90 protein-coding genes and 2 pseudogenes (2 of these 92 only partly in view) are annotated in these 115,343 nt (G+C 71.0%); 33 read left to right on the plus strand and 59 right to left on the minus strand.

All coding sequences use genetic code 11. The features are described 5' to 3' along the window. The 5 genes from argC to OG928_RS01610 all read left to right on the plus strand — a co-directional run. Nucleotides 1-385 carry the 3' portion of an N-acetyl-gamma-glutamyl-phosphate reductase gene (gene argC, locus OG928_RS01590; protein WP_406277988.1) on the plus strand. 641 nt of this gene lie to the left of the window's left edge, so only the last 385 of its 1,026 coding nucleotides appear in the window; its start codon lies off the left edge, out of view; the stop codon is at nucleotides 383-385. Between the two features lie 110 nt (nucleotides 386-495). Then, nucleotides 496-1,365 (plus strand): transketolase, encoded by an 870-nt coding sequence (locus tag OG928_RS01595; protein WP_406277991.1) that lies wholly within the window; start codon nucleotides 496-498, stop codon nucleotides 1,363-1,365. Next, on the plus strand, nucleotides 1,362-2,324 hold the full coding sequence (locus OG928_RS01600) for a transketolase family protein (RefSeq protein ID WP_406277994.1): 963 nt from the start codon (nucleotides 1,362-1,364) through the stop codon (nucleotides 2,322-2,324). The genes OG928_RS01595 and OG928_RS01600 overlap by 4 nt, the downstream gene beginning before the upstream one ends. Further along, nucleotides 2,321-3,922, plus strand: a complete 1,602-nt coding sequence (locus tag OG928_RS01605; RefSeq protein WP_406277997.1) for an AMP-binding protein — start codon at nucleotides 2,321-2,323, stop codon at nucleotides 3,920-3,922. Before OG928_RS01600 ends, OG928_RS01605 begins: the two co-directional genes overlap by 4 nt. A 9-nt stretch (nucleotides 3,923-3,931) precedes the next feature. Then, a complete protein-coding gene (locus tag OG928_RS01610) occupies nucleotides 3,932-5,077 on the plus strand; it encodes an acyl-CoA dehydrogenase family protein (RefSeq protein ID WP_406278000.1) in 1,146 nt (381 codons plus the stop codon). 230 nt (nucleotides 5,078-5,307) lie between these two features. Here OG928_RS01610 and OG928_RS01615 read toward each other — a convergent pair whose 3' ends face one another. Genes OG928_RS01615 through OG928_RS01640 form a run of 6 tightly spaced genes read right to left on the minus strand, consistent with a single transcriptional unit; the run spans nucleotide 5,308 to nucleotide 12,730 of the window. Then, nucleotides 5,308-5,901 carry a CGNR zinc finger domain-containing protein gene (locus OG928_RS01615; protein WP_406278003.1) on the minus strand — a complete coding sequence of 198 codons (594 nt, stop codon included), beginning with the start codon at nucleotides 5,899-5,901 and terminating at the stop codon, nucleotides 5,308-5,310. 18 nt (nucleotides 5,902-5,919) lie between these two features. Then, nucleotides 5,920-7,377, minus strand: a complete 1,458-nt coding sequence (pcaB, locus tag OG928_RS01620; RefSeq protein WP_406278006.1) for a 3-carboxy-cis,cis-muconate cycloisomerase — start codon at nucleotides 7,375-7,377, stop codon at nucleotides 5,920-5,922. Continuing rightward, nucleotides 7,374-9,368: an FAD/NAD(P)-binding protein gene (locus OG928_RS01625; RefSeq protein WP_406278009.1), complete on the minus strand. Its 1,995-nt coding sequence runs from the start codon at nucleotides 9,366-9,368 to the stop codon at nucleotides 7,374-7,376. Before OG928_RS01625 ends, pcaB begins: the two co-directional genes overlap by 4 nt. Further along, nucleotides 9,365-10,570 carry an FAD-dependent monooxygenase gene (locus OG928_RS01630; protein ID WP_406278012.1) on the minus strand — a complete coding sequence of 402 codons (1,206 nt, stop codon included), beginning with the start codon at nucleotides 10,568-10,570 and terminating at the stop codon, nucleotides 9,365-9,367. Before OG928_RS01630 ends, OG928_RS01625 begins: the two co-directional genes overlap by 4 nt. Continuing rightward, the gene (locus tag OG928_RS01635) at nucleotides 10,570-12,141 is read right to left on the minus strand and encodes a class I adenylate-forming enzyme family protein (RefSeq protein WP_406278015.1); all 1,572 of its coding nucleotides are present in this window, start codon (nucleotides 12,139-12,141) and stop codon (nucleotides 10,570-10,572) included. The genes OG928_RS01630 and OG928_RS01635 overlap by 1 nt, the downstream gene beginning before the upstream one ends. A 4-nt stretch (nucleotides 12,142-12,145) precedes the next feature. Then, nucleotides 12,146-12,730: an SRPBCC family protein gene (locus tag OG928_RS01640; protein ID WP_406278018.1), complete on the minus strand. Its 585-nt coding sequence runs from the start codon at nucleotides 12,728-12,730 to the stop codon at nucleotides 12,146-12,148. Between the two features lie 241 nt (nucleotides 12,731-12,971). Between OG928_RS01640 and OG928_RS01645 the strand changes: the two genes are divergently transcribed. Next, nucleotides 12,972-13,958: an NADPH:quinone reductase gene (locus OG928_RS01645; RefSeq protein ID WP_406278020.1), complete on the plus strand. Its 987-nt coding sequence runs from the start codon at nucleotides 12,972-12,974 to the stop codon at nucleotides 13,956-13,958. 139 nt (nucleotides 13,959-14,097) lie between these two features. Here OG928_RS01645 and OG928_RS01650 read toward each other — a convergent pair whose 3' ends face one another. The 13 genes from OG928_RS01650 to OG928_RS01710 all read right to left on the minus strand — a co-directional run bounded on the left by OG928_RS01650 (nucleotide 14,098) and on the right by OG928_RS01710 (nucleotide 29,429). Further along, nucleotides 14,098-16,446 carry an AMP-binding protein gene (locus OG928_RS01650; RefSeq protein WP_406278023.1) on the minus strand — a complete coding sequence of 783 codons (2,349 nt, stop codon included), beginning with the start codon at nucleotides 16,444-16,446 and terminating at the stop codon, nucleotides 14,098-14,100. Nucleotides 16,447-16,563: 117 nt separating this feature from the next. Then, entirely contained in the window at nucleotides 16,564-17,652 is a 1,089-nt protein-coding gene (locus OG928_RS01655) for a 3-deoxy-7-phosphoheptulonate synthase (protein WP_406278026.1), read from the minus strand. Between the two features lie 25 nt (nucleotides 17,653-17,677). After that, entirely contained in the window at nucleotides 17,678-18,700 is a 1,023-nt protein-coding gene (locus OG928_RS01660) for a ketoacyl-ACP synthase III family protein (RefSeq protein WP_406278029.1), read from the minus strand. Further along, nucleotides 18,687-19,190, minus strand: a complete 504-nt coding sequence (locus tag OG928_RS01665) for a type II toxin-antitoxin system RatA family toxin (protein ID WP_406278032.1) — start codon at nucleotides 19,188-19,190, stop codon at nucleotides 18,687-18,689. Before OG928_RS01665 ends, OG928_RS01660 begins: the two co-directional genes overlap by 14 nt. After that, a complete protein-coding gene (locus tag OG928_RS01670; protein WP_406278035.1) occupies nucleotides 19,187-20,776 on the minus strand; it encodes an aldehyde dehydrogenase family protein in 1,590 nt (529 codons plus the stop codon). The genes OG928_RS01665 and OG928_RS01670 overlap by 4 nt, the downstream gene beginning before the upstream one ends. A 339-nt stretch (nucleotides 20,777-21,115) precedes the next feature. Further along, nucleotides 21,116-21,688 carry a YdeI family protein gene (locus OG928_RS01675; protein WP_406278038.1) on the minus strand — a complete coding sequence of 191 codons (573 nt, stop codon included), beginning with the start codon at nucleotides 21,686-21,688 and terminating at the stop codon, nucleotides 21,116-21,118. A gap of 51 nt (nucleotides 21,689-21,739) precedes the next feature. Then, entirely contained in the window at nucleotides 21,740-23,695 is a 1,956-nt protein-coding gene (locus tag OG928_RS01680) for an anthranilate synthase family protein (protein ID WP_406278041.1), read from the minus strand. Beyond that, on the minus strand, nucleotides 23,692-24,339 hold the full coding sequence (locus OG928_RS01685) for an isochorismatase family protein (protein ID WP_406278044.1): 648 nt from the start codon (nucleotides 24,337-24,339) through the stop codon (nucleotides 23,692-23,694). The genes OG928_RS01680 and OG928_RS01685 overlap by 4 nt, the downstream gene beginning before the upstream one ends. A 63-nt stretch (nucleotides 24,340-24,402) precedes the next feature. Further along, complete coding sequence (locus OG928_RS01690) at nucleotides 24,403-25,173, minus strand: 2,3-dihydro-2,3-dihydroxybenzoate dehydrogenase (RefSeq protein ID WP_406278047.1); 771 nt, start codon at nucleotides 25,171-25,173, stop codon at nucleotides 24,403-24,405. Between the two features lie 10 nt (nucleotides 25,174-25,183). Beyond that, nucleotides 25,184-26,659: an amidohydrolase family protein gene (locus OG928_RS01695; RefSeq protein ID WP_406278050.1), complete on the minus strand. Its 1,476-nt coding sequence runs from the start codon at nucleotides 26,657-26,659 to the stop codon at nucleotides 25,184-25,186. Then, a complete protein-coding gene (locus tag OG928_RS01700) occupies nucleotides 26,656-26,937 on the minus strand; it encodes a phosphopantetheine-binding protein (RefSeq protein WP_406278053.1) in 282 nt (93 codons plus the stop codon). Before OG928_RS01700 ends, OG928_RS01695 begins: the two co-directional genes overlap by 4 nt. Before the next feature lie 96 nt (nucleotides 26,938-27,033). Beyond that, the gene (locus OG928_RS01705) at nucleotides 27,034-28,086 is read right to left on the minus strand and encodes a ketoacyl-ACP synthase III family protein (RefSeq protein ID WP_406278056.1); all 1,053 of its coding nucleotides are present in this window, start codon (nucleotides 28,084-28,086) and stop codon (nucleotides 27,034-27,036) included. Then, the gene (locus tag OG928_RS01710; RefSeq protein ID WP_406278059.1) at nucleotides 28,083-29,429 is read right to left on the minus strand and encodes a salicylate synthase; all 1,347 of its coding nucleotides are present in this window, start codon (nucleotides 29,427-29,429) and stop codon (nucleotides 28,083-28,085) included. The genes OG928_RS01705 and OG928_RS01710 overlap by 4 nt, the downstream gene beginning before the upstream one ends. A 324-nt stretch (nucleotides 29,430-29,753) precedes the next feature. Between OG928_RS01710 and OG928_RS01715 the strand changes: the two genes are divergently transcribed. Continuing rightward, on the plus strand, nucleotides 29,754-30,485 hold the full coding sequence (locus OG928_RS01715; protein WP_406278062.1) for a tyrosine-protein phosphatase: 732 nt from the start codon (nucleotides 29,754-29,756) through the stop codon (nucleotides 30,483-30,485). A gap of 18 nt (nucleotides 30,486-30,503) precedes the next feature. On the opposite strand, the gene OG928_RS01720 is transcribed toward OG928_RS01715, so the two are convergent. The 9 genes from OG928_RS01720 to OG928_RS01760 all read right to left on the minus strand — a co-directional run bounded on the left by OG928_RS01720 (nucleotide 30,504) and on the right by OG928_RS01760 (nucleotide 42,242). Then, the gene (locus OG928_RS01720) at nucleotides 30,504-32,228 is read right to left on the minus strand and encodes an amylo-alpha-1,6-glucosidase (RefSeq protein WP_406278065.1); all 1,725 of its coding nucleotides are present in this window, start codon (nucleotides 32,226-32,228) and stop codon (nucleotides 30,504-30,506) included. A gap of 1 nt (nucleotide 32,229) precedes the next feature. Further along, nucleotides 32,230-33,069 carry a carbohydrate ABC transporter permease gene (locus tag OG928_RS01725; RefSeq protein ID WP_406278068.1) on the minus strand — a complete coding sequence of 280 codons (840 nt, stop codon included), beginning with the start codon at nucleotides 33,067-33,069 and terminating at the stop codon, nucleotides 32,230-32,232. A gap of 38 nt (nucleotides 33,070-33,107) precedes the next feature. Further along, nucleotides 33,108-34,064, minus strand: coding sequence for a carbohydrate ABC transporter permease (locus OG928_RS01730; RefSeq protein ID WP_406278071.1), 957 nt, complete (start codon nucleotides 34,062-34,064; stop codon nucleotides 33,108-33,110). 12 nt (nucleotides 34,065-34,076) lie between these two features. Beyond that, entirely contained in the window at nucleotides 34,077-35,363 is a 1,287-nt protein-coding gene (locus tag OG928_RS01735; RefSeq protein WP_406278074.1) for an ABC transporter substrate-binding protein, read from the minus strand. Nucleotides 35,364-35,445: 82 nt separating this feature from the next. Next, entirely contained in the window at nucleotides 35,446-36,204 is a 759-nt protein-coding gene (locus OG928_RS01740) for an SDR family NAD(P)-dependent oxidoreductase (protein ID WP_406278077.1), read from the minus strand. Continuing rightward, nucleotides 36,201-37,307, minus strand: coding sequence for an ATP-NAD kinase family protein (locus OG928_RS01745; protein WP_406278080.1), 1,107 nt, complete (start codon nucleotides 37,305-37,307; stop codon nucleotides 36,201-36,203). The genes OG928_RS01740 and OG928_RS01745 overlap by 4 nt, the downstream gene beginning before the upstream one ends. Continuing rightward, the gene (gcvPB, locus tag OG928_RS01750; protein ID WP_406278082.1) at nucleotides 37,304-38,860 is read right to left on the minus strand and encodes an aminomethyl-transferring glycine dehydrogenase subunit GcvPB; all 1,557 of its coding nucleotides are present in this window, start codon (nucleotides 38,858-38,860) and stop codon (nucleotides 37,304-37,306) included. The genes OG928_RS01745 and gcvPB overlap by 4 nt, the downstream gene beginning before the upstream one ends. After that, complete coding sequence (gene gcvPA / locus OG928_RS01755; protein ID WP_406278085.1) at nucleotides 38,860-40,194, minus strand: aminomethyl-transferring glycine dehydrogenase subunit GcvPA; 1,335 nt, start codon at nucleotides 40,192-40,194, stop codon at nucleotides 38,860-38,862. Before gcvPA ends, gcvPB begins: the two co-directional genes overlap by 1 nt. Then, entirely contained in the window at nucleotides 40,191-42,242 is a 2,052-nt protein-coding gene (locus OG928_RS01760; RefSeq protein WP_406278088.1) for a beta-galactosidase, read from the minus strand. Before OG928_RS01760 ends, gcvPA begins: the two co-directional genes overlap by 4 nt. An 89-nt stretch (nucleotides 42,243-42,331) precedes the next feature. Here OG928_RS01760 and OG928_RS01765 point away from each other — a divergent pair, with 89 nt between their 5' ends. After that, on the plus strand, nucleotides 42,332-42,988 hold the full coding sequence (locus OG928_RS01765; RefSeq protein ID WP_406278091.1) for a GntR family transcriptional regulator: 657 nt from the start codon (nucleotides 42,332-42,334) through the stop codon (nucleotides 42,986-42,988). Nucleotides 42,989-43,157: 169 nt separating this feature from the next. On the opposite strand, the gene OG928_RS01770 is transcribed toward OG928_RS01765, so the two are convergent. From OG928_RS01770 to OG928_RS01780, 3 genes are all read right to left on the minus strand, one after another. Next, entirely contained in the window at nucleotides 43,158-43,331 is a 174-nt protein-coding gene (locus OG928_RS01770; RefSeq protein ID WP_406278094.1) for a YbdD/YjiX family protein, read from the minus strand. A 68-nt stretch (nucleotides 43,332-43,399) separates the two neighbouring features. Then, a complete protein-coding gene (locus OG928_RS01775; protein WP_406278097.1) occupies nucleotides 43,400-45,577 on the minus strand; it encodes a carbon starvation CstA family protein in 2,178 nt (725 codons plus the stop codon). A 101-nt stretch (nucleotides 45,578-45,678) separates the two neighbouring features. Continuing rightward, nucleotides 45,679-45,936: a DUF3311 domain-containing protein gene (locus tag OG928_RS01780; RefSeq protein WP_406278100.1), complete on the minus strand. Its 258-nt coding sequence runs from the start codon at nucleotides 45,934-45,936 to the stop codon at nucleotides 45,679-45,681. A gap of 185 nt (nucleotides 45,937-46,121) precedes the next feature. Here OG928_RS01780 and OG928_RS01785 point away from each other — a divergent pair, with 185 nt between their 5' ends. The 3 genes from OG928_RS01785 to OG928_RS01795 are packed head-to-tail and all read left to right on the plus strand — an operon-like array spanning nucleotide 46,122 to nucleotide 48,615. Beyond that, nucleotides 46,122-47,684, plus strand: a complete 1,563-nt coding sequence (locus OG928_RS01785) for a sodium:solute symporter (RefSeq protein ID WP_406278103.1) — start codon at nucleotides 46,122-46,124, stop codon at nucleotides 47,682-47,684. Next, nucleotides 47,681-48,367, plus strand: a complete 687-nt coding sequence (locus OG928_RS01790; protein WP_406278106.1) for a sigma-70 family RNA polymerase sigma factor — start codon at nucleotides 47,681-47,683, stop codon at nucleotides 48,365-48,367. The genes OG928_RS01785 and OG928_RS01790 overlap by 4 nt, the downstream gene beginning before the upstream one ends. Then, nucleotides 48,364-48,615, plus strand: coding sequence for a hypothetical protein (locus tag OG928_RS01795; RefSeq protein ID WP_406278109.1), 252 nt, complete (start codon nucleotides 48,364-48,366; stop codon nucleotides 48,613-48,615). The genes OG928_RS01790 and OG928_RS01795 overlap by 4 nt, the downstream gene beginning before the upstream one ends. Before the next feature lie 37 nt (nucleotides 48,616-48,652). Here the strand turns inward: OG928_RS01795 and OG928_RS01800 are convergent, their stop codons facing one another. Beyond that, nucleotides 48,653-49,702 (minus strand): aldo/keto reductase, encoded by a 1,050-nt coding sequence (locus OG928_RS01800; RefSeq protein ID WP_406278112.1) that lies wholly within the window; start codon nucleotides 49,700-49,702, stop codon nucleotides 48,653-48,655. Nucleotides 49,703-49,829: 127 nt separating this feature from the next. Here OG928_RS01800 and OG928_RS01805 point away from each other — a divergent pair, with 127 nt between their 5' ends. The 3 genes from OG928_RS01805 (at nucleotide 49,830) to OG928_RS01815 (ending at nucleotide 52,600) form a co-directional block, all read left to right on the plus strand. Next, nucleotides 49,830-50,390: a MerR family transcriptional regulator gene (locus OG928_RS01805; protein ID WP_406278115.1), complete on the plus strand. Its 561-nt coding sequence runs from the start codon at nucleotides 49,830-49,832 to the stop codon at nucleotides 50,388-50,390. Between the two features lie 137 nt (nucleotides 50,391-50,527). Continuing rightward, nucleotides 50,528-51,973 (plus strand): hypothetical protein, encoded by a 1,446-nt coding sequence (locus OG928_RS01810; protein WP_406278118.1) that lies wholly within the window; start codon nucleotides 50,528-50,530, stop codon nucleotides 51,971-51,973. Between the two features lie 108 nt (nucleotides 51,974-52,081). Continuing rightward, nucleotides 52,082-52,600 (plus strand): hypothetical protein, encoded by a 519-nt coding sequence (locus tag OG928_RS01815; protein ID WP_406278121.1) that lies wholly within the window; start codon nucleotides 52,082-52,084, stop codon nucleotides 52,598-52,600. Between the two features lie 130 nt (nucleotides 52,601-52,730). Here OG928_RS01815 and OG928_RS01820 read toward each other — a convergent pair whose 3' ends face one another. Beyond that, nucleotides 52,731-54,008, minus strand: coding sequence for an MFS transporter (locus tag OG928_RS01820; protein ID WP_406278124.1), 1,278 nt, complete (start codon nucleotides 54,006-54,008; stop codon nucleotides 52,731-52,733). An 818-nt stretch (nucleotides 54,009-54,826) separates the two neighbouring features. On the opposite strand from OG928_RS01820, the gene OG928_RS01825 reads away from it, so the two are divergent. Next, the gene (locus OG928_RS01825) at nucleotides 54,827-55,714 is read left to right on the plus strand and encodes a DUF5937 family protein (protein WP_406290713.1); all 888 of its coding nucleotides are present in this window, start codon (nucleotides 54,827-54,829) and stop codon (nucleotides 55,712-55,714) included. Between the two features lie 137 nt (nucleotides 55,715-55,851). Here OG928_RS01825 and OG928_RS01830 read toward each other — a convergent pair whose 3' ends face one another. The 5 genes from OG928_RS01830 to OG928_RS01850 form a co-directional block, all read right to left on the minus strand. Beyond that, on the minus strand, nucleotides 55,852-59,220 hold the full coding sequence (locus tag OG928_RS01830; RefSeq protein WP_406278127.1) for a BTAD domain-containing putative transcriptional regulator: 3,369 nt from the start codon (nucleotides 59,218-59,220) through the stop codon (nucleotides 55,852-55,854). Between the two features lie 73 nt (nucleotides 59,221-59,293). Further along, entirely contained in the window at nucleotides 59,294-60,463 is a 1,170-nt protein-coding gene (locus OG928_RS01835; protein ID WP_406278130.1) for a serine hydrolase domain-containing protein, read from the minus strand. A 140-nt stretch (nucleotides 60,464-60,603) separates the two neighbouring features. Beyond that, entirely contained in the window at nucleotides 60,604-61,383 is a 780-nt protein-coding gene (locus OG928_RS01840; RefSeq protein ID WP_406278132.1) for an SDR family NAD(P)-dependent oxidoreductase, read from the minus strand. Nucleotides 61,384-61,576: 193 nt separating this feature from the next. Further along, nucleotides 61,577-62,509 (minus strand): alpha/beta hydrolase, encoded by a 933-nt coding sequence (locus tag OG928_RS01845; RefSeq protein ID WP_406278135.1) that lies wholly within the window; start codon nucleotides 62,507-62,509, stop codon nucleotides 61,577-61,579. Nucleotides 62,510-62,597: 88 nt separating this feature from the next. Beyond that, nucleotides 62,598-63,032: a hypothetical protein gene (locus tag OG928_RS01850; RefSeq protein ID WP_406278138.1), complete on the minus strand. Its 435-nt coding sequence runs from the start codon at nucleotides 63,030-63,032 to the stop codon at nucleotides 62,598-62,600. Between the two features lie 78 nt (nucleotides 63,033-63,110). On the opposite strand from OG928_RS01850, the gene OG928_RS01855 reads away from it, so the two are divergent. After that, nucleotides 63,111-63,962 (plus strand): RNA polymerase subunit sigma-24, encoded by an 852-nt coding sequence (locus tag OG928_RS01855; RefSeq protein ID WP_406278141.1) that lies wholly within the window; start codon nucleotides 63,111-63,113, stop codon nucleotides 63,960-63,962. A 369-nt stretch (nucleotides 63,963-64,331) separates the two neighbouring features. Here the strand turns inward: OG928_RS01855 and OG928_RS01860 are convergent, their stop codons facing one another. Further along, nucleotides 64,332-65,150 (minus strand): MBL fold metallo-hydrolase, encoded by an 819-nt coding sequence (locus tag OG928_RS01860; RefSeq protein WP_406278144.1) that lies wholly within the window; start codon nucleotides 65,148-65,150, stop codon nucleotides 64,332-64,334. 114 nt (nucleotides 65,151-65,264) lie between these two features. Here OG928_RS01860 and OG928_RS01865 point away from each other — a divergent pair, with 114 nt between their 5' ends. Continuing rightward, nucleotides 65,265-65,873, plus strand: a complete 609-nt coding sequence (locus OG928_RS01865) for a helix-turn-helix domain-containing protein (RefSeq protein WP_406278147.1) — start codon at nucleotides 65,265-65,267, stop codon at nucleotides 65,871-65,873. A 76-nt stretch (nucleotides 65,874-65,949) separates the two neighbouring features. Beyond that, a pseudogene (locus tag OG928_RS01870) lies at nucleotides 65,950-66,021 on the plus strand (hypothetical protein); the annotation flags it as partial. Nucleotides 66,022-66,067: 46 nt separating this feature from the next. Here the strand turns inward: OG928_RS01870 and OG928_RS01875 are convergent. After that, nucleotides 66,068-66,325, minus strand: coding sequence for a tyrosine-type recombinase/integrase (locus tag OG928_RS01875; RefSeq protein WP_406290716.1), 258 nt, complete (start codon nucleotides 66,323-66,325; stop codon nucleotides 66,068-66,070). A gap of 159 nt (nucleotides 66,326-66,484) precedes the next feature. Between OG928_RS01875 and OG928_RS01880 the strand changes: the two genes are divergently transcribed. After that, a complete protein-coding gene (locus tag OG928_RS01880; protein WP_406278150.1) occupies nucleotides 66,485-66,886 on the plus strand; it encodes a VOC family protein in 402 nt (133 codons plus the stop codon). Between the two features lie 34 nt (nucleotides 66,887-66,920). Here the strand turns inward: OG928_RS01880 and OG928_RS01885 are convergent, their stop codons facing one another. After that, nucleotides 66,921-67,904 (minus strand): AraC family transcriptional regulator, encoded by a 984-nt coding sequence (locus tag OG928_RS01885; RefSeq protein ID WP_406278153.1) that lies wholly within the window; start codon nucleotides 67,902-67,904, stop codon nucleotides 66,921-66,923. A 179-nt stretch (nucleotides 67,905-68,083) separates the two neighbouring features. On the opposite strand from OG928_RS01885, the gene OG928_RS01890 reads away from it, so the two are divergent. Continuing rightward, complete coding sequence (locus OG928_RS01890; protein WP_406278156.1) at nucleotides 68,084-68,527, plus strand: DUF6069 family protein; 444 nt, start codon at nucleotides 68,084-68,086, stop codon at nucleotides 68,525-68,527. On the opposite strand, the pseudogene OG928_RS01895 reads toward OG928_RS01890, so the two are convergent. The 5 genes and pseudogenes from OG928_RS01895 to OG928_RS01915 form a co-directional block, all read right to left on the minus strand. Beyond that, nucleotides 68,513-69,332: pseudogene (locus tag OG928_RS01895) on the minus strand (glutamate racemase). The gene OG928_RS01890 and the pseudogene OG928_RS01895 sit on opposite strands and share 15 nt — an antisense overlap. 164 nt (nucleotides 69,333-69,496) lie before the next feature. Next, nucleotides 69,497-70,273: an SIR2 family NAD-dependent protein deacylase gene (locus OG928_RS01900; RefSeq protein WP_406278159.1), complete on the minus strand. Its 777-nt coding sequence runs from the start codon at nucleotides 70,271-70,273 to the stop codon at nucleotides 69,497-69,499. Next, nucleotides 70,270-70,647 (minus strand): DUF4180 domain-containing protein, encoded by a 378-nt coding sequence (locus OG928_RS01905; RefSeq protein ID WP_406278162.1) that lies wholly within the window; start codon nucleotides 70,645-70,647, stop codon nucleotides 70,270-70,272. The genes OG928_RS01900 and OG928_RS01905 overlap by 4 nt, the downstream gene beginning before the upstream one ends. A gap of 189 nt (nucleotides 70,648-70,836) precedes the next feature. Then, nucleotides 70,837-72,729, minus strand: a complete 1,893-nt coding sequence (locus OG928_RS01910) for a DUF2201 family putative metallopeptidase (protein WP_406278165.1) — start codon at nucleotides 72,727-72,729, stop codon at nucleotides 70,837-70,839. A 15-nt stretch (nucleotides 72,730-72,744) separates the two neighbouring features. Continuing rightward, nucleotides 72,745-73,806: an ATP-binding protein gene (locus OG928_RS01915; protein WP_406290718.1), complete on the minus strand. Its 1,062-nt coding sequence runs from the start codon at nucleotides 73,804-73,806 to the stop codon at nucleotides 72,745-72,747. 408 nt (nucleotides 73,807-74,214) lie between these two features. Here OG928_RS01915 and OG928_RS01920 point away from each other — a divergent pair, with 408 nt between their 5' ends. The 4 genes from OG928_RS01920 to OG928_RS01935 all read left to right on the plus strand — a co-directional run bounded on the left by OG928_RS01920 (nucleotide 74,215) and on the right by OG928_RS01935 (nucleotide 77,951). Further along, on the plus strand, nucleotides 74,215-75,012 hold the full coding sequence (locus OG928_RS01920; protein ID WP_406278168.1) for an arylamine N-acetyltransferase: 798 nt from the start codon (nucleotides 74,215-74,217) through the stop codon (nucleotides 75,010-75,012). Nucleotides 75,013-75,164: 152 nt separating this feature from the next. Further along, on the plus strand, nucleotides 75,165-75,671 hold the full coding sequence (locus tag OG928_RS01925; RefSeq protein WP_406278171.1) for a SigE family RNA polymerase sigma factor: 507 nt from the start codon (nucleotides 75,165-75,167) through the stop codon (nucleotides 75,669-75,671). Between the two features lie 214 nt (nucleotides 75,672-75,885). Continuing rightward, nucleotides 75,886-76,602 carry a hypothetical protein gene (locus OG928_RS01930; protein ID WP_406278174.1) on the plus strand — a complete coding sequence of 239 codons (717 nt, stop codon included), beginning with the start codon at nucleotides 75,886-75,888 and terminating at the stop codon, nucleotides 76,600-76,602. A 218-nt stretch (nucleotides 76,603-76,820) separates the two neighbouring features. After that, complete coding sequence (locus tag OG928_RS01935) at nucleotides 76,821-77,951, plus strand: hypothetical protein (RefSeq protein ID WP_406278177.1); 1,131 nt, start codon at nucleotides 76,821-76,823, stop codon at nucleotides 77,949-77,951. Nucleotides 77,952-77,963: 12 nt separating this feature from the next. Here the strand turns inward: OG928_RS01935 and OG928_RS01940 are convergent, their stop codons facing one another. Further along, nucleotides 77,964-78,350, minus strand: coding sequence for a DUF952 domain-containing protein (locus tag OG928_RS01940; protein ID WP_406278180.1), 387 nt, complete (start codon nucleotides 78,348-78,350; stop codon nucleotides 77,964-77,966). 37 nt (nucleotides 78,351-78,387) lie between these two features. Beyond that, nucleotides 78,388-78,813, minus strand: coding sequence for a DUF4440 domain-containing protein (locus OG928_RS01945; RefSeq protein ID WP_406278183.1), 426 nt, complete (start codon nucleotides 78,811-78,813; stop codon nucleotides 78,388-78,390). Nucleotides 78,814-78,951: 138 nt separating this feature from the next. On the opposite strand from OG928_RS01945, the gene OG928_RS01950 reads away from it, so the two are divergent. The 6 genes from OG928_RS01950 (at nucleotide 78,952) to OG928_RS01975 (ending at nucleotide 84,382) form a co-directional block, all read left to right on the plus strand. After that, the gene (locus tag OG928_RS01950) at nucleotides 78,952-79,212 is read left to right on the plus strand and encodes a LysR family transcriptional regulator (protein WP_406278186.1); all 261 of its coding nucleotides are present in this window, start codon (nucleotides 78,952-78,954) and stop codon (nucleotides 79,210-79,212) included. A gap of 113 nt (nucleotides 79,213-79,325) precedes the next feature. After that, the gene (locus tag OG928_RS01955; protein ID WP_406278189.1) at nucleotides 79,326-79,871 is read left to right on the plus strand and encodes an AAA family ATPase; all 546 of its coding nucleotides are present in this window, start codon (nucleotides 79,326-79,328) and stop codon (nucleotides 79,869-79,871) included. Between the two features lie 240 nt (nucleotides 79,872-80,111). After that, nucleotides 80,112-81,050, plus strand: a complete 939-nt coding sequence (locus OG928_RS01960) for a pyridoxamine 5'-phosphate oxidase family protein (protein WP_406278192.1) — start codon at nucleotides 80,112-80,114, stop codon at nucleotides 81,048-81,050. Further along, nucleotides 81,047-81,667: a pyridoxamine 5'-phosphate oxidase family protein gene (locus tag OG928_RS01965; protein ID WP_406278195.1), complete on the plus strand. Its 621-nt coding sequence runs from the start codon at nucleotides 81,047-81,049 to the stop codon at nucleotides 81,665-81,667. The genes OG928_RS01960 and OG928_RS01965 overlap by 4 nt, the downstream gene beginning before the upstream one ends. 202 nt (nucleotides 81,668-81,869) lie before the next feature. After that, nucleotides 81,870-83,414 (plus strand): MFS transporter, encoded by a 1,545-nt coding sequence (locus OG928_RS01970; protein WP_406278198.1) that lies wholly within the window; start codon nucleotides 81,870-81,872, stop codon nucleotides 83,412-83,414. 110 nt (nucleotides 83,415-83,524) lie between these two features. Continuing rightward, nucleotides 83,525-84,382 carry a universal stress protein gene (locus OG928_RS01975; RefSeq protein ID WP_406278201.1) on the plus strand — a complete coding sequence of 286 codons (858 nt, stop codon included), beginning with the start codon at nucleotides 83,525-83,527 and terminating at the stop codon, nucleotides 84,380-84,382. Between the two features lie 163 nt (nucleotides 84,383-84,545). Here OG928_RS01975 and OG928_RS01980 read toward each other — a convergent pair whose 3' ends face one another. From OG928_RS01980 to OG928_RS02015, 8 genes are all read right to left on the minus strand, one after another. Then, on the minus strand, nucleotides 84,546-84,965 hold the full coding sequence (locus tag OG928_RS01980; RefSeq protein ID WP_406278204.1) for a CBS domain-containing protein: 420 nt from the start codon (nucleotides 84,963-84,965) through the stop codon (nucleotides 84,546-84,548). 174 nt (nucleotides 84,966-85,139) lie between these two features. Further along, a complete protein-coding gene (locus OG928_RS01985) occupies nucleotides 85,140-86,489 on the minus strand; it encodes a S28 family serine protease (RefSeq protein ID WP_406278207.1) in 1,350 nt (449 codons plus the stop codon). A 285-nt stretch (nucleotides 86,490-86,774) separates the two neighbouring features. Next, nucleotides 86,775-87,782 carry a 2,3-diaminopropionate biosynthesis protein SbnB gene (sbnB, locus tag OG928_RS01990; RefSeq protein ID WP_406278210.1) on the minus strand — a complete coding sequence of 336 codons (1,008 nt, stop codon included), beginning with the start codon at nucleotides 87,780-87,782 and terminating at the stop codon, nucleotides 86,775-86,777. Nucleotides 87,783-87,839: 57 nt separating this feature from the next. Continuing rightward, nucleotides 87,840-88,787 carry a 2,3-diaminopropionate biosynthesis protein SbnA gene (sbnA, locus tag OG928_RS01995; RefSeq protein ID WP_406278213.1) on the minus strand — a complete coding sequence of 316 codons (948 nt, stop codon included), beginning with the start codon at nucleotides 88,785-88,787 and terminating at the stop codon, nucleotides 87,840-87,842. A gap of 63 nt (nucleotides 88,788-88,850) precedes the next feature. After that, the gene (locus OG928_RS02000) at nucleotides 88,851-90,107 is read right to left on the minus strand and encodes a glutamate synthase-related protein (protein WP_406278216.1); all 1,257 of its coding nucleotides are present in this window, start codon (nucleotides 90,105-90,107) and stop codon (nucleotides 88,851-88,853) included. Beyond that, complete coding sequence (locus OG928_RS02005) at nucleotides 90,104-91,123, minus strand: asparagine synthetase A (RefSeq protein WP_406278219.1); 1,020 nt, start codon at nucleotides 91,121-91,123, stop codon at nucleotides 90,104-90,106. Before OG928_RS02005 ends, OG928_RS02000 begins: the two co-directional genes overlap by 4 nt. A 9-nt stretch (nucleotides 91,124-91,132) precedes the next feature. Then, nucleotides 91,133-92,494, minus strand: a complete 1,362-nt coding sequence (locus tag OG928_RS02010) for a methylaspartate mutase (protein WP_406278222.1) — start codon at nucleotides 92,492-92,494, stop codon at nucleotides 91,133-91,135. Continuing rightward, nucleotides 92,481-92,981, minus strand: a complete 501-nt coding sequence (locus tag OG928_RS02015; protein WP_406278225.1) for a cobalamin B12-binding domain-containing protein — start codon at nucleotides 92,979-92,981, stop codon at nucleotides 92,481-92,483. The genes OG928_RS02010 and OG928_RS02015 overlap by 14 nt, the downstream gene beginning before the upstream one ends. A gap of 429 nt (nucleotides 92,982-93,410) precedes the next feature. On the opposite strand from OG928_RS02015, the gene OG928_RS02020 reads away from it, so the two are divergent. Next, nucleotides 93,411-102,350: an amino acid adenylation domain-containing protein gene (locus OG928_RS02020; RefSeq protein ID WP_406278228.1), complete on the plus strand. Its 8,940-nt coding sequence runs from the start codon at nucleotides 93,411-93,413 to the stop codon at nucleotides 102,348-102,350. A 162-nt stretch (nucleotides 102,351-102,512) separates the two neighbouring features. Here OG928_RS02020 and OG928_RS02025 read toward each other — a convergent pair whose 3' ends face one another. Further along, complete coding sequence (locus OG928_RS02025) at nucleotides 102,513-103,490, minus strand: LuxR C-terminal-related transcriptional regulator (protein WP_406278231.1); 978 nt, start codon at nucleotides 103,488-103,490, stop codon at nucleotides 102,513-102,515. Nucleotides 103,491-103,900: 410 nt separating this feature from the next. Between OG928_RS02025 and OG928_RS02030 the strand changes: the two genes are divergently transcribed. Together OG928_RS02030 and OG928_RS02035 are read left to right on the plus strand one after the other, a co-directional pair. Then, the gene (locus tag OG928_RS02030; RefSeq protein WP_406278234.1) at nucleotides 103,901-104,071 is read left to right on the plus strand and encodes a hypothetical protein; all 171 of its coding nucleotides are present in this window, start codon (nucleotides 103,901-103,903) and stop codon (nucleotides 104,069-104,071) included. Between the two features lie 203 nt (nucleotides 104,072-104,274). Next, nucleotides 104,275-105,063 (plus strand): leucyl/phenylalanyl-tRNA--protein transferase, encoded by a 789-nt coding sequence (locus tag OG928_RS02035; RefSeq protein WP_406278237.1) that lies wholly within the window; start codon nucleotides 104,275-104,277, stop codon nucleotides 105,061-105,063. A 15-nt stretch (nucleotides 105,064-105,078) separates the two neighbouring features. On the opposite strand, the gene OG928_RS02040 is transcribed toward OG928_RS02035, so the two are convergent. Together OG928_RS02040 and OG928_RS02045 are read right to left on the minus strand one after the other, a co-directional pair. Beyond that, nucleotides 105,079-109,044 carry an amino acid adenylation domain-containing protein gene (locus tag OG928_RS02040; RefSeq protein ID WP_406278240.1) on the minus strand — a complete coding sequence of 1,322 codons (3,966 nt, stop codon included), beginning with the start codon at nucleotides 109,042-109,044 and terminating at the stop codon, nucleotides 105,079-105,081. Continuing rightward, on the minus strand, nucleotides 109,041-115,343 hold the 3' portion of the coding sequence (locus OG928_RS02045; RefSeq protein WP_406278243.1) for an amino acid adenylation domain-containing protein. The gene runs 1,608 nt beyond the window's last position; only the last 6,303 of its 7,911 coding nucleotides appear in the window; the start codon falls outside the window, past its right edge — the gene reads right to left on this strand; it ends in the stop codon at nucleotides 109,041-109,043. The genes OG928_RS02040 and OG928_RS02045 overlap by 4 nt, the downstream gene beginning before the upstream one ends.

Genomic DNA, 115,343 nt, shown 5'->3' on the forward strand with positions numbered 1-115,343 from the left:
CACCGGGCTGACCGTACGGATGACCGCCACCGGCATCGAGGCCGTCCGCGGGGTGCAACTCGTGGGCCGGGCCGACCTGGTGCCCGGCGTCGACGAACGCCGGGTGCGGGCCGCCTACCGGGCCCGGTACGAGAGCGAGCCCTTCGTGCGCGTGATCGCCCACCGGCGCGGCATGCACCGATTCCCGGAGGCGAAGATCCTGGCCGGCTCCAACTTCTGCGACGTGGGCTTCGCTCTCGACCGCGGCTCCAGCCATCTGACCGTGATCGCGGCCCTGGACAACCTGGTCAAGGGCGGCGCCGGCAACGCGGTGCAGTGCATGAACGTCCGCTTCGGCAGGCCCGAGCGACAGGGCCTGGAGTTCACCGGCCTCCACCCGAACTGACCCCACCGATCCGACTGATCCCACCGATCCCGGCGATCCGACCGATCCGACCGATCCACCGAACCTGTCCCGGCCGCACGAACCATCGACCCAGGCGAAAGGAGCCAGCCATGAGCAGCAGCCCCGCCACCCTGCCCGGTACCGTCTCGCCGGGCGCGAAGACCGATCCGAGCGAGGTCACCGGCCGGATCAGGGAGCACATCGTCAACATGTGCGCGAACCCCGAGGGCGGTCACCTGGGCGGCTCGATGTCCCTCGTCGAGGTCCTCGCCACGCTCTACTTCCGCGTCCTGCGGATCGACCCGCGCTTTCCCGGATCGCCGGACCGCGACGTGCTGTTGCTGAGCAAGGGACACGGCGGCATCGGCCTGTACGCGACGCTGTGCGAGGCCGGCTTCTTCCCCCGGGAGCGGCTCGCCGAGTACGCCCGGCCGGGCAGCCCCTTCATGGCCCACCCGCACCCGGCGATCCCGGGCGTCGAGATACCCTCCGGCTCGCTGGGCCACGGCCTGGCGCTCGGGGTCGGATTCGCGCTCGCGCACCGGCTCGACGGCGGCGATCGACGCTGCTTCGTGGTCATGGGCGACGGCGAACTCGAAGAGGGCTCGGTCTGGGAGGCCGCCGCCGTGGCCGGCAACCACGGCCTGGACCGGCTGACCGCGATCGTCGACCGCAACGGCCTGCAGATCACCGGCGAGACCGAGGACGTCGGCGGCCTGGAGCCGCTGGCCGACCGCTGGCGCGCGTTCGGCTGGCACGTGCACGAAGTGGACGGCCACGACACCGACGCGCTCACCCGGGTCCTGGAGACACCGCCGGAACCGAACAGGCCCACTTTGATCCTCGCCCACACGATCAAGGGCAAGGGCATCCCCTTCGTCGAGGGGCAGACCCGCAGCCACTACGCCAAGCTCGGCGAGCGACAACAACGGCGAGCGCTCGCGGCCCTGCGCGCCGGCGCCCGCGAGGAGAACCGATGACCACCGCCGTCCCCACGATCCGCTCCTCGCGCGAGGTCTACCGCGACATCGTGGCCGAACTGCTGCCCCGCGACGAGCGGTTGGTCTGTCTCGACACCGACACCGGCCTGTTCTCCGGGGTCGACTTCGGCACCGGAAGCGACCGGTACCTGAATCTGGGCATCGCCGAACACACCCTGATGGGCGCGGCCGCCGGCCTCGCCCGCGAGGGGCGGATCCCGCTGGTGAACACGATGGCGGCGTTCGCCGCGTCCCGGGCGCTGGAGGCCGTCAAGATCGACATCGCGCTCGACAACCTGCCGGTACGCATCGCCGCGACCCACTCCGGGGTGTCGGCCGGCCACCTGGGCCCCACCCACCACGGCCTGGAGGACCTGGCCGTGATGCGGACCCTGCCGAACATGACCGTCGTCGTACCGGCCGACGCCGCGAGCACGGACACGCTGTTCCGCCAGGCCCTGGAGCTGCCCGGACCGGTCTACTTCCGGATGGGCCGCAACGCCACTCCCGACCTGCCCGAGGGCCCGCCCATCGAGCTCGGCAAGGCGCAATGGCTGCGCCGCGGCGGCGACATCACCATCGCCGCGTGCGGGCCGTATCCGGTCCTGGCCGCCCTCGCGGCCGCCGACGAACTGGCCCGAGAGGGCGTCGCGGCCGCCGTACTGCACGTACACACCGTCAAGCCGCTGGACACCGCCGCGCTCGCGGGCGCGGTGGGCCCGAGCGGCACGGTGATCACCGTCGAGGAGCACTGGCGCACCGCCGGATTCGGTTCGGCCGTCGCCGAGGCCCTGACCGAACTCATGCCGATCATGGTGCACCGCGTGGCGATGCCGGACGCGTTCGTGCCGGTCGCCGGCGGCCAGCGGTACCTGGTCGAGCGCGGCGGCGTCACGGCGCGGGCGATCGCCGGGCGTGCCCGGTCGGCCCTGGACCAGACCCGGAAGGACATCCGATGACCGACCTGTTCCGCGCCCGCGGATGGTGGCGCGACGAGACCGTCCTGGACGACCTGCGGCGCGCCGTGGCGCTGCACCCCGACAAGGCCGCCCTGGTCTGCCACCAGGACGACACCACCGTGACCGTCACCTACGCCGAACTCGCCCGGCACGTCGAGCGCTTCGCCGGCAACCTGGTGCGGCTCGGGGTCGGGCGCGGCGACGTGGTCACGCTCCAGTTGCCCAACTCGTGGCAACTGGTCGCGCTGTGCCTGGCCTGCGCGCGGCTGGGCGCGGTGGCCGGGCCGGTGGTTCCCGTGATGCGCGGGCGCGAACTCGCGTTCATGACCGGGCTCACCGAGAGCCCGATCTACATCGCCGCGGCCGAGTTCCGCGGCTTCTCCTACGCCGACATGAGCGCGAAGGTCGCCCGTACCGTCCCCACCCTGCGACACCGGGTGCTCCTCGCCGACGACGGCGCCGACGGCGCGCTCGACTTCGACCGCGAGTTCCTCGACTCCGACCCCGGCCCGATGGACCCGGCGGTGTCGGAGGCCGGCCCGGACGACGCCGCCCAGGTGATGTTCACCTCCGGCACCACCGGCGAGCCCAAGGGCGTCGTGCACAGCCACAACACGCTGTACGCGATGAACAAGGCGCAGGCCGACGTGCTCGGCCTGACCTCGGCGGAGGTCACCGCGATGGGCTCGCCGACCAGCCATCAGGCGGGCTACACCTGGAACTTCGTGATGCCGCTCCTGCTCGGCGCGACCGCCGTCCAGGTCGACGCGTGGGATCCCGCGCGGATGCTGCGGATCCTGGAGGAGCAGCGGGTGTCGTTCTTCATGGGCGCGCCCACGTTCCTCTCCGACCTGATCGACGCGCAACGCACGTCCCCCCGGGACCTGTCGGCACTGACCACGTTCGCCACCGGCAGCGCGCCGATCGCGCCGATGCTGGTGGAGGACGCGCGGGAGATCCTGGGCTGCCGGCTGTACGCGTTGTGGGGCATGACCGAGAACGGCTGTGTGACCATCACCCGCCCCGAGGAGCCCGCGCTGCGAGCGGCCGAGAGCGACGGCACGCCGGTACCCGGGATGCAGATCCGGATCGTCGACCGCGAGCACGGCGGGTCCCCGGCCCCGGGCGAGTCCGGCCTGTTGCAGGTCCGCGGCGCCGGGCAGTGCCTGGGCTACTTCCGCCGGGCCGAGGCATACGCCGACGCGATCACCGGGGACGGCTGGTTCGACACCGGTGACCTGGCCCGCGAGGACGGCCACGGCGGCATCCGGATCACCGGCCGGGTCAAGGACGTGATCATGCGCGGCGCCGAGAACATCCCGGTCGTGGAGGTGGAGGCGGCCCTGCTGCGCCACCCCGCGATCAAGGACGTGGCGATCGTCGGCTATCCCGACGCCCGGCTGGGTGAACGCGCCTGCGCGGTCCTGGTCACGGCCGGTCCGGCGCCGACGCTCGCCGATCTGCAAACCCATCTCGCGGGCCTGGACATGGCCAAGCGGTATTGGCCGGAACGGCTGGAGATCGTGGCCGCGCTGCCCAGGACGCCCTCGGGAAAGATCCAGAAATTCGCCCTGCGTGACCGGCTGTCGACAGTCTGAGGAGGGGTCGTGGACTTCGCGTTCACCGATACACAGAACGAACTCGCGGAACGGGTAGGCAAGTTCGCGCAGGCGAGGATCGCGCCGCATACTCGGCAGAGTGACGCGCGCGGGAGCTATCGTCCGGGTCTGCTCGCCGAGCTGGGCGCCGAGGGCCTGTTCGCGCTGCGCGTGCCGCGCGAGTACGGCGGCCGTGAACTCGACACGGTGAGCACCGGTATCGCCCTGGCGGAGTTGGCCGCGGCGGACCTGTCGGTGTGCTTTCCGGTCCTGAACGCGGCCCTGGTCGGCGGCGTCCTGGCGGCGAACGGCACGCCGGCGCAACTGGCCGAGTGGCTGCCGCCGATCGCCTCCGGCCAGGCGATCGTCGCGCTCGCCCTGACCGAGCCCACGCACGGCACCGACGCGGCGAACATCGAGATGCGGGCCGAGCCGGACGGCGACGGCTGGGTGTTGACCGGCGAGAAGACCTCGATCATGGCCGCCGTGTACGCCACCCACGCACTGGTCTTCGCACGCACCGGCGAGGCGGGCGCGCACGGCGTCACCGCCTTCTACGTCCACCTGGACGCCGCGCACGTCGAGCGGGAACAGCTCACCGACCTCGGCTGCCGCTCCGGCGGACGGGGCAGGCTGGTCTTCGACGGGCTGCCCGTGGGCACGCGGGACGTGGTCGGTGCACCGGGTCGCGGCTTCGTCGAGGTCATGCGCGGGTTCGCGGTCTCGCGGGCGTACATCTCGCTGATGGCCGTCGCGGTGGGCCGGGCCGCGCTCGACGAGGCGATCGGCCACGCGGGCCGGCGCGAGGCGTTCGGACAGCCGATCGGCAGGTTCCAGTCGGTCGCGTTCCCACTGGTCGAACACGCGACGATGCTGCACGCGGCGCGCCTGGTGTCCTACGAGGCCCTGTGCGTGGCCGACGCCGGCGGCGACCCGCGGCTCCCGGCGAACATGGCCAAGTGGTGGGCCCCCAAGGCCGCCGTGGAGGCCGTGCACCAGGCCCTGCTGACCTTCGGCCACCTGGGCTGGACCGAGGAAGGCCCGATAGCCCAACGCCTACGCGACGTCATAGGCCTCCAACTGGCAGACGGCACAGCCGCAGCCACCAAACTCACAGTCGCCCGAAAACTCCTCGGCCGCCACGCCGCCCCATAACCCAACCGACCCAAGACCAAGCCATTCCAGCCCGGCCGGCGTTTGAGGCCAACCGACCCAAGACCAAGCCATTCCAGCCCGGCCGGCGCTTGAGGCCAACCGACCCCACCGACACCTGAGCCCACCTCAACCGAAAACCGAGCCCAATCAGCCCGGCCGGCGCATGAGGCCCCGCGCTTGAGGCCACCTCGGCCGAAGCCCGGGCCACATCCACCCCGACCGGCCCAAGTTCACGACGAGACCCGCGACCCACGGTACCTATGCATCTTGGCTCGCGTCCCACACACCGCCATAGAGCACCACCGACTCCCACGATTACGCGAACGATCGTAAAAAGCCCACTCACAACGATGCTCACTGCACGACTTCAACCGCCGCCAGGACCCCTCGATCCGCGCCTCGGCGACAGCCACCAGCACCGAGCCCAACACCCCCCGCAGATCCCCCGACACCGGCCGCAGCCCCAACTCCCCACCCTCGGCCCCGAATCCGACGGTGACCGGACAGCCGCGCGCGACATGCTCCAGCGCCCGGCGAGCCCGCGCATCCACGGCCCCGCCGTTGTTCTCCCGCAACAACCCCCGCAACGCCTCGCGCAGCGTCACGGCCTCCCGCAGATCCAGTTCGTCCGGCGGCGCGATACCCGCGCTCTCGAAGCCGTTGCGCTCCAGCCACCCGATCAGCCCCTCGGCGGAGGCGAATTCGTCGGGCCCGAACTCGACGTTCACACTGTTGACGAACGCCTGCACCAGTGCGAGCCGACCCGGCGCGACGGCCCGATCCCCCGGCTGGCGGATTTCCCGTGGTCGCTGCATGCGCTCCATGATACCGGTGTCTCCATTTCACTGGTAAGGCGACGCCCGGCCCGCCACCGGTCGATCCGCACCGATCGCGCGATCGACCATGGCCCCGGCGGCACCGGTGTACGCGGTCGGATCCAGGAGCTCCGTCAGGCACTCGGCGCGGATGTGCGCGGTGACCTCCGGATCGGCCGACAACACCTCGGACAACGACCGGCCGGTGCACGCGGCGGCGCCGGCCGCCTCGCCGAGCAGGGCCTTGGCCCGGGCCCGGCCGAGCGCCGGGGAAAGCACCGCCGCGATCCGCTCGGTGACCACCGCGCTCCCGGTCAGGTCCAGGTTGGCGCGCATCCGCTCCGGGTGTACGACCAGCCCCTCGGCCAGTTCCGCCGCGGTGTGCGCGGCGCCGCCCGCCAGCCGCAGGCATTCGCGCAGGAGCAGCCATTCGGCGTGCCAGGCGCCCGCCGAGCGTTCGTCCTCCGAGATCAGGCACTGGGTCAGGCCGGCCGCGAGACCCGGCACTTGGAGCGCCGCGCTGCGGATCAGCGTGGACAGGACCGGGTTGCGCTTGTGCGGCATCGCGGAGGAGCCGCCGCGGCCGGCGACGTCGGGCTCGGCGAGTTCGCCCACCTCGGTGCGCGCGAGTGCCTGTACGTCGACCGCGATCTTGCCGAGCGCCCCGGTCGCGAAGGCCAGGCCGGCCGCGAGGTCGGCGATCGGGGTGCGTAGCGCGTGCCAGGGCAGCGGCGGGCGGGCCAGGCCGGTTTCGGTGGCGTACGCGTCGATCAGGGCGTCGATGTGGGGGCCGGGGTCGAGGTGTTCACCGGGGTGCTCCAGGGCCGCGTACGCGAGGTGGCCGGCCAGGGTGCCGGCCGCGCCGCCGAGCGAGACCGGCAAACCGTTCGCCGCCACCTCTCCCAGTCGGCGGTGCGCGTCCAGGACCAGCTGCCGCCAGCCGGCCGCCTTGAGCCCGAACGTCGTCGGCACCGCGTGCAGGGTCAGCGTGCGCCCGGCCATCACCGTGTCGCGATGCCGCGTGGCGAACTCGCCGAGGGCGTCGGCGGTGCGGGCCAGGTCGGCGCGCACCAGGGTCAGGGCGCGCGCCGCGACCAGCATGGCACCGGTGTCCAGGATGTCCTGGCTGGTCGAGCCGCGATGCACGAACTCGGCGGCGGCGGGGTCCTTCTCGGCCACCGCGCGGGTGAGCGCGGCGACCAGCGCGACCACCGGATTCGCGGTCTCCCGGGCGGCCAGGGCCACTTCCCGCAGGTCGAAGCGTTCGGCGCGGGCCGCCGCGGTGATGGCGTCGGCCGCGGCCGAGGGCAGTGTGCCGAGCCGGGCCTGGGCCCGAGCGAGGGCGGCCTCCGCGTCGAGCATGGCCTGGAGCCAGGCCCGATCACAGACGGCCGCCTCCACGGGCGTGCCGACCCGGACCGGGGACAGCAGTCCGGCGTCGTGCTCGGGGTCCGGAAGGTGCTCCGGGTGCGCGAGCGCGGTCACACGATCACTCCGTTCGCGGTGACGTCCGCGTCGTCCGCCGGCACGCGGCGCACGTTCGCGGGTACTCGGGACACGGCGGGCAGGGAGAGGACCGCCCGGGCGATGGCGTCCGAGTCGGCCAGGGTCACCGAATCGACGCCGGGGCGGATCCCGGCGGCGGTGACCCAGTGCACCGACTCGGTGGGCACGCCGTACGCGAACCGGCGCGGATGCGCCCGACCCCGCCCGTCGATCAGCCGGTAGGGCCGCTCGGTGACGGCGAGCCCGCCGGTCTCGTAGTCCTCGCCCCCGGCACCGGCGATCCGGTACGGGGCGGCCTGGTCGGTGTTGAGCAGGTGTTGGAGCAGCGGATCCTCGGTCCGGCGCAGGTCCGGCTCGGGCAGCCGGGCCTCGATCAGCACCCGGGCCCGCACCGGCGGACCGGGCACGACGGTGGAGGCGGCCACGAACGCGGGTTCGGCGACGTCGAGACAGATCCGGGTGCCGGGGCCGGTCAGGGTCAGTACGCCGGCCTCGATCAGCGCGATCATCTGCTCGATCCGGGCCGCGGGCGGGCCGATCGACAGGAAGCCGTTGAGCGGCGTGTACCAGCCCTCCAGGTCGTCACGGTGCGAATTGCCGTCCAGGCCACCGTGGTCGACCGCGAGCCTGATCTCGTTGCGCAGGTCCCGCAGCACGTCGAGGGCGGCCTTGAGCGGCCCGTCGACGTTGCCCGCCCGGGCCGCCGCCACGTCCCGGGAGAGGTAGTCCACGAGCCAGCGCGTGAAGTCCGGCCGGCTCGCGAACTCCCGGTCGCCGTACGGGCGGGCGATCGTCACCCAGTCCCAGCGATCGGCCGGCGCGACGGCGTACGCGTCCAACAGCGCCGCGACGTCGTGGTCCGCGTCCGCGGTCAGGTACGCGCGGATGAACCCCTCGCCCTCGGCGTCGCGGCCGTGCAGGCGCAGCAGTGCGGCGTAGTACACGCTCTCCACCTCGCGCGCGATCGGTGGCCACAGGTCGGTGGTGAAGTCGACCGGCCGGCCCTCCCGGGCGCGCCGGCGCAGCCCCTCGACATACGCGGGGGTCAACAGCCTGGGCACGTACCGGCCGGTCGCCCCCTTCTGGTTCTCGCCACGGGCCCGGTAGGGCACGCCGCGTCGCGAACTGGCGTACAACATCGGTTCGTTGCCGGAGGGGTGGTACACCGTGCGGCCATTGTCCGCGAGCCCGAAGCGACCGTCGCGGCCGATCGTGAACAGGGCCATGTGGTCGAAGAAGTTCAGCCCCAGGCCGCGCAACAGCACGTTCTCGCCGGGTCGGATCCGGCCGAGGTCGAGGTCCGCCGGGTTGGCGGGGGTGATGTACGTCAGGTAGTGGATCCGGGCCAGGCTCGCGGTCCGGGCCTCGCGCGCCGACAGTCGGGCGGGCAGGTGGCCCAGCGCCAGCACCACCGCGTCCAGGTCGTGCAGCCGGGTGCCGTCCGCCAGACGGATGCCCTGCGGGCCGCCCGGCACACCGTGGATGTCCGCGAGGGCGACCGCCCGCGATCGGTGCACCCGCACCGCGACGTGCGCCGGGGCGCGGGCCACGACCTGTCGGAAGGCGTCGTGCAGGTAGCGCCCGTAGAAGGCGCGGGTGGGGTAGTCGTCGGGCCCGAGCGAGCGGGCCTCGGCCAGGATGTCCGCGCCGTGGTCGCCGGGTTCGCCGAGTACGGACAGCGACCGCGCCCACTCGTGGAGGCTGGGTCCAGGCACGATCGGCCCCTCGATCCGCGAACTCGCGTCGGTGTACACGGTGATCTGCGACGCGACGGTGTTCATCAGCAGGTGCCGGGACTGTTCGCGGCGCCAGACCGCGCCGGAGCCCGGCGAGGCCGGGTCGACCACGTGGATCGTGACCTCCGGGTGCGTGGGCTCGGCGCGTTCGTTGGCGCACAGCCGCTCCAGGACGGAGAGCCCGCGCGGGCCGGCGCCGACGACGCAGACCTCGATCCGGGCACCGGTGGTCATGCCGCGACTCCCTTCCTTCCGGTCCTCCGGTCGACCCGGGTGCCGTGCATCCAGGCCACGTGCTCGTGCAGTTCGTCGGCGGACAGCGCGCCGAGCATCGTGTTCCTGGCCCGGGCGGCGGCGCCGGCGGGGTGCCACAGCCGGGTGCTCGCGCGCGCGGCGAGTTGGATCCGGGTGGTGCGTTCGCGCCGGGCCGCGTTGTAGGCGAGCAGCCGGGCGGGCAGTCGCTCGGGCGGCGTGCCGTGCAGGCTCTGTCCGAGTACGACCGCGTCCTCGAGGGCCTGGCAGGCGCCCTGCGCCGCGTAGTGCAGCATCGGGTGCGCCGCGTCGCCCAGGAGCGCGACCCGTCCGTCGGTCCAGCGGGCCACCGGATCGCGGTCGACGAGCATCCAGGTCTTCCAGTCCGCGCCCAGTTCGAGCAGGCGCTGCGCGGTGCCGCCCAGGGCGGCGAGTTCGAGCAGCGCCACGTCGCGGTCCACGGGTACGCCGGCGAAGGCGTCGGTGCGGCCGTCGGCGCGGCTGGCCGCCAGGTTGAGGAAGCGGCCGCCGGCGATCGGGTAGTGCACGAAGTGGCAGCCGGGCCCGGCCCACCACACCACCGAGCGGTCGAACCGCAGGTTCTCGGGCACCTGTTCCATCGGGGTGACCGCCCGGTAGACGGTGATTCCGGAGACGCGCGGCTCGCCGTCGTCGACGAGCCGGGCCCGGATCGCGGAGTGCACGCCGTCGGCGCCGATCACGGCGTCGCCGGTGACCCGGGTGCCGTCCGCGAGCAGGGCGGTGGCACTCGCGTCGTTCTGCGTGTAGTCCGTGACCGGCGAACTACCGTGCAGCGTAACGGAGTCGGTGGCACGGCAGGCGTCGAGCAGGGCCTTGTGCAGTTCCGCGCGGTGCGCGACGACGTAGGGACTGTCGAACCGGTCGCGGTAGCGGTCGGTGAGCGGCAGGCTCGCCACGTGTTCACCGGTGACGCCGTCCATGAAGCGCAGTTCGGCCATGCGGACGGCCGACGCGCGGACCGCCTCGCCCACGCCGAGCGCGTCCAGGGCGTGCAGGCCGTTGGGGGCCAGTTGGATGCCCGCGCCGATCTCGGCGAACGTGTCGGCGCGCTCCAGGACCACGGCGCGGTGACCGTGGGCGGACACCGCGAGGGCGGTGGCCAGACCGCCGATCCCGCCGCCCGCGACGATGATCTCGGCCATCACGCGCCCCGATCCTCGGCCTCGAGCCGGCGGGCCAGTTCGAGGCGTTTGATCTTGGTGGTGGCGGTCTGCGGCAGGTCCCGGATGCGTCGCTGGACCGGCTCGGCCATCTCCGGTAGTTCGGCGGCCGCCGCCCGCCAGGCGACCGGGTCGAGCGGCCGGTCGTCCTTGGTGCACACCACCGGCACGGCACCGCCGTCCGCGCCGGGGACGATGACCACCTCGGCGAGCTCGTCGAGTCTGTCGAACAGGGTGTCCTCGGCGGCCAGTGTGGAGCCGAAGCCCTCGATCAGGTCGACCTCGCGGTCGAGCAGGTGGATGCAGCCCCACTTGGTGCGGTAGCCGACATCGCCCATCCGCCACCAGCCGTCCGCGGAGACCTGCGCGTCGTAGCGGTCCTGTTCGCCGAGGTAGGTCAGGATCCGTCCGTCGCTCTTGACCTCGATGTGGCCGGGGTGCTCGGCGGAGGGGGGCCGGCCGTTGCGGCCGACCACCCGGGCGTCGGTCATGCCGGGGAACGGCCTGCCCACGCAGCGGCCGTCCGCGTCGGGGGCGCGGCCGCGGGTGAAGGCGCGGACGACGGCCGGGCCGACCTCGCTCTGGCCGTACAGCTGGCCGAACAGCGGCGTCCGGCGCCGGCTGGCCGCGAGCAGTCGGTGCACGGTGCGCGGGTGGATGGCGTCGAAGGTGGAGCTGAACAGCTTGACGTCGGCGAGCGGTTCGCGCGGGTCGTCCGCGAGTTCCTCCCACTCCATGAAGGTGTTGGGGTGCGCCTCCAGGACCCCGGGGCGCAGGCGCGCGAACAGGTCGGCGGCGCGCTTGGGGTCGGAGTCGGCCAGCACCGCGATCGGGAAGCCGCGCAGCAGCGCGATGGCCAGCGCGGTGATCAAGCGCGAGTGCACGAACGAGACGTGCAGGGCGATGGTCTCGCGGTGCCGCAGGATGGGCGCGACGATCGCGGCCTGCGGCCGGTATCGGGCCTGGAGGCTGCGGCCGGTGTGCACGGCGAGCTTGGGCACCCCGGTGGTGCCCGACGTGTGGGTGATCAGCGTGGGCTGCTCGGCGGGCCGGGTCACCGGGGGCACGCGTGCGGCCCCGGTCGACGCGTCGAGGGTGCCGGCGTCGGGGTGTGTGCCGGTGGTGAGCAGTACCCGCTCGGCCTGTTCGAAGATCACGCCGGGCAGACCGTCGAGCTTGGCCCGGTCGGTCACCAGGTACGGCCGGTCGGTGCGGCGGACCAGTTCGGCGACGGTGGCGCCGTCGAGCGTCGGCGACAGCAGGACGGGCACCGCGCCGACGCGCGCGGCCGCGCAGGCCAGCAGGGTGATGTCGAAGCCGTCGGACTTGTACACCACGACGCGGCCGCCGGGTCGGATCCCGGCCGCCCACAGGCGGGCGGCGAAGTCGTCCACGAGGTCGGCGATCTCCGCGATGGTGGCGCGCCGGCCCAGTTCGGGGGCGATGTCGAGGTCGTGGTCGAGGATGAGCACGTTGGTCGAGTGTCGGGAGGCCGCGCGTTCGAAGAGCGTGCCCAGTCGGATGCCGCGGTTTCCGATGCGTTGCAAGAGCATGAGGTCAGGCCTTCTTCTCGACGACGCGCTTGATCCGTTCGAGGGTGACCGGGAGATCGGCGGCGACCTTCGCGTTCCAGTCGGCGAGGAAGCGCCGCTTGCCGGCGTCGTCCAGTGCCGCGGTGATGCCGCGGATCCCCTCGGTGGCCCGGCCCATCCGGAAGCGGTGGGTGAGCACGCTGCCGCCGGGCGCGGGCTCGATCTCGTAGGACCACACGCTGTCCTGGCGGACTCCCGCCGTGTCGCGCATCGACCAGCGGAAGCTGCGTCCGGGTTCGGCGGCGACCACCTCGGACTCGGTGAACCACGTGCCGCGCACCACCGGGGCCCAGGCGACCACGTCCGCGGCGCGCAGGTTCTCACCGCGAAAGACCGCGCCCACCGTGCCCGGTTCGCCGCTGATCCAGGTGCCGCCCACGCACTCGGGGCTCCACTCGCCGCTGCGGGCGAGGTCGCTGACGACGGCGTACACCTCGGTCGGTGTGGCCGCGATGTGCGTGCGGGCGGCGAGTCGGAACAGCGCGGGCTGCTCGCGGTCGCCGGCCTCGGGTGTGCGCGTGTCGCCGGTGGCGACGGGTGCGTTCGCCATGTCCTGGCGCCCCTTTCGGTGTGGCTCCGGAACTGCACGGGAAGTGCTTGCTACCGTCTATAACGCTATGGCGGTAACAGCGGGTCGACCACGGCCCCGCGATAAGGGGTTCTTCTCGAACCGCGAAGACGCGGCGGACCCGCCCGGCGAACACGACGCGATCGCAGGGCGAACACTCGCGGGCCGGCGCGATCGCAGGGCGAACCCGCGGGCCGGCGCGGCGTGGTGTCAGACTCTGCGCATGCGTGCTGCGTACCTCGAACGACTCGGCCCGCCCGAGGAGATCCGGTTCGGCGAGCTGGCCGAACCGCGCCCCGGCCCCTGCGACGTGCTCGTCGACGTACTGGCCACCACCGTCGATCCGGTCGACACCTTCGTGCGTTCGGGACTGTTCTCCACGCCCGTCGACTTCCCGTTCGTGATAGGCCGCGACCTCGTCGGGCGGGTGCTTCGGGCCGGACCGGGCGCGCCCGGATTCGCGCCGGGGGACGCGGTGTGGAGCAACAGCCTCGGGCACGGCGGGCGCCAGGGCGCGACGGCCGAACGGGCGGTGGTCGCGGCGGACCGGCTCTACCGGCTGCCGTCGGGCGTCGACCCGTACGCCGCGGTGACGGTGCTGCACCCCGCCGCGACCGCCCACCTGGCGCTGTTCGCCCACGGCGGGCTGCGCGCCGGCGAGACCGTCCTGGTGGCGGGAGCCGCCGGCAACGTCGGCGCGGCCCTGGTCGTCCTGGCCGTCGAGGCGGGCGCCCGGGTACTGGCCACCGCGTCCGCCCGCGACGCCCACTACTGCCGTGACCTGGGCGCCGCGGTCGTCCTGGACTACCGCGCCCCGGACCTGGCCGAACGGCTCGCCGAGGCCGCCCCGAACGGCGTGGACCTGCACCTGGACACCTCGGGCGGCAACGACCTGACCGCGGCGGTCGCCCTGCTCGCGCGGCGCGGGCGGATAGTGCTGCTCGCGGGAGCGGGCACGCGCCCGGTGCTGCCGGCCGGCGACCTGTACCTGAAGGACGGCTCGATCCGCGGCTTCGTCATCTCGCACGCCGGCACCGGCGAACTCGCCGACGCCGCCCGCTCGATCAACCGACTGCTCGCTGCGGGCCGGTTGCGCTCGCGGACCGTCGAGACGCTGCCGTCGTCCGCCGCCGCCGATGTGCATCGTCGCCTGGAAAAGGGCGAACTGCACGGCAGGCGCGTGGTGTTGCGCTTCGACCTGGAGCACTGACCCAGGGCGTGTCGATCGCCCCGATGGGGTCCGGACGCAACGCCCGCGCCGCCGGGGTCGTTGTCGGCGCCTCGCGACGGTGCTCCGCGGTCTCGTGCACCGGGGAGCACCGCCGTGTCCAAGCCGTGCGGGATCGAGGTCAGTACGCGCGCGCCCGGTCGACGAGCACCGCCATCCGGTCGACGCTCGGCTCGTGGAGCAGATCGCCGAGCTCGATGTCGATCTCGAACAACTCGCGGACCCGCTCGGTCAGTCGGGCCCCGCGCAGCGAGTCCCCGCCGAGTTCGAAGAAGTTGTCGTGCACGCCGATCCCGTCCAGTTCGAGCAGTTGCGCGCACATCCGCGCGAGCGAGCGCTCGGTGTCGGTGCGCGGCTCCTGGTAGGGGCTGTCCACGTCGGGCCGCGAGCGCGGCGGTTCGGGCAGCGCGGCGCGGTCGATCTTGCCGTTCACCGAGGTCGGCAGACCGCCGACGACATACGCGGACGGCACCATGAACGCGGGCAGCTTCGCCCGCAGCGACCGACGGATCTCACGCACCTCCGGCTCGCTGCCCGGCTCCGGCTCGATGTACGCGGTGAGTCGCACGTCTCCCTGGCCGTCCCGGTGCGCCAGCACCGCCGCCTGGGCGACACCCGGCCGGCTCGCCGTGACCACCTCGATCTCGCCGAGCTGGACGGTGTTGCCCTGCACCTTGAGCTGGTTGTCCACCCGGCCGATGATCTCGATGCTGCCGTCCGGCCAGTAGCGCGCCATGTCCCCCGTGCGGTACAGCACCGGGTGCCGGGCCGGATCGATCGGATTGGCGACCCAGCGCAGCGCGGTGGCCTCGGGTCGCTTCAGGTAGCCGGCCGACAGGCTGTCGCCGGCGATGCACAACTCGCCGACCACGCCGGGCGGTACCGGCACCGAGTTCGCGGCGAGCACGTAGATCCTGACGTTGCAGATCGGCCGCCCGATCGGCGGCAGGCGGCGGGCCCGACCCTCCGCGCCCAGGCTCTCGCCCAGCGCGGTGATGTCGCAGCCGGCGGCGGTGGTGGCCTCCGCGGAGCCGTAGAGGTTGATCAGCCGGAACGGGAGCCCGGCGGGGGGCCAGGACTGGATCCGCTCGCCGCAGACCCGGATGTCGGCCAGCGGCGTGTCGGCGGGCCAGTCCAGGCTCCACAACCGCTCGGCCATCGGCTTCATCAGCAGCGTGCTGGTGATCCGCTTCTCCAGGTACCAGTCCTGGAGCAGTTGCGGTGCGGCGACCACGGACGTGTCGGGAATGTGCACCGTGCCGCCGGCGGCGAGCACCGGGAAGCACTCCACCTCGACCATGCCGTAGCCCGGCGCGGCCAGCCAGGTGCCCTGGGTCGCGGCCGTCATGCCGGTCATCTCGCGCATGCTGTGGATGAGGTTGCGGGCCGCGCCGAACCGCACGAGGACGGCCTTGGGCGCGCCGGTGGAACCGGAGGTGTAGCAGATGTGGATCAGGTCGTCGACGTCCACCGGGGCGCTCACCTCGGTGTTGGGCTCGCTGCGCCAGTCGACGACGTCGAGCGCGAGCACCGGACAGTGCCCGGACACCTTGTCTTCGTGCGCCGACAGCGTCACGACCGCGGCCGCCTCGGCGTCCTCGACCATGAACCGGACCCGGTCGGCGGGGAAGTCGGGGTCGAGCAGGATCGCCGCCGCCGCGAGCTTGAAGCACGCGAGTTGCGCGATCAGGCTCTCGGCGCCGCGCGGGAAGCACACCCCGACCCGGTCCTGCCGGCGCACTCCGGTCGCGGCCAGGCGGTGGGCGAGCCGGTTGGCCCGGTCCTCCAGGTCCCGGTAGGTCAGCGCGCTCTCGGGCAGCGCCACCGCGATCGCGTCGGGGGTGCGGTGCGCGAAGTCCGTGACGATCTCGTGGAAGAACGGGGGCGGGACGGCCTCGTCGGTCCGGTTCCACTCGACCAGGATCCGCTGTGTCTCCTCGTCGCTCAGCAACGGTATGTCGCGCAGGGCAACACGCCGATCCGCGGTCAGGGCGGTGAGTACGCGCCGTAGGTGGCGGGCGTACTGGGCTGCCGCGTCGAGGTCGAACTCGGCGCTGGAGACCAGGAGTTCGTACGCCTCGTCGGCGACGAGCAGGGTCAGCGCGGCGCGCGGGCCGGCCGTCCCCGCGGCCGCGGCGCACACCAGGGCGTGGCAGGGGCGGCCGGCGGCCGGATGCTCCGACGGGGTGGCGTCGGCGGCCGCGGCGAGCAGGTCCGCCGGCGTGTCGTCGGCGGCGGCGCGCAGTTCGAGCGTCTCGACCGGACCGTCCGGCCGGGACTGCCGGCCGATCAGCAGGTCGCTCTCCCCGGTGTAGCGGTGGATCAGGACCGCGAGGGCGGCCGTCGCGAACCGCTCCGGATGCGGGCGGGCCTCGGTGGGGAGGGGGATGGTGATGTGGTGCGACGCTCCGGTCCGATCGCCGTCGATGTGACGGGCGAGCGGGAGTGCCGAACTCGTGGTCGTGGCCACCGGAATCGCTCCTCTCGGGATGTCGGATGGCGGATGTCGGGCTTGGGCGACGGGGCCTCGGGGCGACGGATGACGGGATGACGAGATGTCGGGATGGAGATACCGGGGACCCGAGGTTCAGGCGACGAGAACGGACGAACCCGTGGCGCGCCGCGCCGTCACCGCTTCCGCGAGTCGTCGGACCATGTCGACGGTCTGCTCCCAGCCCGCGCAGGCGTCGGTGACGCTCTGGCCGTAGGCCAGGCCGTCCGTCCGGCCCAGGATCAGGTCCTGCCGGCCGCAGGCCAGGTTGCTTTCGAGCATCATCCCGGCGACGCCGGGCTCACCCTCGGCGATCCGATCGGCCACATCGCCCACGACGTTGGCCTGTTCCTCGTGGTCCTTGCCGCTGTTGCCGTGGCTCGCGTCGATGACGAGCCGTTCCGGCAGGCCCGCGTCCTTGAGCTGGTCGAGGGTCTTGGCCACGTCGGGCGCGCTGTAGTTGGGGCCTTCGGTACCGCCGCGCAGCACCACATGGCAGTCGGGGTTGCCGCTCGTGGTGACCACGGCCGCCTTCCCCTCGTCGGTCAGGCTCGGGAACACGTGGCCCTCCCCCGCCGTGACGATCGCGTCGATGGCGTCGATCGATTGGCCACCCGTCGCGTTCTTGATCCCGACGGGCATGTCGAGCCCGCTGGTGAGTTGCCGGTGTACCTGGCTCTGCACGGTGCGGGCGCCGATCGACGCCCACGAGACGATGTCGGAGAAGTACCGGGCGAGCATCGGGTCCAGGAACTCGCACCCGACCGGCAGGCCGGTCCCGAGGATCTCGACCATCAACCCGCGCGCCATTCGCAGTCCGCCGTTGACGTCGTGCGACCCGTCCATGTCGGGGTCGTTGACGAGCCCCTTCCAGCCCAGTCGGGTGCGCGGCTTCTCGACGTAGACCCGCATGACGATCAGGAGCCGGTCGGACATCTGCCGGGACAGCTCGGCCAGGCGCTCGGCGTAGGCCAGCGCGGCGTCGGTGTCGTGGATGGAACACGGACCGGTGACCAGGACGAGGCGATCGTCCTTGCCGTTCAGGATCCGCTGGATGTCCCGCCGGGCCTCGCGAATGGTGGTACGGGCCTTGGGCGGGGCCGGTATCTCGGCCCGTAGGGCGGCCGCGGGCATGAGGCGCTCGACCGCGGTGACACGGGAGTCGGCTGTTCGGTCAGGGCTCATCAGAGGTTTCCTTAACATCACGGAGTCAGGCGCGGTCGGCCGCGAACACCGCTGCGGAGAAGGTGAATCCCATGCCGGTTCCGACCACGAGCACACGTGCGCCCGGGTCGAGGAGGTCCTCTTTCAGCAGGTGGTCCAGCGCGTAGATCTGGTCCGCGGCGCCGAGGTGCCCGATGGTCAGACCGAGCTCGTGCAGGTCGTGGCGCGGGGTGATGCCCAGCGGCCGAACGAAGCTCTCGCGGTAGAGCGTGCGGCCGACGAAGGGGGTGACGAACCAGTCGACCCGCTCCGGGGACATCTCCGCGTCGGCCAGCGCGCGGGTGACGACGCTGCGGGTGCGATCCGCCGACCTGGTCTGTACGTCCCGGATCGACACGTCGCCCTGGGCCAGGAACTGCCGGGTGCGGTGCCGGATGTCGGCCTGTGCGGCCGGCGCCGTGCGGAACGGCTCGTCGCCGCGCGAGAGGCCCTCGAGGACCGTGTCGGTCTCCGAGGCGAGCGAGACCAGGCGCAGTCGGCCGCCGCCCCGGGTGACCACCGCCGCCGCGGCGCCGTCCCCGAAGACGATGCCCGGGGAGGTGTGCCAGCGGTCGGTGGGGGGCGCGAACCGGTCCCCGAGGGTGATCAGGGCGGAGGGCAGTTCCGGGCGCGACGCGAGCATGGCCGCGGCCACGTCCATGCTCGCCAGCGAGCCGTTGGACCACGCGGAGACGGTCAGCGGGATCCCGTCGAGCCGCGGGCCGAGCAGTTCCTTGGCGATCCAGCACGCGGCGGGCCACATGTCGATGCCCTGGAAGTGTCCGTGGCTGTGCAGGTGGAGACTGTCCGAGGACACTTCGGTGCCGTACTCGCGGGCCTCCTTGATCGCCTGCCGGCCGGCGATCACGGCCATCTCGGGCGGTGCGAGGCGGGCCTGCGAGACGGTGACCATGCCGGTGCTGTCCGCGGCCTCGGCCTCGTAGTCGCCGGCCGCGACCGCCTCGGTCACGGGCACCCGGTCGCCCAGGGTGCCGCCGGTACCGGTGATCCAGATGTCATCGAAGCGCATGGCCCGGTATCCCTTCGGGGACGAGGTGTTCCGGCAGGTCGCGCAGGTGGTGTCCGCCGGACGTGATGTCGGCGGTGCCGCCGATGCCGACCAGGACGCGGTGGGCGCTGCGGATCAGGACCCGGCCGACGGCCGAGTCGATCGCGCCCGCCAGGTGCGGGACGCTGGTGCGGAAGCCCACCTCGAACACGACCTCGCAGCCGCCGGCGGTGTCCGTGCTCGTCCAGGCGCCGCCGAACTGCTGGAAGTCGCCCTCGACCTGCTCGAACTCGATCCGGTCGGGCCGCTCGGCGCTCGCGCCGCGGGTGCGCTGCACCCACTGGGCGGTGCCGCCGCGGAAGGCGAGCACCCACCGGCGCAGGTCACCGCCGGCGTCCTCGACGGAGAGTACGTCCGGGGCGTAGGAGGGGAATGCCCGGTCGTCGCCGAGCCGTTCGATCGCGGTGGCCGCCGAGCACGGCAGCGTGGCCTTGAGGGTGCGGGAGGTCATCGGGTGTCTCCGAGTCGGATCGTCGGGCGGACGATGCTGACGGCCTGCAGGTGCGTGGTGCGCAGCATGGGGTGGCTCGCCTCGCCGAAGGCGCCGCCGGTGAGGCCGGTGCCGCCGGAATTGGGGAGGAAGGGCAGGAAGTTGCCGTGCGAGTCGTTGATCTTGAGGTTGCCGCCGTTGACGACCTCCGCCAGGACTCGTTCGATCGTCGCGGAGCCGGTCGACCAGAAGGAGTTGCGCAGGCCGTAGGCGTTGCCGTTGACGAAGGCCAGGATCTCGTCGAGCAGGCTCTCGTCGGAGGCGCCGGCGTCGGGGACGATGATCGGCAGGAGCGGGAAGAACGTCTCGTCGCGGACCACAGACAACGATCGGGCGTCGGCGAGTCCCGCGACGCGCACGATGGTCGGCTCGATGAAGAACCCGGTGTCCGAGGGGGTGCCGTCCACTTCGAGCCGGCGGGCGCCGTGCACGAGGGTGGCGCCCTTGGCGAGCGCCTCGGTGAGGCAGCCGAAGAACCAGTCGGCCCCGAGCACGGGGGTGAGGACCACTCCGGGCTCGTCGGGGTAGCCGGGGTGGATTCTGCCGGTGGCCACGATCAGCCGCTCGACGAGTTCGTCGGCGATCGCGGGGTGCGCGATGACCTGGTTCGGCACGTTGCAGATCTGGCCGGAGTTGAGGAAGAACTGGGTGACGGTCTGCACCGCGGCGTCCAGGTCGGCGTCGTGCCAGACCACGCAGCAGTCGTTGCCCGCGAGTTCCAGGATCGGCTTCTTGCCGGCCGCGATGCAGTCGCGTTCGAACTCCAGGCCCTGCTTGCTGCCGCCGTAGTAGACGATGTCGTCGACGTGCTCGCTCGCCAGCCAGGTGTCGACGGCCGGCGGTCCGCAGTAGGCGTTGAGGGTTCCCGGGGGCGCGCCGGCGGCTTCCAGCACCGGTGCCACGACCTCGCGCATGGCGTACATGCAGCTGAGTGCGACGCCACGGGGGGCGCGGACCACGACCGTGTTGCCGGCGAGCAGGGCGGTGACGGCGGACAACGCGTTCACCATCGCCGCGTTCTGCGGCGGGTTGACACAGACCACGCCGTCGGCGACGCGGCGCAGGATCATCTCGCGCTCGCCGTCGTGGCGGCGGAACTCCAGTTGCTCGGCGCACCATTCGAGGGTCTCGGGGCTCCACCCGGTGACCGGGATGCCGTCGATCATCGCTTCGGCACCGGACCGCGGCTGGCCCTCGGCGACCAGGATCTCGACGAGCGGATCCCGATGCTCGATCAGCCGCCGCGCGATCCCCCGACCGATCTCCATCCGGGTGACCAGCGGAGTCCGAGCCCACTCCGGCGCAGCGTGCGCGGCCGCTTCCAACGCCTGCCCGATCATCCCCTCGTCGGCAACGGCACAGGCCCCGGCAACGCGGTCCCCGGCCTCGTTCGGATCGGCCTTCCCCCGATCGAGATCGTCCTTCAACCGCAAGCTGCGAAAGGTGTCCTCGATGATGGCGCGCGCGGTCACGGTATGCACATACTCTCCGCCGTCGCCGCTGACGTCCCGGCCGCCGATGTAGGCGGGATAGACCCTGATGGTCACGGCTCTCCCTTTCGAACGTTGGATGTACGGTCGACGTCTGTCGCTACCAGTGAAAACGCTACGCAGGTAACAAAGAGCGAACAACGGACCCGCGATAAGGGTTGGTTCTCACCTTGCGAACCAAGCACCGGACAAGCGCCCCCCAGCCCGGCCGGCGCTTGAGGCGGGCTCTCATAGCCCGGCCGGCGTTTGAGGCCGCCTCTCATAGCCCGGCCGGCGCTTGAGGCCGCCAGGCCGAAGGCCGGCCCTCATAGCCCGGCCGGCGTTTGAGGCCGGCTCGGCCGAAGGCCGGCCTTCACAGCCCGGCCGGCGTTTGAGGCCGCCCACCCCCGTCCAGGCCTATGGCGCCTCGTCCGCCAACTCCTCGACATGACGAGCGATCCGACGCGCCCGAGTCTCGGGCTTCTTCGCCCCCTGCACCGACAACAGAACCTGGTAACGCCTACTCGCACTGAGCGCCGAAAAGCCCGCCGCCGCCCCCGGCACCGCATCGAGCGCCACCCGCAAATCCTTTGGCACCTCGGCCCGACTCGGCGGTTCCATCGCCGCCTCCCAACGACCATCAGCCTTGGCCGACTCAACCTGGGCAAGCCCCGCGGAACGCATCCGGCCCGCCGCGATGAGCTTCTCCACCCGCCGGCAATTGATCTTGGACCACTTGCTGCGCGACCTGCGCGGGGTGTAGCGCTGCGCCCACCACCCGTCCGGCGTGCCGCCCGAGAAGGCCTTGCCGTCGATCCAGCCGTAGCACAGCGCCACGTCCAGGGCCTCGGAGCGGGTGACCGAGGCCGCGTCCGTCCCCTTCTTCGCCAAGACGAGCCAGACTCCGTCGGAGCTCTCGTGGTTGGCTTCGAGCCAGGCGGCGAACTCGTCGGCGGTGGCGCAGGTGAGAGTCTCGTCTTCGCTCGTCACATCTCGTCCTCTCGTCGCAGGGGTCGGCCGATCACCCATGGTGCTCCTCGGTCAGCTCCGGCCGAGGTACGCGAGCGAGCCCGGCTCCGGGCGTGGCGGCTCCGTTCGCCCCGGATCCACGAGTTCGCCGAGCAGTTCACCGAGAATGTCCGCCCCGTTGGCGGTCAGCACCGACGCGGGATGGAACTGCACCGAGGCGAGCCCGGGTCCGCGCAGCGCATGCACGTCGCCACTCGACGGGTCCCGGGAGACCTCGACCGCACCCGCGCGGCCCGGGCAGTCGATCGGGTCGCCCGCGCTGCGCGCGGCGAAGGTGTTGTAGAAGCCCACCCGTTCGGGCCGGCCGAAGAAGTCGATCGTGCGCTGCGTGCCCTGGTTCGGGACCGGATCGCGGACGATCTCCAGGCCCAGCAGGGTGCTCAGCACCTGGTGCGCCAGGCACACCGCCAGGAACGGGGTGTCGGCTACGAGCAGGGCACGGGTCACCTCTCGGATCCGGGCGATCTTCGGATGCGTGTGGTCCCTGGGGTCCCCCGGCCCCGGGCCCACGATGACCAGGTCGTGCTCGTCGATGCGGTAGTCCTCGTCGAACCGGCGCACCGTGACGTCGAGTCCGCGCGCGGCGAGCATGTGCCGGCCCATCGAGGTGAAGGTGTCCTCGGCGTCGATCACCAGCAGGGTGCGCCCGGCCAGCCTGGGGTCGGGTCGCGTGCGCTCGGTCGGTGCCTCGAACCAGAACCCGGCCAGCGGTGCGTTCCGCGCGTCCAGTGCCCGGCGCACCCGGGGATCGGCGGCGATGTCGTCGGTGTGCACGGGTCGGCCGGCCGCGCCGCCGACCGGGCCGCGCAGCGCCTCCAGCAGGCCCGCCGCCTTGGCCCGGGTCTCCGCCGCCTCGGAGGCGGGGTCCGAGTCGCGGACCAGGGTCGCGCCGACGGCGATCCGCATCCGGCCGGCCGCGTCGACGTCGGCGGTGCGGATCAGGATCGCCGAGTCCAGGGCTCGGCCGCCGTGGGCGTCCCGGCCGATCAGCGCGACCATGCCGGCGTAGTAGCCCCGGCCCTCCGGCTCGTGTCGGGCGATCACCCTGCACGCGCTCTCCAGCGGGCCGCCCGTGACCGTGGGCGCGAACATGGTCTCGCGCAGCATGTCCCGCACGTCCAGCGAACTGCGGCCCTCGATCAGGTATTCGGTGTGCGCCAGCCGCGCCATCCGCTTGAGCCGCGGGCCCACCACCCGGCCACCGCGATCACACACCCGGCCCATCATCTTGAGCTCTTCGTCGAGGACCATGTACAGCTCGCCGGCCTCCTTGGGATCGGCGAGGAAGTCCAGCACCTCGGCCGGGTCGGGGCCCGCGGCCGGATAGCGGTACGTACCGCTGATCGGGTTCATCACCACAGTGCCGGCGTCGAGGCTGATGTGCCGTTCGGGGGAGGCGCCGACGAAGGTCCGCGTACCGGTGTGGATCACGAACGTCCAGTACGAGCCGGGGTCGCGGCCGAGCATGCGCCGGAAGAAGGCCAACGCGGTATCCGTGGACCAGTTGGTGATCTCGGCCCGGAACGAGCGCTTGATGACGAAGTTGGCGCCCGTGCCCCGGCCGATCTCCTCGGCGAGCACCGTGCGCACGGTATCCGCGTACCGCGCGTCGTCGGCGTCGAACTCCCCCTCGCCCAGCTCGATCGGCCCGTCCGGGAGGCGGTCCAGGATCTCCGCGATCGGGACGACCGCCTGATCCAGCACGGTCATCGCCAGCAGGGGTGCCCCGTCGTCGGGGAAGTCGTAGCCGCGTTCGCCGATCTGCCGGTACGGCAGCACGGCGAGCGTCTCGTGCCGGCCGCGCCCGCCGGCCGGCGGCAACGGGATGTCCGCGATCAGGGCCGGCTCACCCATCGCCCCGATCAGCACGTCGACGTGCTCCGGTCCGACCGCGCCGGGACGGTACAGGAGCGCGAACGGCGGCGCGTCGGGCGCCAGGATCCGGTCGAGCGGAGCCGGCCCGGTCATCGCCGCGCCCCGTCCAGCATCGCCAGGGCCGAGCGGGTGGACACCGTCACCGAGCACCGCGACGCGACGTAGTCGAGGGCCAGTCGGTGGTACCGCGACGAGAAGTCGGCCACCGCGTCGGCCACCACGAACGTCTCGATGTCGTGCGAGAAGCCCTCGTGCGCGGTCATCAGGATGCCCACGTGCGCGTAGACGCCGCAGATCACCAGCTGGTCGCGGCCCTGCGCGCGGAGCAGCGCGAGCAGGTCGGTGCGGCAGAAGGCGCTGGGGCGCCACTTGGTGAGCACGGTGTCCCCGGCGTTGGGCGCGATCCGGTCCAGGATCATCCGGTGCTCGGGCTCGGTGCTCATCCCCGGGCCCCAGAAGTCCTTGAGCAGCCCGCGCTGTTCGTCGGTCATTCCGCCGGGTTGGGCGGTGTAGGTGACCGGCGCGCCCAGTGCCGCGAACCGGGCCCGCAGCACCGCGACGTTGTCCATCAGGTCGGCCATCGGCGGCTCGTCGCTGCCGAAGGGGCGCATGAAGTAGTTCTGCAGGTCGTGGATGAGCAGCACCGCGCGCTCGGGATCGATCGTCCAGGTCGCGGTGTTGCGCGGAAGCTCGTCCTCGGTCGGCATGGGGTACGACTCGATCGCCGGGATCGCCATGATGCCTCCGTTCGGGTGAAGTGCCGTCGTGGGGTGTCGTGAGGGGTGCCCCGCCTCGCGCGCTCAGTTGCCCAGTGCGGCACCGCCGTCGACCGTCAGGTGCTGCAGGGTGATGTGCGAGGCACGTTCGGAGAGCAGGAACACCACCGCCGCCGCGATGTCCTCGGGTTGCGCGAGGCGCCCCAGCGGAATGCCGACCCGGAAGGTCGCCGCGGCGCCCTCGATGGAGGCCGCGCGCGCGTCACCGTCGGCCCACAGCGAGGTCAGCATCGGCGTGTCGGTGGATCCGGGGGCGACCACGTTGCACCGGATCCCGTGCCCGGCCAGTTCCAGGCCGAGCGACTTGGTGAAACTGGTGGCCGCGGCCTTCGAGGCCGCGTAGGCCGCCATGTTCCAGCGCGGCGTTCCCGCCGCGTTGGAGGCCACCGTGACGATCGCCCCGCTCGCGCGTGGGATCATCCGGGCGGCCACCGCGCGGCTGACGTGGAGGACGCCGGTCGCGTTGACGGCGAACGTGGTGTCCCAGTCCTCGTCGGACAGGCTCGCCGCGGCGCCGGTGCGCAGCACGCCGGCGGCGTTGACCAGGTAGGCGATCGGGCCCAGTTCGTGTTCCACCCGCTCGACGGTGGCGTCCACGTCGGCGCCGCGCGTCACGTCGGTCGCGAAGCCGCGCACGCGGTGCCCGGCGGCGGCCAGTTCCTTGACCAGCGGGCCCAGCGCCTCGGTGTTCGCGTCGAGCGCCGCGACCGCGACGCCCTCGGCGGCCAGTTCGCGGACCACGGCGGCGCCGATGCCGCCCGCCGCCCCGGTGACCAGGGCCGTCCTGCCGCGCATCGGACACACCTCATTTCCCGTGTCGTGGGGTCAGCGCCGCGACCACGTCGGGGTCGATCCCGAGGCAGCGCACCGAGAAGGAGCCGAGCGCCTCCAGGTAGTCGGCTGCCAACTCCGCTTCGTCCGCGCCGGTGGATCGACCGCCCTCGACCAGGACCCGGCCCGCGACCAGCACGGTGTCCACGTCCATGGAGCCGCCGAGCGCGAGGAATCCCTCCAGTGGGCGCGGGTTGAGCAGATAGCGCCAGTCGTCGGTGCGGATCAGCACCAGGTCGGCCTGCTTGCCGGCCTCGACGCTACCGATCTCCCGGGACCAGTCGAGGCCGCGGGCCGGCAGCCGGGTGGCCATCGCCAGGGCGTCGGTGGGCAGCACCTCGGTCGGATCGGCGTACATCTCGTTGTACATCTGCCAGCTGATCCGCATCGCCTCGGCCATCCCGCCCAGCGGCAGCGAGGCGCCGTCGGTGGACAGCGAGACGTCCAGGCCGGCGCGGCGGAACTCCGGCATCGCCCGGGTCTCGGTCAGCGAGGACTCCCCCGCCGGGCCGTACTTCGCGGGCGAGTGGCTGATGTGCGCGTTCGCCCGGATCAGCAGCTTGCGCTCGTCCTCGTCGGCGAACGCGCAGTGCACCGCCATGAACCGGTCGGAGAGCAGGCCGAGTTCGGCGAACCGACGGACGGGGGTGTTGCCGTAGTAGGCGCGCATCGCCTCGGACTCGTTGCGCAGCGCGCCCACGTGCGTCGCGAACGGCACGTCGTAGCGGGCGACGAGTTCGGCGAGGCCGGCGCCGAGTTCGTCGCTCATGTTGGTGCCGTAGACGACGGTCGGCCACGCGCGCACCAGGCCGTCGGTGCTCGCGGCGCACTCGCGCAGGAGGTCCTCGATCCGGCTCGATTCGGCGTCCGCGTCCCGGGTGCGGCGGAACCGCGATTCGCCGGGGGCGCAGACCGTGTCGCTCGCCCAGGTGCTGATCACGCACCGCATGCCCAGGTCGCGGGCCGCCCGGGCCAGCGCCCGGGGGCTGTTGAAGGAGCCGACGTCTCCGAGCGTGGTCACCCCGGACCGCAGCTGGGTCCACATCGAATAGCGCGCGATCGCGAACGCCTCGTCCGGGGTGAGCAGTTCGAGCTGATCGTGGAAGACGTCGAAGGCCGCGGAGATCTGGGGAAGGTCGCCTCCCAGGGCCATGAACGCCGGTTTGTCGTCCCGGTCGGCGGGTGGCCGCATGGCCCCCTTGAAGGGGAACCGCAAGGCGAACATCTCGTGCCAGTGCGCGTTCACGAAGCCGGGCAGGATCATCTTCCCCCGGGCGTCCATCGTGCGCAGGCGTGCGCGCCGGCCGGGGTCGAGGGTCGCCTCGACCTCGGCGGTGGGGCCGGCGGCGGCGATCCGGCCGTCCTCGATCAGCACGGAGCCGTCGGGGATCACCCGGGCGCCCGCGTCGGCCGGGTACAGGCAGCCGCCTCGGATCAGCAGCGCGCTCATCGGCCGGCCTCCGCCTGCCGGCGGGTCCGGGCCGCGGCGAGGAGTTCGGTCCACGCGTCGACGGTCGGCCGGGCGGCGAGGTCGCGGAACTCGACGACCAGGCCCTGCCGGCGCCAACGGGTGGCCAGGCGCATCATCTCCAGCGAGCCCAGGCCGAGCAGGACCAGGTTGGCGTCGCCGGTGATCTCGGCCGGTGTGGTGCCGATCATCGCCGCGAGAATCTCGCGCAGGTCGTCGGCGGTGGGCGCGGTCGTGGTGGCGGTGGTGGTGCCGTCCATGTCGGTTCATCCTTCCCGGTGTTCGCGGACGCTCGCGGCGGGTGCCCAACTTCCCGCGGCGACGTCCGCCGGCCACGAGGTGCGTCCGTCGAGCATCTATCGGCCCTCCTTCGCGGGCTCTTCGTACGAGGCGACGATCTCCAGGACCGCGCAGTCGGTCTCCATGCCGGGGCCCGCGCACAGGAGCAGTACGTGATCGCCGGGCCCGACCTCTCCCCGGGTCCACACGTGTTCCAGGCCGATGAACGGGTCGGCGGCGCCGGCGTGACCGAGTGTGCGGGTCAGCTCCCATGTGCCGCGGTCGGCGTCGATCCCCAACGGGTCGAGGTAGATGCCGTCGAGCGCGCCCCGGTTGTAGCCGGAGTGGCAGACCCGAGTCACCTTGTCCATCGAGAGTCCGGCCTCGGCCAGCGTGCGTTCGGCGGTCTCGGCGACGACGTCGCCGAAGTGCCCCATCGGCGGCGCCACGCCCTTGGCCCACTGCTCACGCCAATAGGCGCTGCGTTCCCCGAAGTTCAGCGATCGGCCGACCGTGATGCCGGCCGGGAAGAGCACTTCGCCGCCGCGGTGCAGTTCCTCCATGGCGGGGTTGGACACCGCCCCGCAGGCCAGCACCCGGGCGAAGCCCGCGCGCCGGGACACGACCGCGGCCGCGCCGCCGTCGGCCAGCAGGAACAGCTTGGACGCCCGCCACCGGTCCACCAGCGGGGTGCCGAAGTTGTCGCCGGCGGTCAGCAGTACCGCGTCCTTCTCGGGATTGCCGAGCAGGCGGTAGGCCGCCATCTCCAGGCCGGCGAGCGTGCCGAGGCAGCCCGGGCCCACCTGTACCGCGGTGATCGGCCGGTCCAGCGTGTACCGCAGCACGTAGTGCGGCGCCGACCAGCCGTCCGGGCCCTGGTGGTAGGTGGCAGTGTGCAGCACCGCACCGAAGTCCTCGGGCGTGTGGCCCGACCGACGCAGCGCCACCTCGGCCGCGCGGATCGCCAGGTCCGGTCCGGGGGTGTCACCGGCGACCATCACCGACCGCATCCCGGACGCCTCGCGCTCCTCCGCGTCGTACCAGGACCGCTCGACGGCCAGCTCGGTGGTCACCACGTCGGGCCGGTAGGAGCCCACTCCCGCGATGAAGACGTCTCCGTGGACCCTCATGACTCCTGTCCTTCCCGAACGGGCACCAGGTAGCGGGCAACGCTCTCCAGCTTTTCGCAGGTTTCCTCGAACTCCCGCTCAGGAGTGGAGTTTTCGACGATGCCGGCACCGGCTCGCAGCCAGGTGTGGCCGTCCTTGCGATAGGCGCTGCGCAGCACGAGGGCCGCGTCCAGTTCGCCGGTGTGGTCGATGGTGAGGACGGCGCCGCTGTAGAGGCCGCGGGCGGTGGGCTCGTGCCGGCGGATCGAGGTGTACGCGGCGTCCTTGGGTACCCCGGACGCGGTCACCGCGGGGAAGACCGCGGTGAAGGCGTCCCACGTACCCAGACCCGCGGCCAGTTGCCCGGACACGCGGGAGGCCAGGTGCTGGACGCTGCCGCGCTCGCGGATGTTCATGAACTCGGGGACCTCGACGCTGCCTCGCACGCACACGTCCTCGAGTTCGTCCGTGCCGGTCTTCACCGAGATCGCGTGTTCGTAGACCTCCTTGGCGGAGCCCAACAGGTCCGCGCGCAGGCTCGCGTTCAGGAGCAGGTCGGGGGTCAGCGCCCGGGTGCCGGCCAGCGGCTGGCTGATCACCTCGCCGTCCGCGGTCACGTTGACCACGATCTCCGGGCTGAAGCCGATCGCCTCGATGCCGCCGAGGTCGAGCATGAACGAGCGCGCGGGGGTGTTGCTCCGGCGGCCGGTCACGTAGGTGGCGATCAGGTCGATGTCCTCGTCGACGTCGACGACCCGGGACAGGATGACCTTGCTCAGGTCGCCGCGGTGGATCTCCTCGACGGCGAGCTTGACCGCCTCGCGGTACTCGAACTCGCCGGGACCGTGCACGTCCAGCGGCTTCGGTGGATCGGCCGGCGGCTCGGCGGGCTCGACCATCGTCTCCATCAGGGCGGCCAACGACTCCTGGTCGACCGCGCGCAGGTACGCGTGGCCGGCCTCGACGCGGACCTCGGCGCGCGGCACCACCAGGTGCAGCAGGCGCTCGTCGCCGATGTGCTCCAGGTCCCCGGTCTTGGCGTAGGAGAGCTCGAAGGCCGCCCACCCGTACGCGCGCCATTCGGGCACGGTCACGGTGTCGAGCAGTCGCGCGACCAGCTCCAGGGGGCGGTCGGCCCAGGGCAGGAGGGTGTCGGGCACGTCCTCCTGGCGCAGCCGGGCACCGTGCCGATCCAGCGTGAGTTCGGCCCGTGCCCCGCCCGCGTACGACCACGTGCCGCCGTTCTCGTAGACGACGTACGACGCGTGCAGACCGGATCCGGCCAGCCGGGCCACGACCGGCAGCGGCTCCTCGGAGAGCGGAATCTGCGTCTCGAAGTAGTGCGGCCACCTGGTGGGACTCATCTGCGGGCATCCTCTCGTAGTGGTCGGAGCGGCCCGGCGAGGAACTCGACACCCGCGGCCGGAGCGGCGGTGGCCGAGCGGGTGGGTGCCGCCGGCCGGCGGCGGACCGATGCCTTCTGTTACCTGTAATGACCATACGGAGGTAACCGAACGGGAACCACGAGCCCGCGATAAGGGGTTCTTCTCGAACCGCGAAGCCGGCGATCCGCCAACCTCGACCGATCGGCAGCGCCGGACGGCGCGACACATGCCCGTCGGCCGGCTCGACCGCAGCGCGAATGGAGCGACGCCGGCTCGCCGCGGTTCCCGGTAATGTCGGCGATCATGCGACGCCACATACCGTTTCAGCGCCTGCACAACTTCCGCGACCTCGGCGGCTACGCAGCAGCCGACGGACGAATCGTCGCCTGGGGGCAGCTGTACCGCTCCGACTCGCTGGGCAACCTCGGCGACGGCGACGCGGAGCAGTTCTTCGCACTCGGCGTACGCACGGTCGTCGACCTGCGGTATCCCGACGAGGTCGACCGGCACGGCCGGATCGCCACACATGCCAGTTTCGCGTACCACAACGTATGCACTGAACATCGGCCGTGGGACCAGGCGTCACTGGGGCCCGATACCGACGTCGCTCGCTTCCTCGCCGACCGCTACGCCGAGATGGCGGTCGACGGCGTCGCGCAGATCCGCCAGGTGCTGGACATCCTCGCAGCCGCCGACGCCCCGCCGGCGGTGTTCCACTGCGCCGCGGGGAAGGACCGCACCGGCATCATCGCGGCACTGTTGCTCGCTCTGCTGGGCGTCGACGAGGAGGATATCGTCGCCGACTACGGCCTGACCGAACTCGCCAGGGACCGCTTTGCCGCCGATCGACGGGCCGACCACCCCGACCGGCCGATCACCTGGCCGGGATGGGGCCGCGCGCCGGAGGCCGCGATGCGACTGTTCCTCGCGGAGAACGCCGCCGAGTACGGGTCGCTCACCGGCTACGCCGCCGAACGTCTCGGCGTCGACGACGCTCTCGTCACGGCCCTCCACAACCGGTACTTGACCGGCTGAACGCCCCCGGAACAGGCTCTAACGCGTGTCCTCGGCCCCCCGTCGGGCCAGGTCGGTGAACAGGGCGCTGGACCAGCCGAAACCGGTGGTGGCGCGGCCCGCGCGGCGGCCGGTCAGGGGGTTCCAGTACTCGTAGAGGCCGCCGCCCTCGGCGACCATCCGTACCGTGCGCTCGGTCAGTTCGTCGGCGACCTGCGGGTATCCGGACCGGCGCAGGCCCTCGATCAAGAGGTAGTTGACGTTGAGCCAGACGGGACCGCGCCACATCGCTTCGGGGTCGAAGAGCGGATCGTCGAAGGCCACGGTCGGCACCGGGCGCTCGCCCCAGAAGCTGTCCGAGAGCAGGTCGGCCACCAGTCGGTCGGCGATCTCGGCCGGGAGCCGGCCGGTCAGCAGCGGCATCAACTCCAAGGGGGTCCGGACCGGCACCCGGCGGCCGGCCGAGACGGTCGTGAAGCGTTCGCCGTCCCAGCGACGGGCCACCAGCAGTTCGGTGTGCGCGGCGGCCCGCTCCCGCCACCGCTGGGCCTCCTCGGTCTTGCCGAGCGCGGCGGCGATATCGCCCAGCACGTCGAACTGGAGCGCCAGGTAGGCGTTGAGGTCGGGCGGCTCGGCGCGCGGGCCGAAGTCCCAGACGGGGCTGTCGTCGAGTCCGCTCGAATAGGGATGCAGGTATTCGGCCAGGCCGTCCCCGTCCGGATCGGAGCAGTTCAGCCACCACTCCTGGGACCGGGCGATCGGCTCGTAGACCTCGGCCAGGAAGGAGAGGTCGGGGTCCACCTCGTGGATCTTCCACACCGCCCACGCGGTGAGCGGCGGTTTGGTCACGGGCACCACCTCGCCGACGGACCGAGCGGAATCGTCCCCGGACTCGGACTCGAACCCGGACTCGGCCCCGGGCTCGGCCCCGGACACCGGCTCGCCCAGCGCCTGCCCGACGTGCTCGGCCAGGCGGGCGTGGTCGGAGCGGGGCAGGTCGGTGGTCTCCGCGAGCACACCCTCGTCGTGCACGACGTCGGGGATCAGGCCGTCGGGGCGCTGGTGGTCGAGCAGGATGCGGATCTGGTCCCGGGCCAGTTCCGGGTCGGCGTGCCGCAGTGCGATCGCGTGGAAGTACGAGTCCCAGTTCCAGATCCCCACGTAGCCGAACTTGGAGGGGACCAGCCCCTCCCGGCCGCCCGCGTGCCGGATCGGCAGCAGGTTCACCGCGAGCGTCCACCACGCCACGGCCGCCCGTTCGCGCAGGTCCGCGCGGACGGCCGGCATCCGGTCGAACCACGCCGTCCACCTGCGGCCCGCCGCGTCGAGCACGGCGGCGGCGTCGAGGACATCGGCGGCCCGTTCCGTGCCCACCAGTACCCGAACGCCCTCGATGTCGGCCTCGCGCACCGCGCCTTCGGGGGTGATCCAGTGCGCGCGAGCCCCGGACCCGGTCAGCACGAGCGTCTCCGCGTCGGCGAAGACCAGGTCCACGCCGCCCGCGAAGGAGAGCCGATCGGGCCGGGCCGACCGAACCGCGAGTTCCTCGCCCGTTTCGGCGGAACGCACCCGCAACCCGGTGAGCACGGTCGTGTCCGTCAGCCGCGTCTCGTACTCGGCGCGGGCGATCCACAAACCGCCGCCGTCCTCCCGCGCCATCACCAACAGGCGCGAACCGCGATCGGTGAACGGCCGCTCGCGCAGATCAAGCGCGACGAGTTCGAGCGCCGGCCGCGCGTCGACACGCGCGTCGTCCGTGGACATGTCAGCGTCCTCCCATGCCGGATGCCGCCATGCTGCTGATGATCTTGCGCTGTCCGATCAGGAAGGCGATCAGCATCGGGACCACGGAGATCGTCGAAGCGGCCAGCAGCATGCCGTAGTCCAGTCCGCCGTGTTGGTCCTTGAAGGAGGCGAGCAGCATCGGAATGGTGAAGTTTTCCTCGGAGTTCAGGAAGACCAAGGGGTAGAGGTAGCTGTTCCAGCTGGCCAGGAAGACGATGATGCCCAGCGCGGCCATCCCCGGCTTGATGTTGGGCAACACGATTCGATAGAAGATCGTCCAGCGGTTCGCGCCGTCCAGCCGGGCGGCTTCCTCCAGTTCGACCGGCACCGCCCGGATGAACTGACGCATCATGAAGACCGCGAACGGGTTGGCGATGGCCGGCAGGATCAGGGCCAGGTGGGTGTCGATCCAGCCGAAGTGCGACAGCATGATGTACAGCGGCACCAGAGTGACCTGGGTGGGCACCATCTGGGTGAGCAGGAAGACCACGAACAGCGTGCGCGAGAACGGGAATTCGATCCGGGTGAACGCGTAGGCCGCCATCGACGCGGTGAGCAGCGTGGCCACGACCGTGATGATGGCGATGTAGAAGCTGTTCCAGTAGGCGCGGCCGAACGGCATCTTGCCGAAGGCGTCGGGGAAGTTCTGCGGCCGCCAGGGATCCGGCACCCACGCCAGCGGATCCTGGATCATCTGCCCCTCGCTCTTGAACGCGGTCAGCAGCATCCACACGAATGGGAAGACCATCAGCAGCCCACCGGCGATGAGCACGGCGTGCAGTGCGACGGTGCCGAAACGGCGACGTACGAAGGTGATCATCACGACCCTCCTCTCTGACGACTCTCTGACGACTCGTCTTACGACTCGTAGTGGACGAAGCGCTTCTGCATGCCGAACTGGGCGAGGGTCACCACGATGGTCATGAGGGTCAGAAGCAATGCGGCGGCGCTGCTGGCGCCGAATTCGAACTTCTTGAAGCCGAGTTCGTAGACCTGGAACACGATCGTGCGGGCGCCGTCATTGGCCACCGGGTCCACCAGGACGTAGATCTGGTCGAATGCCTGGAACGAGCTGATCACCGCGACCACGAAGGAGAAGAAGATCGTCGGTGACAGGAGCGGGAGCGTGATGTGCCGGAAGACCCGGACCGGCCCCGCCCCGTCGATCCGGGCGACCTCGCCCAGGTGTGCCGGGATGGACTGCAGTCCGGCCAGGAAGATCACCACGTTCAGCCCGAGCGACGACCAGATCGTCACCGCCGCGATCGCGACCATCACCCAGTCGGGGTCGTTGAGCCAGTCGGGCAGGGTGATCCCGAACCAGTCGTGCACGGTGTTGTTGAGCATCCCCAGGTCGCCGCTGGCCAGCAGCATCTGCCAGATCACCGCGACGGCCACCGAGCTGGTGACGACCGGCAGGAAGTAGACCACCCGATAGATCGTCTTGCCGCGCACGTTGTTCAGCGCCATGGCGATCAGCAGCGCGAGCACCAGCCCCACCGGGACCGTGATCACACCGAGCAGAAGGGTGTGACCGACCGCACCCCGGAAGGTGGGATCACCGAGCTGGTCACGGAAGTTGGCGAACCCGACCCAGGACTTCTCGCCCAGGCCGTCCCACTTCATGAAGGCCAGCACGAGCGCGAAACCCAGCGGTACGAGGGTGAAGGTCAGCAGGGCGGCCAGTTGCGGCCCGAGGAACAGGACGGCCCACCACCGCTCGCGGCGCCGCCGACCCCGAAGGGTGCGGCGGGCAGGCGAGTCGGTGGGCGGCCGCCGTGTCTCGGTCTTGCGACTGAGCGTGGACGTCGTCACGGCGGCCCCCTTTCAGCGGAGTTTGGCGGCGACGAGCGCGGTGAGGTCGGTCATCTCCTGGTCGAAGCCGACCTTGTCGGTCCACAGCTTCATCAGGGAATCGTTGATGCTCGCCGTGAGGTCCGGAACGCCGGCCTCCTCCGGATAGTTGGCGAAGCCGCCGTTGCGCGCGTCGATGAAGGTCTGCGCGTGCGCCGGGTAGCCCTCCATGACCACGCTCTCGGCGCCCTTGACCGACGGCACCGCGTTACCGCCGCCCTTGAGCCGGGTGATCTGGCCCTCCTTGGAGACGAACTCCGACATGAACGTCCACGCCGCCTCGGCCTGCTTGGAATCCTTGTTCAGCGCCAGGAAGGAGGTGGCTACCGTCTGCGGCATGGGCGCGCCGGTCTGAGAGGGGAACGGGACGATGTCGTAGCTGTCCTTCTCCCCCTTCATGACCGTGTCGATCAGCCACCGGCCGCCCGCGACGAAACCGGCCTTGTGCTTGATGAACTGCGGTTCCACGCCGTTGCCCTCGGGCAGGTTGTCGGCGACCAGGAAGGTCTTGTCCTGGTAACCGGTGGCCAGCGTCTTGATCGCTTCGCGCGACTTGGGGTCGGTGGTGGCGACGAACTTCCCGCCGTCGTACACCTTGCCGCCGAAGCCGTTGATCATGCTGTAGGTCGAGCCGTACCAGTTGTAGAAGATCGATCCGGCCCGGTCGGCGGCCTTGAGCTTGCGGTTCATCTCCAGGTAGGTGGCCATCGTCCACTTGCCCTGCTCGTTCAGCGTCGCCGGGTCCTCGGTGATCCCGGCGGCCTTGAGGGCCTGCTTGTCGTACCAGAGGACTTCGGGGTTGGCGTCGTTGGGTATGCCGTAGATCCGGCCGTCCCTCTTGGCCCCGCCGTACAGTCCGTCGAAGAAGTCTTCCTTCTTGGCCTTGCTGTCGGCTGCCGCCATCTTGTCGTCGAGCGGCGAGAGCACCCCGGCGGAGGCGAACTTGGCGACGAAGTCGTCACCGACGTACATCACGTCGGGCGCCGTCTTGGAGGACAGCTGGGTGAGCAGCTTGGCGTGGTAGTCGCTGTAGTCGGGCACGGCCTGGAGCTTCAGCCGGATGTCGGGGTGCCGCTTGGCGAACTCCTTCTCGAAGTCCTTGAAGCGGTCGAGCTCCTCGGGCGAGCCCCAGGTCGACCAGGTGACGGTGGTCTTGCCGGAACCGCTGGAGCCGCTGCTCCCACCACAACCGCTGGTCGCGACGAGGGCGGCGCCGGCGGCCAACACCGCAAGGGCCTTCGCAGCACGGGTAGTTGACACGTTGTGCCTCCGGAAAAATGAAATGCGGGACGTACGGAGCTGGTGCTGTGGCCACGAACCGGTGAACGTTCCCGGTCACGAATTAAGCGAGACCGCCGCCGTCGACGACGAGGGCGGTACCGGTGACGTAGCTCGCCGCGTCGCCGGCCAGGAACAGGACCGCCTTCGCGATCTCGTCGGGTGTGCCGGACCGGCCCATCGGGCGGTCCGCCGCGTCGGCGGCGAACGCGGACCAGTCCTCGGCGAGTTGCCGGGCCTCCTCGCGGAGCATCGGGGTGTCGGTGTCGCCGGGGTTGACCGAGTTGACCCGGATCCCCGCCGCGGCGTGGTCGATCGCCAGGGCGCGGGTCATGTTGACCACGGCGGCCTTGGACGCGCAGTACGAGATGGCGTTGCCGCCGCCCTTGAGGCCCCAGCCGGAGCCGGTGTTCACGATCGACCCGCCGCTGGTCATCGCGGGGACCGCGTGCTTGCACATCAGGAAGACCGAGCGCACGTTGACCGCCATCACGCGGTCCCACTCCTCGACCGAGGTGCCGATCGCGTCGGCGCGCCGGATGATGCCCGCGTTGTTGAACAACACGTGCAGGCCGCCGAAGGTCGACACCGCGGTTTCGACCACCGTCACGCAGTCCGCCTCGGCCGAGACGTCGGCCGTGACCGCGATCGACCGGCCGCCCTGTGCCGCGATCTCCTCGGCGGTCCGAGCGGCGCCGGTGGCGTCGATGTCGGCGACCACCACGGCGGCGCCCTCGCGGGCGAACATCAGCGCGGTGGCGCGTCCGATGCCCGAGGCACCGCCCGTGACGATCGAGACCTTGCCGTCCAGGGAACCAGTCATCCGGAGCACTCCTCACTAGCAGGAACAATTCGATAGGGGACGCTCTCGCGATGTCCCGTGACGACCGGGACGTAGCCGCTCAGTCGGGCGTCCACGTCGGGGTCCCCGGTGTCGGCCAACAGCGGCCGGCCGTTCAGCGCCGCGAGCTTGGTGCGGGTCGCGAGCACGGTCAGCCCGCGCACCCGGGCCAGCACCCGCGGGCTGATCTGCTGGTTGCCCCGACCCAGGACGAAGCCCTGGCCGCCGATCACCGAGACGACGGCGTCCGCGTCGTGCCCCTCGACCAGGGCGAGCAGCGCGCGCTCGCTCACGTCGAGGCCGATCGGCGCACCGTCGGCGACCACGTCGACGCCCAGGAGCGTGCCGGTGACGCCGAGCGCGAGCTCGACCGCGAGCGTGGTCGCGCCGGGCCCGAGGATGTAGCGCACGCCCGGCCGCATCCGGGAGACCACCTCGCGGGCGATCGCCTCGACACTCTCCGGATCCGCCGTCGAGGACCCGGTCTTGCGGCCGGACAGCCGGACCCGGGCCGCCGGGACGGTCAGCGTCCCGTACAGCCGGGGGCTGACCCGGCCCGCCCGGTAGGCGTCCTCGTCCAGGTCCACCACCTCGGCCTCGGTGGTGGTCCCGGCGAACTCGGCGGCAGCGAGTCCCGCCGCCGCCGGGCCCACCGCGAAGCAGCCCGAGTAGACCTTCACCCCGGCCGGGATGCCGAGCACCGGGCAGCCCGGCTGGGCGTCGAGCACGTCCCGGGCGGTCCCGTCGCCACCCGCGAACAGCAGCAGGTCCACCGCCGCCAGGGCTCGTACCGCCGCCCTGGTGTCCCCGGCCGAGGACGGGTCGCCGGCGGTCGCCGAGACCAGCTCGGGCACCCCGCCGCCGGCCCGGGCGGACAGCTCGCCCATCGCCCCGGGCACCGTGACGACGGTGGCGTCGGGGCGGGCGGCCAGGAGCGCCCGGACCGCTTCGGCGGCGCGCTCCCCCGCCCGGGCCCGCGCCCCGCGCGCCAGCGCCTCGCGCTGGATCGCGGGGCCGTCGCTGCCCTTGAGCCCGGCCGCCCCGCCGAGGCCGGCGACCGGGTTGACGATCAGGCCGACTCTCACGACAGGTGCTTGCGCACGTACGCGCGCCAGGTCGGGGCCCACTGCTCGGGGTCGTCCAGGCAGGTCGGGTCGATCTTGTGCACGGTCTGGTTGTACGGCGCGCCCTTGACGAACGCCGGGTCCTCGCGCGCCTCCTCGGCGACCCGGGCGAGGATCGCGGCGTACTCGTCGAGGTCCTCTTTGGAGTACGACTCGGTCGGCTCCAGCGTGAACGGCTCGGGCACCACGTACGGGTGGTGGCTGGTCCAGTAGTGCACGCCGAAGTCGGAGGCGCGGACCCCGATCTCCTCCGAGTGCACGCCGGTCTCCTCGTACAGCTCCTGCCACGAGTAGCGGACCTGTTCCAGCCGGCCCTTGTCCCAGGGCGCCGAGGCGCCGGGGATCTGCAACACCTTGTGCATCAGGTAGTTGTTGTTGAGCACGGCCGTCTCGGCGACCTGGCGCAGCCCGGGCCCGCCGAGCGCCATGATCCAGGCGTACGCGCGCACCACGTTCGGGGTGACGCCGAGGTAGGGCCGGATCTTGCCGACGGACTGCGGCCGGTCGGCGTCCAGGTAGTAGCGGTCGCCGTCGCGCTCGACGGTCGGCCCGGGCATGAACGGCACCAGCTTCTCGGCCACGCCACAGGCGCCCGCGGCGGGGCCGCCGCACGCGTGCGGGGTGGAGAAGGTCTTGTGCAGGTTGAAGTGGCACAGGTCGAACCCGGCGTCGGCGGCCCGGGTGATGCCCAGGATGCCGTTGGCGTTGGCCTGGTCGTAGCAGGCCAGGCCGCCGACCCCGTGCACCAGCTCGACGAACTCCGCGATGCGCGGGTTGTAGATGCCGGTGTCCTCCGGGTTGGTGATCATCAGCGCGGCGGTCCGGGGCCCGACGGCCGCCCTGAGCGCCTCGATGTCCGGGTAGCCGTCGGCGTCCGGCATCAGCGTGATGATCTCGTACCCGGCGGTCTTGGCACACGCGGCGTTCGAGGGATGCGAGAACATCGTCGTGATGACCTGGTCGCGCTGCTCGGCCTCGCCTCGGGAGGCGTGGTAGGCCCGGATCATCGCGATGTTCGCGTAGATCGCGGCGGAGCCCGACCCCGGCTGGAGGCAGACCCTGTCCAGGCCGGAGATCTCCTTGAGCATCTGCTCCAGGCGCCAGTAGATCTCCAGGACGCCCTGCACGCTCTCCTCGGGCTGGGCCGGGTGCAACTCGGCCACCTTCGGGTCGCTCACGAACCTGTCGTTGACCTTGGGGCTGTGCTTCATGGTGCAGGTGCCCTGGCCGACGTCGACGTTGAAGTCCGCGCCGAGCGTCTCCTGGGACAGCCGCAGGTAGTGGCGCAGCACGTGCGGCTGGGACATCTCCGGCAGCGCGGGCGGCGTCACCCGCCGCACGCCGTCCGGCAGTTCCACCGCGGGCACCCCCGCGGCGGGCACGCCGATCCCGCAGCGGCCGGGCCGGGACTGCTCGAAGATGATCGGCTCGTCCCAGCGCGCCTGGTGGAAGCGGCGCAGCGCCGGCTTGGGCTCGATCGGCAACTTCGCGAACGATTCTCCGACAGCGCCCATCAGCCCTGCACCTCCCGTACCGCACGCACCAGCGCGTCGATGTCGTCCTTGGCGTGCCGCTCGGTCACGCAGACCAGCAGCGTCGTGGCGTCCAGGGGGACGCCACCGTAGATCCCGCGCGCGCGAAGCCCCGACAGCAGCGCGGCGGAGTCGGCGACCTCGATCGCGAACTCGCGGAAGTGGATCGCGTCGGCGTGCGGCACCCGCACCCCGGGCACGGCGGCGAGCGCGTCCATCGCGTACCGCGTGCGGGCGAGGATGGTGTCGCCGATCTCGCGCATGCCCGTCGGGCCCATCAGGGCGAGGTAGACGCCGGCGGTGATGCCCCACAGCGAGGCGGCCGTGCCCACCCATTCCTTGCCCTCCTCGCGCAGCGCGAAGGAGGTCCGGTCGTAGTAGACGTCGCCGAAGCCGTACTCGCCGGGGACGGCGGTGGGGGCGATGCCGAACAGGCGGGAGGGGAACTCGGCGACCAGCGCGTGGATGTCCTGTGTGGCGATGTAGCCGGCGTGCCCGCCGCCGTAGCTCTGGTGCATGCCGAGCGACTGGATGTCGCCGCAGACGATGTCGGCGCCCAGGGTCGCGGGCGGGGCCAGCACGCCGAGCGAGATCGGGTCGGCGCTCACCACGAGCAACGCCCCGTGGGCGTGCGCGAGTTCGGCGATCTCGGCGATCCGGGTCTCGACCACGCCGTAGAAGTTGGGGCTCTCGACGTAGACGGCCGCGATCGTGTCGTCGACCACGAACTCGCCGGCCTCGCCGTTCGCGGCGACCGGGATCGGGGTGATCGCGATGTCCGGGGACAGGAAGTCGCGCAGCTTGCTCAGCTTGTCCGGGCCGATGGCGCCGGTGACCAGCACCTTGGAGCGGCCGGTGTAGCGGGCGGCCATCCGCAGGGCGGTGCCGGCGGCCTGGAAGCCGTCGTAGGTGGGGACGTTGACGACGTCCATCTCCAGGAGTTCGCCCATCATGCTGACGTACTCGAAGAGCGCCTGGAACCGGCCGTGGTCCTCGTACGGCTCGCCCGCGTAGGCGGTGAGGAACTCGCTGCGGGCGTTGACCTCGTCGCACACCGCCGGGACGTGGTGCGGGTAGCAGCCGCCGCCGAGGAAGCTGAGCGCCTCGGTGGTGTCGGTGTTGCGGTCGAGCAGGCCGCGCATGTGCCGGACCAGCTCGTGTTCGGAGGCCATCGGGGCCGGCAGGTCCAGCGGCCGGTCGAGCCGGAGCGCGGCGGGGATGTCGACGTAGAAGTCCTCGACGGACGTCACGCCGATCGCGGCGAGCATCTCGGCCCGCACGGCCGGTTCGGCGTTGGGTATGTAGGGGTGGGTCACTTCTCTCCCTCGTGAGCGGTTCGCAACACCACGGCGTCCCTGGGGCCGATCTCGATCAAGCCGCGCAGATCGCGGCCGGTCAGCAGGTCGGTGCCGGGTTCGCGCAGGTTCACCGCCGCGGCGGTCGTACCGTGGTTGAGCAGGAACAGGTAGTCGGCGGCGACTCCCTCGCGGCGGCACGCCTCGACGCCGGCGGGAACGTCCGCGCCGGTCGGAAGATCGGCGCCGGGTGCGGGCAGGTCCGCGACCGGGCGCACGCCCGCCCGGGTCAGCACGTCGTCCAGCACCGGTCGGACGTCCTCGAGCAGGCAGCCGACGTAGGTCGTGCGGCCGTGCCGGGTGATCGCGGGTATGCCGTCCAGGTCGCCGCCCTCGTAGTGCGCGATGGGGGTCGCGCCCTCCGGGCGGAGCCATTCGGCCCATACGCTCGCCGTGCCCGCGCTGCCGTCGGCGTGCCGTACGGTCTGCGTCGTTTCGTCGGCGAGCGGCCAGAACTCGTCGACGGCCAGCCCGAGCAGTTCGCGCAGCGGTCCCGGGGCGCCGCCCGGGTGGACCTGGTCCGCCGCGTCCACGACACCGCTGAACGGGCCGACGATCAGGTGCCCGTCGTATGCCCGGAGGTTCTTGGCCTGGTCCTCCGTGCACAGGTAGAGGTTGGGCGCGATGACGACGCGGTAGGACGACAGGTCGCGCTCGGGCGGGGCGAGGTCGACGGCGACGCCGAGGGCGTGCAGCCGGTCGTACCAGGTGTGCAGGAGCCGTTTGAGCTCCAGCCGCTTGGACGGCATCGACTCGGGGGCTTCGAGACCCCACCAGGAGTCCCAGTCCAGGACCAGGGCGACATCCGCTTTGCTGCGCGAACCCGCCGTCTCCGCGAGCTTTTCCAGATCGCGGCCGAGGCGTAGGGTGTCCTGCCAACCCCGGCTCTGCACACCGCCGTGCGGCAGGAGGGCGGAGTGGAACTTCTCGGGTCCGTACCTGGCCTGGCGCCATTGGAAGAACATCACGCCGTCGGCGCCGTGCGCGAGGGCCTGGAGGCTGTGCAGGCGCATCATGCCGGCCGGCTTGGGCACGTTCACCTCGCGCCAGCTCACCGCACCGGGCGCCTGTTCGAGCAGCAGCCACGGCCGATCCTTGAGCGATCGCATCAGGTCGTAGCTGAGCGCGGCGCCCACGTGGGAGGTGGGGTCGGCCGGGTCGGGATAGGCGTCGTCGCTGACGATGTCCTCGGCGGCGGCCCACTTCCAGTAGTCCAGGCCGTGCAGGATGCTCATGAAGTTCGTGGTCACCGGGACGTCCGGGGTGACCTCGCGCAGCACCGCCCGCTCGACCTCGAAGCACTCCAGGAGGGCGTCCGAGCAAAAGCGCCGCCAGTCGAGCACCTGGGCCGGGTTGATCGGGCCCGGTGCCTTGCGCGGCGGGTTGACCTGGTCGAGGTCGGTGTAGTGCTGGCCCCAACACGAGGTGCCCCAGGCGGCGTTGAGCCCGTCGACGGTCCCGTACCGGGCGGCGAGCCAGGTCCGGAAGTGCCGGGCGGACTCCTCGCAGAAGCATTCGAGGGTGTGGTCCGCGTACTCGTTGCCGATGTGCCACATCGCGAGCGCCGGATGATCGGCGTAGCGCTCCGCCATCGTGCGGGCGAGGCGGGCCGTAGCCGCCCGAAAGACCGGCGAGCTCGGGCAGTAGCCCTGTCGCGAGCCGAAGTCGAGGTGGGTGCCGTTCGCGTCGACGGGTCGCACCTCGGGGTGTTCGCGGACCAGCCACGGCGGCGGCGTGGCGGTCGCGGTGGCCAGGTCGACGGCGATGCCGTGCTCGTGCAGCAGGTCGAGGACGCGGTCGAGCCACGCGAAGTCGTACTCACCGGGACGCGGTTCGAGGCGTGACCAGGAGAAGACCGCGACGGTCGCCATGTTCACCCCGGCCTCGGCCATCAGCCGGGCGTCCTCGGCCCAGACCTCCTCCGGCCATTGCTCGGGGTTGTAGTCGCCCCCGAAGAGCAGCCCGGGCACTCGCGTCAACCGCACGTCGACCTCCTGTTCCCCGTTCATGTATTCTGTATTCATAATTCAAGGTGTGTGCGGTGCGTGATGTCAAGCACCAGATATCGGCGATGATCGACACGAGGAGTAACCGTCGGATGGCCATTCAGCGTCGCCCCCTGCGGGAACAGATCCGTGAGGAGCTACTCCTGCGCCTCGACAGGGGTGATTTCGCGGCGGGCAAGGACATCAACGAGGTCGTGCTCGCGGGTGAGCTGGGCGTGAGCCGCACTCCCCTGCGCGAGGCCCTGATCACCCTGGCCGGCGAAGGCGTCCTGGAGAGCAACCAGGGGCGCGGTTTCCGGTTCGCGCCGGTCAGCAGCAAGGAGTTCAGCGAGCTGTGCGAGATCGTCGCGGGCCTGGAGTCGCTCGCGCTGGAGCTCTCGGATGCGGCCGAGCTGCGCGAGCTCGCGCCCGAGCTGCTCCGGTTGGCCCGCGGCTTCCCCGATCCGGTCGCCGAGCAGCAGGAGATCGAGTGGCACGACGACGAATGGCACGACCTGCTGCTCAGCCGATGCCCGAACGAGCGCCTGGTCGACCTCGTCACCAGCGTGAAGGCGGGAATGCGCCGCTACACGCACCTGATCGCGGGCGAGGACACCCTGCTCGAGCGCGAGGCCGAGGAGCACTGCCGGATCGCCGAACACCTCCAGGCCGGCGAGGTCGCGGCGGCCGGCGCCGCGCTGCGCGACAACTGGATCAGCGGAATGGAGCGGATGACCAGCCGGATCCCGGCGGCACCGGAGCAGCACTGAGCGCCTCGGGCCGAGGCGTCGGGCGGGCGCGGGCGCGGCGGGCGGTGCCGGCGGTGGTGACCCGCCGGGGCCACGAGCCGCGGCGGCGATGGGCGAACGGCCTTGTGGTTTCGGGCCGTTCGCCCACCGCCGGGTTCGGCTGACGCGCGGGATCGTGCGGGGGTGGTGCTCAGCAGCAGCGGGTCTGGGGGTGGTTCTCCTTGTGCGCCGCCCGCCATGCCTCGTACTCCCGGCGGGACGGCACGGGGTGGTCCGGGTGGTCCTGTAGGTGGCGACGGCAGTGGCGGTCGTAGTCGGCCTCGCCGGAGACCTCGCGCAGGTACCAGCGAATCCAGGCGATCACGCGCGCCGGGCCCGTGCGGGTGCTCGGGCTCTGCCGCCGGTTCCGGCTCCGGTTCCGGCTCCGGCTCGTCACAGCCGGCTCGCCTCGTCGCCGGAGTCGCTGCTGCTCACGTGTACCCCGGCGAGTTCCTTCGACGGCGCCGGGATGGTGGGCCCGACCTCCAGCTTCGACTCGACGTACGGCGTCTCGGTCGTGGCCAGCGGCTCCCGGGCGCGGACCGCGCGCACGCACACGACCGCGGCGTTGCCGATCACCAGGGCGACCAGCACCAGGAACACCGAGATGAGGACACCGTCGACGGTGGAGTTCAGCACGACGGTGTGCATGTCGTCCATGTTCTTGGCCGGGCCGAGCACCTTGCCCGCGTCGATGGCGTCGGAGTAGCGGTCCCGTTGGGCGAAGAAGCCGACGCGGGGGTTGTCGGAGAAGATCTTCTGCAGACCCGCGGTGTAGGTCACCGCGACGTCCCAGGCCAGCGGGACGCCGGTGACCCAGGCCCAGCGCAGCTTGCCCGACTTGATCAGCACGGTGGTGGCGACGGTGAGGGCGACGGCGGCGAGCAGCTGGTTCGCGATGCCGAACAGCGGGAAGAGCTGGTTGATGCCGCCCAGCGGGTCCGTGGCACCGACGTAGAGGAAGTAGCCCCAGAGCAGCACCACCGCGGCGCTGGTGATCCAGATGCCCGGCTTCCAGTTGACCCGGCCGATCGGCTTCCAGACGTTGCCCAGCATGTCCTGGAGCATGAAGCGGCCCACCCGGGTGCCCGCGTCCACGGTGGTCAGGATGAAGAGGGCCTCGAACATGATGGCGAAGTGGTACCAGAACGCCTTCATCCCCGCGCCGCCGAACACCTCGGAGAAGATCTGCGACATGCCGACGGCCAGGGTGGGCGCCCCGCCGGAACGCGCGATCAGGGACTGCTCCTCCACCGCGTGCGCCGCCGAGCGCAGGTCGTCGGGGGTGATGGTGAACCCGAGACTCGCCACCGCCTGGGACGCGCTCTCGGCGGTGGAGCCGAGCACGCCCGCGGGGGCGTTCATCGCGTAGTACAGGCCGGGGTCGATCACACAGGCCGCGATCAGCGCCATGACCGCGACGAACGACTCCATCAGCATCGCGCCGTAGCCGATCAGCCGAACCTGCGACTCCTTCTGGATCAGCTTCGGTGTGGTGCCGGACGCCACCAGGGCGTGGAAGCCGGACAGCGCGCCGCAGGCGATGGTGATGAACAGGAACGGGAACATCGACCCCGCGAAGACCGGCCCCTCGCCCGAGCTCGCGAACTTGCTCACCGCGTCGGTCTTGAGCGTCGGCGCAGCGACCAGCACGCCGATCGCGAGCAGCACGATCGTGCCGACCTTCATGAAGGTGGACAGGTAGTCGCGGGGGGCCAGCAGCATCCACACCGGCAGCACCGAGGCGACGAAGCCGTACCCGACCAGACAGAAGACCAGCGTCGTGGGGCTCCACGTGAACACGTCGGCCAGGCCGGAGTCCTCGATCTGCCCGCCGCCGACGATCGCCGCCAGGAGCAGCGTCACCCCGATGACGCTGGTCTCGACCACCCGCCCCGGGCGCAGGAACCGCAGGTAGACGCCCATGAACAGGGCGATGGGGATCGTCATGGTGACCGAGAAGGTCCCCCACGGGGAGTCCGCCAGCGCGTTGACGACGACGAGCGCGAGCACCGCGAGCAGGATGATCATGATGACGAACACCGCGATCAGCGCCGCCGTGCCACCGACCTTGCCGATCTCCTCCCGGGCCATCTGGCCCAGGCTCTTGCCGTCCCGCCGCATGGACAGGAAGAGGATCACCATGTCCTGGACGGCCCCGGCGAAGATCACGCCGACCACGATCCAGATGGTGCCCGGCAGATAGCCCATCTGCGCCGCGAGCACGGGACCGACCAGCGGACCGGCCCCGGCGATCGCGGCGAAGTGGTGACCGAACAGGACCCGGCGGTCGGTCGGTTGGAAGTCGACCCCGTCGTCCAAGCGCTCGGCCGGGGTCGCCCGGGTGTCGTCGGGCTCCAGGACTCGCCTGGTGATGAACCGGGAGTAGAAGCGATAGGCGATCGCATACGAGCTGACCGCCGCGAAGATCAGCCAGACGGCCGAGATCTCCTCACCGCGGGCGAGGGCGACGACGCCCCAGCCGGCCGCCCCGATCAGGGCGACGACGGTCCAGATCAGGATCGACCTCGGGTCGTAGGAGCGGGGGCGGCGGGTGCCGGTTGTGGGCACGCGGACTCCTCATCATCAGACAGGGGACGGAAGAGCGGAGCGAGAACGACGGCGGCCGAGGACCCGCCGGGGGGGTGCGTGCCGCCGTCGGCCGGGGATGATCACTGGTCACGGCACCGGGTTTGCCGCCCGGTGCCGCGCAGCAGCAGGTAGGCGATCAGCAGACCGAGGCCGCATCCCGGGACCCAGGCGAGCTGGTACCAGTAGAAGAACGGCACTCCGGCCAACTCGGGACCCCGTCGCGCGTACGAGGGCACCCAGAGCAGCGCGATCACCGGAGCCGCGAGGCAGACGCCGGCCGCGGTTCGCCGGAGCGTGTGGGCCCGTCCGTCGGCACGCGGGTGTGGGTTCCCGGGCATGACGCCTCCTCCTGTCGGATACCGCGGGCCGACCGTTCGTCGGCCTCGTGGAAGAGTTGCGCGTGCCCGCTTTTTGGTTGACAGCAGATGTTCGGCGAATTTCTTCATGGTTTCCGTCCCCGGTTCGGGTACGCTCGCGCAACCCGTGGGCACGCGCGCTCACGTGCCGATCCGGACGGTGACGGATGACCGACGGGGCCATGACCGCGGCCTGCCTGCTCGTCGTCGGCGGCGCCTCGCTCCTGGCGGTGACCGCACCGCGGCTGCGCCGGAGCGACGATCTGCCGACCCTGGAGAACTGGGCGCTGGCCGACCGTCGACTCGGGCCGATCTGGACCTGGTTCCTCCTGGGCGGCACCATCTTCACCGCCTACACGTTCACCGCCGTCCCGGGAATGGTCTACGGCGGCGGGGCGACCGCGTTCTTCGCGCTGCCCTACACGGTGATCGTCTGTCCGTTGGCCTTCGTCCTGTTGCCCAGGCTCTGGGCGGTGGCCCGTCGGCACGGCTATGTGACCGTCGCGGACTTCGTCCGAGGGCGCTACGGCTCACCGGCGCTGGCGCTCGTGGTCGCGCTGACCGGGATCCTGGCCACGATGCCCTATCTCGCCCTCCAGGTCCTGGGCATCCGCGCGGTGCTCGCCGCCGCCGGACTGCATCCGCGGGGTGCGGCCGGGGATCTGGCGATGGTCGCGCTGTTCGCCGGGCTCGCGGTGGCCACGTATCGGCACGGGCTGCGCGCGCCGACCGTGATCTCGGCGATGAAGGGGGTGGCGATCTTCGGGTCCGTGCTGGTCGCGATCGCGTTCGTGCTGGCCCGGCTGGGTGGGCCGGGCCGCCTGTTCGACGCCGCGGATCGCCGGCTCGCCGAGCGGGGCTCCCCGGACGCCTCGTTGATCCTCGGACCGCACCAGCAGGGCGGGTTCGCGACGCTGGCGCTCGGGTCGGCGCTGGCCCTGCTGCTGTACCCGCACGTGCTCACCGCCGGTTTCGCGGCGTCGAGCTCCGACACGCTGCGGCGCGTGTGCGTCGCGCTGCCGGCGTGGACCGCGGTGCTCGGACTGTTCGGCGTGCTCGGCATCGCCGCGCTGGCGATGGACATCGACGTGCCCACGGGCGGCGCCGAGACGGCCGTGCCGCTCCTGGTCGATCGGCTGCTGCCGGCCTTCCCGGCCGGACTCGTGTTCGGCGCGATCATCGTGGGGGCGCTGGTGCCGGCGGCGGTGATGTCGATCGCCGCGGCGACGTCCTTCGTCCGCAACGTCTACGTCGAGTACTTCCACCCGACGGCCACCCCCAAGCGGCAGATGCGCGTCGCCCGGCTGGTCTCGCTCACCGCGAAAGTGGGCGCGGTGGCCTTCGTGTTCGGGCTGCGCGACCAGGCCGCCATCAACCTGCAACTGTTGGGCGGCGTCTGGATCCTGCAGATCTTCCCCGCCGTGGTGGTCGGGCTGTTCACCCGGCGCCTGCACCACCGGGCGCTGCTCGCCGGCTGGGCGGTCGGCATGGCGGCGGGCACGGCCACGGTCGTACGGGAGGGTTTCGTCCCGCTTGTCCGCTTCGATCTGGGTGGTCACGACGTGCAGGTGTACGCCGGGCTCGCCGCGCTCGTGCTGAATCTCGTCCTGACCCTCATACTCACCGAGGTGTTCGACCGCATCGACGCGCCTCGCGGTGCGGACACCACGACACTGCCGCCTCGCCTGAACGTCAGGCACACCCCGGGGAAGGATGCGACCCACTCGTGAAACGGACTCGACGAGACGCCGACCCCGGCCAGGCGCGGTTCCGGACCGCGGAGCCCCCGGAGCCCCCGGAGCGGGCGGCACGGGCGGAGCAAGCGGAACGGGCCGAGCAGGCGGAGCGGGCGGAACCGGCGGCACGAGCGGAGCAGGCGGAACCGGCGGACCTCTTCGAACGTTCGGATGGTTCGGAACGCGAGGTGGTGGTCGCGCGGTTGTTCGACCTGCACTATCCCTCGATGCTTCGGCTCGCTACCCTGCTCGGCGCCGACGACCCGGAGAACATAGTGGCCGAGGCCTACTACGAGATCTACCGAAAGTACCGCAAACTGCGCGCCCGGGACTCCGCGGAAGCCTACCTGCGGTCGGTCGTGTGCAATCTGACGCGGATGCGCATAAGACATCTCCAGGTCGCCCGCAGGCACATCGAGGCACCGATCGACGGGCCGGCGATGGGTTCGGTGGACTCCGCGGAGACCTCGGCGCTGCTGCGCGACGATCAGCAGGCCCTGGTCGCCGCGCTCCGCCGGTTGCCGCCGCGGCAGCGGGAAGCGTTGGTGCTGCGCCACTGGCTCGGCCTGAAGGAAAAGGAGATCGCCTCGACCATGGGCATCTCGGTCGGCTCCGTCAAGACGCACACCGCCCGTGGGATCGCCGCGCTCACGCAGGCGATGGAGGTACGGCGATGAGCAACCCACCCGACACCGAGCGGCAATTGCGCGAGGCGCTCGAAACCCTCGCCGCCGGAGTACACCCCGCGCCCGACGCCTACGAGAGCGCTCGGGGCGACTGGCAGCGCCGGGAACGCCGGCGTCGGATGGTCCTCGCCGCGCTCATCCTCGTCGTGTTCACCCTGGCCACCGTGATCGGCCTGGTGGTGCTCAACCAGGCGCCGGCCGAGCCGGGGGTGGTCTTCGACCGTCCGCCCTCGCCGTGACGCGCGCGGCGCCTCCCCGGCTCGCCGGTGCCGCGGGTCAGGCCGCCGCGCGGTCGGCGACCGGACGGCGCCTGCGGGCGCTCCCGGCCAGTGCCGGGTGGGTCCAGGCGCCGTCCGGGTGGTACGTGTTCGTGCCGGGAGGCACGATCCGGTCGATGCGGTCGAGAGTCTCGTCGTCCAGGGTGAGTGCCGCGCCCTTGACCAGCGCCTCCAACTGCTCCATGGTGCGCGGTCCGACGATGACCGACGTGACGGCCGGGTGCGCCACCGTGAAGGCCACCGCGAGTTCGGGCAGGGTGCAGCCGATGTCCGTGGCGAGCTCGACCAGCTGCTCGACGATGTCGAGCTTGGCGGCGTTCACCGGGAGCGTCGGGTCGAAGCGTCCGGGGTTGAGCCCGGCCCGGCCGGCCGTCAGGTCGATGGGCCGGTCCTTGCGGTACTTGCCGGTGAGGAAGCCGGAGGCCAGCGGGCTCCAGGTCAGCACGCCCATGCCCAGGCGTTCGCACGTCGGCAGCACCGACGCCTCGATCCCGCGGGCCAGGATCGAGTAGGGCGGCTGCTCGGTCCGGAAGCGGTGCAGGCCGCGCCGGTCGGCCACGTGGTACGCCTCGACGATGTCCTCGGCCGGGAAGGTCGAGCAGCCGAAGGCGCGAATCTTCCCCTGCCGCACCAGGTCGGTCAGGACGGACAGGGTCTCCTCGATGTCGGTGCTCTCGTCGGGGCGGTGGACCTGGTAGAGGTCGATCCAATCGGTCCGCAGCCGCCGCAGGCTGTCCTCGACCGCCGTCGTGATCCAACGCCGCGAATTGCCGCCGCGGTTCGGCCCCTCCCCCATCGGAAAGTGCACCTTGGTCGCCAGCACCACGTCGTCACGCCGCCCGTGCAACGCCTTGCCGACGATCTCCTCGGACTCGCCGGCCGAATACATGTCGGCGGTGTCGACGAAGTTGATCCCGTGATCCAGCGCGGTGTGCACGATCCGGGCGCAGTCGTCGTGGTCGGGGTTGCCGACCGCGCCGAGCATCATCGTGCCGAGGCACTGCGCGCTCACCTGGATGCCGGTGCGACCGAGGGCGCGGTAACGCATGATCGAGCTCCTTGTACAGGGTGCGGCGGCGCCGGCCGCGCGAAGCACGGGCCGACCGACCGCCGGGAGGATTGACTCGCAATCTAGGAGCTGGACTCGACTCCAGGTCAAGCCCCATCCTGGGCGCGTGACGGAGAACGGCAAGGACTTGAGCATCGGCGAGGTCGCGACGCGGACCGGCCTGAGCATCGACACGCTGCGCTTCTACGAGCGTGAGGGCATCCTGGCCAACCCCGTTCGACGCGGGCCGGGCGGACGGCGCGTGTACGCCGAGCACGACATCGCGTGGCTCGACATGTGCATCGTCCTGCGGGCTTCCGGCATGCCCATTCCCGCCATCCGGCACTACACCGAGCTGGCCCGGGCGGGCGCGGGCACCGAGCGCGAACGCCTGGGCATCCTCCGCGAGCACCAGGATCGTGTGCGCTCCCAGATCGACCAACTGCACAGGTGCCTCGACCTGATCGGCTACAAGGTCGGCGTGTACGAGGACTACCTGGACGAGGTCGAGGCCGGGGAGGAGGGCGGGGCGGGTCCGGGGCGCGAGGCGACCGGCTGCGGCTCGTCGGGCGAGGTGGTCGAGGGACGCGACGAGGGCGACACGGGCAACGCGGGCACCGCGGGCGACACGGGCGGCTTCGAAACGGTGGGAGTCGCGGGCGGGGGCGGAGCCGATACCGAGGGTTGAGGCGCGGGCGCCTCGTCCCTCCCCGGGGTGGCCGACGGCACTCTGTGCGCGCCTGCCCTGGTGATCGTCGCGGACCGCCGCTAGCGTCGCCCCGCCGGATCGTCCGGTGGCGGGAAGTGTGCGACAAGGGGACGTTCATGGCGCTGGGGATGGTCGATGCGCGGACACCGGTGCTGGTGGGAGCCGGGGTCGCGGGCCAGCGTGTGGAGGAGGCCGGCGCCGGGGTCGGCGAGTTGGAGCTGATGGCCCGGGCCGTCGAGGACGCCGCCGAGGGGCTGGGTGGGTTGCTCCAGGCCGTACAGCATGTCCTGGTGCCGCGGGGGACATGGCGGCACGGCGATCCGGGACGGTGGCTGGCCCGGCGCTTCAAGCTCCTCGACGCGCACACCACGCTCGCCGAACTCGGGGTCCTGCAGCAGTCGTTGATCACCCGGGCGTGTGCCGACATCGCGGCCGGGCGGGCGGATGTCGTGCTGGTGGCGGGCGGGGAGGCGGCGTATCGGCGGCTTCGCGCGCGGATCGCCGGGGTCGAGCTCGTCGACCCGGTCGCGGACGGTGTGCCGGACACGGTGTGGGCGCCGGGGGCGGACATTCTGGCCCGGGTGGAGATCGACCGGCATCTGGCGGTGCCGGCACGGCAGTACGCGGTGATGGAGTCGGCGATCGGCGCGGCGCGGGGGCTGTCGCCGGCCGACAACGCCCGGGAGATCGCCGCGCTGTGGAAGGGGTTCTCGCAGGTCGCGGCCGACCGCGGGGACGGGGTCCGCGGGCGGGTCGTGCGCAAGCGCGAGTTGCTGTCCCCGGACGGGCGGAACGCGTGGTTGGCGAGTCCGTACACGAAGTGGCACTGCTCGCAGATGAACGTCGACCAGGCGGCGGCGTTGTTGTTGTGCTCGGCGGAGGCGGCCCGGCGGTTCGGGGTGGATCGCGGGCGGTGGGTGTTCCCGACCGTGGCCGCGGAGGCGAACACGATGGTGCCGTTGGTCGCGCGCCCGGACCTGGGCCGCTCCCCCGGGTTCGCGGCGGTGGGCGCGGCGTTGGGGGACGGCGTGCGGGACGCGGTCCATGTGGACCTGTACAGCTGCTTCCCCGCGGCCGTGCGCGTCCAACAGCACGAGCTGGGGCTCCGGGAGCGTGCTGGTCGGGCGTTGACGGTCACCGGCGGGATGGCGTTCGCGGGTGGGCCGCTCAACAACTACGCCCTCCAGGCCACCGCGGAGATCGCGGACGACGTCCTGGCCGGCGGGGACGGGCTGGTGACGAGCGTGTCGGGGATGGTCACCAAACAGGCCGGCGCGTTGTGGGCGGGCAGCCCGGCGCGGGGCGGATTCCGGGCGGTGGACGTCAGCGCGGAGTTGCCGAGCATGGCGGTGGACGCGGACTACGCGGGTCCCGCGCGCGTCGTGGGCCATACGGTCGCCTTCGACCAGGGCCGGGCCGCGGTGGCCGTCGCGATCACGGAAAGCCCGGATGGAGTACGCACGGTGGCATCGTCCACCGAGGCGGACGTGCTGGCGTCCATGCGGCACGACGAGTGGATCGGGCGGGGGGTCACCGTCGCCGAGGGCACGCTTCGGGTGTGAGTTCGGCGCACGGCGACACAACGGTTTGCGTCGGTCCGGGCCGATTCGCCCGGCATGCGGTTACATCTTTCGAAGCGGAATGATTCCTTCGCCTTGGGAGCTGGAACCTTGACCGACGACCCCAGCCGTCCCGTCCCGCCCAGCCGGCGCGCCGAGCCCTTGCAGCGACTGCTGTTCGGCGGGGTGTACGGAACGGTACTCGCCAGCGCGCTGGCGGCGGCCCTGCAGAACGACAGCAAGCGGGACAATCCCGGCTACGACGCGACGTGGGTACTGCTCGGGGCCTTGGCGTCGGCGGCGGCACACGGCTACGCCCACGCCATCGCGCACCGGACGGTCGACGAGGTACCGGTCGCGGTCAGCGCCCTGCGCTCGGTGCTGACCGAGTGGCCACTGGTGGCCGCGACGCTGCCCACGGTGGCGGCGCTGCTGGGCGCGTACGCGGGATGGTGGGGCGAGGAGATCGCGATCGAGGTCGCCTTGGTGATCAACACGGTGGCGTTGTTCGGGTGGGGGATGTCGGCGGCCCGGGTCGCGGGGCAGGGCTGGGCGGCGGCGTGCCGGGTCGGCTCCGTGGACATGCTGCTCGGTCTGTTCATCGTGGGCGCGAACATGCTCAGCAAGTAGCCACCGTCCATGATCGTCCGGGCCCGCCGGTGCCGGCCTGGACCGTCGAGCACGCGCGCCGACGGAGGGCGTCGGGCCCGCGACGGTCGTACGCCTTCCGGGCGGTGATGTCGGGCGCGCAGTCACGGCGTCAAGGGGTCGGCGTGTTGGTGGTCGGTTGTGGGCTTGGCGTCGGCGGTGGGGCGGTGGACGGTGGGGCGGGGATGCTGGGCCAGGAGAGGCCGATGGCTGTGGTGAGCAGGACGCCGACGGCGCCCCACAGGGCCACCGCGGTGGTGAGGCCCAGGGGACCGGCGAGGGCGCCGACGGTGAGGACGCCGATTCCGCCGGCGATCTGTAGGCCCCCTTGCATCACGCCGAACGCTCTCGCCCGGTAGGCCGCGGGCAGTACCTGCACGAACAGGGCATTGGCCGGCCCGGCGATCCCCGCCATGGCCAGGCCGCCGGCCAGCGAGATCGCCACCACGCCCGGCAGGGACGGGTCGAGGAGCGCGACCGGGAGTACCAGGGGCGGTACCAGGGCCAGCGGCACGATCAGCGCTCGGCGCGTCTCCGGTCGCAGCAGGCGTACGAGCACGATGCCGCCCACCGCCGTGCCGAGCGGCTGCGCGGCCATGATCAGGCCCTGGCCCAACGCGCCCGCGCCCAGGTGACCCGCCCAGGCCACCGCGATGCCCTCCGGCACGATCGCGAAGGCGACCACGGCGAACATCGTCAACGCGATCGACCGCAGCAGCGGATCGCCGAACACCACCCGGAACCCGGCCGCGGTCTCGCTCAGCAGATGCGCCCGCTCGGCCTGGACCACCGTGCGCGGGCGAACTCCCCTCGCCAGCAACAGCGCCGAGACCCCGAAGGTCGCCGCGTTGAGGGCGATCGCCACCCGTGGATCGTACGCGGCGATCGCCCCGCCCAGCGCGTACCCGGCGATCTGCGTGGTCTGGGCGGTGGTCTGCTGGACCGTGACACCGAGCACGTACAGGTCGCCCTTGAGCAGTTGCGGCAACAGCGCCGACCGGGCGGAGTCGAAGGGCGGGCTCAGCAACGCGGAGGCGAACAGCAGCGCCAACATGGCCGATACCGGCACGCCGGGCACCGCGATGAGCACGGTCGGCACCAGCCGGCCCAGGTCACACGTGATCATCACGCGCCGACGCGGATGACGCTCGGCCAGGGCGGCCAGTACCGGCCCCCCGACGATCGCCGGCAGATACCCGATGGCGAACGCCGCGCCGGCGAGGATCGCCGAATGCGTATCGCGGTAGACCAGCGCGGTCACCGCCGCCCGGGCCAGGTAGTCGCCGATCCAGGACAGGGCGGCCGCCCCGAACAGGGCACGGTACTCGCCGACGGCCAACAGGGCTCGATAGGTTGCCCGCTCCTCGGGCGCGCCGGCGTCGTTCGACATCGGTGCGGATTCCTCCCTCCGTTCTCCGTTCTCCGTTCGACAACGAGCAGGCGCTGCACCGGGCTTCCGCTCGGTGCAGCGCGATCGCTCACTGCCGGATCACGTCACGTGTGCGCGGCCCCCGCGTTCAGGACCAGATGATGTCGCGCATGAACGCCACTCCCTCCGCCCTCCGATCGCACCCGCCATGGCAGCGCCCGCTTCGCCCCCAGACGAATCGAGCCCGGCGCGGGCACTCAATTCCAGACGATGTCGCGTCGAAGCCGGATCACGTCACGCATGAGCCTCACCTCCTCCGACTCCTCCGGCCGGCCCCGTACCGGCGCCCCTTCGCACCGTCGGCCACGCCCACGCGGAGTGTCGCCGCTCAATGGCGGACGTGCTCGCGTCAGGTCCAGATCACATCACGCACGACGCTCACCTCCTCCGACTCCCGCCGGCCCCATACCGGCACTGCCTCACCCCGTGGGCGAGTCTCGGGCGGCGCGTCACCATTCGGGCCGGCCCAGACGTGGTCGTACCGAGCCCGGATGATCTCCCGCATGAGCCGCGCCTCCTCCCCTCGGCGCGAACTCGCGTACAGCGGCCTCCGGTTCGAGGGCGACAAGCCCGTGCCGGACCGGGCCGCCGCGTGTGTGAACGCGCCCCGTTCGAGGCCGTCCGAAGCACCTCGTGCGGACAGCCTGTGTCGTCGTCGGGGCCGCCGCCACGATTCGATGGTGGTCTAATCTCACGATGTGATCGAGATGCGTCTAGGCGCGGCCGACCTTGCCCGGATCCGTTTCACCCGATCTCCGTTGGAGGAGACGGTGCAGAGCATGAGGGTGTCCGGCAACGCGCGCCGAAGGGCGATGCACCAGCCCTGGCTGAGCGCCTTCGGCCCGCGCGTGGACCGCCTCGACCTCGACCTGCTGCGCGCCCTGACTCGCGAACCGATGATCCCCGACTTCCTCGGCCATCCGGCGGAGGGCACGGGCGTGGAGTTCGCGACGGAGCTCGACCGACTCCGGGCCACCACGCCGGCCGAAGTACGGGCGGGCATCGACGAGATCCGGGCCGGATCGCCGGTGTCGCCGGTGCTGCGCCCCCTGTACGAGGACCCGGAACGCGAGCTGGGCCGACTCGCCCAACAGGTCGCCGAATACTGGCGGACCGCCATCGAGCCGGTCTGGCCCCGCCTGCGCGCCCTGCTCGACGCCGATCTCGCCTACCGCGCCCGCCGGTTGACCACCGGCGGACTGGCCGCGCTGTTCGCCGACCTGCACCCGGAAATCGAGTACACCGGCGACCTGCTGCGAATCGACAAGCCGCAGTACACCCACCAGCGCACGATGACCGGCAGCGGACTGGTACTGGTGCCGTGCGTGTTCGGCTGGCCCAGACTCACGGTGCTGTACAACGAGCCCTACCAGCCCGCCCTGGGCTACGCCGCCCGCGGCGTCGCGCAGGTCTGGTCGACGGCTCCCGCCACGTCCGGCACGGCCCTGGCGGAACTCCTCGGCCGCAGCCGCGCCGCGGTCCTGGCCCACCTGGACCTGCCCCTGTCGACCACCCGCCTCGCCCAGCAACTCAACATGACCGCGCCGACCGTCAACCACCACCTGTCGGTCCTGCGGCGCGCCGAGCTCGTGATGGCGCAGCGTTCGGGCCGCGAAATGCTCTATCAACGCACGCTGTTGGGCACGACGCTGCTCGGCTCGCACTGAAACCCGGCCGGCACGGCGCTCGGCAGGGAACGCATCGCCTATCACTGGGATCAGCTGGAACGCCTGAAGAACTTCCCGAAGCGTTCGACGCGGAACCGACGCCGGAACGACGCCGGGCTTGGGCGTGTCCGGCGATCTCAGGAAGCGGGGAACCCGGCGGCTCCGTGGCCGCTTTGGGCGCCGACGGCCGCGTCCGGGGTGAGCCCGGCCCCGTGGCGGAGTTCCGCGTCGAAGCGGTCGGCGCCGAGGGCGGCCCGGGTGGCCGCGGTGACGCGGTCGAGATCGGCGCGTTCGGTCGGGGCGACGGGGGTGCCCGTGGACCGCCGGAGCGCGGCGGCGGCGCCGAGCAGGCGGGCCGCGTGCGTGGCGTCGCCCGCGAGGGCGTTGGCGCCGGCGATGCCCTCCAGGGCCAGGGCGATCGGCGCGGGGTTCCCCGTCGTGCGGGCGGCGGCGAAGCCGTCGAGGTGGCGGGTCAGCGCCGTCTCCGCGTCGCCGCGTTGTTCGGCTAGGAAGCCGAGTTCGGCCAGCAGGAGCGCGGTCTTGGGGCCCCAGTCCATGGCGCGGCTCCAGTCGAGCCAGGTGCGCAGACAGCTCTCGGCGACGTCGAGCCGCCCCTGGCGACGGGCGCCGCGGCCCAGTCCCACTTCCGCGAAGTACTCCCCGACCGGGTCGGATTGCTCGACGGCGAGTCGCCTGGCCCGCTCGTGGAGTTCCTCGGCCCGCGCGTAGTCACCGGTGAGCAGGGCCAGTCGGCCCAGTCCGGACAGGCCGTGCGAGACGTCGGGCCACAGTTCGAGATCCTCGGCGATCCGCAGCGCGTCGCGGTACAGGTGCGCGGCGCGTTCGTGGTCGCCGTCGACCTCGGCCAGGATGCCGAGCAGGCTCATGGCCTGGGACTGGCCCCAGTGGTCGCCGAGTTCGCGGAACAGGGCCAGGCTTTCGGTGCCCGTGCGGCCGAGCGTGTCGAGGTCGCCGACGGTCGCGGCCTGGCGGGCGTGGGTGGCGAGCGCCGCGGCGATGCCCCATCGGTCGTCGAGGGCGCGCAGGTCGGCGAGGGCGGCGGTGATCAGGTCCGCGTCGCCGGACAGGTCGCCGCATCCTTGTACGGTCGAGGCCAGGAACCAGCGCGCGCGGGCCCGGGCGCCGGGGTCCTCGATGTGCTCGTACGGCTGCGGGACCGCGAGGGCGCGCGAGATCGGGTCCGGGCCGGTGCGGGTGAGTACGGCGAGGGCGCCGTGCCAGGCCGCGGTCTCGGCGCGGGCGGCCGGCTTCGCGTCGCCCGGGACGGCCAGGGCCACGTCCAGCGAGCGCCGGGCCTCGCCGAGTCGGCCGCGCAGGTACCGGTACCAGGTCGTCGCGTTCGCGATCCGCAGCGCGAGCGGCGCGTCGGCGCGTCGGACCGCGCCGTCGAGGGCGGCCCGCAGGTTGGCGGTCTCGGCGTCCAGGCGGCGCAGCCAGCGCCGTTGGTCGGGTCCGCGCAGGTAGGTGTCGGCGCGTTCGGCGAGGTCGGCGTAGTGGTGGTCGTGCCGCTCGCGCACGCGATCGTGCTCGCCGGCCTCGCACAGGTGCTCCAGGCAGTACGCGGCCACCGATTCCAGCAGCCGGTAGCGGATGCCCTCGGCGGTGTCGATGGTGGCGACCAGCGAGCGGTCGACCAGCCGGGCGAGCAGTTCCGCGATGTCGGCGACCGGGATGTCGTCGCCCGCGCAGACTGCTTCGGCGGCCGCGAGGGTACAGCCGTCGGCGTGCACGGCGAGCCGCCGCAGCACGACGCGCTCGGCCTCGGTGAGCAGCGCCCAACTCCAGTCGATCATGGCTCGCAGGGTCTGCTGCCGGGCCGGCGCGCCGCGGGGTCCGGAGGTCGGCAGCCGGAATCGGTCGTCGAGCCGGGCGGCCAGTTCGTGCACGCCCAGGGCGCGGACCCGGGTGGCGGCCAGTTCGAGGGCGAGCGGGATCCCGTCCAGTCGGCGGCAGATCACCGCGACGGCCGCGGCGTTACCGGCGTCGAGGGCGAATCCGGGGGCGGCGGCCTCGGCTCGGGCGATGAACAGTTGTACAGCGCTGGGCTGTTCGGCAACAGCAAGCCCAGCGGGCCCAGCAAGAGCAGCGATCGCGGCGGGATCGGCGGGATCGGCGGGGTCGGCAGGATCGCCGGAGACGGCAGAGATCGCCGAGATGGCGGCGGCGGAAACGCCGGGGGACCCGGGGCCCGCGCCCGCCGGCGGATCGGGCAGTTCGAGCGGCGGCACCGTCTGGATCAGTTCGCCCGGTACGGTCAGCGGCTCGCGGCTGGTGGCCAGGATCCGCAACCGCGGGGCGGCCTTCAGGAGCGACTCGACGACCTCGGCGGCCGATTCGATCACGTGCTCGCAGTTGTCCAGCACGAGCAGCACGCGCTTGGCACGCAGCGCGCCGGCCGGCAGGTCGATCGGCGCGCGCGGACTCCCCGCGGCGGCGTCGTCGCGGATGCCCAGGACCGCGGCCACCAGGTCGGCGATGTCGGTCGCCGGCGATACGCGCGCGGCCAGTTCGATCAGGTGAACCCCGTCGGGGTACTCGTCGACCAGGCGCGCGGCCACCTCCAGGGCGAGCCTGGTCTTGCCCACCCCGCCCGGGCCGGTGAGCGTCAGCAGGCGCCCCGACGCCAGCCGGGCGCGGGCCCGGTCCACGGCGTCGGCGCGGCCGATCAGTTCGGTCAGGGGCGCGGGCAGGTCGATCCGGGGCCGGGTGGGGGCGGGCGCGGCGGCCAGGGACGGGTCCTGGTTGAGGATCGCCCGGTGCAGCGCCACCAGCTCCGGGCCCGGCTGTACGCCCAGTTCGTCACGAAGCAGGTCGTGCAGGACGCGGTAGCCGTCCAGCGCCTCGCTCTGCCGGCCCGCCCGGTACAGGGCGAGCATGTGCGCGGCGCGGAGCCGCTCCCGCAACGGATGCCGGGCCACCAGGTCGGCCAGGTCGGCCGGATCCACCGGGCCGCCGGCCCCGTCCGCGCCCGATGCCGGCCGGGCCTCGGCGCGGTCCTCCATCGCGGTCAGGCGCTGCTCCTCCAGGTGCGCGACGGCGGCCCCGGCGAACGACGCGTCGGCGACGTCGGCGTACGCGGGGCCCCGCCACAACGCGAGGGCCTCGTCGAGCAGCCGGACCCGGGTCCGCGGATCCGCGCTCGCCCGGGCCCGGGCGGTCAGCGACGCGAAGCGGTGCGCGTCGACCGCGTCCGGGTCGACCGCCAGCGCGTACCCCGCGGGGTGGTGCTCGATCAGCCCCCGACCGCCCGGCTCGGCGTCCTCGAACACCCGGCGCAGTTGCGAGATCTTGCTGCGCAGGACGTCGGCGGGCCGTGCCGGGAGGGCGTCGCCCCACACGTCCTCGACGAGCGCGTCGGCCGACGCCGGTCGCCCCGCACGGATCAGCAGGTCGGCCAGGAGCGCGCGCACCTTCGCCTCGGGCACCTTCACCCGGGTGCCTCGGCTCGTCCACACCTCCAGCGGACCGAGCACCGTGAAACGCATACGGCCCAACGTAGCGCAGGCCAACCGGAAGGGGCCGGTCCGGAACGCTCCGTCGGACCGGCCCCGATCCGGGTCAGCCGACGGCGGCCGCCGCCCGGACGACGGCGGCGGCCAGGCGGTCGTTCTCCGGGGCTGCGCCGCCGGGGTAGGCGAGCCGGCGGCGGGTGTACGCGTAGGCGACGCCGCTGCTCGGGTCGGCGAAGGTCTGGGCACCGGCCACACCGCTGTGGCCGAAGGCGTCCGCGCCCAGGAACGGGTAGCGCACGCCCTGCGCCTCGAAGCCGAGCGCGAAGTGGTCGTGCTCGCCGGTGACCACGTCGGTGCCGTGCCAGTGCACCCGGGCGAACTCGGCGACGGTTTCCGGCTTGAGCAGTGCGGCGTGGCCGTCCACCTCGCCGATCGCCGCCGCGTACATCCGCGCGAGGCCGCGCGCGTTGCCGACGCCGCCGGTGGAGGCCGGGCCCAGGGACCGTACCGCGGGGGTGTTGGCGAACTCGACCAGGTCCGTGGGCGGGTCGGCGTTGAGGTTGAAGGCGACCCCGGTCCGGCTCAGCGGCTTCGGCGCGTTCGCGGCGAGTCGGGCGCGCTGCTCGGGGGTGGGTTGCATCGGCAGGGTGTCGAGCCGGCGCGGTTCGAGGGCCGCGGGCAGGCCCATGTACATGTCCAGGTCGTACGGGGCGCGCAGGCGCTGCTCGAAGACTTCCTGGATCGAGTGGCCGGTGGCCCGGCGGACGACCTCGCCGGTGAGCGCGCCGATCACGTAGGCGTGGTAGCCGTAGGCCGTCCCGGGCTCCCAGTACGGACGCTGCCCCGCGAGCCGTGCGGCGAGCACCCGGTCGTCGGCCAACTCGGCGATGGTGAAGCCGCCGTCGACGCCGATCACGCCGGAGCGGTGCGCGAGGAGTTCCCGAAGGGTGAGCGCGCCCTTGCCCCCGGCGGCGAACTCCGGCCAGTAGTGCGCGACCTCACGGTCGAGGTCGAGCACGCCGTCCTGGACGAGCAGGGCCACGACCAGGTGGGCGGCGCCCTTGGTGGCGGAGTAGACGGCGCTCAGCGTGTCCCCGGCCATCCCGAGTCCGGCCCAGAGGTCGACCACGGGGCGACCGTGCACGTAGGCCGCGAGCTGGGCACCCGGCTCGTCCGGCAACTCGGCGAGCACGGCAGCGAACTCGGCCCGCACATCCTCGAAGCCCGCCGCGACGCTCCCCCGCACCTCACGACGTACATCGATCCCACTCGACATGCCCGCTCCCCCGTCCGATGATCATGAACACTCACCGAACGCCAACCACGAAACCCTCGGCCCCATTCCGGCCCGGCATTCCCGATCGCAGGGTGACTACCGGGTGGGCCTCGTTGCCCGGGGTGGACGGTGCGATCGGGTCAGTGGACCGAGAGGCCGCCGTCCACGAAGATCGACTGGCCGGTGATGTAGGCGGATGCCCGGCTCGCCAGGAATACCGCCGCGCCGGCGAAGTCCTCGGCCAGGCCGTTGCGGCCGACCATCGTGCGGGCGGCCAGTTCCGTCACCTTTTCCGGGTCGTTCGCCAGCCGCGCGTTGAGCGGCGTCATCACGAAGCCCGGCACGAGCGTGTTGCAGGTGACGCCGAACGGCGACCACGCCTCGGCCTGGGACCGGGCCAGCGACTCCAACGCTCCCTTGGAGACGCCGTAGGCGCCGCTCTGGACGAAGGCCCGGTGCGCCTGCTGGGAGGTGACGTGGATGATCCGCCCGAAGCCCCGCTCGGCCATCCCGGGCCCGAACCGCCGGCCCAACAGGAAGGGCGCCTCCAGGTTCACCGCCATGGTGGTGTCCCAGACGTCCTCGCCCAGCTCGCTCATCGGCGGTCGCAGATTGATCCCGGCCGAATTGACCAAAATGTCCGGCTCCCCGAACACCCCGGCCGCCTCCTCGGCCGCCGCCCGCACCGCGTCGCGGCTGCCCAGGTCGGCCCGTACCGAGGCCGCCTTGCCACCCCGAGCCGTCAGCTCCTCGACCGTGGCAGCCAACTCCGCCTCCCTACGCGCAACGATCACGACGCTCGCCCCCGCCCCCGCGAGGGCCCCGGCGATCGCACGACCGATCCCGGAACTCCCCCCGGTCACCACGGCCACCCGACCATCCAGCGCAAACAGTTCCGAGAGGTACGCCTGAGAAGTCATCCCAGCACCCTAGTGGCGCGTGGTCGCCCTCCATGGCGCGTTGTTCCCCGGCTACCTCATCACGCCTACGGTGGAGCCGGTCGCCGGTCCCGCACGGTGAGTCTCGCGTGGGCATCGGCCGATCCAGTGGGCTGGATCACCTACCGTTGCCAAGCTCGAAGCCAGTAGGTGTCGCGCGTTGAGCCGTTGACGATCAACCTTGGCTGGACGCCGCGGAGAAGCGATCTGCAAGCCAACACTCGATATCGTGCAGCGCTGCTTTGGCCATGCCTGTCGAACGGGACGTGAAGCCGTGCCGCGATTCCGGGTAGATCCGGAGGTCGACTTCGCCTCCGGCTGCTGAAACTCGGGCCGCCATGGCCATGTTGTCCTCCAGCAGGACGTCCGAGCCGCCGACGACCATCAAAACCGGAGGCAGGCCGCGCAGGTCACCAAAGACCGGGGAGATGTCCGGGGTGGTGCGGTCGGTCACATGACCGGCGTATGCCTGAATGAAGTACTCGTCAGCGATCAGCCGACCGGCAGGGGTCAGACCACTCAGATCGTACGTGCCGAACTCCAGCGCGGCACCGGCGAACGAGTCGACGAGACCGCGATCGCGCAGGCGCAGCAGTGCCGTCATGGCAAGCGTGGCTCCCGCCGAAAAGCCGCCGATCGCCAGCCGTGTCGTGCCGAAGCGAGCCTCGGCCTGCTCGAGGAGCCACAGTGCCGCTGTTTCGCAGTCGTCGGGCGCGGCCGGCCAGGGATGTTCAGGAGCGAGTCGATAGTCCACGCTCACGACAACGATTCCGAGAGCATCCGCGAGCTGCCGGTTGCGCGCGTCCCCCCGCGCCGCCGCCCCCATGTAGAAGCCACCACCATGGATGTCCAGATAGACGCCGCGCGGCACGGTGCCACCGGGAGCGAGGATTCTCACGGGCACTCGCCGGCCGGCGGCTTCGACCACCTGCTCAACAGCTGACGAGTCGGAGTGTGAAGAGGCTGCATCCCGCTTGGCTCGTGCCTCCCGCAACTCATCCAGGCTGCTCGGGCCCTTCCCAGCCCCCGACACGGCGTTGGCCGCCCGGCACTCTTCGACGTGCGCCGCAAGCTCCGTGTCGATGAGACTCTTCAACCCCAACTGCATGAGCGCCCCCTGGTGTTGTGTGCAATGGCCCTGCTTCGACGCCGCCCTCAATGACAACCGGTCGACGCGAAGTCTCCGAACCCGACTTCTACGCGACCCAGCAATACAAGCCGTGGCCATGTTCTTCCGTGCCGCGGACGAGACTGCCCAGGCTCCCCACTATTTCGCCGGCCACGTCGGAAGCGATCGCCTCGCCGTCCTCCGCCCGCTGCCGGGCCCACGCCATGGCTACCTCACGCAGCCGGGAAGGTTCCGCCTCGGCCAGAGCATCCACCAGGCGGGCGGAGAACGCGAAGACAACGCATCCGCCATTGTCCTCGCCGGCGACGATTCGCGGTTCGCCGGCCTCTGCGAGCTCTTCGAAACTGCCTCCGGAGAAGAGGCATTCCCACTCGACCACGGCCTCTTCCGAGTCGAAGTTGCCGAACGAGAGGGATCTGACGGCGCGTCCCGGTCCGGTACCGACCACGAGGGCGGCCGACGCATCGTCCGGTGCCACGAAGAATTTCACGATTGTGCTCACCGGCGCATGATGCCTGACTGCTCGGACATCGCCACCATGATCGACGGGACAAGTCCCGGCTTCGGGACGGGTTTCGGGATGGCTCATCCTGGGTGTTCTCGGCACGATCGCGTCCGTCCCGGATACGACCAGCGGCAGGCCATCGAATCCCCCGGCGCCTGGCTGACCAAGGTCGCCGGCCGCATCTGCCTCAACTTGCTCGGCTCGGCACGAGCCCGACGGGAGAAGTACGTCGGCGACTGGATCCCCGAGCCCCTACCCGAACCCGCGGAGTGGTCAGGCGGTCGGGCGGGCGACACCATCGACCCGGCCGACCGCGTCACCCTGGACGAGTCGATCAACATGGCCTTCCTCGTCGTACTCGAATCGATGACCCCGGCCGAACGCGTCGCCTTCATCCTCCACGACGTCTTCCGCTACCCCTTCGCCGACATCGTCGGCCGCACGCCGGCGGCCTGCCGCCGGTTGGCCTCATCGGCCCGCCGGCGCATCGGCACCTCGCGGACGCTCGCGCCCCCGACCGCCCAACAGGCCGCCGTCGTCAGGAACTTCAAGCAGGCCTGGGAAGCCAAGGACATCGACGCCCTGATCGGCCTCCTCGACCCGAATGTCACGGCAACCGGCGACGGCGGCGGCCTCGCCACCACCGTGCGCCGCCCGCTCGAAGACGCCGAGCAGCTCGCGCGCGGCCTCGTCGATCTCGCCGGCCGGCAGGCCAACCTGACAATCCTGGAGCGAACCGTCAACGGTCGGCCCGGCCTGGTCGCCCAGCAGGACGGCGTCATCGTGACCGTGTACGCGTTCGACATCGCAGGCGACCGGATCACGCACATCTGGGCCGTACGCAACCCCGAGAAACTCCGGCCGTGGACGGTGGGCCACAGCCCCACCGGCGCAGGCACCGACACGCTGCCGGCGACGCACCCGTGAGCCTTCGGATGGGGATCCCGCCTCTTCTGCATCGAGCCCCTGCCGTTCCGCTGACCCACCGCACCACTGCGTACGGCCCCGCCGAATCGGCGGGGCCCGTGGTGTGTCCGCAGGGCGTGCGGTGAGCGGCCGCGGATGCGGCGCGGTGCCGTGCGCCCGCGCCCCCGGCCGGTGCCGGGGCGCCGGCCGGGGGCGCGGGCTGCACCAACGACGCTGTCCCGAAGCCGGTCGCCTGGCTCGCCGTGGTGGTGCTGTTCCCGCTGGACACGGCCTGCTGCACCTGTTCCGGGGTGGGGTCCCGCTGATCGGCGGGCATCGAGGCGCTCAGCTCTCCGACGAATCCGGCGAGACGGGTGCCGGCAGGCTCGATCAGCCGATCGGTGGTGCGAGGTATTCCAGCGCATAACCGTCGCCGGAGGGGGTTACGCGGGCGATGCCGGGTGAGTCGAGATGGGCGCCGGCTACGAAGTGGTGTGGTTGGGTCAGTTGTTCGAGGAGGGCCGCTCGCGCGGCGCGGGCCTGGGACTGGTTGCCGTCGAGCTCCCAGGACACGTTCGGTTGATCGAATTGGAGCGTGGGAACGTGAACGGTGTCGCCCCAGGCGAGAAGGTGGCCGGTGCCGCTCCTGACCTCGTAGACCGTGTGACCGGGTGTGTGGCCCGGTGTCGGGATCGCGGTGGTCCAGTCGTTGATCGCGACCTTCTCCGACACGGGTACGACCCGGTCGCGGATCGGCTCGAGCCGCCCCGTGAACACCGAGGTGTCGCCCGCGCCGATCCACACGCGCTCGAGTTTGGTGAACGCCTCCGAACCGTCCGGCGCGATCAGGCCGCTCACGTGGTCTTCGTGCTTGTGGGTGATGGCCACATCGGTGACATGTGCGCGGTCGATTCCCGCTTCGTCGAGCGCGTCGTAGATCAATCCCATGGTGGGGTCGTGCCAGGCGTTGGACGCGCCGGTGTCGATGAGAACCGACCGCGTGCCGTCGGTGACGAAGAAGGCGTTGACCGACAGCCGCAAGTTGTCGCCGGCCAGCGGGACGGCGGCCGGCAGCTCATCGAGCGCGCACCCATCCTCGTCGCGGAGCCGTGTCGGCGGCATGTCGACGTACCCGTCTCGCAACGAGATCACCTGCAGATCGCCGAATTCGAACGTGGCATGGAGCCGGCCACTCGAGATCAAACGCATGGAACCCCTCCGTCGTGTCGGACGCACATCGCGCGTCTCCGATAGAAGATCATATCTTCTTTAGGAGAAACCCTACACTGTGGGCAGCGAGGTACCCATCGATCGAGGAGCACGGTGGTCGAGCAAGACGGAAACGCCGCCGAACCACACCACGGTGACGACCTGGCCGGCGCGTTCGGCCGTAACGTGCGGCGACGCCGCGAGGAGGCGGGCCTGACGCTGGAGCAGCTGTCCACACAGTCGTCGGTCAGCCGGGCGATGCTGTCCAAGGTCGAACGCGGCGAGAAGAGCCCGACGATCGGCGTCGCGTCCAGGATCGCCCACGCGCTCGACGCGTCGCTCTCGGACCTGATCGGTGCGCCGGCTGCTGCCGCGTCCGGTGTGGCCGTTGTCATGCGCAAGAGCGATCGCCCCGTTTTCCGTGACCCGGAAACCGGCTTCGAGCGGCACATCGTGTCAGCGGCCCCGGGCGCGGGAGGAGCCGAGCTGGTCGTCCACCACCTCCCCGCGCAGGTCTCCACCGGTCTGCTGCCCGCGTATCCGCCGGGTACGGAGAAACAACTCGTGGTACTCGAAGGCGCCCTCACCGTCGCGATCGGCGGGATCAGCGAGACCCTGACCACAGGCGACTCCCTGTTCTTCCAAGCCGACGCGGACCACGGCTTCGCCAACCGAACGAACGCTCCCTGCGAATACATCATGGTCATCTCGCGCAGAACCTGAACCGGCCGCAGCTCGCGGGCCTGGACAAAGCCGGCTCGCCCAGGTCGAGCCCACCCGGTTCGGCAGGCCGTACTACTTGCGCCCCAACGGGCCTGGCGCCCTCAAGCCGTATGTGCTCTTGCGCGACGCGCCGCGCCACTCCGGCAAGTCCGCGGTCGCCAAGTTCGCGATGCGCGGCCGCGCGATCCTCGGCCTCATCCACCCCCTGCCGCCCCGGCCCAGGCGTTGCACGAGTGCGCGGCCGCGGCGTGGGCGGCGCGGTTGGCGCCGTCGTCGCGGCGGCGGACGTACACCAGCGTGGTGGCGATGTCCTCGTGGTCGGCGAACTCGCGGATCTCGTCCAGGTCGACGTGCTCGTCGTGCATGTGGGTCAGCCGGGAGGCGCGCAGCACGTGCGCGGTGAGGTCGCGGCCGGGCAGCGCCCCGGCGCGTTTGCCCAGGATCCTCAGGATTCGCGATCACGCGACCGTGGTGGGCATCGCTGTCCCGTTGTCACAGCCTTGGCGATCTCCGCCTCGGTGGGTTGCCGTGTAGGACGGCGCTCACAGAAGTCGTTGAATCACGTACGACCGCCATGTGGTGAGTTCGGGGCGGACGTTAGTCTCGGTTTCATGATCAACACGAACACGCGCGTGCGTGTCGCCCGCCCGTCGCGTGACCTCGCCGCCGCCGAACGGTTCTACGTCGACGGTCTGGGCCTGTCCGTTCTGTGGCGGACCACCGAACGCGTGTCCGGTGAACACGACCTCGTCATGGTCGGCCTGCCGGGCGGCAACTGGCACTTCGAGCTCACCAACGACCCCGAGCTCCCGCTCGACCCCTCCCCGACCGTCGAGGACCTGTTCGTCCTCTACCTGGGCACCCCCGTCCCCGCCGACCTGATCGAGCGTCTGGTCGCGGCCGGCGGCACCCGGGTGGCCGCCCACAACCCCTACTGGGACGAGTGGGGCGTCACCGTCGCCGACCCCGACGGCTACCGCCTGGTCCTGTCCACGCGCACCTGGGACGCGTGAGCGGACACCCCTTTTTCTTCTCCACACACCGGGTTCAGGCGCGTCCCACCTCGCGCGGCCACGGCACACGCGGGGCCTCGGCCTCGTCGCGAGCGCCCCGCCGGTAGCGGCCCGGCGCCGTGCCGTACTCGCGCTTGAACGCGTTGGCGAACGCGAACTCCGACGCGTAGCCGATCCGCGCGGCCACCTCCCCCAGCGAGGCGTCCGAACTCCGCAGCAGCCGGGCCGCGCGGGTCAGCCGCCACCACGTCAGGTAGGCCAGCGGTGGGCGGCCGACCAGCGCGCCGAACCGCTTAGCGAACGCGGCCCGGGACAGCCCCGCCACCGCCCCCAACGACTCGACGGTCCACGCCCGCGCCGGATCGTGGTGGATGGCGTTCAGCGCGGCGGCCACCGGCCGGTCCGCCAGGGCCGCGGCCCATCCGCCGCCGGCCTCCCGCGCGGGCCGCTCGGCGAACCACGCGCGCAGGATGTACACGAGCAAGACGTCCACCAGGGCCGGCGCCACCGTGTCCGCACCCGGTCGCGCGCCGTCCACCTCGGCGGCCAACAGCTCGACCGCGGCCCGCAGTTCGCGGTACCGGTCGACCCGCGCCGGCAGGTGGATCAAGTCCGGCAGATCGCCGAGCAGCGGATGCGCCCGGCCGGCGTCGAGCCGGTATCCCCCGCACAGCGTGATCGTGGTGGGCTCGTGCGCGGCCTCGCCCACCGACGCGGACGCGAACAACTCGGCGTCCTCCAGCGGATCGCAGCGCGGCTCCAGGAGCGGGGTGCGCGGGTCGTCGGCCAGGGCGTAGCCGTGCCCGTGCGGGAACAGCAGCACGTCGCCGACCCCGAGCGCGATCGGCTCGGCGCCGTCCGGCGGGATCAGCCAGCACGTCCCCTGCACGATCACCTGGAACCCGGCCGCCCCCGCGACCTCCGGGAACCGCTGCCCCCATGCCCCGTGCCACCGCACCCGCACGCATCGCGGCGTCCCGGACCGCATGATCGCGATGACATCGCTCAACACATCCACGCGCCGCAGTCTATGCGCGATCGCCCAGGCGGCACAGTCCAGACAGCGCCATCCAGGCAAGACGATGGAGCATAAAAACGAGACTCGAACACATTGGTCGTCCACGCACCGGCTCATACGGTGAACCCATACCCGCCGACCTCCCGGCCTGCGGGCACTCCATCGCGAAGGGCCTCACCATGACCACGGACATCGTCGACAGCACAGTCACCACCGCCACCGCGGCCGCGACCCCCACCACCACCCGGCGCCGCGCCCTCGCGGTCGGCGGCGCGGCCGCCGCCAGTGGCGTGGTGTGGATCGCCGCCCGCGCGCTGGACATCGACCTGGTCGTCCAACAGGGCGACGGGCGGGCGCCGATGACGATCGGCCTGCCGCTGGTCCTCGCCTTCGCCGCCGGCGCCGCCGCATTCGGCTGGGCCGTGCTCGCCCTCCTGGAGCACCGCACCACGCGGGCGCGCACAGCGTGGACCGTGCTGGCCGCGACAGTCCTCGCGGTGTCGCTGGTGCCGCTCCTGAGCGCCGATGCCGCCGCCGGCGCCAAGGCGGCCTTGGCCCTGATGCACGTCGCCGTGGCGGCGGTGCTGATCCCGGCGCTGCGCCGCGGCTCAGGCCGGGTGTGAGTCGAGCGCGGGGGCGGCGGCCAGGGGCAGCAGGTCGAGCGGGATGTGGGTGCCGGCGGCGAGCGCGCGGCCCAGCGGGTAGGCGAGCGCGTTGGCGGGCAGCCCCCGGCCGGCCGCTCAGGAGCACCTCGATCGTGCCGGGAGCCGCGTCGGGGCGCTCGGCCAGGTCCAGCCGGCGCAGGGTCTGCCGGGCGACCGCCTCGGCGCTGTCGTACAGGGCGACGCCGGCCGGCAGCGCGGCGGCGATCCGCTCACTCACCAGCGGATAGTGCGTGCAACCCAGGACCACGCCGGCGCAGTGCGCGGGGGTACGGCTCGCCGCGTCGGCGATCGCCGCCGCGGTGGCCACCGCATCGGCGCGGTCGACGGCTTCGGCCAGCCCCGGACACGCGACGCGTTCCACCGTGTGGCCCGCGGCGAACGCGGTGATCAGGCGGGCCTGATAGGCGCTGGCGGTGGTCGCCGCGGTGGCCCACACCGCGAACGGGGCACCGGAGGCGGCGGCCGGTTTGACGGCGGGCACCGTACCCACGACCGGCACGGCCGGTTCGAAGCGCGCGCGCAGCGTGTCCAGGGCGGTGACGGTGGCGGTGTTGCACGGGACCACGATGCCCTGGACACCACGTTCGGCGGCCAGGTGCGCGGCGGCGAGCACGCGCTGGGTGATCCCGTCCTCGCCGCGGTCGCCCCATGGCATGCCGTCGGGGTCCATGCACAGCATCAGGTCGACGTCCGGCCGCAGTCGGCGCAGCCATCCCGCCGTCGGAAGCAGGCCCATCCCGGAATCGATCAACGCCACGAGCATGCCGCAAACCTAGCGTTTCCCCCGACGCGTAAGCGCACGGGGCGCACGCGCCGAGGTAATGATCGGCACCGACACCCGAATGGCACCCCCACTCCCCACCCCCAGCCCCACGCGCCCGAGCCGGCCGCCCGGCCGCCCGGCCGCCCGGTCACCCCGTCACCCCGTCACCCCGTCACCCCGTCACCCGCGCCAGGCGTACCCCCCGCAAGGAGCCCCTCCACAATGCGCGGCACCGCGACCTCGATCGGCTCCCGCACGAGAGCGCCCGCGTACCGGTCGTACGGCGTGGGCGCGTCGTTGACGATCACCAGGACCGCACCGCACTCGACGGCGATCCGACACAGCGCGGCCGCCGGCTCCACTCGCAGGGATGTCCCGACGGCCAGGAACAGGTCCGCGCCACGCGCCGCGTTCGCCGCACGCCCGTACACGTCACGGTCGGGATGCTCACCGAACAGGACCACGTCCGGCCGCAGCGTCGCCTTCCCGCACGCGGGACACCCGGGTTCGGCGGCGCCCGCCCGGATCGCGCGCAGTGCCCGGTCCATCGGCGCGGTTCCCCGGCAGCGGGTGCAGCGGGCGCGACCGAGGGTGCCGTGCAACTCGTGCACGCGCGCCGCCGGCGTGCCGGCCGCCTGGTGGAGGCCGTCGACGTTCTGGGTCGCGATGGTCGCCCGCACCCGGGCCAGTGCCAGGTGTGCCGGACCCGGGCGGGCGTCGGTGAGCACGGGCGCGGTCAGCGCCTGCCACATGCGGGCGCGCACGGCCGGGTCGGCCGCGTACCGCTTGCGGCTGCTGTCGCCCGCGGCGGCCGGGTCCCGAGTCCACAGCCCCCGCGGCCCGCGGAAGTCGGGGATACCTGACCCGGTGGAGACACCCGCACCGGTGAGTACGACCAGGTACCGCACCTCCCGGGTCCACGCACCGGGGTCCGCGCTCACGCAGTGGCGCCGTCGGCCAGCCGCGTGGTGAGCGTGTCGAGGTCGGGCACGAACCACACGTGCCGGCCGCGGTTGCACTCGCGCACCAGATCGGTCAGCGGCCCGCTCGCGGCGGTGTACGCGGTGATGTCACCCACGACGGCGAGACGGAGTCGGTAGTTGGCGAACTTCTGCATGATCTCGCCGGCGACGCCCGTGCGCAGTCGGAAGAAGTCCTCGTCCAGGCGCGACACCGGGACGACCACCCACTCCGCCCCGTTGAACCCGGCGTCGCCGATCAGGTCCAGGGCGTCGCGCACCTCGCGGACCCGAGGACCGTCGTCCGCGCACATCCACAGCGCGATGTCGTGGTGGGTCTCAAGGGTGTCGGGCATGGGGGTCCTTCCGCACGAGTGGTGGTGGCGGTCCCGCCGGAGGCGGTGTGTGGGCGTGATCGCGAGAGCCGTCCCGGTCCCGGTCGGGGGCGTGATCGCGAGAGCGGCCCCGGTCGCGAGAGCCGTCCCGGTCGCGGTCGCGATCCCGGTCCCATCGCGGTCCCGGTAGATCTTCCCGGCCGCGATGCCTCAGCGCACCCGAAATACCGGGCCGCGGGCGGTGAACGGCAGGCGGGCGCGGGCCGGGACCAGGAAGGCGTGTTCGCGGCGCACCCTGAGGACATCGCAATGTCCGTCGGTGATCACCAGGATTGGCCCGTCGGCGGGAAAGTCGACGGCGCCCTCCAGCAGCCGGATGCCCGGTTGCAGGACGGTGCCGCCGCGACCGCGCACACGGGCCTTCTCCGCGATCTCCTCGACCGGCAGGTATCCGGCGTCGTAGGCGGCGGCGTCGCAGTACACGACGCGGGCGGCGGGGACGTCGCGGGCGCTCGCGTAGGAGGCGATCGCGCCCAGGGCCTTGCCCAGCAGGACCGGGTCCATCGATCCGGAGGTGTCCAGGACGACGCCGAACGTGCACAACCGGTCGATGTCCTCCGGCCGGACCCGCCCGGGCCGGGGGATGTCGGGGGTGGCGGCCTGACGGCGGCCGGCGCGGGCGTAGGTGCGGGTGGTCTCGGGCCGGCGCACGTGTTCGTCGAACCAGCGGGCCAGCCGTACGTCCCATTCGGGGGCGGGTTGTTCCAGGGTGCGGATCTCCTGCACGAGCCCGGCGGGGAGCAGGCCGCGACCGGGGTCGTGGTAGGCCAGCCCGGCGGTGAGCGCGCGGCGGTAGAACGCGTCGAGGTCGACGGCCGAGCCACCGGAGCCGGCCCCGCGCGACCACGGCATCGGGATCGCGGGCCGGTCCCGGCGGCTGGCCCGGCGCGCGGCGGCCGCGGGTTCGGAGAGCCACTCGCCCAGGATGTCGCCGTGTTCGCGGGTGCCGAGGGGACGCAGTTTGCGGGCCCGGCGCAGGTCGGTGGTGAGGGTGTCGTACACCGACTCGGCGGACAGCCCGGTCAGGCGCGGGTCGTACAGCAGCCCGTCCGGCATCACGCCGACACCCATCTCCACGAGCCAGCCGTTGATCACGTAGTCGCACGCGACGTTGAACAGTTGCGCGTCCCGGTGTTCGCGCCGGCGGTCGTGCCGCAGTGCGGCGTGCAGCATCTCGTGGGCCAGCACGAAGCGCCATTCCTCGGCGCTGAGTTGGGCATGCGGATTGACGTAGATCTCGCCGTGCTCGGCGCTGACCGCGGCGATGGAGATGTCCCAGGAGCGGGCGAGTTCGAGGTCGGCGACGATGGTGAGGCCGGCGGCGAGGGCGCCCAGGAGCGGGTAGGAGGACACGAACCACGACAGCGCGCGGTCCCAGGGCCCGTCGGGCCGGGTGGTGCCCGTGCTCTCGCCGCGGGCCTCGGCGGCCTCCGCGAGCACGTAGCGGACCGTGTCGGTCAGTTCCCGGGCCATCACGGCGGGCCAGTCGCGCGCGGCGGGGTCGGTACGGTTCGGCGGCGGTTGGCGGCGCAGGCACGGGGAGGTGCCGTTGCTGCCGATTCGGCGCAGCGCCTCGGGGACGCCTTCGCGGCGCCAGCGGGCGGTGAGCGTGCGTTCGTCCTCGGTCGGCAGGTCGGGCAGTTCGATCAGGGGCGTGCCGATGCCCATGCCGTCGGCGAAGCGGTGTACGGCGACGCAGCACGCGGTGTTGTAGGCGTCGTCGACGACGGCGTCGGGAGCACCCAGGCCGGCCTCGGCGAGGGTGTGCGGGTCCAGGTGGCCCAGGGCCAGGTGCAGCAGCAGGTGGATGTAGGCGCGGGACCAGGTGACGGGATCGACGTCGCGGTGCGGGTCGACGGTCAGCGTGCCGCGTTCGGAGATGTGGCCCAGCGCGCCGGGCTCCAGGGAGAGGTATGTGTGCTGAACCAGTCGGCCGATGTGGTGGACGGGATGTACGCCGGCCAGCCCCCAGCCGGCGTTGCGAGCCTTCAGCACCCGCTCGGCGTGTACTTCGGCGGGCTTCCTGGCGCGGCGGGCGGACATGTCCGAGCCTCCGGATCAGCGACGCGCGCCGACCAGGCGCGGCAGGTCGCGGGCGGTCTCGACGAGGAACCACGCCGGCAGCGGGGCGGCGCCCTCGTCGTCGGTGGCGATCACGAGTTGGGCCATCTCCAGGGAGATCTCGGCGAGTTCGACCAGCAGCGCCTTGGCCCGGAACGCGAAGTCGCGCAGCGCGGGCGTGACATGCGTGCGGTCGGCGGGCAGGTCCTTGGCCAGGCGGGCGCGGAAGCTCTCGACCAGGAAGTACAGCAGGTCGCGGTCGGCGGGAGCGGCGGGCCAGCGGGCCTCGCCCTTGACGATGGCGTCCAGGCCGTAGGCGTTGCGCACGGTCTTGAGGTAGGCCAGGAACGCGGCGGCGTGGGTGGGGGTCAGCGTGCCGTTCGCGAGCAGGCGCACGTGGTCGTCGCTCACGTCGGGGCCGAAGGAGTACAGGCCGTCGGAGAGCATGTGCCACGCGCGCGGCGTGGAGAACGCCTCCTCGGTCTTGGGCGGCGGGCTCCACAGGTGGTCGGGGCGCGCGCGCAGGTGGTCCAGGATCCAGGGGTGGATCCCGTTGGCGGCGGCCCAGGTGAGCCAGTCGTCGGGGGAGGCGCGCAGGTGTACGTGCACGAGGCGGTTGATCAGCGCCGAGGACATCGGGCGGGCGAGCGCGTTGTCGCTCGCGCGGTTGCCGGCGCCGATCACCACCGAGCCGGGCGGCAGCGTGTACGAACCGATCCGGCGGTCCAGGATCAGCGAGTAGAACGCCTTCTGCACGTCGGGTGAGGCGGCGTTGAGTTCGTCGAGGAACAGGCAGTACGGCTCGTCGCGGGCGATCTGCTCCGGCGGGCAGAACCGGCTGCGCCCGTTCACGATCTGCGGTACGCCGATCAGGTCCTCGGGGGCGAGTTGGGTGCCGAGCAGGGACACGCACTCCAGGCCGAGCGAGTGGGCGAAGTCGCGGACCAGCGACGACTTGCCGATCCCCGGGGCGCCCCACACGAAGACCGGGCGGACCAGCGCCGTGTGCAACAGGACGTCGGGCAGCGCGGCGGGGGTGATGGTGTGGGCGGCCTGCACCTGTGACCTTTCGTACCGGCGCACGGCGCCATGGGAGTGTCTTCGGAGAGTCGTCGAACCCCGCCGGGCGGAGTCGGTACCCGCATGATGTCGGGGGGCGAGGGGGCCTGTCGTGCGGTTTTCGCCGGGCGCGGCGCGGCAGGACGGGTTCGGCGCGGCAAGACACGGCCGGTTCGGCGCAGCAAGACACGGCACGACGCAGCCGGTTCGGCGCGGCCAGACACGGCACCGCACGGCCGGTTCGCCGCGCCAAGACGCGGCACGACACGGCGAGTTCGGCGTCCGCCCGGACGCCCTCGCGCACCCCGACCCGAATGCCCGTGACCATGCCCCGACTCCTCCGGGTTGCTTTGTGCATGATGGGTCGGCGCGCCCGCAGGGGCGCCCCGCACACTCGGAGGCACGACGGTGGACCACAACCGCGCGAACACCTACCTGGCGCTCCTGGGCGCCGACCGGCCCGCCCGACCGGACGCCGCGGCCCTGGCCGACCTGCAGTGGCGCCATCTGCTCGCGATCCCCTTCGAGAACCTCGACATCCACCTCGGCCGCGCCATCACGCTGACCGAGGAGGCCCTGCTCGCCAAGTTCCTCGACCGGCGCCGCGGCGGATTCTGCTACGAGCTCAACGGCGCGTTCGCCGCGCTGCTGCGCGCCCTGGGCTACCGGGTGACCGTGCTGGCCGCGCGCGTGTACGACGACGAGGGCACGGTGGGCATCCCCTACGACCACCTCGCGCCGCGGGTGGACCTGGAGCACCCGTGGCTGGTCGACGTCGGCTTCGGCCGCTTCACCCATTACCCGCTGCGCCTGGACCTGCGCACCGATCAGGCGGACCCCGGCGGCGTGTTCCGGATCGTCGAGCGCGCGGACGGCGATCTCGACGTCCTCCGGGACGGCCGCCCGCAGTACCGTCTGGAAACCCGAGCGCGCGAGCTGCGCGACTTCGCCGCCGGCTGCTGGTGGCACCAGACCTCGCCCGCGTCGCACTTCACCCGAGCCCCGGTGTGCTCCAGGCCCACCCCCACCGGGCGGGTCACCATCAGCGACCGCACCCTCATCCGCACGAACGGCGCCGACCGGCACGAGGAGCAACTCACCGACGACAAGGCCCTGCTCGCGGCGTACCGCGACCACTTCGACATCACCCTCGAAGCCGTCCCCGCCCGGACGCCACCGGTGGGCTTTCCCGCCACCACTCCCTGATCCCGGCCCCGTGCGAAAGCCCGAACCGCCGTCGGTGTGAGCGGCGCCACACCCGTTCCCGGGCGGGTGACGTCACACGATCGCCGCGCCAACCCGTCAAGTGGGGGTGGGACGCGCGGCGAACGCGCGGACACGTACGAGGAGGCGGGGCGTTGGGCGGCCGGGACGGCTTCACCGAATACGCCGAGGCGGCGGCGCCTCGGCTGCGCCGCACCGCGTTCCTGATCTGCGGCGACTGGCATCTGGCCGAGGACCTGACGCAGACCGCGTTGGAGAAGCTGTACGTGGCCTGGCGTCGGGTCGAGCGGACCGGGAATCCGGACGCGTACGCCAAGCGCGTGGTGCTCAACGCCTACCTGGATCGGCGCCGGCTCAAGAGCTTCGGCGAGGTGCCGGGAGTGGACGCGCAGGCGTTGGAGCGGGTGCCCGCGGTGGGCGACGAGAGCGCGGAGTTGCGGGTGACGCTGCTGGCCGCGTTGATGCGGCTCCCGCCGCGCGACCGGGCGGTGTTGGTCCTGCGCTATTGGGAGGACCACAGCGCGGACACGGTCGCCGATCTGCTGGGGATGTCCCCGGCGGCGGTGCGGGCGCGCAGCGTACGCGCGCTGGAGCGGTTGCGGGTGCTGCTGCCCGAGCGCGATCTGAGTCTGGCGTGGTGAGCGCGAACCGCTCGGCGGGCGAACGGGACGACCGGTGGGGTGAGGTCATGGAGTGGGATGCCCGCGCGACGGGTGAAGGGGGGTTCGGGATGGATCCGTACGAGGACTTCCGGCCGCGCCTGAGCGAGGAGTTGGCGCTGCTCGACGAACCGCCGGTGGGCGCGTTGGCCGCTCGGGCGGCGGCGGGCGGGCGGCGGCGGGCGCGCGGGCGGATGTGGCGGGCGGGGCCGCGGCCGGGGCGGTGCTGGCGATCGCCTTCGGCGCCGCGACGGTGGTCCCGGACGTGTTGAACCGGGACCGCGCCCGGCCCGCGAGCCAGACGCACGCGGACCGCCCCTGGGTGCACGATCCGCGGGGCGGGGACGCGCTCGCGGACCGGCCGGCCGCGGAGCGTACCCGGATCCGGGCGTTCAAGAGCGCCATGGCCGACGCGTTGTCGGACTCGATGGGCTCGAGGCTGGGGGTCGACCTGGTCGAGGCATATCCCGACGATGTGGGCAGCTATCGGGCTTGGCGAGGATCGACCGCACTCCCCGTCTTTCTGCGGGTCGCAGTGCTCGCGGGCCAGTCGCCGCCGGATGTGTGCTCGGTCGATTACGTGAAACGTGCCGGCTGCGCGCTGCCGGTCCTGCACATGTCCGGGGCCTCGATGGGCGGCGAGAACCTCGAAACGAAGCGGTGTCAGGCGCAAGTGCGCATCCTGTTCGCAAGCACGCTCGTGCAGGTCACGGTCGAGGCCGACGAAGTCGGGGCGAACCTGCCGTTCTCGTCGGTCGCGCTGCACGACGCGTTCACCGATTTCGACCCGGTGATGCGCCTGCTGCGCAAGGTGGAAGAGGCTCCGCTGGAGCCCGCCTGGGACGGGCAGGCGCCTACGCCCCTGCTCCAGCCGGGCTCGGCCGGCCCACTCCCGGTCTGCCAAGGCGGCTGACGGCTCGGAGTACCCGCCCCGGCGCCCCTCCCCTGTTCGGGTTGCTTCCGCCGGTTGGGTTGCTTCCGCCGGTTCCATGTCCGTGATCGCCGAGGGCGAGGTCAGTGATGTCAAAAAGTCTCTACGAAATGGTTGGTTTCTCTATGATCGAAGCCTCGCCCCGCCCCGCCCCGGCCGGACCCTCGGCCCGCCCCGCGATCCCTCCCGAACCTGCGGTCGTGCCCCGGCCGCACCGGTGGAGGCCGTCGCCGACCGCGCGCCGCACGGGGGTGTTGGCGGCGTGCGTGGCGCTCGCCGCGTACACCGGCTTCCGGCCGCCGAGCGCGTGGACCGCGACGCTCCAGTCGATCTCGTGGCAGGGCGGGTTCCACCGACGGTTCGTGGTGGGCACGGTGTTGCACCCGTTCGCCGAGTGGTCGCACTACGCGTACGGCGTGTTCGCGATTTGGTCGTACGCGGTCCTGGCCGCGTTGGTCGCGGTACTGGCGGTGGCGGCGGTGCGCACCCGGGTGCCGGCGCGGCGCATGCTGGTGGCGGCGTGGTTCGTGTTGCCCACCGGCGGCTACCTCTTCCACGAGGTCGGCTACTTCGAACAGGTGTTGTTCCTGGCCCTGTTCGGCGCGTGGTGGCTGGTGGCGCGCGGGCGATGGGTCGCGGCGGCCGCGGTGATGGCGGTCTCGGTGTGCGTGCACGAGATCGCGGTGCTGACCGTGCTGCCGCTGTTCACGCTGGTGGTGGCACGTGCCCTGCCCGCACGGCGCGCGCTGGCGGCGGTGGCGCCGTCGGTGCTGGCGGGCGCGCTGGTGCTGGTCGTGTCGCCGGCCGCGGACGGCGCGACCGGGCGACTGGCGCTGCGCTTGCGGGGCGCCGACTTCCCCGCCCGCTCGGATGTGCTGGAGATCTTCGACCGCACGCAGGCGCAGAGCATGCGGATGTACGCGCCGCTGGACGTGCTCCTGTTCCTGACCCCGCTGACCCTGCTGCTCGCGGCGGCGCTGGCGCTCGCGTTCGCCCGCGGCACGGTCGCCGGCGTGCACCGGTTGCTGGCGATCGGCGCGGCGACGGCGCCGGTGCTGGCGGCGTTCGCGGGTTGGGACACGCACCGGTGGGCGTTCCTGCTGCTGGCCAACTCGGCCGTGGTGGTGTGGTGGTGGCTGGGGCAGGACGCCGCCGGCCGGGTACGGACGGCGGCGCGCTACCGGGTGCTGGTGGCCGCGGCGCTGCTCTGCACGCACGTACCGCTGGCCTATTTCGACGGCTTCGCGCCGCGCGAGCTGACCGGGACCGAGCTGCGCGCGTTCGTCCACGACGCGACCTCCGGCGATCTGTTGCGGGCACCGCGGCAATGATCCGCGGCCGGCTCAGGCCCCGTCCCGCGCCGCCAGCGTGCGGCGTACCGCCATGGCGACCGCGTCCCCGTCGGGAGCAGCCGGCAGCTCAAGCACCGCGGACCACACCACGGCGGCCGGCTCCAGCACGCCGTACACATGCGGGAACAGGTCGCCGCCGCGCGAGGGTTCCCACCGCAGGGCCGAGCCCAACGCGGCGGTGTCCACCGCGACCAGCGTCAACGCGTCCCGTCCGGCGAAGTGCCGGCGCGCGGTCTCGGCGACCTGCCGCCGGGTGGACAGGTGTACGTACCCGTCCTCCAGGTCGACGCCCGCGCCCGCGAACACGCCCCGCGCCACGGCCGACGCCCACTCGTGGGTGCCCACCAGTTTGTAGATGACCTCGTCCTCGTCGCTCATGCCCCGAACCCTAGAAGACGACCCGAGCGCACCGCGCTCAGGACCGCTCGACCCACGTCTCGTGCAGGTGTCGCCACCGCAACCCGTGCACGGCGTCGGCGTCGCGTGCGAACACCACCGTCGAGGTCCGCACGTCGCCACCGCCGTCGGCGCGTACCTGGACCTCGCGATAGGTCGCGACCACGAACTCCCGCGCGGCCACCACCACCCGCACGTCCTCGATCGTGATCCGCAGCCCCGGCACCGCGCCGCACGCACCCTCGATCATCGCCGACACCTCGGCCCGCACCAGGGTCCGGCCGTCGGGCCCGGTCAGCGTGAAGTCCCGCGCGTGCGCGCGTGCGAATCCCGCGAGGTCGTCCCCGGCACCCGTGAGCAGTCCCTCGATGATCACGTGCAGGCGCTCCACTTCCGCGCGCACCCGCTCGGTCTCCCCGTCCACGTCCACATCCGTCGCCGACATCCCGCGCTCCGTCCCGTCGTTCCCCGCCGAAGGCGGCGGACCACACCCGAGCCGCCCGCCGACCGCCTCGCACGCTACCGCCCGCGACCCGCCCCGCGACCGGCCACTCGGTCGGCGACGGCCGGGTAGCCTTCAGCGATGGAACTACGCCACCTGGGCACGTTCACGGTCGTGGCCCGCGAGGGAACCCTCACCGGCGCGGCCCACGCACTCGGCATGGCGCAATCCTCCGTCGCGGACCACGTCCGCTGTCTGGAACGCTCACTCGGCCTGGCCCTGTTCGAACGCGACCACACCGGAATGCATCTCACCGAACCGGGTACCCGCCTGCTCACCTGGGCCCATCGCCTCCTCGACCAGGCCGAACAGGCCCGCCGCGACGTCACCGGCATCGCCTGACCCCACCCCGCCCCATCCCACCCGGCCCCGACACCCGCCCCACGCCGGGCGGGCGCACCGAGACCCGCCCCACCCATGCCGCCGACGTCGGCCGCCACGAGCAAGGGAACCTCATGACCGCGCCACTCCCCCAGGCCGTCATCCTCGTCACCGGGATCCAGGCCGCCGGGAAGTCGACCATCGCCCAGCTGCTCGCCGAGCGACTCCCCCGCTCGGTGCATGTGCGCGGCGACGCATTCCGGCGCATGGTCGTCAACGGCCGCGCGGACATGACCCCGGAGCCGTCCGAGGAAGCGGTTCGCCAGCTCCGGCTGCGGCACCGGTTGACCGCGGCCGCCTGCGACGCCTACTTCGACGAAGGGTTCACGGTCGTCGCCCAGGACGTGATCCTCGGCGACCACCTCGCCGAGCTGGTCCGCCTGATCCGGCACCGGCCGCTCCTGGTCGTGGTCCTCGCGCCCAGCCCCGACGCCATCGCCGCCCGCGAGGCCGGCCGCGGCAAGCAGGCCTACGACGCGTGGACGGTCGACCTCCTCGACCGAAGCCTGCGCACCGAGACCCCCCGGCTGGGCCTGTGGCTGGACACCTCCGACCAGACGCCGGACGAGACCGTGACCGAGATCCTCACCCGAGCCTGGCCGGAGGCCGAGATCGCCTGACGCGGCGCCGGCATACGCCTCGGCGACTCGCGGTCCGACCGCCTCCGAGGCCCACGAGCAAGATCCCTAAGAAATCTCCGAAGGTTGGTACCATTCTCCATTTCTAATGGCTATAGTCGATCCTAGACATTAGAAAATGAGCAGCGTCGCTGCCCCGTCGACCTCTCGACCAGCACGAGCACGAGCGCGGGCGCGGCGCCGCACACGATCCACCGCAGGACCACTTTCGGAAGGAATGCCGTGGCCACCCACTACCACCCCGGGGAACTCGCGGTCCAAGGCCGGGCCGAACTGACCCGCCAGGCGTCGTTCGCACTCGGCGGCATCGGCGATAGCGTCCCGCCGGTCGCCACGGCATTCCTGGCCGATCAACCCATGATCATCATCGGTGGCGCGGACGCCGCGGGCCGAATCTGGTCGTCCCAACTGACCGGCGACCCGGGCTTCCTGCGGACCCCCGACCCGCACACCCTCACCATCGACGCACTGCCGCTCCCCGAGGACCCGCTCGCGGAACTCCTCGGCGGACCGGCAACCGTCGGCATGATCGCGATCGAACCGACGTCCCGCCGCCGGATGCGGGTCAACGGGCGGTCCGTGCCCGTCGCCGGCGGCCTGCGCGTCGACCTCGACCAGGTCATCTCCAACTGCCCCAAGTACATCCAAAAGCGCGACTTCCGCATCCTCCGGAGCACGGGCGACCCAGCCGGCGCGAGCGGGGCCCGGAAGGTCACCGTCGGCACCGCGCTCACCGCCGCCCAGCAGGACGTGCTGCGCGCCGCGGACACCTTCTTCGTCGCCACCGCGGACCGCCTCGGCAACACCGATGCCTCCCACCGGGGCGGCAACCCGGGCTTCGTCCGGGTCCTCTCACCGACGGTGCTGCGCTGGCCGGACTACGTCGGCAACGCCATGTTCCTCACCCTGGGGAACCTGGAACTGCACCCGGCCGCAGGGCTGTTGGTACCCGGCTGGGACACCGGCTCGTCGCTCCACCTCTCCGGCACGGCCCGTACCGTCTGGGACGCCGCGGAGATCGCCGGCTTCCCGGGTGCCCAGCGCCTCGTCGAATTCACCGCCACCGACGTCGTACAGATCACCGACGCCGTCCCGCTCCGTTGGAACGAGCCCACCTACTCCCGCTTCAACCCGCCGACCTACCAGGAGGGCGAGCAATGACCAGCCGATACGCCCAGGTCGCGTTCACCCCGGACGTCCGACGGCACCAGGAGCGCCACGGCAGCCACGCCGCGTACAGCAGGATGGCGGCCGACGGCCCGGCCACCGCAGACCGTATCGGCGCGAACGAGGCGCTGTTCATCGGCGAGCGCGACAGCTTCTACCTGGCCACCGTCGGCCGGACCGGATGGCCGTACATCCAACACCGCGGCGGCCCACCCGGCTTCCTCCGGGTCCTGGACCAACACACCCTGGGCTTCGCCGACTTCCGCGGCAACAAGCAGTACATCAGCCGGGGCAACCTCGACCACGACAACCGGGTGTCGCTGTTCCTGATGGACTACGCCACCCAGACCCGCATGAAGATCTTCGGCCGCGCCCGCGTCGTCGAGGCCGGCGACGACCCCGCCCTGATCGCCGACCTGACGATCGCCGACTACTCCGCCAAGGTGGAGCGGGCGGTGCTCGTCGACGTCGAGGCGTACGACTGGAACTGCCGCCAACACATCCCACAACTGTTCCCGCGGGACGCGATCCAAGCGGCCCTCGGCACACTGCGGGATCGCGTCGCCGAACTCGAACGACAGAACGCGGAACTGCGGCGACGCGCGCAGTGAACAACGGGCACCGGCCACGGCCCGGTGCGGCCTTGCGCGGGCTGCCGTAGACCCACCGGTGTGGCCCGCGGCGACCGGGCAGCCGCGGGTCCGCCGGCTGGTGGGGTCCCGCTCACGGGCTTACGGTCGAACGAGTGAGTGTGACCGTTCACAGGTGCGCGACCGCGCACGGTGCGGCACACCCTGTGCAGCCGGACCCATCATGACGAGCTCACAGCCGACGCCCCCGCACACCGCCGCCCCGGCGAAACGGAGCGGCGGCAATGGTATCGCCCTCCTCGTGATCGCCTCGTGCCAGTTGATGGTGGTCCTCGACATCACCATCGTGAACATCGCCCTCCCGCACATCCAACAGTCGTTGGACTTCTCGACCACCAGCCTGTCCTGGGTCGTGAACGCGTACACGCTCACCTTCGGCGGCCTGCTCCTGCTCGGTGGCCGCGCGGGCGACATCCTCGGCCGCAGACGGGTGTTCATCTTCGGCGTGCTGCTGTTCGTGCTCGCCTCGCTGCTCGGTGGAATCGCACAGAGCGGCCCGCAGCTCCTGGCCGCACGCGCCATCCAGGGTGCCGGCGGTGCGATCGCCTCCCCGACGGCGCTGGCCCTGATCACCACGATCTTCGCCGAAGGACCCGCGCGTAACCGGGCGTTCGGGGTATTCGCGGCGGTCTCCGCGGGTGGCGGCGCGATCGGGCTGCTCATGGGCGGGATCCTGGTGGAGTGGCTCGACTGGCGCTGGGTGTTCTTCGTCAACGTGCCGATCGGTGTGCTGATCGCCGTCGCGACCCCGCGCTACATCAGGGAGTCCGAGCGCCATCCCGGCCGATTCGACCTGGCGGGGGCGCTCACGTCCACACTCGGCATCGGCTCGCTCGTGTACGGCTTCATCCGGGCCGCGCAGGACGGCTGGCGCGACCCGGTGACCATCGGCGCCTTCACCGCGGCCCTCGTCCTGCTCGCGATCTTCTTCGCCGTCGAGCGCCGGTCCAGGCAGCCGATCACGCCATTGTGGCTGTTTACCGACCGTAACCGGTCGGGTTCGTTCGCGATGATGTTCTGCCTCGCCGCCGCGATGTTCGGCATGTTCTTCTTCCTGACCCTCTTCGTGCAGAACATCCTGGGCTTCAGCCCGCTCATGGCCGGACTCGGGTTCCTCCCGGTGAGCGCGGTCATCGCCGTGAGCGCGGGCCTGACCTCGCAACTCCTGCCCCGTTACGGCCCCAAGCCGTTCATGGTGATCGGCGCGCTGCTCGCGGCGGGCGGTCTGGGCTGGCTCACGATGACCGACGTCGACAGCACGTACGCCGGCAGCATCCTGGGCCCGATGCTCGTGTTCAGCATGGGCATGGGCATGCAGTTCGTGTCGCTGACCCTCATGGCGGTCTCCAACGTCGCGCCGCACGAGACGGGAGCGGCCTCGGGCGTGCTCAACGCGACGCAGCAGGTGGGCGGTTCGCTGGGCCTGTCCATCCTGGTCACGGTCTTCGGCGCGGCCAACCGGAACGAGGCGAAGGAGCAGATCCCCCAGTTCCTGGACCAGGCGACGCCGGCGCAGCGGGCCGCGTTCGACCGGACCGGGGAGCTGCCCGCTCCGTGGAGCGACCAGGTGCTCGCCACGGGTATCTCGGCGGCGTTCGTCGTGGCCGCGATCTTCGCGATCGTCGCGGCGCTGATCGCGCTCTTCGTGATCCAGGTGCGCGCCTCGGACCTGGAACGGCTCCGGGGCTCGGGCGGCGAACCCCCCTGATCGGGACGCGCGCCACGCGAGATCGCAAGCTTTGCGTACCCGGTCGCTCTCGACGCCCGTCGGAACGGGTATGACCCTGGTGGATCCCCGTCGACGTCGAGGAGCCCTGCATGTCCTCCGCCGCACACAGCGAAATCGATCTCGGGGTCCTGGCCGGCTACGACGGTTCGCCTGCGGCCGACCACGCGCTGGACTGGGCCGCGCGCGATGCCGCCGCCCGGCGTGTGCCGCTGTACATCGTCATGGGGGTGCCCGAAACCGGGCTCACCCACCATCCTCCTCGGGTCGAGGTGCGCGAGCACGCGTACGCGCTGGTCGACAGGGCCACCGCGAGCGTGCGCGAGCGGTTCGTCGGTCTGGACGTGGAGCGGTCGGTGCGCACGGGCGATGGCGCCGAGGCGGTGCTCGCCGCGAGCGAGCGGTGCGACACCATCGTCATGGGCAGTCGCGGCCACGGCGGATTCGCCGGCCTGCTCCTGGGGTCGGTCTCGCTGCGGGTGTGCGCGCACACCACGTGCCCGGTCGTGGTCGTCCACACCACCGCGTCCGAGGACGCCACCGGCGTCGTGGTGGGGGTCGGCGGTCCTGAGGACGCGCCCGCGCTGGAGTTCGGGGCCCGCCACGCGCGTCGGCTCGGGGGCGGCCTGCGCGCCATGCACTCGTGGGCGCTCCCGGTGACCGGTCTGGCGCCGGGCCTGATGTTGCCGTCCATGGTCGACGCCGAACGCAGCGAGATGATCAGTCAGGTGGTGGACTCGATCCGGGTCTTCGACCCCGAGCTGCCGGTGGACACCGTGGTGATGAACGGGTTGGCCGGCCGCGACCTGGTCGACGCATCCGCGGGCAGCGCGCTCGTGGTCGTCGCCGCGCACCGCAAGCACGGGCCCCTGCCGATGCGCCTGGGCCCCACCACCCACGCCGTACTGCACCACGCGCACTGCCCGGTGGCCGTGGTTCCGGTGCGCTGAGCGGTTCCGGGTTCCGGTGGGCTGAGCGCGGCGCCCCCGCACACCGCGGCCAGCACACACCGACGGCCGCCCTCCGCGACCCCGGTCGCCCGGGTGGAGCCGCGGGGAGCGGCCGATCGATGGTGGGGGTTACCGCGTGTACCGGTTACCGCGTGTACCGCTTCTACCGCGCCGCGTAGACGTTCTCGGCGAACGCGGCGATCTGCTCCTCCGTAAGATGCCGCGCCAGGTCCGACTCGCTGATCATGCCGACCAGACGCTTGCGCTCGATCACCGGCAGGCGGCGAATCTGGTGTTCCTGCATCTCGCGCAGTACGTCGCCGATGTCGGCTTCGGCGTCGATCCAGCGCGGGGTGCCCTCGCACAGTTCCCCGGCCGTGCACTCGGCCGGATCACGGCCCACGGCAACACACTTGGTGACGATGTCGCGGTCGGTGATGATGCCGCAGAGCCGCTCGTTCGCGTCACTGACCGGCAGCGAGCCCACGTCGAGTTCACGCATCAACCGGGCGGCCCGGTCCAGCGTCTCCGTCATCGGAATCCACTGCGCACCCTCGTGCATGATGTCCTTGGCCATGGTCATGGTGTGCCCTCTCGCAATGCCCACCGCCGGCAGTACGCCGGCCGAAGGGCTCGGGACCGCGCCGCGGACGCCGCACGCGGTCCTCTCATCGTCTCCGGCCCGGCCGGCATCGTCCACTCGGGTGAGCGCCGACGCCGTGGGGCGCACGTCCCCGCCGTGATGGGCGCCGGTGGATCACACCCCGGCCCACCGGCGCAGCGCGGCGCTCGCGCGGGCGGCGTCCCCGGGCGCGAGGGCGCCGATGCTCACACTGTGGCCGGCGTGCGGCGCCACGAGGACCCGCGCGTCCCGGCTGCCGGGACCCAGTCGGAACGGCTCGGCACGGACCGGGTCGTTCTCGCCGTAGACGAAGAGTATTTCGCTGCCCCGCAGCCGCACCCAGCGGTCGATGTCACGCATCGCCTCGGGCTCGAAGCGCAGCGCGATGTCTCGCGGCACATAGCTGCGCACCTCCTGGATGCCGGGATAACGCAGCAGGCCGTCCAGGTGCGGGGTCGCGACCTGTATGTATCCGAGCTGGGTGCCGAGTTGGTAGAAGTAGGGACGGAAGAACTCGACGCTGCTGTCCGTGTAGACCGCGAGGCGGGTGATCCCGTCGACCCACGCGTACAACTCGTCGGAGGACGCGGCCGGCGTGGGCACATCGGCGCACTTCTGCTCGCCCGCGTACATCCAGAACATCGTCGGCAGGCGCAGCACCGCGAGCTCGAACGCCTTGTCGACGCTGCCCAGCGTCTCGAAGGTCTGGCCCTTCTCCTTGGCCCACTGCGCGTAGCGGGCCCCCATCTCGTCCCGTCGTACGAGTGCCTCGCGCTGCACCGCTTGGAGCGCGGCCCGGCACTCGGGCGTGCCCACGCGAGCCAGGAACTCGTCATACGCGGTGTCGTCGCGGTCGTCGGTGTTGTTGGGCGCGGAGTAGACGACGCTGCCGTCGACGTCGTTCGGGTAGAAACGCCGGTGGTAGACCGTCGTCATGCCGCCCTTGCTGCCGCCGGTGGATATCCAGGAGCCCCGGTAGATCGACTTCAGGGCCTCGATGAGCCGGTGGTGGTCGGCGGCCGCCTGTTGGATGTTCAGGTTCGCCAGGTCGGCGGGATCGGGGCTGGATGTACCGAAGTAGCGCTGCTCGGTGTAGATCTGGTTGCCGTCGAGGAGGGTGGCCGGCTCGGAGCGGAAGTTCGGCCCCGCGCCGAGGTCGTATCCGCTGGTGTAGAGGACCATCGGCCGCTGGGTGGACCTGTGCTGAAGGCTCAGCCGCTGCTCGAACGAACCCCGCTCGGGGTGCCGGTGGTCATTGGGTTGGCGATAGGTCAGTTCGAAGTACCGAATGCCCGGCGCGGCAGGTTTCTCACCCACCACCCGCATGCCCGGTATCCCCTCGATCCGCGCCCGAATGTCGGCCTCGGCCGCCGCATCGGTGGCGCTCGCCTCCGCACGCGCCGGCACCGCCACGCCGGAACCCACGAGCCCGAGCACCGCGGAAAACAACAGGAGCGCCGCGACCCCGCGACCGCCGCGCCCCACCGAACCACCACGCCGAGCCGACAGCCCCGCCCGATGGTCACCCCGCCTTTGATTTTCCACCATTTTCGCCATGCCCCAAGCAAACCCAAACCCCCCATCCCACCGGATCCCCGCCCCGAGGGACCCGCCTCCCCCATCCGGGGGAAACCGGCGACCGGGCTGGGCTGGGCTGTTGGGGTCGGGTCGGGTCGGGGATGCCCCGGCTCGCACACGTCGGGTTTCACGAACGTGCGCGAGCTTCGGGGTGCGAGGGGGGCGGCGTGGGTGGTCGCGGCAGGGTGGGGGTTACCAGCGGGTGGGCTCGGCGAAGAAGGTGGGGATCTCGGTGGTCCTTCCTCGGGCCTTGGCGGCCTCGTAGATGTGGTGGCCCACGGCGAGGTCGAGGACGCCCAGGCCGAACGGGGAGAAGATGGTCGTGCGGTCCGCGTCGATCCGCACCCTGCCGAGCAGGACGTCGGCGAGCGTGCCGTCGATGAAGTCACGGGTTCCGTACTCGATCTCGGTCAGGTGCGGCGACGTCTGCGCGGTCAGGCAGTGGTCCAGGTCGTCGAGGATGTTGTGGCACTTGATCATCACCGTGGGGTGCACGTCCCGGAGCGACAGGTTCAGGATCAGCTGATCCGGGCGGAGCGTCTGCGCGTCGCTGAGCCACGGCGCGGGCGCGGTGGTGGCGAGGACGACGAGGTCGGCCGTCGCCAGTGCCGAGTCGATGTCGGTCGCGCTCCGCGCCGACCAGCCGTGCGTGTCGCACAGATAGGACGCGAACGTCCGCGCGTAGGCGTCGACGTGGTCGTGCACCAGGCACTCGCGCACGGACAGGTCGCGCGCCGCGAGGAAGTCCGACACGGTCCGTCCGATCACCCCGGCACCGACGAACAGCACGTTGCGGGGGTACTCCCCGGCCGCGAGCGTCTCGACGGCCAGCGCCGCGGACGCCGCGGTGCGGGCGGCGCTGATCTGCGAGGCCTCCAGGCAGGCGAACGGGTACCCGGTCTCGGCGTCGTTGAGGATGAGCACGGCGGACGCGCGGGGTAGGTTCCGCGCGATGTTGGGCGGGAAACTGGCTATCCACTTCAGGCCGGACACGGGCCGCTCGCCGCCCAGGTGGGCGGGGAGCGCGATGATGCGGCAGGTCGGCTGCTCCGGAAAGCGCAGGAAGTAGCTGTTGGGGTTCACGGTCGCGCCCCTGCTGTGCTGGAGATACGTATCGCGAACGATCTCCAGGATCTTCGCCGGGGAAGCGGCGATCACCTCCTGCGCGACCGTTCCGTCGACTACGTGGAATGACGACATCGGGGACACCTTTCGCACTCGTGACACTCGTGACACTGGTGGCAACGTGGACACGACCTAGGCCGAGTCGCGGAACCGCTCGTTCACCCAGCCGTCGTTGTAGATCGTCCGGAGATAGCGCTCGCCCAGGTCGGGGGAGATCGCCGCGATCCGGCTCGACGGGGGGAAGCCCGCGCCGTATTGCCTGATCGCCGCGAGTATCGATCCGGTGGAGCCGCCGACCAGGAGGCCGTAGTCGCGGGCCAGCCGCCGACACTCGCGGATCGCGTCCCCCTCGGCGACGAACACGACCTCGTCGGCGAGTTCCGGCCGGAACAGCTCCGGTCGGCGGCTGGCCCCCAGGCCCGGGATGCAACGCGGCCCGGGCTGCGTACCGAAGATCACCGAACCCAGGGCGTCGACCGCGACGATGCGGGTCTCGGGTGAGTACTCGCGCAGGTACTGGGCGCAGCCGACGAACGTCCCCGTCGATCCGGTCCCCACGAACAGGTAGTCGATCTGCTGTAGTTCCTTGAGCATGCTGGGCCCCGTCAGCTCGTAGTGCGCGCGGGGGTTGGCCGGGTTCGCGTACTGGTTGAGCCACACCATGGTCGGGTCCGCCGCGGTGCGCTCCCGGATATAGGCGATGCGCGACTGCAGGAAACCGCCGTTGGCGTCCTTGCTGTCGACGACGACGACCTCGGACCCGAGGGCACGCATGTGGTCCGTACTCGTGGTCGAGGTGTTCGGGTCCACCACACAGGTGAAGGGATAGCCCTTCGTGGCGCAGATCGAGCTGAGCGCGATGCCGAGATTCCCGGACGACGACTCGATGATCCGGGTTCCGGGCGACAGCCGGCCGTGATTCTCGGCGTCCTCGATCAGGCTCAGCGCCGTCTTCAGCTTGACCGATCCGGCGGGATTCAGGCCCTCCATCTTGAGGAACACGTCCGCGTCCCGGGCCAGATACGGCAGGCGGATGAAGATGTCGTCGGTGACGATCTCATACGCGTTCTCATAGATCATGATGAGCCCTCCGCCTACGCACGATGAGTGATACCGGAGCGACCGGAGTCGATGGCGTCGCCATTACCCGTCCCCGTGCCGCGATGGATCGGACGGTCGCCACAGGTCCTCGCCGTCGACCTCGTCCGTCGCGTACTTGCCGAGCGCGCTGATGAGCAGCCGCATCTCGAGCGCCATGGCGCCCACCATCCGCTCGAGTCCCCTCTCGGGGTCCTCGTCGACGGCGATCAGCGCGGCCCGGCCCAGTCCCACGGCCGAGGCGCCGAGGGCCAGCAGCTTCACCGCGCGCGGCCCGTCCCACACCCGGCCGCCGGCGAGCAGCGTGCCCTCGTCCGGGTTCACCCGGCGCAGGCATTCGGCGAGCGGAAGGCCGACGTGTTCGAGGAACGACGTGGGCGCCCAGCCGGTCCCGCCCTCCGCGCCGTCCACGGTGACCGCGTCCGCGCCGGCCCGCCAGGCGACGCTCGCGGCCTGCGCGACATCGCGGCCGGGGAAGAGCTTGACCCAGCATCGGGCGCGCGGGTAGTTGTTGCGCATCAGATGGATCTGCTGGCGGAAGATCTCCTCGGTGAACGTGCCCGGGCACGAGCAACGCAGCACCGAGCCCTCGGAGTTCAGCCGCTCGATGGCGTACTGGTCGTCCAGGCCGGGGACCGCGTCCTCGCTGATCATGGTGAGACCGCCGAGTCCGGGCTTGGCCCCCTGTCCGACCTTCAGCTCGAAGACCAGCCGTCCGGTCTCGATCAGTCGGCCGACCGCCGGATCGCTGTAGACGTGGTTCCATACCTCGGAGTTCGCGTCCTCGGTGCTCTGCTGGACGCAGATGCCGCCGAGTTCGTCCGGCAACTCCTCGAGGTAGGCGTGGATCCGCTCCAGCAGGCCCTTGCGGTGCTCGTCGCCGGTCGAGCGGAAGCCGTTCATCGGCGCGACGTTCTCGCCGATGATCATCGGCATGCCGATCCGGCCGGCCTGGCGGCTGATGGCCAGGCTGGTACTGGCCACGCGCGTGGAGCCCAGCGCCGAGACGTACACCGGCAGCGGTGACCGCAGGCCGCCGAACGCCGAGTCCAGGCGGACGTCCGAGTACAGCGGCTCGCGGCCCAACTCGATCAGCTTGGCCAGCCGGCCCGGCATGAAGACCGGCGGGGCCAGCCGCAGCGCGTCGATGTCGTCGCCGGCCGGCGCGGCCCGGCCGACCGGCTCGGCGCCGAACACGGCGGTGCCGTAGTCGGTCAGGGGTGGGAAGATCGCGGCCGCGCCGTCCCGCGCGCGCTGTCGTACGGCGTCCTCGGGGAAACCGGGTGCCTTGAGGTGGGTCATGGCGACACGACCCCCGCGAGCTTCGGGAACGCGGTCGCCTCCCAGACCGAGTCCAGCCCGGCCACCCAGCGGGTGAGGCGTTCGACACCGATGCCGAAGCCGGCGCTGGCGGGAATGCCGTTGCGCACGACGTCGAGGTACCAGGCGTACTTCGACGGGTTCTCACCCGTCTCCCGCATGCGCGTGATGATCTTGACGTACTCGAATTCCCGCTCGCTGCCGCTGCACAGCTCACCGCACGACTCGGGGGCGATGAGATCGAAGTTCATCAGGGTCGACGGCTCCGACGTGCTCTCCTTGTCGTAGAACCCTCGGGATCCCTTGGGGTAGCCGACGATGAAGAACGGCGCCGACGCGTCCCGGGAGATGAGCTCCTCGGCCTCCCACTCGATCTCGGTGCCGGCGGCCTGCGGGTATCCCCCTCGACGCAGCCGCTCGACCACCTCGCCGTGCGGGATGCGCGCGAACGGCTTCTCGACGAAGGCCCGCAGTGTCGCCGGGTCGCGCTCCAGGACGGCGAGGTCGTCGGCGCACTCGGTGACGACCTTGGTGACCGCGTGCCGGATCACGCCTTCGACCAGATCCATCGCGTCATCGCGGCCGGCCCCGGCGACCTCGACGTCGATCTGCCGGAACTCGGTGAGGTGCCGACGGGTGGAACTCGTCTCGATGGGCTCCAGGCGGACGTTGGGTGCCACCAGGAAGATCCGGTCGAACGCGAGCAACGACGCCTGCTTGTACAGGATGGCGCTGGTCATCAGCTTGTAGTGGTGCCCGTAGTAGTCGATGTCCGCCTGCTTCGCGCCGCGCGAACCGGGGTCGGTCACCGGGCCGATGATGGGGTGCGACATCTCCACGGCCCCGCCGGCCCACAGGAATTCGCGGGCGCCGGCGATGAGCGCCTGCTGGATCCGCAACGTCGCCCGCGTACGCGGATCGGCCAGATGCAGCCGCGGCGAGGGGAGGGCGTCGGCGGGGGCGGGAGCGACGGGGGGAAGATCGATGTGAATGGTCATGTCCGGTCCTTACTCGGGTCGAACGCGTGGGGTCGAACTCGTGGGGGTCGAACTCGTGGGGGTCGAACTCGTGAAGTGGGACTCGCGAGGTCGAACGTGTGCGGAATGTGCGTCGTCGTAGCGGGATTTGACATAGCTCAGGGCGAACAGCAGGCCTGCCGAGGTCAGTTGCTCCGCTTGGTGCGTGGGCGTGAGGTGATCGATCGGCAATGAGCCGGTCCGGGACCACTCCAGGCGGCCCCGGTCGGAGATGACACTTCGGGTCCGCCCGGCGTTGTCCGGATGCAGGCAGTACGGAACGTCCAGGTAGCCCTGGGCGAACGCCCGAACCAGTGCCTTGCCGATGTCGTCGTTGAGGTCCAGGACCGCGTCGATGAGCGCGCGCGCCTCGGCCTTGATGCCCGTCGAAGCCGGCGCCGCCGAGCGCCGATCGGTGCCGCGGGCCGCCGCGTCGGCCACTTCGAGCGCGGTCACGTTCTCCGCGATCGACGGGATGCGCTCCGCCTCCGCCGCGGTCTTGACGATCAACCGGGTGGCACCCGTCCGCACGGCCAACCGCGCCGCGTCGGCGACCAGGCCCAGGGCGCCGGGCGCGGTGCTCGGGTACAGCCCCATGTACGCGTAGATCACCACGTGCCACGCGGTCGTCGGCATCAGCTCCGCCGCGATCTCGTGCAGTGCCAGAACGGCTTCCTCGTCCTGCTCGGGGCTGGTCTGCTGCGCGTAGCTCAAGGAGATGCTGTGGATCCCGTGTTGGCGGAAGAACAGGCCCTCGAGCACGGTGATGGCGATCAGCAGCGAGGGCGGGCACAACTGGCCCAGCATGCAACCGCCGAAGCTTTCGAGATGCGGTTCGACACCGCGGTCGCGGAGCGAGGCCAGCTTGCGACAGGCTTCACGCCACGCCTCCACGGACTTCCGCACGGGGGTACGGCTGTAGGGCAGGCAGTACGAGATCGGTCCACCCTCGGTGGCATCGATCCCGGCGTCGATGAGCGCGTCGAAGATGCGGCCCGGCAGCGGTGATCCGTGGCGAACCTGGAGCGGGAAATCCGTCCCGCAGACGCCGTCGAGCATCGCTTTCGTGGTCGTGGTGCCGAAGTTGACGATCGGGTACCCATTGAGGCACCGGCCCTCCCGCAGGGCGCGCTCGACCGCGGTGAAGTCCCCCACTCGGGTGAAGCTGTCCAGCGTCAGGGTGCCGACCGTCGTGGCGGCCGCGCCTTTGGTGGCGATCAGGCCCGCCCGCATCCGCGCGGGGTCGCCGAATCCCATCCGGGGTTGAACGACGAGGGTGCGCGACCGTCGGGCGGCGTTCAGGAAGTCGTGGAACGCGCCGCCGAGACCGGCGCCGGGGTCAGAAGGTCGCATCGGCGTATGCCGTCTCGCGGGTGCCGGTCGATCCCGCGGACGGAACACGATCCAGCAACGAGAGCAGGTCCGGCACCGCCGTCGCACCGACGAGAACCGCGTCGAAACCCGCTTCGAGCAGCGGCCGGAAGCCCGCGGCGGCGTGCGATCCGGACGTGTCGATCTTGCCGCCGATGACCAGCGGGACGTCGCGCAGCTCGTCCGTGGCGCGCACCGCCCGGGCGACGTTCACACCTTCGTGCAGACCGTGCCCGTTCACAGTGCTGATCACGATCAGATCGGGCCGGCACTGCGTCGACTCGGTGACGAGTGTGGTCAGCGGAACGCAGGCACCGAGATTGGTGACTTCACAGCCGTGCTCCTCGAGGAGCAGCTGAAGGAACAGCAGATTCCAGGTGTGCGAATCGGACGGTATTGTGCTGAGCACGATATTACGGGAGCGGGATCGGGATAATTCCCTGCTCGGGGACTGCCGACGCAGTGCCACAGCCGACCTGCCTTTCCACATCGTGAGCGAGACCGCGATCAGAGCGATCGGGGCCGGTATTCGCGGATGCGCTTCCGCCGACGCCGAGCTTGCGACGCCGCGTTTCCGAAACCGAGGTTCCGAAGCCGCAGTTCCGAAGCCGAGGTTCCGAAGCCGAGCCTCCGCCGTTGCCGTGACCTGGGTGTCCACAGGTGACGGGCTTATCGTGTCCAGCGCGGCGCCCCGGGGAAACTGGGTACTTGTGACCACCTGCCGATGCGGCACTTCCGACCACTGCGGTCGTTGACAGAAACGCTCTAGCGTCGTTATCGCGGATATCTCCGTGACAGGTCGGAGCCCGGTGCCTGCTGCCTTTTCGATGGATCCACCTGCCACTCACGGATTCGACTCATCGACGTATGAATTTGCTAACGATAATGGGAGTGAACGGTGACCGATCACCAGGTGGATTACTGGCGGCAGGCGTTGACGGGCCTGGAGCCGCTGGAGTTGCCGACCGACCGTCGCCGGTCCACGGCACCCGACGAGTGCGGCCACGACACCATCACCTTCGCTGTCTCGGCCGGCGTCACCGGGCGGCTGGCGAAGATCGCGGCCGGCCGGGGCGCGAGCCTGTCCACGACACTGTTGGCGGTGTTCCAGGCGCTGCTGTCCGGGTACAGCGGTCAGGACGACATAGCCGTCGGCACTCCCGCCGCCGGGGCCGGCCGCCGGGACGCGGCCGGAGACGCCGACATCCTGATTATCCGGACCGACCTGTCCGGCGATCCGACCTTCGTCGAGTTGCTCGACCGGGTCGAGCGCGTCGCCGTGGCCGCCGGTGACCACCAAGGTCTGCCGTTCGCCCGGTTCGTCACGGAATTCGGCGGTACCTGCGACCTGTCCCGCACACCCATGTTCGCCCTGCACGGGCCGAATAGCGACGGCCGACCGGCGGCGAGCCCGGACGGTGAGAGCGGGGGCGGGTCAGAGCTGGCCCTGGATGTCGCGGAGTCCGAGGGCGGTTTGCGGGCGTCGATGCAGTTCCGTACGGATGTGTTCGAGCGGGCCACCGTGGAGCGGCTGGTGGGGCATTTCCAGGCGTTGTTGGCCTCGGCCGTGGCGAGTCCGGGTGCGCGGTTGTCCGAGTTGGACATGCTGACGGCGGAGGAGCGGCGACGGATCCTGGTGGAGTGGAACGACACCGCCGGGCCCTACCCGGACACGGCGACGATTCACGAGCTGGTGGAGGAGCGGGTCGGACGTTGCCCGGACGCGGTGGCGGTGAGCTTCGGGTCGGAGAGTCTGACGTTTCGGCAGGTGAACGAGCGGGCCAACGCGCTCGCGCACCACCTGCGCGAACAGGGCGTCGTCCCGGGGACGTTGATCGCGGTGTGCCTGGATCGCAGCCCGGATCTGATCTGCGCCCTGCTCGGCATCCTCAAAGCCGGCGGCGCCTATGTTCCGCTGGATCCGGACTACCCCACCGATCGCCTCACCTACATGGTCGAGGACACCGCGACCCCGCTGGTCGTGACCCACACCCGTCACGCCGACCGACTCCCGGCGGGGATTCCGCGCCTGTTGGTGGATCGGGACTGGCCGGTGGGCGCGATCACGAATCCGGTGTCGGTGGCCGGGCCGGACGATCCGGCGTACGTGATCTACACGTCGGGCTCCACCGGTAGGCCCAAGGGCGTTCGCCTCAACCACCGGGGCGTGGTCAACTACCTCCACTGGTGCGACCTGAACTACCCCCCGCACACCACGAACGCGAACAGTGTCGGCACGCTCCTGTACTCGTCCGTCACCTTCGACCTGACCGTCACCGCGCTGTTCCTGCCGCTCATCCAGGGTCTGCCCTTGGACATCCCGCAGCCGGGGCCCGACCAGAGCGTGTTCGACGCCGCCGTGGAGACGATCCTCACCGGCGTTGCGATCAGCTTCCTCAAGGCCACCCCCTCGCACCTGGAAGTCCTCGCCGCACACCTCGAACTGACCGGCAAGCGGCACAACATCGCCACCATCGTCGCCGGTGGTGAGGGCCTCTCCCCGACGCTGGCCCACCGCATCCTCGCCACCGGCAGCGGGACCACGGTCCTGTGCAACGAATACGGGCCCACCGAGTGCTCCGTCGCCAACGTGATGAGCCTGACCACGGCCGTCGACCCCGAATGGGAGACCACGCCCGTCGGCGTTGCCATCACCAACACCAAGGCGTACGTGGTGGATCGATACAACCGGCCTGTCCCGATCGGCGTGCCCGGCGAGTGCCTCCTGGGCGGGATCTGCGTCGCCCGCGGCTACCTCAACCGACCCGAACTCACCGAGGCCCGCTTCGTCCCCGACCCGTTCTCCGACGACCCGAACGCGCGCGTCTACCGCACCGGCGACCTGGTCAAATGGCGCCCGGATGGGCAACTGGAGTTCATCGGCCGCATCGACAACCAGGTCAAACTCCGCGGCTACCGCATCGAACTCGGCGAGATCGAGAACAACCTCCTCACCCACCCCGCAATCACCGCGACGACCGTGATCGTCCGCGAGGACACCCCGGGGGACAAACGCCTGGTCGCGTACACCGTCACCACCGGAGACGCCGGCATCACGACCGGCGAACTGCGAACCCACCTCCGGCAGCACCTGCCCGACCACATGGTCCCCGCCGTGTTCGTCACCCTCGACCACCTCCCGCTCACCCCCAACGGAAAGGTCGACCGCAAGGCCCTCCCGGCACCGGACGGCCACCGCCCCGACCTCGACACCACCTACACCGCACCCCGCACCCCCGTCGAGCAAGCCGTCACGGGCATCTGGTCGGACGTCCTGGGTATCGACACCATCGGTGTCCACGACAACTTCTTCGAACTCGGCGGACACTCCCTCCTCGCCACCCAGGTCACCTCACGCATCCGCCAAACCCTCGGTGTCGAAGTCCCCGTTCGCGCCCTCTTCGCGGCGCCCACACCCGCCCGACTCGCCACCGCCATCGACGCCATGGACACCGACGACTCCCTCGTCATCCTCCCGGCCGGTCGCGACGACGGTCCCCTCCCGCTGTCGTTCGCTCAGCAGCGGTTGTGGTTCCTGGACCAGCTCGAACCAGGGCGTGCCGAGTACCTCATTCCCTTCGGGCTCCGCGTCCGCGGTCCCTTGGACACCGCTCTCCTGGAGGGTGCTCTGGGCGGACTCGTGGCCCGTCACGAGGTCCTCCGGACCAGGTTCGTCGCCGCCGACGACGGTCGGCCGACGCAGCTCGTCGACGCCCCCTGGCCGGTGACCGCGACCGTCCACGATCTTCGGGGCATCGAGGATGCCGCGGCACGGGACGCCGCGGCGCGCGAGATCCTCGAAACCGAGGCCGTCCGCCCGTTCGATCTGGCCACGGGACCGCTGCTCCGCGCGGTTGTCGCGCAGGTAGCCGACGAGGACCGGTACCTCCTGATCACCATCCATCACATCGTCTCCGACGGCTGGTCGGAAGGAATCCTGGCCCACGAGCTACGCGAGCACTACGCGGCCGCACTCGACCACCGCGAGGTCGCGCTGCCGGCGTTGCCGCTCCAGTACGCCGACTTCTCGGTCTGGCAGCGGCAATGGCTCACCGGGGACACCCTCGACCGCCAACTGGACTACTGGCGTGGGAAACTCACCGGCCTCGAACCCCTGGAGCTGCCCACCGATCATCACCGACCGCCGGTACGCAGCGGTGCGAGCGAGTTGTTCACCTTCAACATCTCCGACGAGCTGGTCGGTCGGCTGAAGTCGACGGCCACCGATCGCGGCGCGAGTCTGTTCATGACCCTGCTCGCCACGTTCCAGCTGCTGCTGTCCAAGTACAGCGGGCAGGAGGACGTCGCCGTCGGCACGCCGATCGCGGGCCGCAACCGGGCCGAGATCGAGGACATGATCGGGTTCTTCGTGAACACCCTGGTCATGCGCACCGACCTCTCCGGCGACCCCACCTTCACCGAACTCCTCGCCCGCGTCCGCGACACCGCCCTCGGCGCCTACGACCACCAAGACCTCCCCTTCGAACGACTCGTCGAGGAAATCGCCCCCCGACGCGACCTCTCCCGCAACCCCCTCTTCCAGGCCATGTTCGTCCTCCAGAACGTGCCCGAGGCCCATGCCTGGGCGCTGCCCGGCCTCACTGTCGAATCGGTCCCGATCACCTCGCAGGACGCCAAGTTCGATCTCACGCTGTTCCTCACCGAACAGTCCGACGGGTCGATCGACGGGACGGTGGTCTACGCCACCGATCTCTTCGAACAGGCCACGGTGGCACGCCTGGCCGGGCACTTCCGGACCCTGCTGAGCGCCGTCGCGGCCGGCCCCGGTGCCCGGCTGGCAGTCCTCGACATGCTCACGCCGGCCGAACGCCGGCAGATCCTCGTCGAGTGGAACGACACCACCACCGACTACCCGGACACGAAGACCGTTCACGAGCTCGTCGAGGAGCAGGTGGACCGGCGCCCCGAGGCCATCGCGATCACCTGCGACGCCGGCACCCTCACGTATCGGGAGCTCAACGAACGCGCCAACCGGCTCGCCCATCACCTGCGCGGCCTGGGCATCGGCCCGGAGCACCTGGTCACCGTCTGCCTCGATCGCAGTCCGGACATGATCTGCGCCCTGCTGGCCATCCTCAAGGCCGGCGCCGCCTACGTCCCGCTCGACCCGGACTACCCCGCCGACCGACTCGCGTTCATGATCGAGGACACCGCCACGCCGCTGGTCATCACCGATAGCGGCCACGCGCATCGACTCCCCGCCACCGCCGCGTGCTTCCTCACCGACCGCGACTGGTCGGCCCTCACGGCAGAATCCGGCGGCAATCCGGAGCCTCTCGCCTCGCCACAGGATCTCGCGTACGTGATCTACACGAGCGGGTCAACGGGCCGGCCCAAGGGTGTCCAGATCCGCCACCACAGCCTCGTCAACCTCGTCCACTGGACGATGACCAGCTTCGCCATGAAACCCGGCGACCGCGTCGCCCTCCTCGCCGGCGTCGGCTTCGACGCCGCAGCCTGGGAACTGTGGCCCGCACTCACCGCCGGAACCACCTCCTGCATCACCACCGACACCATCCGCCTCACCCCCGACCTCCTCCAACAATGGCTCCAGGACCAAAACATCCGCGGCACCTTCGTCCCCACACCCATGCTCGAAGCCCTCGCCGCACTCCCCTGGAACAACACCACCACCAGCCTCGAATACGTCCTCACCGGCGGCGACCTCCTCCACCTCCCCACCGACACCACACTCCCGTTCCGCGTCATCAACAACTACGGACCCACCGAATCAACCGTCCTCGTCACCTCCACCCAGATCACCCCCGGCGACCCGATACCCCCCATCGGACGCCCCATCGCCAACACCAACCTCTACATCGTCGACAAACACCACCACCCCGTCCCCATCGGCATCCCCGGCGAACTCCTCATCGCCGGCACCGGCCTCGCCCTCGGATACCTCAACCAACCCGAACAAACCCGAGACCGCTTCATCCCGAACCCGTTCTCCACCGACCCGGACGCCCGCGTCTACCGCACCGGCGACCTGGTCAAGTGGCGGCCGGACGGCCAGATGGAGTTCATCGGCCGAATCGACAACCAGGTCAAGCTGCGCGGCTACCGCATCGAACTCGGCGAGATCGAAGCCACGTTGCTCACCCACCCCACCGTCACCGCAGCAACCGTGATCGCCCGCGAGGACACGCCGGGCGACAAGCGCCTGGTCGCCTACACCGTCACCACCGCGGACACCGACATCCCCAAGACCGCCGAACTCCGCGCCCACCTCCAACAGCAACTCCCCGACTACATGGTCCCCGCGGCCTTCGTCACCCTCGACCAACTCCCCCTGACCACCAACGGAAAGGTCGACCGCAAGGCCCTCCCCCTACCGGACGGCCACCGCCCCGACCTGGACGCCACCTACACCGCACCCCGCACCCCGGTCGAGCGGGCGATCACCGCCATCTGGTCCGACGTCCTCACCGTCGACACCATCGGCATCCACGACAACTTCTTCGAACTCGGCGGACACTCCCTCCTCGCCACCCAAGTCACCAGCCGCATCCGCAAAACCCTCGGCGTCGACGTCCCCGTCCGCACCCTCTTCACCGCACCCACACCCGCCCAACTCGCCACCGCCATCGACGGAATGCACACCGACGAGTCGACCCGGATCACCCCAACCCCCCGGGACGGCAACCCCCTCCCGCTGTCGTTCGCCCAGCAACGCCTGTGGTTCCTCGACCAGTTGGAGCCGGCACGCGCCGAATACCTCATCCCCTTCGCGCTCCGCATCACCGGCTCGCTCGACACCACCGCACTGGAATCGGCCCTGTCGGGCCTGGTCGCCCGGCACGAGATCCTCCGGACCCGGTTCGTCGCCGACGACAACGGGCAGCCGACACAGCTCATCGACCCGCCGGCGCCGTTGCCGGTCACCGTTCACGACCTCCGCGACATCGAGGACGCGGTCGCCCGGGAGGCCGCGGCCCGGCGCGTCGTCGAGGTCGAGGGCGGTCGGCCATTCGACCTGGCGGCGGGACCGCTCCTGCGGGCGGACGTGATCCGGTTGGCGGACCAGGACCAGCACCTGCTGATCACGATGCACCACATCGTCTCGGACGGCTGGTCCGAGGGCGTCATCGCGCGCGAACTTCGCGACCGCTACGCCGCCGCCCTCGGACACCACGAAGTCGACCTGCCGGCACCGGCCTTGCAGTACGCCGACTTCTCGGTCTGGCAGCGCCAATGGCTTACCGGGGACACCCTCGACCGCCAACTGGACTACTGGCGAGGGAACCTCACCGGCCTCGAACCCCTGGAACTCCCCACCGACCAGCGCCGACCCACCGAGCGAAGCAGCGGCGGTGCCGCCGTCACCTTCACGATTCCGCCGGAGGTCGCGGACACGTTGAAGGCCACTGCCGCCGGCAACGGTGCGAGCCTGTTCATGACCCTGCTCGCCACGTTCCAGCTGCTGCTGTCCAAGTACAGCGGGCAGGAGGACGTCGCGGTCGGTACGCCGATCGCGGGCCGCAACCGGGCCGAGATCGAGGACATGATCGGGTTCTTCGTGAACACCCTGGTCATGCGCACCGACCTCTCCGGCGACCCCACCTTCACCGAACTCCTCGCCCGCGTCCGCGACACCGCCCTCGGCGCCTACGACCACCAAGACCTCCCCTTCGAACGACTCGTCGAGGAAATCGCCCCCCGACGCGACCTCTCCCGCAACCCCCTCTTCCAGACCATGCTCGTCCTCCAGAACATCCCCGACACCGACACCTGGAGCCTGCCCGACCTCACCGTCGAAGCGATTCCGATCCCCGTACAGGACGCCAAGTTCGACCTGACCCTCACCGTCTTCGACGAGGTGGGCAGCGGCCTGCGGGCATCGGTGGAGTACCGCACCGATCTCTTCGCACAGGCCACGGTGCGGCGGCTGGTCGGGCACTTCCAAACGCTGCTGGCCGCCGTCGCCACCGCCCCGGACACCCACCTGTCCCAGTTGGACATGCTCACCCCGGCCGAACGCCGGCAGATCCTCGTCGAGTGGAACGACACCACCACCGACTACCCGAACACGAAGACCACCCACCAGCTCATCGAAGAGCGGGCCGAACGCTCCCCGGACGTCGTCGCCGTACGCGGCGACGACGAGATCCTGACCTACCGTCAGGTCAACGAGCGTGCCAACCGCCTCGCCCACCACCTGCGTACCCGGTACGGCATCGGCCCCGGCGGCCTGGTCGCAGTGTGTCTGGATCGCAGTCCGGACATGATCTGTGCCCTGCTGGGCATCCTCAAAGCCGGCGCCGCCTACGCCCCGCTCGACCCGGACTACCCCGCCGACCGGCTGGCCTACATGGTCGCGGACACCGGTACGCCGGTGGTCGTCACCCACACCGACCACATCGGCCGACTGCCCGCCGGCACCGCGCAGTTCCGCGTCGACCAGGACTGGGCGACGCTCGCCGAGGAGCCGATCGGCAACCCGGAACCCGTAGCGTCACCACAGGATCTCGCATACGTGATCTACACGAGCGGGTCAACGGGCCGGCCCAAGGGCGTCCAGATCCGCCACCACAGCCTCGTCAACCTCGTCCACTGGACGATGACCAGCTTCGCCATGAAACCCGGCGACCGCGTCGCCCTCCTCGCCGGCGTCGGCTTCGACGCCGCCGCCTGGGAACTGTGGCCCGCACTCACCGCCGGAACCACCTGCTGCATCACCACCGACACCATCCGCCTCACCCCCGACCTCCTCCAACAATGGCTCCAGGACCAAAACATCCGCGGCACCTTCGTCCCCACACCCATGCTCGAAGCCCTCGCCGCACTCCCCTGGAACAACACCACCAGCCTCGAATACGTCCTCACCGGCGGCGACCTCCTCCACCTCCCCACCGACACCACACTCCCGTTCCGCGTCATCAACAACTACGGACCCACCGAATCAACCGTCCTCGTCACCTCCACCGAAATCACCCCCGGCGACCCGATACCCCCCATCGGACGCCCCATCGCCAACACCAACCTCTACATCGTCGACAAACACCACCACCCCGTCCCCATCGGCATCCCCGGCGAACTCCTCATCGCCGGCACCGGCCTCGCCCTCGGATACCTCAACCAACCCGAACAAACCCGAGAGAAGTTCATCGAGTGTGACGTCGCGGGCACGCCCCGCCGCATGTACCGCACGGGCGACCTCGTCAAATGGCGCCCCGACGGCCAAATGGAGTTCATCGGCCGCATCGACAACCAGGTCAAACTCCGCGGCTACCGCATCGAACTCGGCGAAATCGAAGCCACGTTGCTCACCCACCCCACCGTCACCGCGACCACCGTCGTGGTCCGCGAGGACACCCCCGGGGACAAGCGCCTGGTCGCCTACACCGTCACCGCGAACGGCGGTGACCCGACCGAACCGACCGCGGGCGAGCTGCGCGCCCACCTGCAACGGCACCTGCCCGATTACATGGTCCCCGCCGTGTTCGTCACGCTCGACCAACTCCCGCTCACCCCCAACGGAAAGGTCGATCGCAAGGCCCTCCCCGTCCCCGACCCACAACGGCCGGACCTCGACGCCACCTACACCGCACCACGTTCCCCGGTCGAGCGAGCCATCACCGCCATCTGGTCCGACGTCCTCACCGTCGACACCATCGGCATCCACGACAACTTCTTCGAACTCGGCGGACACTCCCTCCTCGCCACCCAGGTCACCTCACGCCTGCGCAAGACCCTCGGCGTCGACGTCCCCGTCCGCACCCTCTTCGCCGCACCCACACCCGCCCAACTCGCCACCGCCATGGCCGACATCATGATGTCCGCCATCTCGGCCCAGTTCGGCGGAGCACGCCGATGAGGTCGTGACATCGGGCCGAGGACGGACCCACGGCACGTCGAGTAGCCGGACAGACGAGTAGCCGGACATGAGAGATGTCCGGCTACTCGGCTTGTCCGGCTATTCCATACCTCCGACAACCGGCACGACACCGTGGGACGTCCCGGGCCGTGCCGTATTCGTTCAGATCATGTCCTCGGGCCGGATACTCCCCTCGGCGATGGCCATGGCGCCGAGCTGGAACCGGCTGTGGGCGCCGAACCGATCGGTGAGCTTCTCGGACAGCCGCCGTACCGTGCGCAGCGAGACGTCCATCTGCCGGGCGGCGGACGCGTCCGTGAGCCCCTGCGCCCACAGTCGCAGGATGTGCTGCTCCTGAAGCGACAGATTGCCGGCGGTCCGCGGCCGAGCCCCCGTCAACGGGAGCGCTTCCTTCCACAGCTTGGCGAACAGGGCCACGAACGCGTTGATGATCGACTCGGCGGTGCAGACGAGGCCGCCCATGACGGAACGGAAGCTGCTGACCGGGATGACGACATGCCGTCGGTCGATGAGGATCATCCATACCGGTAGTGACGGAAGCGTCCGGACGCCCCCGACCGAGTCCATCTTCCAGCGTAGATAGGGCATGGCCGCGTTGTCGTTGCGAGCGCTCTCCAACAGGATCGATCGCGACCGTGCCCCGTGCCGGAGCACCGACTCGTCGACCGGCCGGCCCGCCTCGATGACCGTCTCCGTCAGGCGCTCGGTCGGGCCCAGCGACAGCGCCTCCTCCCGGCAGCCGTCCGCGAGCTCGGCGACGCGCTCCCACACCGCCGCCTCGCCGGAGAGCCATTCCACTCCGGGTACCTGTCCCTGCGTACGGCGGCCGTGCGTGGCCAGCAGCTGCGCGACCTCCAGCCTGCTGTCCTCGACCTGGAGCTGATGCCGGGCCAGATCGGCTTGCTGCCGTGCCAGCATCGCCGCCAGGCCGACTTCCGGCTCGATCGGCATCCATCCGGTGGCGCCACCGCCCGGCGCGACCAGCGACAGCCGAGACAACTGCTCGAGTGCCCGGCTGATCGCGGTGTCGCTCTCCTCCAACTGCTCGGCCAGCTTCTGCACATCCGCGTGCGGCTGGGCGACCATCGTCAGATATACGCCCTGCGCGACAGAGTCCATCCCAAGTGAGGTTCGCACCTTTTACGCTCCCGTTGTGTCGTAGGACAGCTCCTGATCGACATGAATCGGACCGGATCAAGCGACGCGACGCATGATCGCGACCCGCACACCGATGCCGTCCGATGTGCGACCGATTCGCCTTCCGTTCGACAGTCAACGGGGTTCGGTGAACACGCGTATGCGTGCCGGGTGCCCATCTTCATCACCCCCGGCGCGACCGCGCAGATCGTGTCGTCACGCCCCTCGTGGCCCGCCGATCCCGGATGGGAAGGCGGCGCCGGGGCGGCCGAGGTCACCAGGAGGCCGGGCGCTGGGTAGGGGCCTCGGTGAAATATGGGTGGTGAGCACGCATGTCCCCGACCCTCGCCGTCGCCAGGCTGGTCATACCGGCAGACGAAGGAGATACGGCGATGACGATCAACACTCGGAACGCGGTCAACTCGTTCGCGGCGATGGCGATCCTGACGGTCACGGCGCTGACCGGACTGGCGGAGATCTCGGCCGGCGGGCCCGCGGCCCCCTGCGCGGGCCACGCCCACACCTGCATCGTCCAGGACGACGGCGGCACCGGGAACGGGTAGGTGCAAGAGAAGCGCGGCGAGATGTCGGAGTCACTCGGCGACCACCACGTGCAGCAACGACCGGGCAGGGTACGGGCCGATCCGCGGCCCGGATCGGCCCGAGAAAGCGGGGCGATCTCCCCCATGTGTACGGTTCCCTGGCCCCGCACGTCGGACGGCCTGCGCACTCGGCCTTCCCGCGGCGACGCCGTACGGCGCGAACGATGATCGGCGAGATGGCGTGGGAGCGGGTCGACCTGTCGGCCGCCGAACTGGATCTCCCCATCGCGGTCGGCGGTTCCACGGCACCCCATCGGCTGTTGGAGGCCCACCGCCACGGCGCCTTCCCGTATCCCCGGTTGCGGGACCACCCCGCCGAGGCCCATCGGGCCCTCTACGCGCACCACGTCGCCGACGGCCGGATCACCGCCTTCCCGGCCGCGCAGAGCGATGACGCCTACGCGGTGACGTGGTGGAGCCCGGCCCGCCGACCCGTGATCAAGGTCGGGGCCACGCTCCTGCCCGGCATCCTGCGGCACAGCCCGAACCGCGGGCCCCGGTGGATCGTCACCTGCGACCACGCGTTCGCCAGTGTGGTCAACGGCTGCCGGGATCAGGCGCACTCCACCTGGATCACGGACTCGTTCCGGGCCTCGCTCATCACCCTGCACGAAGCCGGCTGGGCGCACAGCGTCGAGATCTGGCAGGGCGAGAATCTCATCGCGGGCCTGTTCGGCACCGGCATCGGCAACGTCTTCAGCGTCGACTCCGCGTTCAGTCGACGCCCCTACGGCACTCGGGTGGCGTTCGCCGACCTCAGTCGTCGGCTCCGCGGCCAGGCGGACCTGATCGACGTCCAGGTACCCCACGACTACACCGCGGCGCTCGGCACCCGGTCGATCAGCCGCGAGGAGTACCTGAACGCCCTCCTGACCGTGGACATGCCGCTGGCGATGCGGGCGGGTGTGCTGTCGGTCCAGCCCCTGTCGCACGGGTCACCGATCACCAACTGAGGTCGCCGCCGGCGGTCATCGCTTCTCGATCGCGGCGACCACGGCCTCCAGTTGCTCCACGCCCTTGACCATCTGCATGTGCCGCCCCCGGATGTCGAGGATCTCGATGCCGGCGGGATGGAGCCGTCGCCAGTGGGCGGTGTACCGCGCGTGGGACGGTTCGTCCGCCCGGGTCGCCGGATCGGCATCGCGCACCGACTCGCTGACGACCAGGGTCGCCCTCGCGAAGGATGGGCGGGCCTCGTAGTCGGCCAACGACCGGACCTCGGCTTCCAGAACCTCGTAGGGAAGCCATTCGTCCAGGGTGACGGCGTCCGCTTCGATGTTCATCCGCGGCGCCAGGCGCTTGAGCGCGCGTTCGGTCACGTCCCGAGCGGCCCCGGTCTCGCTCTGGCCCTGCTGCCACAGCGCGTTCACCTGCCGATACACCTCGACGTACCGCTCGAACCGCGAGCGCTGAACCCGCCCGGTGACCGCGGGTTCGAGGAGATACGACGCCGCGACGTCGTTCGGGTGCTGTACGCACATCTCGTGCGCCACGACCGCCCCGGTCGACCAGCCGAGCAGCAGATACGGCCCCTCCGGCTGAACCGATCGGATCTCCTCCCAGTACCGGCTCGCCATCGCCTCGATGCCGGTGATCGGCGACTCGCCGGCATTCAGCCCGGCCGCCTGCACGCCGTAGACGGCGAACGAATCACCGAGCCGGGCGGCCAGTTCGCGATAGGCGTGTGTGCTGCCGCCTCCCGGGTGGATGCAGAACAGGCGGGGTACCTCCGCTTCCTCGACCGGCCCTTCCGACAGGCGGACGACCAGACCGGACGATCCCGTCCGCGGCGCGACGATCGCGGCCGCGAGGTCGGCGACGGTGGTGTGCCGCATGATCTGTTGCAGGCTGACGGTCCAGCCGGCACCGCTGATTCGCGACGCGACCCGGACCGCGTTGATCGACTGTCCGCCGAGCTCGAAGAAGTTGTCGTGGATGCCGATGGTGTCGATGCCCAGGACGTCGGACCAGATCGCGGCGATGGCCTGTTCGACCGGGGTACGCGGCGCGGTGTAGGTGGCGTCGAGGTCGGGGCGGTGGCCGTCCGGTGCCGGAAGCGCCTTGTGGTCGACCTTTCCGTTGGGGGTGAGGGGGAGTTGGTCGAGGGTGACGAACACGGCGGGGATCATGTAGTCGGGCAGGTGCTGCCGGAGGTGGGTCCGTAGTTCGCCGGTCGTGACGGTGCCGGCACCGGTGGTCACGGTGTAGGCGACCAGGCGTTTGTCCCCCGGGGTGTCCTCCCGGACGGTCACAGTCGTCGCGGCGACGGCCGGATGGGTGAGCAACGTGGCTTCGATCTCGCCGAGTTCGATGCGGTAGCCGCGGAGTTTGACCTGGTTGTCGATTCGGCCGATGAACTCCATTTGGCCGTCGGGGCGCCATTTGACGAGGTCGCCGGTGCGATACACACGCGCGTCCGGGTCGGTGGAGAACGGATCCCGAACGAAACGGGTCCCGGTGAGTTCGGGTCGGTTGAGGTAGCCGCGGGCGACGCAGATCCCGCCGAGGAGGCATTCACCGGGGACACCGACGGGGACGGGTCGGTTGTATCGATCGACGACGTATGCCTTGGTGTTGGTGATCGGGACGCCGACGGGCGTGCTCTCCCAGTCGGGGTCGACGGCCGTGGTCAGGCTCATCACGTTGGCCACGGACCCCTCGGTGGCGCCGTACTCGTTGGAGACGACCGTGGTGCGGCCGCTCGACGCGAGGATCCGCTTCACCAGGGCCGGGGAGAGGTCCTCACCACCGGCCACGATCGTGGCGATGTTGTGCCGGGCACCGGTGAGTTCGAGGTGCCCGGCGAGAACCTCCAGGTGCGACGGAGTGGCCTTGAGGAAGCTGATCTCCACACCCGTGAGGATCGTCTCGACGGCGGCGTCGAACACGCCCTGATCGGGCCCGGGTTGCGGAATGTCCAGACGAAGACCCTGCATGAGCGGCAGGAACAACGCCGTGATGGTCAGGTCGAACGTGACGGACGAGTACAACAGCGTCCCGACACCGTTCGCGTCGTGCGGCGGATAGTTCAGGTCGCACCAGTGGAGATAGTTGACCACCCCCCGGTGATCGAGCCGCACACCCTTGGGCTTGCCCGTCGACCCCGACGTGTAGATCACATACGCCGGATCGTCCGGCGTGGCCACCGCCACCGGATTCGCGACGTCACCCGCCGGCCAATCCCGATCCACCAACAACTGCGGAATCCCCGCCGGAAGCCGATCACCGTGCCCGGCAGCGGTGACCACCAGCGGTGTGGCGGTGTCCTCGACCATGAACGCGAGCCGGTCCACGGGATAGTCCGGGTCCAGCGGCACGAACGCCGCACCCGCCTTCAGGATCCCGAGCAACGCGCAGATCAGATCCGGACCACGATCCAGACACACCGCGACCAACGTCCCCGGCGTCACACCCCGCCCCCGCAGGTGATGCGCGAGTCGGTTGGCGCGCTCGTTCACCTCCCGAAACGTAAAACTCTCCGCCCCGTGGGTGACCGCGACCGCGTCCGGGCTCCCAGCGGTTCGCTCCTCCACGAGTCCGTGGATCGTCGCCCTGTCCGGATACGGCCCCGCGGTGTCGTTCCACTCCACCAGGATCTGCCGCCGCTCCCCGGGCGTGAGCATGTCCAACTCGGACAGCCGGGCATCCGGACTCGCCACGACCGCGGCCAGCAACGCCTGGAAGTGCCCGGCCAGCCGCGCCATCGTGGCGTCGTCGAACATGCTCCGGTCGTACACGAACCGGAACTCGAGCACCGACCCGGCCGAGGCCACGAGGGTCATCGGATACCCGGTCCGCTCGACGCAGCCCACCATCCGGCGGGTCATCCCCTCCGGGAAGTCCGATGCCTCTTGGACCACCGGATAGTTCTCGAAGACGAGAATGGACCGGAAGAGCGGTTCGCCGCGCGGGATCCCGCTGTACTCGCGGACATCGACGAGGTGGCAGTACTCCCATTGACGCATGTCGAGCTGCTCGTCCTGGAGCGCCCGCAACCAACCCGATACCTTCGCGTCGCCGTCGACGCGACCACGCACCGGAAGCGTGTTGATGAACAGTCCCATCATCGACTCGATGTCCGGCATGGCGATCGACCGGCCGGAGATCGTCGACCCGAACAGGACGTCGTCGTTGCCGCTGTACCGGGACAGCAGGATGGCCCACAGGCCCTGGACCAGGGTATTCATCGTGATCCTCTGGGCGCGTGCGTACGCGCGGGCCGTCGAGAAGAGCTCCGCGTCGGCATGGATCTCGATCTCACCGACGCCCGAGTCCCCGGTGACGCGGTCCACGTGCAGATCCGTCGGCTCGGTGATGCCGTCCAGATAGTCGGTCCAGAAAGCCTTCGAATCCGAGGACTGCCGGGAGTTCAGCCACTCGATGTACCGACGGTAGGGAGTCGCCGGCGCGAGTTCCACCGCCGTCCCGGCCAACAGGCCCCGATAGATGGAGAAAAGCTCCTTCTGCAGGATCTGGACGCTCCACCCGTCCATCAGAATGTGGTGGAACGACCAGACCACGACATGACGTTCCTCGGCCATCCGGATGACGGTGACCCGCACCAGCGGCGCCTCGGACAGATCGAACCCACGTTTCCAGTCCTCCGCCAGGAACTCCTTGAGCCGGGTCTCCTGGGCGTAGGCCGTGTAGCCACACCAATTGCGGCTGGAGAACGGGAGTTCGGCCGTCCGCTGAACGACCTGGACCGGTTCGGAGACGCCTTCCCACACGAACGCGCTGCGCAGAATCGAGTGGCGCTCGACCAGCCGCTGCCACGCGCCCCGGAAGCAGTCGACGTCGAAGTGCCCGTGGACCTCCTCGGTCATCTGCACCATGTACGGGCGGGTCTCGGACGAGTCCTCGAGGGAGTGGAACAGCATGCCGAATTGCAACGGCGAGAGTCCGTAGACGTCTTCCACGTTGTGAGCGCTCACTTTGAGAACCTCTTCAGGATCGCGGCCATGTCGGTGTCGCCGACATCGGTAAGGGGTGCGGTCGCCCGGCCGGTGCCGACGGCTTTCTTGGCACTCTCCGAAATCAGACTGCGCAGGCACTCGATCAGATCGTCGGCGAGACGCTGGACGGTCCGACGCTCGTGCAGTGCCTCCGAGTAGTTGAAGTACACGCTGAACGTGTCGCCTTCGACGGCTGCGGTGACGTCGAGGACGTTCCATCGCATGCCCTCGGGGCTGATGGAATGGCCCTTGGGCTCGGCGGGATCCGCGTATCGCCCGATCCCCGGGAGCTGCTGGGTGAACTGCCCGAGATAGTTGAAGTTGACCTCGGGTGACGGCTGATCCCGCAGTACCGACGCCGACTCCGGACTCCCGAGATAGCGCAGGATCCCGTACCCGACACCCTTGTTCGGTATCCGAGCCAGCTGCTCCTTCACCGCCGCCAGCGACGTCACCAGATCCGCGCCGGTGTCGAGACTCAGCGCGACCGGGAAGACGCTGGTGAACCAGCCGACCGTCCGGGACAGGTCCACGTCCGGGAACAGGTCCTCCCGGCCGTGGCCCTCCAAGCCGACGAGTGTGTGGCGGTCGCCGGTCCAGCTGCTCATCGTCCGAGCCAGCGCGGTGAGCAACGCGTCGTTGATCCGGGTGTCGAAGGCCCGTGGCACGTCGCGCAGCAGCGCGCCCGTCTCCTTGGCACTCAGGGACGCGTACACGGTGGAGGCCGACCGCGCCTCGTTGGCTCCGTCACGGTCGCGGGGCAGCCGGCCGGTGGGCTTGGGCTCCGCCCAGTAGGCGAACTCCCCACGCGCCTCGGCCGATACCGCGAACCGAGCGAGCTTCTCCGCCCAGGCCTTGAACGAGGTCGTCTTGGCCGGCAATCGCGAAAGGTTCCCCGCCGCGCGCTGCTCGTAGGCGCTGCCCAGATCCTCCAGCAGGATGCGCCAGGACACGCTGTCGATCGCGAGGTGGTGAACGGCGAGAAGCAGCCGCTGTCCGCGGTCGCGGCCCAGGTTCATCAACGCGCCTCGGACAAGCGGTCCCTTGAGCAGATCGAGGCTCTGCTGAACCTCCGTGCCGATGCCGCGCATCACCGGCCACAACGCGTCGTCGGACACCTCGGAGAGATCGTGGACGTCGAGCAGGAGCGTGCCGGCTGTGTCGTCGAGGTACTGACTCCATCCGCTCTCCTCGCGGTTGTAGCGCAGCCGGAGGGCATCGTGATGTTCGGTCAGATCGATGAGGGCGAGTCCCAGCACGTCCGGGTCGAGGCCGTCGGTCGACAACAACTCGGCCTGGTTGAAGTGATGGTTGTCCGGAAGTTCCTTCTCGAAGAACCAGTGCTGGATCGGCGTCAGCACCACATCCCCCACGACCTTGCCCTGTTCGGCGTGCACCGAACTGCCCGCCTGTGCATGGGCGGCGATCTCCGCGATCGTCTGATACTTGAAGATCATCCGGGGGGTCAGGTGGATGCCGAACTTCTTCGCCCGAGCGATCATCTGGATGCTGACGATCGAGTCGCCGCCGAGTTCGAAGAAGTTGTCGTGGATACCGACGGTGTCGATGCGCAGGACGTCGGACCAGACGGCGGCGATCGTCGTCTCGACGTGATCGCGCGGCGCGGTGTAGGCGGCGTCGAGGTCGGGGCGGTGGCCGTCCGGTGCCGGAAGCGCCTTGTGGTCGACCTTTCCGTTCGGGGTGAGGGGGAGTTGGTCGAGGGTGACGAACGTGGTGGGGACCATGTAGTCGGGCAGGTGTTGTTGGAGGTGGGTGCGGAGTTCTCCGGCCGTCGGTTCGGGCGAGTCACCACTGTTCGCGGTGACGACGTAGGCGGCCAGGCGTTTGTCGCCTGGGGTGTCCTCGCGGACGGTGACGGTGGTTGCGGTGATGGCGGGGTGGGTGAGGAGGTTGTTCTCGATCTCGCCGAGTTCGATGCGGTAGCCGCGGAGTTTGACCTGGTTGTCGATCCGGCCGATGAACTCCATCCGGCCGTCGGGGCGCCATTTGACGAGGTCACCGGTGCGGTAGACGCGGGCGTCCGGGTCGGTGGAGAAGGGATCCCGGATGAAGCGCGTCCGGGTGAGTTCGGGTCGGTTGAGGTAGCCGCGGGCGACACAGATCCCCCCGAGGAGGCATTCACCGGGGACACCCACAGGGACGGGCCGGTTGTAGCGATCGACCACGTATGCCTTGGTGTTGGTGATCGGGACGCCGACGGGTGTGGTCTCCCAGTCGGGGTCGACGGCCGTGGTCAGGCTCATCACGTTGGCCACGGACCCCTCGGTCGCCCCGTACTCGTTGGAGACGACCGTGGTGCCGCCGCTCGACGCGAGGATCCGCTTCACCAGGGCCGGAGAGAGGTCCTCACCACCGGCGACGATCGTGGCGATGTTGTGGTGGGCGCCGGTGAGTTCGAGGTGCCCGGCGAGGACTTCGAGGTGGGAGGGGGTGGCCTTGAGGAAGCTGATCTCGATGCCGGTGAGGATCGTCTCGACGGCGGCGTCGAACACGCCCTGGTCGGGCCCGGGTTGCGGAATGTCCAGACGAAGACCCTGCATGAGCGGCAGGAACAGCGCGGTGATGGTCAGGTCGAAGGTGACGGAGGAGTACAACAGGGTCCCGACACCGTTCGCGTCGTGCGGCGGGTAGTTCAGGTCGCACCAGTGGAGATAGTTGACCACCCCCCGGTGATCGAGCCGCACACCCTTGGGCTTCCCGGTGGACCCGGACGTGTAGATCACGTACGCCGGATCGTCCGGCGTGGCCACCGCCACCGGGTTGGTGGTGTCACCCGCGGGCCAGTCCCGGTCCGCCAACAGGCGCGGTATCCCGCCCGGGAGCCGGTCGTCGTGGCTCGTGTGGGTGACCACCAGCGGTGTGGCGGTGTCCTCGACCATGAACGCGAGCCGGTCCACGGGATAGTCCGGGTCCAGCGGCACGAACGCCGCACCCGCCTTCAAGATCCCGAGCAACGCGCAGATCAGATCCGGACCACGATCCAGACACACCGCGACCAACGTCCCCGGCGTCACGCCCCGTTCCCGCAGGTGATGCGCGAGTTCGTTGGCGCGCTCGTTCACCCGACGGTACGTCAGCGTCTGCGACCCGAAGGTCACCGCGACCGCGTCCGGGCAGCGCTCGACCCGCTCCTCCACCAACCGGTGGATCGTCGCCGCGTCCGGATACGACCCGGCGGTGTCGTTCCACTCCACCAGGATCCGCCGCCGCTCCGCGGGCGTGAGCATGTCCAACTCGGACAACCGCGCACCCGGACTCGCCACGACCGCGGCCAACAACGTCCGGAAATGCCCCACCAACCGCTCCACGGTGGCCCGCTCGAACAAATCCGTGCGGAACTCCATCGCTCCCTGGAGACCAACACCCGTTTCCGCGACGGTCAGTTGCAGATCGAACTTCGCCTGCTGGCCGGCGACGCCGATCGGCTCGACGAGCAGGTCCTGCAACGTCCAGGTGTCGGTGTCCGGGATGTTCTGGAGCACGAACATGGTCTGGAAGAGGGGATTGCGGGAGAGGTCGCGTTCCGGCGCGAGTTCCTCGACGAGCCGCTCGAACGGCAGGTCCTGGTGGTCGAAGGCGCCCAGCGCCGTCTCCCGGACCCGGCCCAGGAGTTCGACGAACGTCGGGTCGCCCGACAGATCGGTACGCATGACCAGGGTGTTCACGAAGAACCCGATCATGTCCTCGATCTCGGCCCGATTCCGCCCCGCGATCGGCGTCCCGACCGCCACGTTCTCCTGCCCGCTGTACTTGGACAACAGGAGCTGGAAGACGGACAGCAAGGTCATGAACAGGCTCGCGCCGCCGTCGTTCGACATCTTCTTAACCCGGACCGCGACATCGGCGGGAACGGTGAAAGTGACCGCGTCACCGCTGCCGCTTCGCTCGGTGGGCCGGCGGTGGTCGGTGGGCAGCTCCAGGGGTTCGAGCCCGGCGAGATTGCCACGCCAGTAGTCCAGTTGCCCATCCAGAACGTCTCCGGTGAGCCATTGCCGCTGCCAGACCGAGAAGTCGGCGTACTGCAAGGCCAAAACCGGCAGGTCGACTTCGCGGTGTCCGAGAGCGGCGGCGTAGCGCTCCCGCAGCTCCCGGGCGATGACACCCTCGGACCAGCCGTCCGAGACGATGTGGTGCATCGTGATCAGCAGGTACTGGTCCTGGTCCGCCAACCGCACCACATCCGCCCGCAACAACCGCCCCGCCGCCAAGTCGAACGGCCGACCGCCCTCGACCTCGACGACGCGCCGGGCCGCGGCCTCCCGGGCGACCGTGTCCTCAATGCCACGGAGGTCGTGGACGGTGACCGCCAACGGCGCCGGCGGGTCGATGAACTGCGTGGGGTGGCCGTCGTCGTCGGCCAGGAATCGGGTCCGCAGGATCTCGTGCCTGGCCACCAGCCCGGTGAGGGCGGCCCCGAGCGCGGAGAGATCCAATCGACCGCGCACCTGGAGTCCGAACGGTACGAGGTACTCGGCGCTGTCCGGCTCCAACTGGTCGAGGAACCAGAGGCGTTGCTGAGCGAACGACAACGGAAGCGGTCCGCCGTCCCGGACGGCGGGGGTGATCCGGATCGCCTCGCCCGGGTCCATCCCCTCGACCACAGCGGCGAGTTGCGCCGGCGTCGGTGCACTGAAGAGCGCCCGCACCGGCACGTCCACCCCCAGTGCCTTCCGCAACCGCGAGGTCACCTGCGTCGCGAGCAGGGAATGCCCACCGAGTTCGAAGAAGTTGTCGTGCACTCCCACCGACTCCAGGCCCAACACGTCGGCCCAGATACCCGTGACGGCCAGTTCGACCGGAGTACGCGGTGTGGCGAACGCGGCGTCGAGGTCGGGGCGCCGGCCGTCCGGTGCCGGAAGCGCCTTGCGGTCGACCTTTCCGTTGGGGGTCAGGGGGAGTCGGTCGAGGACGACGAACACGGCGGGGACCATGTAGTCGGGCAGACCCTGTTGCAGGTGGGCGCGAAGTTCTCCGGTGGTCGGTTCGGGCGAGTCTTCGGACGCGTCACCGCTGTTCGCGGGAACGACGTACGCGACCAGGCGTTTGTCTCCCGGGGTGTCCTCGCGGACGACCACGGTGGTCGCGGTGATGCCAGGGTGGGTGAGGAGGTTGTTCTCGATCTCGCCGAGTTCGACGCGGTAGCCGCGCAGCTTGACCTGGTTGTCGATCCGGCCGATGAAGTCCACCTGCCCGTCCGGCCGCCATTTGACCAGGTCGCCGGTGCGATACACCCGCGCGTCCGGGTCGGTGGAGAACGGATCCGGAATGAAACGCGCCTCGGTCAGCTCCGGTCGGTTGAGGTAACCGCGGGCGACGCAGATCCCGCCCAGGAGGCACTCGCCCGGGACACCGACGGGTACGGCCCGGTTGTACCGATCGACCACGTACGCCTTCGTGTTCGTCATCACGGTTCCCACCGGCGTGGTCTCCGCATGGGGGTCGACATCGGTGCTCAGGCTCATCACGTTGGCGACGGATCCCTCGGTCGCGCCGTACTCGTTGCAGAGGACCGTGGTTCGGCTGCTCGTCGCGAGGATGCGGTGAGCCAGTGTCGGTGAGAGGTCCTCACCGCCCGCAACGATCGTGGCGATGTTGTGGCGCCTGCCGGTGAGTTCGAGGTGTGCGGCGAGCACCTCCAGGTGCGACGGGGTGGCCTTGAGGAAGCTGATCTCCACACCGGTCAGAATCCTCTCGACCGCGGCGTCGAAGACGCCCTGGTCGGGCCCGGGCTGCGGAATGTCCAGGGGCAGGCCCTGGATGAGCGGCAGGAACAGCGCCGTGACCGTCAGGTCGAAGGTGACGGAGGAGTACAACAGGGTCCCGACACCGTCGCCGTACGGCGGGTAGTTCAGGTCGCACCAGTGGAGATAGTTGACGACCCCCCGGTGATCGAGCCGGACGCCCTTGGGCTTTCCCGTCGACCCCGACGTGTAGATCACATACGCCGGATCGTCCGGCGTGGCCACCGCCGGCGGATTCGCGACGTCACCCGCCGGCCATTCCCGGTCCACCAACAACCGCGGAATCCCCGCCGGGAGTCGGTCGGCGTGACGGGTGTGGGTCACGACCAGCGGGGTCGCGGTGTCCTCGACCATGTAGGTGAGGCGATCGGTGGGGTAGTCCGGATCCAGCGGAACATAGGCGCCGCCGGCCTTGAGGATCCCGAGCAGCGCGCAGATCAGATCCGGACCACGATCCAGGCACACCGCGATCAACGTCCCCGGGACGACGCCCTGTTCACGCAGATGGTGCGCGAG

Origin of the sequence: Embleya sp. NBC_00896 (genome assembly GCF_045207785.1) — a bacterium.
Lineage (GTDB): Bacteria > Actinomycetota > Actinomycetes > Streptomycetales > Streptomycetaceae > Embleya.

Bases quoted from the DNA above. Each gene is read 5' to 3' on its own strand.
- OG928_RS01595 (WP_406277991.1), top strand. From the start codon at position 496: ATGAGCAGCAGCCCCGCCACCCTGCCCGGTACCGTCTCGCCGGGCGCG.
- OG928_RS01600 (WP_406277994.1), top strand. From the start codon at position 1,362: ATGACCACCGCCGTCCCCACGATCCGCTCCTCGCGCGAGGTCTACCGC.
- OG928_RS01605 (WP_406277997.1), top strand. From the start codon at position 2,321: ATGACCGACCTGTTCCGCGCCCGCGGATGGTGGCGCGACGAGACCGTC.
- OG928_RS01615 (WP_406278003.1), bottom strand. From the start codon at position 5,901: ATGGAGCGCATGCAGCGACCACGGGAAATCCGCCAGCCGGGGGATCGG.
- OG928_RS01625 (WP_406278009.1), bottom strand. From the start codon at position 9,368: ATGACCACCGGTGCCCGGATCGAGGTCTGCGTCGTCGGCGCCGGCCCG.
- OG928_RS01630 (WP_406278012.1), bottom strand. From the start codon at position 10,570: ATGGCCGAGATCATCGTCGCGGGCGGCGGGATCGGCGGTCTGGCCACC.
- OG928_RS01635 (WP_406278015.1), bottom strand. From the start codon at position 12,141: ATGCTCTTGCAACGCATCGGAAACCGCGGCATCCGACTGGGCACGCTC.
- OG928_RS01640 (WP_406278018.1), bottom strand. From the start codon at position 12,730: ATGGCGAACGCACCCGTCGCCACCGGCGACACGCGCACACCCGAGGCC.
- OG928_RS01645 (WP_406278020.1), top strand. From the start codon at position 12,972: ATGCGTGCTGCGTACCTCGAACGACTCGGCCCGCCCGAGGAGATCCGG.
- OG928_RS01655 (WP_406278026.1), bottom strand. From the start codon at position 17,652: ATGAGCCCTGACCGAACAGCCGACTCCCGTGTCACCGCGGTCGAGCGC.
- OG928_RS01660 (WP_406278029.1), bottom strand. From the start codon at position 18,700: ATGCGCTTCGATGACATCTGGATCACCGGTACCGGCGGCACCCTGGGC.
- OG928_RS01665 (WP_406278032.1), bottom strand. From the start codon at position 19,190: ATGACCTCCCGCACCCTCAAGGCCACGCTGCCGTGCTCGGCGGCCACC.
- OG928_RS01680 (WP_406278041.1), bottom strand. From the start codon at position 23,695: ATGACCGGGCCGGCTCCGCTCGACCGGATCCTGGCGCCCGACGCGCCG.
- OG928_RS01685 (WP_406278044.1), bottom strand. From the start codon at position 24,339: ATGGCGATCCCGGCGATCGAGTCGTACCCCATGCCGACCGAGGACGAG.
- OG928_RS01690 (WP_406278047.1), bottom strand. From the start codon at position 25,173: ATGCGCGGCAGGACGGCCCTGGTCACCGGGGCGGCGGGCGGCATCGGC.
- OG928_RS01695 (WP_406278050.1), bottom strand. From the start codon at position 26,659: ATGAGCGCGCTGCTGATCCGAGGCGGCTGCCTGTACCCGGCCGACGCG.
- OG928_RS01700 (WP_406278053.1), bottom strand. From the start codon at position 26,937: ATGGACGGCACCACCACCGCCACCACGACCGCGCCCACCGCCGACGAC.
- OG928_RS01705 (WP_406278056.1), bottom strand. From the start codon at position 28,086: ATGAGGGTCCACGGAGACGTCTTCATCGCGGGAGTGGGCTCCTACCGG.
- OG928_RS01710 (WP_406278059.1), bottom strand. From the start codon at position 29,429: ATGAGTCCCACCAGGTGGCCGCACTACTTCGAGACGCAGATTCCGCTC.
- OG928_RS01715 (WP_406278062.1), top strand. From the start codon at position 29,754: ATGCGACGCCACATACCGTTTCAGCGCCTGCACAACTTCCGCGACCTC.
- OG928_RS01720 (WP_406278065.1), bottom strand. From the start codon at position 32,228: ATGTCCACGGACGACGCGCGTGTCGACGCGCGGCCGGCGCTCGAACTC.
- OG928_RS01725 (WP_406278068.1), bottom strand. From the start codon at position 33,069: ATGATCACCTTCGTACGTCGCCGTTTCGGCACCGTCGCACTGCACGCC.
- OG928_RS01740 (WP_406278077.1), bottom strand. From the start codon at position 36,204: ATGACTGGTTCCCTGGACGGCAAGGTCTCGATCGTCACGGGCGGTGCC.
- gcvPB (WP_406278082.1), bottom strand. From the start codon at position 38,860: ATGGGCGCTGTCGGAGAATCGTTCGCGAAGTTGCCGATCGAGCCCAAG.
- OG928_RS01760 (WP_406278088.1), bottom strand. From the start codon at position 42,242: ATGAACGGGGAACAGGAGGTCGACGTGCGGTTGACGCGAGTGCCCGGG.
- OG928_RS01765 (WP_406278091.1), top strand. From the start codon at position 42,332: ATGGCCATTCAGCGTCGCCCCCTGCGGGAACAGATCCGTGAGGAGCTA.
- OG928_RS01780 (WP_406278100.1), bottom strand. From the start codon at position 45,936: ATGCCCGGGAACCCACACCCGCGTGCCGACGGACGGGCCCACACGCTC.
- OG928_RS01785 (WP_406278103.1), top strand. From the start codon at position 46,122: ATGACCGACGGGGCCATGACCGCGGCCTGCCTGCTCGTCGTCGGCGGC.
- OG928_RS01795 (WP_406278109.1), top strand. From the start codon at position 48,364: ATGAGCAACCCACCCGACACCGAGCGGCAATTGCGCGAGGCGCTCGAA.
- OG928_RS01800 (WP_406278112.1), bottom strand. From the start codon at position 49,702: ATGCGTTACCGCGCCCTCGGTCGCACCGGCATCCAGGTGAGCGCGCAG.
- OG928_RS01810 (WP_406278118.1), top strand. From the start codon at position 50,528: ATGGCGCTGGGGATGGTCGATGCGCGGACACCGGTGCTGGTGGGAGCC.
- OG928_RS01820 (WP_406278124.1), bottom strand. From the start codon at position 54,008: ATGTCGAACGACGCCGGCGCGCCCGAGGAGCGGGCAACCTATCGAGCC.
- OG928_RS01825 (WP_406290713.1), top strand. From the start codon at position 54,827: ATGAGGGTGTCCGGCAACGCGCGCCGAAGGGCGATGCACCAGCCCTGG.
- OG928_RS01830 (WP_406278127.1), bottom strand. From the start codon at position 59,220: ATGCGTTTCACGGTGCTCGGTCCGCTGGAGGTGTGGACGAGCCGAGGC.
- OG928_RS01835 (WP_406278130.1), bottom strand. From the start codon at position 60,463: ATGTCGAGTGGGATCGATGTACGTCGTGAGGTGCGGGGGAGCGTCGCG.
- OG928_RS01840 (WP_406278132.1), bottom strand. From the start codon at position 61,383: ATGACTTCTCAGGCGTACCTCTCGGAACTGTTTGCGCTGGATGGTCGG.
- OG928_RS01845 (WP_406278135.1), bottom strand. From the start codon at position 62,509: ATGCAGTTGGGGTTGAAGAGTCTCATCGACACGGAGCTTGCGGCGCAC.
- OG928_RS01855 (WP_406278141.1), top strand. From the start codon at position 63,111: ATGGCTCATCCTGGGTGTTCTCGGCACGATCGCGTCCGTCCCGGATAC.
- OG928_RS01860 (WP_406278144.1), bottom strand. From the start codon at position 65,150: ATGCGTTTGATCTCGAGTGGCCGGCTCCATGCCACGTTCGAATTCGGC.
- OG928_RS01880 (WP_406278150.1), top strand. From the start codon at position 66,485: ATGATCAACACGAACACGCGCGTGCGTGTCGCCCGCCCGTCGCGTGAC.
- OG928_RS01890 (WP_406278156.1), top strand. From the start codon at position 68,084: ATGACCACGGACATCGTCGACAGCACAGTCACCACCGCCACCGCGGCC.
- OG928_RS01905 (WP_406278162.1), bottom strand. From the start codon at position 70,647: ATGCCCGACACCCTTGAGACCCACCACGACATCGCGCTGTGGATGTGC.
- OG928_RS01910 (WP_406278165.1), bottom strand. From the start codon at position 72,729: ATGTCCGCCCGCCGCGCCAGGAAGCCCGCCGAAGTACACGCCGAGCGG.
- OG928_RS01940 (WP_406278180.1), bottom strand. From the start codon at position 78,350: ATGAGCGACGAGGACGAGGTCATCTACAAACTGGTGGGCACCCACGAG.
- OG928_RS01945 (WP_406278183.1), bottom strand. From the start codon at position 78,813: ATGTCGGCGACGGATGTGGACGTGGACGGGGAGACCGAGCGGGTGCGC.
- OG928_RS01950 (WP_406278186.1), top strand. From the start codon at position 78,952: ATGGAACTACGCCACCTGGGCACGTTCACGGTCGTGGCCCGCGAGGGA.
- OG928_RS01955 (WP_406278189.1), top strand. From the start codon at position 79,326: ATGACCGCGCCACTCCCCCAGGCCGTCATCCTCGTCACCGGGATCCAG.
- OG928_RS01965 (WP_406278195.1), top strand. From the start codon at position 81,047: ATGACCAGCCGATACGCCCAGGTCGCGTTCACCCCGGACGTCCGACGG.
- OG928_RS01970 (WP_406278198.1), top strand. From the start codon at position 81,870: ATGACGAGCTCACAGCCGACGCCCCCGCACACCGCCGCCCCGGCGAAA.
- OG928_RS01975 (WP_406278201.1), top strand. From the start codon at position 83,525: ATGTCCTCCGCCGCACACAGCGAAATCGATCTCGGGGTCCTGGCCGGC.
- OG928_RS01980 (WP_406278204.1), bottom strand. From the start codon at position 84,965: ATGACCATGGCCAAGGACATCATGCACGAGGGTGCGCAGTGGATTCCG.
- sbnB (WP_406278210.1), bottom strand. From the start codon at position 87,782: ATGTCGTCATTCCACGTAGTCGACGGAACGGTCGCGCAGGAGGTGATC.
- sbnA (WP_406278213.1), bottom strand. From the start codon at position 88,787: ATGATCTATGAGAACGCGTATGAGATCGTCACCGACGACATCTTCATC.
- OG928_RS02000 (WP_406278216.1), bottom strand. From the start codon at position 90,107: ATGACCCACCTCAAGGCACCCGGTTTCCCCGAGGACGCCGTACGACAG.
- OG928_RS02005 (WP_406278219.1), bottom strand. From the start codon at position 91,123: ATGACCATTCACATCGATCTTCCCCCCGTCGCTCCCGCCCCCGCCGAC.
- OG928_RS02010 (WP_406278222.1), bottom strand. From the start codon at position 92,494: ATGCGACCTTCTGACCCCGGCGCCGGTCTCGGCGGCGCGTTCCACGAC.
- OG928_RS02025 (WP_406278231.1), bottom strand. From the start codon at position 103,490: ATGGACTCTGTCGCGCAGGGCGTATATCTGACGATGGTCGCCCAGCCG.
- OG928_RS02030 (WP_406278234.1), top strand. From the start codon at position 103,901: ATGACGATCAACACTCGGAACGCGGTCAACTCGTTCGCGGCGATGGCG.
- OG928_RS02035 (WP_406278237.1), top strand. From the start codon at position 104,275: ATGATCGGCGAGATGGCGTGGGAGCGGGTCGACCTGTCGGCCGCCGAA.